This window comes from Streptococcus sp. CL9.43 (assembly GCF_049737935.1).
GTDB classification, from domain to species: domain Bacteria; phylum Bacillota; class Bacilli; order Lactobacillales; family Streptococcaceae; genus Streptococcus; species Streptococcus infantis_I.
On record NZ_JBKOTS010000002.1, the window covers coordinates 285,031 to 400,373 of the forward strand.

The 115,343-nt window shown below is 36.8% G+C and carries 106 protein-coding genes and 2 pseudogenes (2 of these 108 only partly in view); 67 read left to right on the plus strand and 41 right to left on the minus strand.

Annotated features, from left to right (window positions below; genetic code table 11):
* Both serB and ACLNCS_RS04710 read left to right on the plus strand, forming a co-directional pair.
* Positions 1-281, plus strand: partial view of a phosphoserine phosphatase SerB gene (serB, locus tag ACLNCS_RS04705; protein WP_424847477.1) — the 3' end only. Its footprint begins 361 nt before the window's first position; the window shows 281 of its 642 coding nt (coding positions 362-642); the start codon falls outside the window, past its left edge; it ends in the stop codon at positions 279-281.
* 18 nt (positions 282-299) lie between these two features.
* Positions 300-1,409 (plus strand): glycerate kinase, encoded by a 1,110-nt coding sequence (locus tag ACLNCS_RS04710; protein WP_424847479.1) that lies wholly within the window; start codon positions 300-302, stop codon positions 1,407-1,409.
* A gap of 2 nt (positions 1,410-1,411) precedes the next feature.
* Here the strand turns inward: ACLNCS_RS04710 and ACLNCS_RS04715 are convergent, their stop codons facing one another.
* A complete protein-coding gene (locus tag ACLNCS_RS04715) occupies positions 1,412-1,855 on the minus strand; it encodes a DUF1694 domain-containing protein (protein WP_004253510.1) in 444 nt (147 codons plus the stop codon).
* A gap of 163 nt (positions 1,856-2,018) precedes the next feature.
* On the opposite strand from ACLNCS_RS04715, the gene eno reads away from it, so the two are divergent.
* The 23 genes from eno (at position 2,019) to lacG (ending at position 24,219) form a co-directional block, all read left to right on the plus strand.
* Entirely contained in the window at positions 2,019-3,323 is a 1,305-nt protein-coding gene (gene eno, locus ACLNCS_RS04720) for a surface-displayed alpha-enolase (protein WP_225750274.1), read from the plus strand.
* A gap of 177 nt (positions 3,324-3,500) precedes the next feature.
* The gene (xseA, locus tag ACLNCS_RS04725; protein WP_424847482.1) at positions 3,501-4,841 is read left to right on the plus strand and encodes an exodeoxyribonuclease VII large subunit; all 1,341 of its coding nucleotides are present in this window, start codon (positions 3,501-3,503) and stop codon (positions 4,839-4,841) included.
* The gene (locus ACLNCS_RS04730) at positions 4,819-5,031 is read left to right on the plus strand and encodes an exodeoxyribonuclease VII small subunit (RefSeq protein WP_004253516.1); all 213 of its coding nucleotides are present in this window, start codon (positions 4,819-4,821) and stop codon (positions 5,029-5,031) included. Before xseA ends, ACLNCS_RS04730 begins: the two co-directional genes overlap by 23 nt.
* The gene (locus ACLNCS_RS04735; protein ID WP_424847484.1) at positions 5,028-5,903 is read left to right on the plus strand and encodes a polyprenyl synthetase family protein; all 876 of its coding nucleotides are present in this window, start codon (positions 5,028-5,030) and stop codon (positions 5,901-5,903) included. The genes ACLNCS_RS04730 and ACLNCS_RS04735 overlap by 4 nt, the downstream gene beginning before the upstream one ends.
* The gene (locus ACLNCS_RS04740; protein ID WP_424847487.1) at positions 5,896-6,711 is read left to right on the plus strand and encodes a TlyA family RNA methyltransferase; all 816 of its coding nucleotides are present in this window, start codon (positions 5,896-5,898) and stop codon (positions 6,709-6,711) included. Before ACLNCS_RS04735 ends, ACLNCS_RS04740 begins: the two co-directional genes overlap by 8 nt.
* Positions 6,704-7,135, plus strand: coding sequence for an arginine repressor (locus ACLNCS_RS04745; protein ID WP_006148593.1), 432 nt, complete (start codon positions 6,704-6,706; stop codon positions 7,133-7,135). Before ACLNCS_RS04740 ends, ACLNCS_RS04745 begins: the two co-directional genes overlap by 8 nt.
* A gap of 6 nt (positions 7,136-7,141) precedes the next feature.
* On the plus strand, positions 7,142-8,809 hold the full coding sequence (gene recN, locus ACLNCS_RS04750) for a DNA repair protein RecN (protein WP_424847489.1): 1,668 nt from the start codon (positions 7,142-7,144) through the stop codon (positions 8,807-8,809).
* The gene (locus ACLNCS_RS04755; protein ID WP_424847491.1) at positions 8,810-9,538 is read left to right on the plus strand and encodes a metallophosphoesterase family protein; all 729 of its coding nucleotides are present in this window, start codon (positions 8,810-8,812) and stop codon (positions 9,536-9,538) included.
* Positions 9,539-9,619: 81 nt separating this feature from the next.
* A complete protein-coding gene (gene lepA / locus ACLNCS_RS04760) occupies positions 9,620-11,443 on the plus strand; it encodes a translation elongation factor 4 (RefSeq protein ID WP_036757546.1) in 1,824 nt (607 codons plus the stop codon).
* 90 nt (positions 11,444-11,533) lie between these two features.
* Positions 11,534-12,145 carry a hypothetical protein gene (locus ACLNCS_RS04765; RefSeq protein ID WP_424847494.1) on the plus strand — a complete coding sequence of 204 codons (612 nt, stop codon included), beginning with the start codon at positions 11,534-11,536 and terminating at the stop codon, positions 12,143-12,145.
* Positions 12,146-12,357: 212 nt separating this feature from the next.
* On the plus strand, positions 12,358-12,945 hold the full coding sequence (locus ACLNCS_RS04770) for a hypothetical protein (RefSeq protein ID WP_424847496.1): 588 nt from the start codon (positions 12,358-12,360) through the stop codon (positions 12,943-12,945).
* Positions 12,946-13,132: 187 nt separating this feature from the next.
* On the plus strand, positions 13,133-13,609 hold the full coding sequence (locus ACLNCS_RS04775; RefSeq protein ID WP_424847498.1) for a PTS sugar transporter subunit IIA: 477 nt from the start codon (positions 13,133-13,135) through the stop codon (positions 13,607-13,609).
* Between the two features lie 41 nt (positions 13,610-13,650).
* Positions 13,651-13,956 carry a PTS sugar transporter subunit IIB gene (locus tag ACLNCS_RS04780; protein ID WP_006151856.1) on the plus strand — a complete coding sequence of 102 codons (306 nt, stop codon included), beginning with the start codon at positions 13,651-13,653 and terminating at the stop codon, positions 13,954-13,956.
* A gap of 44 nt (positions 13,957-14,000) precedes the next feature.
* Complete coding sequence (locus tag ACLNCS_RS04785) at positions 14,001-15,476, plus strand: PTS galactitol transporter subunit IIC (protein ID WP_225750284.1); 1,476 nt, start codon at positions 14,001-14,003, stop codon at positions 15,474-15,476.
* A gap of 95 nt (positions 15,477-15,571) precedes the next feature.
* Positions 15,572-16,465, plus strand: coding sequence for an aldose 1-epimerase family protein (locus tag ACLNCS_RS04790; RefSeq protein ID WP_424847501.1), 894 nt, complete (start codon positions 15,572-15,574; stop codon positions 16,463-16,465).
* A gap of 262 nt (positions 16,466-16,727) precedes the next feature.
* On the plus strand, positions 16,728-17,153 hold the full coding sequence (gene lacA / locus ACLNCS_RS04795; protein ID WP_006148584.1) for a galactose-6-phosphate isomerase subunit LacA: 426 nt from the start codon (positions 16,728-16,730) through the stop codon (positions 17,151-17,153).
* A gap of 29 nt (positions 17,154-17,182) precedes the next feature.
* Entirely contained in the window at positions 17,183-17,698 is a 516-nt protein-coding gene (lacB, locus tag ACLNCS_RS04800; RefSeq protein ID WP_001216925.1) for a galactose-6-phosphate isomerase subunit LacB, read from the plus strand.
* Positions 17,699-17,708: 10 nt separating this feature from the next.
* On the plus strand, positions 17,709-18,638 hold the full coding sequence (locus tag ACLNCS_RS04805; RefSeq protein WP_281137218.1) for a tagatose-6-phosphate kinase: 930 nt from the start codon (positions 17,709-17,711) through the stop codon (positions 18,636-18,638).
* 1 nt (position 18,639) lies between these two features.
* Entirely contained in the window at positions 18,640-19,620 is a 981-nt protein-coding gene (lacD, locus tag ACLNCS_RS04810; RefSeq protein ID WP_424847504.1) for a tagatose-bisphosphate aldolase, read from the plus strand.
* 223 nt (positions 19,621-19,843) lie between these two features.
* Complete coding sequence (locus ACLNCS_RS04815) at positions 19,844-20,680, plus strand: PRD domain-containing protein (protein ID WP_424847506.1); 837 nt, start codon at positions 19,844-19,846, stop codon at positions 20,678-20,680.
* Positions 20,681-20,713: 33 nt separating this feature from the next.
* A complete protein-coding gene (locus tag ACLNCS_RS04820) occupies positions 20,714-21,031 on the plus strand; it encodes a PTS lactose/cellobiose transporter subunit IIA (protein ID WP_006151126.1) in 318 nt (105 codons plus the stop codon).
* Positions 21,031-22,725, plus strand: coding sequence for a lactose-specific PTS transporter subunit EIIC (locus ACLNCS_RS04825; RefSeq protein WP_424847509.1), 1,695 nt, complete (start codon positions 21,031-21,033; stop codon positions 22,723-22,725). The genes ACLNCS_RS04820 and ACLNCS_RS04825 overlap by 1 nt, the downstream gene beginning before the upstream one ends.
* Positions 22,726-22,812: 87 nt before the next feature.
* Positions 22,813-24,219, plus strand: a complete 1,407-nt coding sequence (gene lacG / locus ACLNCS_RS04830) for a 6-phospho-beta-galactosidase (protein ID WP_424847511.1) — start codon at positions 22,813-22,815, stop codon at positions 24,217-24,219.
* Between the two features lie 39 nt (positions 24,220-24,258).
* On the opposite strand, the gene ACLNCS_RS04835 is transcribed toward lacG, so the two are convergent.
* The 4 genes from ACLNCS_RS04835 to nrdH form a co-directional block, all read right to left on the minus strand.
* Positions 24,259-25,026 carry a DeoR/GlpR family DNA-binding transcription regulator gene (locus ACLNCS_RS04835; RefSeq protein WP_424847513.1) on the minus strand — a complete coding sequence of 256 codons (768 nt, stop codon included), beginning with the start codon at positions 25,024-25,026 and terminating at the stop codon, positions 24,259-24,261.
* Positions 25,027-25,156: 130 nt separating this feature from the next.
* Positions 25,157-26,119, minus strand: coding sequence for a class 1b ribonucleoside-diphosphate reductase subunit beta (gene nrdF, locus ACLNCS_RS04840; RefSeq protein ID WP_006152028.1), 963 nt, complete (start codon positions 26,117-26,119; stop codon positions 25,157-25,159).
* Between the two features lie 137 nt (positions 26,120-26,256).
* Positions 26,257-28,416: a class 1b ribonucleoside-diphosphate reductase subunit alpha gene (gene nrdE, locus ACLNCS_RS04845; RefSeq protein ID WP_424847515.1), complete on the minus strand. Its 2,160-nt coding sequence runs from the start codon at positions 28,414-28,416 to the stop codon at positions 26,257-26,259.
* Between the two features lie 69 nt (positions 28,417-28,485).
* A complete protein-coding gene (gene nrdH / locus ACLNCS_RS04850; protein WP_414261897.1) occupies positions 28,486-28,704 on the minus strand; it encodes a glutaredoxin-like protein NrdH in 219 nt (72 codons plus the stop codon).
* A 361-nt stretch (positions 28,705-29,065) separates the two neighbouring features.
* Here nrdH and ACLNCS_RS04855 point away from each other — a divergent pair, with 361 nt between their 5' ends.
* The 3 genes from ACLNCS_RS04855 (at position 29,066) to udk (ending at position 31,826) form a co-directional block, all read left to right on the plus strand.
* Positions 29,066-29,329, plus strand: a complete 264-nt coding sequence (locus ACLNCS_RS04855; protein WP_000146952.1) for a phosphocarrier protein HPr — start codon at positions 29,066-29,068, stop codon at positions 29,327-29,329.
* 4 nt (positions 29,330-29,333) lie between these two features.
* The gene (gene ptsP, locus ACLNCS_RS04860) at positions 29,334-31,067 is read left to right on the plus strand and encodes a phosphoenolpyruvate--protein phosphotransferase (RefSeq protein WP_424847518.1); all 1,734 of its coding nucleotides are present in this window, start codon (positions 29,334-29,336) and stop codon (positions 31,065-31,067) included.
* A gap of 120 nt (positions 31,068-31,187) precedes the next feature.
* A complete protein-coding gene (udk, locus tag ACLNCS_RS04865; RefSeq protein ID WP_004253618.1) occupies positions 31,188-31,826 on the plus strand; it encodes a uridine kinase in 639 nt (212 codons plus the stop codon).
* Positions 31,827-31,860: 34 nt separating this feature from the next.
* On the opposite strand, the gene ACLNCS_RS04870 is transcribed toward udk, so the two are convergent.
* The 3 genes from ACLNCS_RS04870 to ACLNCS_RS04880 are packed head-to-tail and all read right to left on the minus strand — an operon-like array spanning position 31,861 to position 33,660.
* On the minus strand, positions 31,861-32,424 hold the full coding sequence (locus ACLNCS_RS04870) for an ECF transporter S component (protein WP_049496359.1): 564 nt from the start codon (positions 32,422-32,424) through the stop codon (positions 31,861-31,863).
* On the minus strand, positions 32,408-32,959 hold the full coding sequence (gene coaC / locus ACLNCS_RS04875) for a phosphopantothenoylcysteine decarboxylase (RefSeq protein WP_424847521.1): 552 nt from the start codon (positions 32,957-32,959) through the stop codon (positions 32,408-32,410). Before coaC ends, ACLNCS_RS04870 begins: the two co-directional genes overlap by 17 nt.
* Before the next feature lie 14 nt (positions 32,960-32,973).
* Positions 32,974-33,660 carry a phosphopantothenate--cysteine ligase gene (locus ACLNCS_RS04880; protein WP_424847523.1) on the minus strand — a complete coding sequence of 229 codons (687 nt, stop codon included), beginning with the start codon at positions 33,658-33,660 and terminating at the stop codon, positions 32,974-32,976.
* Between the two features lie 141 nt (positions 33,661-33,801).
* Between ACLNCS_RS04880 and ACLNCS_RS04885 the strand changes: the two genes are divergently transcribed.
* The 3 genes from ACLNCS_RS04885 (at position 33,802) to ACLNCS_RS04895 (ending at position 38,297) form a co-directional block, all read left to right on the plus strand.
* Positions 33,802-35,001 (plus strand): hypothetical protein, encoded by a 1,200-nt coding sequence (locus ACLNCS_RS04885; RefSeq protein ID WP_424847525.1) that lies wholly within the window; start codon positions 33,802-33,804, stop codon positions 34,999-35,001.
* Complete coding sequence (locus tag ACLNCS_RS04890) at positions 34,982-36,457, plus strand: hypothetical protein (RefSeq protein WP_424847527.1); 1,476 nt, start codon at positions 34,982-34,984, stop codon at positions 36,455-36,457. Before ACLNCS_RS04885 ends, ACLNCS_RS04890 begins: the two co-directional genes overlap by 20 nt.
* A gap of 169 nt (positions 36,458-36,626) precedes the next feature.
* The gene (locus tag ACLNCS_RS04895; RefSeq protein ID WP_424847529.1) at positions 36,627-38,297 is read left to right on the plus strand and encodes a formate--tetrahydrofolate ligase; all 1,671 of its coding nucleotides are present in this window, start codon (positions 36,627-36,629) and stop codon (positions 38,295-38,297) included.
* Between the two features lie 83 nt (positions 38,298-38,380).
* On the opposite strand, the gene lysS is transcribed toward ACLNCS_RS04895, so the two are convergent.
* The 5 genes from lysS to ACLNCS_RS04920 all read right to left on the minus strand — a co-directional run bounded on the left by lysS (position 38,381) and on the right by ACLNCS_RS04920 (position 42,864).
* Positions 38,381-39,871, minus strand: a complete 1,491-nt coding sequence (gene lysS, locus ACLNCS_RS04900; protein ID WP_424847531.1) for a lysine--tRNA ligase — start codon at positions 39,869-39,871, stop codon at positions 38,381-38,383.
* A gap of 135 nt (positions 39,872-40,006) precedes the next feature.
* Positions 40,007-40,633 (minus strand): histidine phosphatase family protein, encoded by a 627-nt coding sequence (locus tag ACLNCS_RS04905; protein WP_424847533.1) that lies wholly within the window; start codon positions 40,631-40,633, stop codon positions 40,007-40,009.
* Complete coding sequence (locus ACLNCS_RS04910; RefSeq protein WP_247921485.1) at positions 40,630-41,115, minus strand: aminoacyl-tRNA deacylase; 486 nt, start codon at positions 41,113-41,115, stop codon at positions 40,630-40,632. Before ACLNCS_RS04910 ends, ACLNCS_RS04905 begins: the two co-directional genes overlap by 4 nt.
* Positions 41,115-41,957, minus strand: coding sequence for a DUF368 domain-containing protein (locus ACLNCS_RS04915; protein ID WP_424847535.1), 843 nt, complete (start codon positions 41,955-41,957; stop codon positions 41,115-41,117). Before ACLNCS_RS04915 ends, ACLNCS_RS04910 begins: the two co-directional genes overlap by 1 nt.
* A 106-nt stretch (positions 41,958-42,063) precedes the next feature.
* The gene (locus ACLNCS_RS04920; protein ID WP_070677435.1) at positions 42,064-42,864 is read right to left on the minus strand and encodes a glycoside hydrolase family 25 protein; all 801 of its coding nucleotides are present in this window, start codon (positions 42,862-42,864) and stop codon (positions 42,064-42,066) included.
* 157 nt (positions 42,865-43,021) lie between these two features.
* On the opposite strand from ACLNCS_RS04920, the gene glmU reads away from it, so the two are divergent.
* The 8 genes from glmU (at position 43,022) to ACLNCS_RS04960 (ending at position 50,506) form a co-directional block, all read left to right on the plus strand.
* The gene (gene glmU / locus ACLNCS_RS04925) at positions 43,022-44,401 is read left to right on the plus strand and encodes a bifunctional UDP-N-acetylglucosamine diphosphorylase/glucosamine-1-phosphate N-acetyltransferase GlmU (protein WP_424847538.1); all 1,380 of its coding nucleotides are present in this window, start codon (positions 43,022-43,024) and stop codon (positions 44,399-44,401) included.
* A gap of 9 nt (positions 44,402-44,410) precedes the next feature.
* The gene (locus ACLNCS_RS04930) at positions 44,411-44,956 is read left to right on the plus strand and encodes an NUDIX hydrolase (RefSeq protein ID WP_070677439.1); all 546 of its coding nucleotides are present in this window, start codon (positions 44,411-44,413) and stop codon (positions 44,954-44,956) included.
* A gap of 11 nt (positions 44,957-44,967) precedes the next feature.
* Positions 44,968-45,279 carry a cell wall synthase accessory phosphoprotein MacP gene (macP, locus tag ACLNCS_RS04935; protein WP_424847540.1) on the plus strand — a complete coding sequence of 104 codons (312 nt, stop codon included), beginning with the start codon at positions 44,968-44,970 and terminating at the stop codon, positions 45,277-45,279.
* 10 nt (positions 45,280-45,289) lie between these two features.
* Positions 45,290-45,985 (plus strand): 5'-methylthioadenosine/adenosylhomocysteine nucleosidase, encoded by a 696-nt coding sequence (locus tag ACLNCS_RS04940; protein WP_424847542.1) that lies wholly within the window; start codon positions 45,290-45,292, stop codon positions 45,983-45,985.
* A 127-nt stretch (positions 45,986-46,112) separates the two neighbouring features.
* A complete protein-coding gene (pcrA, locus tag ACLNCS_RS04945; RefSeq protein ID WP_424847544.1) occupies positions 46,113-48,401 on the plus strand; it encodes a DNA helicase PcrA in 2,289 nt (762 codons plus the stop codon).
* A 162-nt stretch (positions 48,402-48,563) separates the two neighbouring features.
* Positions 48,564-48,824, plus strand: a complete 261-nt coding sequence (locus tag ACLNCS_RS04950; RefSeq protein WP_045763891.1) for a SemiSWEET family transporter — start codon at positions 48,564-48,566, stop codon at positions 48,822-48,824.
* 105 nt (positions 48,825-48,929) lie between these two features.
* Positions 48,930-49,631 carry a response regulator transcription factor gene (locus tag ACLNCS_RS04955; RefSeq protein WP_424847547.1) on the plus strand — a complete coding sequence of 234 codons (702 nt, stop codon included), beginning with the start codon at positions 48,930-48,932 and terminating at the stop codon, positions 49,629-49,631.
* Positions 49,628-50,506 carry a sensor histidine kinase gene (locus tag ACLNCS_RS04960; RefSeq protein WP_424847549.1) on the plus strand — a complete coding sequence of 293 codons (879 nt, stop codon included), beginning with the start codon at positions 49,628-49,630 and terminating at the stop codon, positions 50,504-50,506. The genes ACLNCS_RS04955 and ACLNCS_RS04960 overlap by 4 nt, the downstream gene beginning before the upstream one ends.
* 39 nt (positions 50,507-50,545) lie before the next feature.
* Here ACLNCS_RS04960 and ACLNCS_RS04965 read toward each other — a convergent pair whose 3' ends face one another.
* The 3 genes from ACLNCS_RS04965 to ACLNCS_RS04975 form a co-directional block, all read right to left on the minus strand.
* Positions 50,546-51,307, minus strand: coding sequence for an ABC transporter permease (locus ACLNCS_RS04965; RefSeq protein ID WP_424847551.1), 762 nt, complete (start codon positions 51,305-51,307; stop codon positions 50,546-50,548).
* Between the two features lie 10 nt (positions 51,308-51,317).
* Complete coding sequence (locus ACLNCS_RS04970) at positions 51,318-52,226, minus strand: ATP-binding cassette domain-containing protein (RefSeq protein ID WP_424847553.1); 909 nt, start codon at positions 52,224-52,226, stop codon at positions 51,318-51,320.
* A gap of 164 nt (positions 52,227-52,390) precedes the next feature.
* Complete coding sequence (locus ACLNCS_RS04975; protein WP_070677456.1) at positions 52,391-53,200, minus strand: Cof-type HAD-IIB family hydrolase; 810 nt, start codon at positions 53,198-53,200, stop codon at positions 52,391-52,393.
* 183 nt (positions 53,201-53,383) lie between these two features.
* Here ACLNCS_RS04975 and ACLNCS_RS04980 point away from each other — a divergent pair, with 183 nt between their 5' ends.
* From ACLNCS_RS04980 to ACLNCS_RS05020, 9 genes and pseudogenes are all read left to right on the plus strand, one after another.
* A complete protein-coding gene (locus tag ACLNCS_RS04980) occupies positions 53,384-54,055 on the plus strand; it encodes a CPBP family intramembrane glutamic endopeptidase (protein ID WP_414257535.1) in 672 nt (223 codons plus the stop codon).
* A 132-nt stretch (positions 54,056-54,187) separates the two neighbouring features.
* Entirely contained in the window at positions 54,188-57,439 is a 3,252-nt protein-coding gene (rexB, locus tag ACLNCS_RS04985) for an ATP-dependent nuclease subunit B (RefSeq protein ID WP_424847622.1), read from the plus strand.
* The gene (gene addA / locus ACLNCS_RS04990; protein ID WP_424847556.1) at positions 57,436-61,086 is read left to right on the plus strand and encodes a helicase-exonuclease AddAB subunit AddA; all 3,651 of its coding nucleotides are present in this window, start codon (positions 57,436-57,438) and stop codon (positions 61,084-61,086) included. The genes rexB and addA overlap by 4 nt, the downstream gene beginning before the upstream one ends.
* An 89-nt stretch (positions 61,087-61,175) precedes the next feature.
* Entirely contained in the window at positions 61,176-61,673 is a 498-nt protein-coding gene (locus tag ACLNCS_RS04995; RefSeq protein ID WP_254804038.1) for a YkgJ family cysteine cluster protein, read from the plus strand.
* A gap of 223 nt (positions 61,674-61,896) precedes the next feature.
* Positions 61,897-63,636 carry an LPXTG cell wall anchor domain-containing protein gene (locus ACLNCS_RS05000; RefSeq protein ID WP_424847559.1) on the plus strand — a complete coding sequence of 580 codons (1,740 nt, stop codon included), beginning with the start codon at positions 61,897-61,899 and terminating at the stop codon, positions 63,634-63,636.
* A gap of 261 nt (positions 63,637-63,897) precedes the next feature.
* A complete protein-coding gene (locus tag ACLNCS_RS05005) occupies positions 63,898-64,941 on the plus strand; it encodes a glycosyltransferase (RefSeq protein ID WP_424847561.1) in 1,044 nt (347 codons plus the stop codon).
* Positions 64,938-65,849: pseudogene (locus ACLNCS_RS05010) on the plus strand (phosphodiester glycosidase family protein). Before ACLNCS_RS05005 ends, ACLNCS_RS05010 begins: the two are co-directional and overlap by 4 nt.
* Positions 65,830-66,249: a hypothetical protein gene (locus ACLNCS_RS05015; RefSeq protein WP_074324268.1), complete on the plus strand. Its 420-nt coding sequence runs from the start codon at positions 65,830-65,832 to the stop codon at positions 66,247-66,249. Before ACLNCS_RS05010 ends, ACLNCS_RS05015 begins: the two are co-directional and overlap by 20 nt.
* 212 nt (positions 66,250-66,461) lie before the next feature.
* Complete coding sequence (locus ACLNCS_RS05020) at positions 66,462-68,546, plus strand: glucosaminidase domain-containing protein (protein ID WP_424847564.1); 2,085 nt, start codon at positions 66,462-66,464, stop codon at positions 68,544-68,546.
* A 172-nt stretch (positions 68,547-68,718) separates the two neighbouring features.
* On the opposite strand, the gene ACLNCS_RS05025 is transcribed toward ACLNCS_RS05020, so the two are convergent.
* Positions 68,719-70,692, minus strand: a complete 1,974-nt coding sequence (locus ACLNCS_RS05025) for an Ig-like domain-containing protein (protein WP_424847566.1) — start codon at positions 70,690-70,692, stop codon at positions 68,719-68,721.
* Between the two features lie 520 nt (positions 70,693-71,212).
* Here ACLNCS_RS05025 and ACLNCS_RS05030 point away from each other — a divergent pair.
* The 12 genes from ACLNCS_RS05030 to ACLNCS_RS05085 all read left to right on the plus strand — a co-directional run bounded on the left by ACLNCS_RS05030 (position 71,213) and on the right by ACLNCS_RS05085 (position 83,601).
* The gene (locus tag ACLNCS_RS05030; RefSeq protein ID WP_424847568.1) at positions 71,213-71,905 is read left to right on the plus strand and encodes a YjjG family noncanonical pyrimidine nucleotidase; all 693 of its coding nucleotides are present in this window, start codon (positions 71,213-71,215) and stop codon (positions 71,903-71,905) included.
* A gap of 64 nt (positions 71,906-71,969) precedes the next feature.
* Positions 71,970-72,725 carry a DUF4336 domain-containing protein gene (locus tag ACLNCS_RS05035; RefSeq protein ID WP_424847624.1) on the plus strand — a complete coding sequence of 252 codons (756 nt, stop codon included), beginning with the start codon at positions 71,970-71,972 and terminating at the stop codon, positions 72,723-72,725.
* 13 nt (positions 72,726-72,738) lie between these two features.
* Entirely contained in the window at positions 72,739-73,392 is a 654-nt protein-coding gene (locus ACLNCS_RS05040; RefSeq protein ID WP_247921507.1) for a uracil-DNA glycosylase, read from the plus strand.
* Positions 73,393-73,401: 9 nt separating this feature from the next.
* The gene (locus ACLNCS_RS05045) at positions 73,402-73,866 is read left to right on the plus strand and encodes an NUDIX hydrolase (RefSeq protein WP_247921508.1); all 465 of its coding nucleotides are present in this window, start codon (positions 73,402-73,404) and stop codon (positions 73,864-73,866) included.
* Positions 73,867-73,878: 12 nt separating this feature from the next.
* Positions 73,879-75,147: a dihydroorotase gene (locus ACLNCS_RS05050; RefSeq protein WP_424847570.1), complete on the plus strand. Its 1,269-nt coding sequence runs from the start codon at positions 73,879-73,881 to the stop codon at positions 75,145-75,147.
* Positions 75,148-75,190: 43 nt separating this feature from the next.
* Entirely contained in the window at positions 75,191-76,531 is a 1,341-nt protein-coding gene (locus ACLNCS_RS05055) for an MATE family efflux transporter (protein WP_424847572.1), read from the plus strand.
* Positions 76,532-76,713: 182 nt separating this feature from the next.
* Entirely contained in the window at positions 76,714-77,682 is a 969-nt protein-coding gene (locus ACLNCS_RS05060; protein WP_036757432.1) for a thiamine pyrophosphate-dependent dehydrogenase E1 component subunit alpha, read from the plus strand.
* A gap of 16 nt (positions 77,683-77,698) precedes the next feature.
* Positions 77,699-78,691, plus strand: a complete 993-nt coding sequence (locus ACLNCS_RS05065) for an alpha-ketoacid dehydrogenase subunit beta (RefSeq protein WP_006152177.1) — start codon at positions 77,699-77,701, stop codon at positions 78,689-78,691.
* Positions 78,692-79,016: 325 nt separating this feature from the next.
* On the plus strand, positions 79,017-80,060 hold the full coding sequence (locus tag ACLNCS_RS05070) for a dihydrolipoamide acetyltransferase (protein ID WP_004253723.1): 1,044 nt from the start codon (positions 79,017-79,019) through the stop codon (positions 80,058-80,060).
* A gap of 38 nt (positions 80,061-80,098) precedes the next feature.
* On the plus strand, positions 80,099-81,802 hold the full coding sequence (gene lpdA, locus ACLNCS_RS05075; protein WP_424847575.1) for a dihydrolipoyl dehydrogenase: 1,704 nt from the start codon (positions 80,099-80,101) through the stop codon (positions 81,800-81,802).
* 58 nt (positions 81,803-81,860) lie between these two features.
* Complete coding sequence (locus ACLNCS_RS05080) at positions 81,861-82,850, plus strand: lipoate--protein ligase (RefSeq protein ID WP_006148532.1); 990 nt, start codon at positions 81,861-81,863, stop codon at positions 82,848-82,850.
* Positions 82,851-82,959: 109 nt separating this feature from the next.
* Positions 82,960-83,601, plus strand: coding sequence for a hypothetical protein (locus tag ACLNCS_RS05085; protein ID WP_414312301.1), 642 nt, complete (start codon positions 82,960-82,962; stop codon positions 83,599-83,601).
* 86 nt (positions 83,602-83,687) lie between these two features.
* Here the strand turns inward: ACLNCS_RS05085 and xerS are convergent, their stop codons facing one another.
* From xerS to ACLNCS_RS05140, 11 genes are all read right to left on the minus strand, one after another.
* Positions 83,688-84,758, minus strand: a complete 1,071-nt coding sequence (xerS, locus tag ACLNCS_RS05090; protein WP_424847577.1) for a tyrosine recombinase XerS — start codon at positions 84,756-84,758, stop codon at positions 83,688-83,690.
* A 275-nt stretch (positions 84,759-85,033) separates the two neighbouring features.
* Entirely contained in the window at positions 85,034-86,881 is a 1,848-nt protein-coding gene (locus tag ACLNCS_RS05095; RefSeq protein WP_049498824.1) for a zinc-ribbon domain-containing protein, read from the minus strand.
* An 8-nt stretch (positions 86,882-86,889) separates the two neighbouring features.
* A complete protein-coding gene (locus ACLNCS_RS05100) occupies positions 86,890-87,603 on the minus strand; it encodes a hypothetical protein (RefSeq protein ID WP_006151858.1) in 714 nt (237 codons plus the stop codon).
* The gene (locus ACLNCS_RS05105; RefSeq protein WP_049498825.1) at positions 87,596-89,266 is read right to left on the minus strand and encodes a hypothetical protein; all 1,671 of its coding nucleotides are present in this window, start codon (positions 89,264-89,266) and stop codon (positions 87,596-87,598) included. The genes ACLNCS_RS05100 and ACLNCS_RS05105 overlap by 8 nt, the downstream gene beginning before the upstream one ends.
* Positions 89,263-91,113 carry a hypothetical protein gene (locus ACLNCS_RS05110; protein ID WP_049498826.1) on the minus strand — a complete coding sequence of 617 codons (1,851 nt, stop codon included), beginning with the start codon at positions 91,111-91,113 and terminating at the stop codon, positions 89,263-89,265. The genes ACLNCS_RS05105 and ACLNCS_RS05110 overlap by 4 nt, the downstream gene beginning before the upstream one ends.
* 3 nt (positions 91,114-91,116) lie before the next feature.
* Positions 91,117-92,385: a site-specific integrase gene (locus ACLNCS_RS05115; protein ID WP_049498827.1), complete on the minus strand. Its 1,269-nt coding sequence runs from the start codon at positions 92,383-92,385 to the stop codon at positions 91,117-91,119.
* 622 nt (positions 92,386-93,007) lie between these two features.
* Positions 93,008-93,349, minus strand: coding sequence for a GntR family transcriptional regulator (locus tag ACLNCS_RS05120; RefSeq protein ID WP_424847581.1), 342 nt, complete (start codon positions 93,347-93,349; stop codon positions 93,008-93,010).
* Complete coding sequence (locus tag ACLNCS_RS05125; RefSeq protein WP_049422429.1) at positions 93,346-93,567, minus strand: DUF1648 domain-containing protein; 222 nt, start codon at positions 93,565-93,567, stop codon at positions 93,346-93,348. Before ACLNCS_RS05125 ends, ACLNCS_RS05120 begins: the two co-directional genes overlap by 4 nt.
* 18 nt (positions 93,568-93,585) lie before the next feature.
* Positions 93,586-95,145 carry a putative ABC transporter permease subunit gene (locus ACLNCS_RS05130; protein WP_049422427.1) on the minus strand — a complete coding sequence of 520 codons (1,560 nt, stop codon included), beginning with the start codon at positions 95,143-95,145 and terminating at the stop codon, positions 93,586-93,588.
* Positions 95,138-95,848 (minus strand): ABC transporter ATP-binding protein, encoded by a 711-nt coding sequence (locus tag ACLNCS_RS05135; protein WP_424847584.1) that lies wholly within the window; start codon positions 95,846-95,848, stop codon positions 95,138-95,140. The genes ACLNCS_RS05130 and ACLNCS_RS05135 overlap by 8 nt, the downstream gene beginning before the upstream one ends.
* A 108-nt stretch (positions 95,849-95,956) precedes the next feature.
* Positions 95,957-96,574 (minus strand): TetR/AcrR family transcriptional regulator, encoded by a 618-nt coding sequence (locus ACLNCS_RS05140; protein WP_049422424.1) that lies wholly within the window; start codon positions 96,572-96,574, stop codon positions 95,957-95,959.
* 393 nt (positions 96,575-96,967) lie between these two features.
* On the opposite strand from ACLNCS_RS05140, the gene ACLNCS_RS05145 reads away from it, so the two are divergent.
* The 4 genes from ACLNCS_RS05145 to ACLNCS_RS05160 are packed head-to-tail and all read left to right on the plus strand — an operon-like array spanning position 96,968 to position 98,212.
* Positions 96,968-97,213 (plus strand): hypothetical protein, encoded by a 246-nt coding sequence (locus ACLNCS_RS05145; RefSeq protein ID WP_001813542.1) that lies wholly within the window; start codon positions 96,968-96,970, stop codon positions 97,211-97,213.
* Positions 97,210-97,545 carry a DinB/UmuC family translesion DNA polymerase gene (locus ACLNCS_RS05150; RefSeq protein WP_000806926.1) on the plus strand — a complete coding sequence of 112 codons (336 nt, stop codon included), beginning with the start codon at positions 97,210-97,212 and terminating at the stop codon, positions 97,543-97,545. The genes ACLNCS_RS05145 and ACLNCS_RS05150 overlap by 4 nt, the downstream gene beginning before the upstream one ends.
* 12 nt (positions 97,546-97,557) lie before the next feature.
* The gene (locus ACLNCS_RS05155) at positions 97,558-97,926 is read left to right on the plus strand and encodes a hypothetical protein (RefSeq protein WP_000567222.1); all 369 of its coding nucleotides are present in this window, start codon (positions 97,558-97,560) and stop codon (positions 97,924-97,926) included.
* On the plus strand, positions 97,913-98,212 hold the full coding sequence (locus tag ACLNCS_RS05160; protein WP_001072467.1) for a DUF5960 family protein: 300 nt from the start codon (positions 97,913-97,915) through the stop codon (positions 98,210-98,212). The genes ACLNCS_RS05155 and ACLNCS_RS05160 overlap by 14 nt, the downstream gene beginning before the upstream one ends.
* Positions 98,213-98,329: 117 nt before the next feature.
* On the opposite strand, the gene msr(D) is transcribed toward ACLNCS_RS05160, so the two are convergent.
* From msr(D) to ACLNCS_RS05225, 13 genes and pseudogenes are all read right to left on the minus strand, one after another.
* Positions 98,330-99,793 carry an ABC-F type ribosomal protection protein Msr(D) gene (gene msr(D) / locus ACLNCS_RS05165; protein WP_424847592.1) on the minus strand — a complete coding sequence of 488 codons (1,464 nt, stop codon included), beginning with the start codon at positions 99,791-99,793 and terminating at the stop codon, positions 98,330-98,332.
* A 119-nt stretch (positions 99,794-99,912) separates the two neighbouring features.
* The gene (gene mef(A) / locus ACLNCS_RS05170; protein WP_000417519.1) at positions 99,913-101,130 is read right to left on the minus strand and encodes a macrolide efflux MFS transporter Mef(A); all 1,218 of its coding nucleotides are present in this window, start codon (positions 101,128-101,130) and stop codon (positions 99,913-99,915) included.
* Between the two features lie 385 nt (positions 101,131-101,515).
* Positions 101,516-101,686, minus strand: a complete 171-nt coding sequence (locus tag ACLNCS_RS05175; RefSeq protein ID WP_000873143.1) for a hypothetical protein — start codon at positions 101,684-101,686, stop codon at positions 101,516-101,518.
* Positions 101,687-102,458: 772 nt separating this feature from the next.
* On the minus strand, positions 102,459-103,949 hold the full coding sequence (locus tag ACLNCS_RS05180; protein WP_049422417.1) for an LA2681 family HEPN domain-containing protein: 1,491 nt from the start codon (positions 103,947-103,949) through the stop codon (positions 102,459-102,461).
* A complete protein-coding gene (locus ACLNCS_RS05185; RefSeq protein WP_049422415.1) occupies positions 103,936-104,958 on the minus strand; it encodes a hypothetical protein in 1,023 nt (340 codons plus the stop codon). Before ACLNCS_RS05185 ends, ACLNCS_RS05180 begins: the two co-directional genes overlap by 14 nt.
* 581 nt (positions 104,959-105,539) lie before the next feature.
* Positions 105,540-106,289: pseudogene (locus ACLNCS_RS05190) on the minus strand (CPBP family intramembrane glutamic endopeptidase).
* A gap of 123 nt (positions 106,290-106,412) precedes the next feature.
* A complete protein-coding gene (locus tag ACLNCS_RS05195) occupies positions 106,413-107,963 on the minus strand; it encodes a ClC family H(+)/Cl(-) exchange transporter (RefSeq protein WP_254724184.1) in 1,551 nt (516 codons plus the stop codon).
* Between the two features lie 15 nt (positions 107,964-107,978).
* Positions 107,979-108,758, minus strand: a complete 780-nt coding sequence (locus ACLNCS_RS05200; RefSeq protein ID WP_424847595.1) for a ribonuclease HII — start codon at positions 108,756-108,758, stop codon at positions 107,979-107,981.
* Positions 108,745-109,596: a ribosome biogenesis GTPase YlqF gene (gene ylqF / locus ACLNCS_RS05205; RefSeq protein ID WP_254724186.1), complete on the minus strand. Its 852-nt coding sequence runs from the start codon at positions 109,594-109,596 to the stop codon at positions 108,745-108,747. The genes ACLNCS_RS05200 and ylqF overlap by 14 nt, the downstream gene beginning before the upstream one ends.
* Before the next feature lie 148 nt (positions 109,597-109,744).
* Positions 109,745-110,719 carry a phosphate acetyltransferase gene (gene pta / locus ACLNCS_RS05210; RefSeq protein WP_254724187.1) on the minus strand — a complete coding sequence of 325 codons (975 nt, stop codon included), beginning with the start codon at positions 110,717-110,719 and terminating at the stop codon, positions 109,745-109,747.
* A gap of 15 nt (positions 110,720-110,734) precedes the next feature.
* Positions 110,735-111,634: an RluA family pseudouridine synthase gene (locus ACLNCS_RS05215; protein WP_424847598.1), complete on the minus strand. Its 900-nt coding sequence runs from the start codon at positions 111,632-111,634 to the stop codon at positions 110,735-110,737.
* Positions 111,631-112,449, minus strand: a complete 819-nt coding sequence (locus tag ACLNCS_RS05220; RefSeq protein ID WP_004252947.1) for an NAD kinase — start codon at positions 112,447-112,449, stop codon at positions 111,631-111,633. The genes ACLNCS_RS05215 and ACLNCS_RS05220 overlap by 4 nt, the downstream gene beginning before the upstream one ends.
* Positions 112,433-113,104: a GTP pyrophosphokinase gene (locus ACLNCS_RS05225; RefSeq protein WP_036754017.1), complete on the minus strand. Its 672-nt coding sequence runs from the start codon at positions 113,102-113,104 to the stop codon at positions 112,433-112,435. The genes ACLNCS_RS05220 and ACLNCS_RS05225 overlap by 17 nt, the downstream gene beginning before the upstream one ends.
* A 133-nt stretch (positions 113,105-113,237) precedes the next feature.
* Between ACLNCS_RS05225 and ACLNCS_RS05230 the strand changes: the two genes are divergently transcribed.
* The 3 genes from ACLNCS_RS05230 to ACLNCS_RS05240 form a co-directional block, all read left to right on the plus strand.
* A complete protein-coding gene (locus ACLNCS_RS05230) occupies positions 113,238-113,807 on the plus strand; it encodes a CYTH domain-containing protein (protein WP_424847600.1) in 570 nt (189 codons plus the stop codon).
* A gap of 122 nt (positions 113,808-113,929) precedes the next feature.
* Positions 113,930-114,880 (plus strand): ribose-phosphate diphosphokinase, encoded by a 951-nt coding sequence (locus ACLNCS_RS05235; protein WP_424847602.1) that lies wholly within the window; start codon positions 113,930-113,932, stop codon positions 114,878-114,880.
* A 15-nt stretch (positions 114,881-114,895) separates the two neighbouring features.
* Positions 114,896-115,343 carry the beginning of a cysteine desulfurase family protein gene (locus ACLNCS_RS05240; RefSeq protein ID WP_070678920.1) on the plus strand. 671 nt of this gene lie beyond the right edge of the window, so 448 of the gene's 1,119 nt are visible here — the first part of the coding sequence; the start codon lies at positions 114,896-114,898; the stop codon falls past the right edge of the window.

The following is a 115,343-nucleotide window of genomic DNA, read 5'->3' on the forward strand; positions in this document are numbered from 1 at the left end:
ATCAACTGGAAATCAGAGATGATCATTTAACTGGAAATCTAATTGGCCCTATTATTAGCAGAAAAGTTAAAGAAGAAAGACTTATAAGGTGGGCTGAAGAATTAGAAGTGCCTTTTGATAAAACGATTGCAATTGGTGATGGAGCTAATGACTTAAAAATGCTTAAAAGTGCAGGACTTGGTATAGCCTTTTGTGCCAAGGATATTGTGAAAAAGGAAATAAATCTTCAGGTAGATGAGAGAGATTTTGGGAAAGTTTTGGAAATGATAGACTTCCTTTAGATAGAAAGAGGAATCAAAATGAAAATTGTTATCGCACCGGACTCTTTCAAAGAGAGTCTTCCTGCAAACGAAGTAGCAGAAGCTATAAAAAGAGGATTTAAAAGGGTGATACCAGATGCCGCATGTCTACTTTTACCTGTTGGCGATGGAGGTGAAGGAACAGTAGACGCCATTAAAAGTTCTCTAGGTTTGGAAGAAAAAAGAGTCCAGGTAACTGGACCTTTTGGTGATGAGGTTTTGATGTCTTACTTTCAAAAAAGAGAATTAGCTCTATTTGAAGTTGCAAATTTAGTAGGTCTTGCTAAAATTCCTTTTGAAAAACGTAATCCTCTAGAGATTCAAACAAAGGGAATTGGTCAACTAATCTTGCATTTAATAGAACAAGGAATCAAAGATATCTACGTTGGTGTCGGTGGTACGGCAAGTAACGATGGTGGAATTGGCATTGCTTCAGGACTTGGTTACCAGTTTTATGACAAAAACGGAATTGTACTTCAAGTAAATGGTCAATCACTATTTGATATCAGGAAAATTTTGAAGGAAAGAGTAATTCAAATTCCTTCTGATGTACATATAAAAATATTAGCAGATGTGACCAATCCGCTTTGTGGACCTTATGGTGCTACCATTACATTTGGGAAACAAAAGGGATTGGATCCATCTAAATTTAAAGAAGTTGATGCTGCTATTAAAGACTTCTATAGTAAAGTTGGACCCAAAATATTAAAATTAGATGGTGCAGGAGCAGGTGGTGGAATTGCCGCTGGCTTGTGTGCCTTCGCAGGAGCAGAGATTGTATCTGGTATTCAAACTTGTTTGGATTTGATAAACTTCGATCAAAAAGTTACTGATGCAGACCTAGTTATCGTTGGCGAAGGCAGACTGGACTCGCAAAGTCTAGCTGGAAAGGCGCCAATTGGAGTAGCAAAAAGAACACCAAACGGTGTTCCAGTTCTTGCTATTTGCGGTAGTTTATCAGAGGATTTACCACCCTTACCATTTGAGAACATAGTCGCAGCTTTTTCCATACTTGAAAAAAGCGAACCGTTAGCAGACAGTCTAAAAAAAGCAGCTGTTTATCTAGAAAATACAGCTGCAAGCATCGCACAAATCATGTCTTTGAGATAGAGTTAACCAAACCATTTTTTCCAGAGAGAAGTAGGAGCTTTCGTCTCTTTCTCTTGCCACAAGTCTGAAAAGGCCTTTCTGAGGTCTTTTTCACTTGTTTGAACCGGAACATCGCTATGGATAACCAGTCCGAAAGGAGAAGAGTTATGATCTTCAGAAACGATAGTTGCTTGGCAATCAGAATCTTTAGCATTTTTTAAATAATAAACTTGTTTTTCAAACTCAACTTGAGGAGAAATCTTGACAAACAGAGGTTCAGTTCCTTTTTTTAAAGTCTCCAAAATAGTCAAAAAACCTTTTTGAAATTTGTCATCATTAGCAGTAGCGAGTTCAGCGTAGCCAAGAACACGTTCTTCAAACGTACCAAGAAAACGTCTTTGTTCGTCGGGATTTAATTTAAGCCCGCCATGAGCTTTTTCTAATATTTGTTTTGATACATCAGTCATAAATATAGTATATCATAAAAGTCTATAGATAAGGCAGGAAAGAAAGCGATTACTTAACAAACTTAAGGAAAATTTGCACAAAGATAACGTTTTTTCTTGAAAAAGGTATCTTTTTGATGTATCATAGAGGTGTAAAATAATTAAACTCAAAGGAGAGTAAAAAATGTCAATTATTACTGATGTTTACGCTCGCGAAGTCCTAGACTCACGCGGTAACCCAACACTTGAAGTAGAAGTTTATACTGAATCAGGTGCTTTCGGACGTGGTATGGTTCCATCAGGAGCTTCTACTGGTGAACACGAAGCAGTTGAACTTCGCGACGGTGACAAATCTCGTTACGGTGGTCTTGGTACACAAAAAGCTGTTGACAACGTAAATAACATCATTGCTGAAGCTATTATCGGCTACGATGTACGTGACCAACAAGCTATCGACCGTGCTATGATCGCTCTTGACGGTACTCCTAACAAAGGTAAATTGGGTGCAAACGCAATCCTTGGTGTGTCAATCGCTGTAGCTCGCGCTGCTGCTGACTACCTTGAAATCCCACTTTACAGCTACCTTGGTGGATTCAACACTAAAGTTCTTCCAACTCCAATGATGAACATCATCAATGGTGGATCTCACTCAGATGCTCCAATCGCTTTCCAAGAATTCATGATCGTACCTGCTGGTGCACCTACATTCAAAGAAGCTCTTCGTTGGGGTGCTGAAATCTTCCACGCACTTAAGAAAATCCTTAAATCACGTGGTTTGGAAACTGCCGTAGGTGACGAAGGTGGATTCGCTCCTCGTTTCGACGGAACTGAAGATGGTGTAGAAACAATCCTTGCTGCTATCGAAGCTGCTGGTTATGTTCCAGGTAAAGACGTATTTATCGGATTTGACTGTGCATCATCAGAATTCTACGATAAAGAACGCAAAGTATACGACTACACTAAATTCGAAGGTGAAGGAGCTGCTGTCCGCACTGCTGCTGAACAAATCGACTACCTTGAAGAATTGGTAAACAAATACCCAATCATCACTATCGAAGATGGTATGGACGAAAACGACTGGGACGGTTGGAAAGCTCTTACTGAACGTCTTGGTGGTAAAGTTCAATTGGTTGGTGACGACTTCTTCGTAACAAACACTGACTACCTTTCACGTGGTATCGAAGAAGGTGCTGCTAACTCAATCCTTATCAAAGTTAACCAAATCGGTACTCTTACTGAAACATTCGACGCTATCGAAATGGCGAAAGAAGCTGGTTACACTGCCGTTGTATCACACCGTTCAGGTGAAACTGAAGATTCAACAATCGCTGACATCGCAGTTGCAACAAATGCAGGACAAATCAAAACTGGTTCACTTTCACGTACAGACCGTATCGCTAAATACAACCAATTGCTTCGCATCGAAGATCAACTTGGTGAAGTAGCTGAATACCGTGGATTGAAATCATTCTACAACTTGAAAAAATAATCTAGTTCAGTGAACTAATTAAAGCCCTTGGATTTTTCCGAGGGCTTTTGTATATTATCAGACAAGCCCAAAGAAATCCAGTCTTGTTTTCGTATTCTAGAGGTGAAAAGAGAGATTTTTAAACGTTTTTTTGGTATAATAATACCCAGGAAAAACTAGAGAAAGAAGGAGGTTGAGATGGAAAAGTATTTGTCGGTAACAACTTTGACTAAGTATCTGAAAATGAAATTCGATAAAGACCCATACTTGGAGAGGGTCTATTTAACTGGTCAGGTTTCTAACTTTCGCAAGCGTCCAACTCATCAATATTTTTCTCTAAAAGATGATCGAGCTGTAATACAAGCGACTATTTGGTCAGGTATTTATCAGAAACTAGGTTTTGATTTGGAAGAAGGGATGAAGATCAATGTTATCGGTCGTGTCCAAGTCTATGAACCAAGTGGGAGCTACTCTATCATCATTGAAAAGGCAGAGCCTGATGGTGTAGGGGCTCTTGCGATTCAGTTCGAACAATTAAAAAAGAAATTATCGGAAGAAGGCCTTTTTCAAGAACGCTTTAAACAAGCAATCCCTCAGTTTGCAAAACGCATCGGGGTTGTGACTAGTCGTAGTGGTGCTGTTATACAAGATATTATTACTACCGTTAGCAGACGTTTCCCAGGGGTTGAGATTGTTTTATATCCTACCAAGGTTCAAGGCGAAGGGGCAGCAGAGGAGATAGCCCGTAACATTGCTAGAGCTAATGAACGAGAAGACTTGGATGTTCTGATCATTGGTCGTGGTGGTGGATCAATTGAGGATCTTTGGGCTTTTAACGAAGAGATTGTAGTGCGTTCTATCTTTGAATCTCGTTTACCGATTATTTCAAGTGTGGGCCACGAAACAGATTTAACCTTGGCTGATTTTGTTGCCGACAAGAGAGCAGCAACACCAACTGCTGCAGCAGAGTTAGCTACTCCTGTGACTAAGTTAGATCTACTGACCTACCTTAAAAATCAAGAGAAACGAATGGCTACTGCCGTACAAAATACTTTATCAAAGAAAAAAGAAGCCTTGAGAGGGCTTAGTCAATCAGTCATCTTCAGGCAACCAGAGCGTTTATATGATGGATATCTGCAACGCTTGGATCAGTTAGTACTTCGATTGAAGCAGGGATTGAATGGTGAGTTAGTTAGAAATCAACAGAAGGTTCAAGCTCAAATTCACCGTTTGGAGCAATTATCACCAAATGTCAAGATTCAGAGCTACCAAGACCGTATTCAACAGTTACAAAAATTAATGCGTAGCCAGATGGCTGTGATCTATGATGCTAAGGTTGCTGAAGTAAAACGCTTGTCAGAAGCTCTAGTCATGTTAGATACGAGTCGTATCGTAGCCAGGGGTTATGCGATTGTTAAAAAAGGGGATACCGTGGTATCTTCTGCAAATGATTTGAAAAAAAATGACCAGGTGATGCTGATGATGCGAGATGGTCAAGTAGATTTAGAGGTTAAAGATGTCAAAACAGAAGAAATTTGAAGATAATTTAGCAGAGCTTGAGACTATTGTTCAGAGTTTAGAAAATGGTGAAATTGCTTTAGAAGATGCTATTACTGCATTTCAAAAAGGAATGGTTCTTTCAAAAGAATTGCAAGCAACACTTGATAAAGCAGAAAAGACCTTGGTTAAAGTCATGCAAGAAGATGGAACAGAAAGCGAACTTCTATGAACAAGCAAGAAAAATTAGCTTTGGTTGAGTCAGCTCTTGAGGAGTTTTATGGAGACCAGCAATTAGCTGCTAATCTCAGAGAATCTGTTCTCTATTCTATTCATGCAGGTGGTAAAAGGATTCGTCCTTATCTGCTTTTAGAAGTTTTGGAGTCTTTGCAGGTGCCAATCACTATAGCTCATGCCCAGGTTGCAGCAGCGCTTGAGATGATTCACACAGGAAGCTTAATTCATGATGATCTTCCGGCTATGGATGATGATGATTTTCGTCGTGGGCGTTTAACCAACCATAAGAAGTTTGGTGAAGCACTAGCAATTTTAGCAGGAGATGCCCTCTTTTTAGATCCTTATGCTTTGATAGCGCAAGCAGACTTGCCAAACGAAATTAAGGTAGATTTAATAGCTTCTTTGTCCCTTTCTTCTGGAAGTATGGGGATGGTCGCTGGCCAAGTTTTGGATATGGAAGGTGAAGGTAAACATTTAAACCTAGAAGAACTTCAGACCATCCATGCTAATAAAACGGGTAAACTCTTAGCCTTCCCTTTTCAAGCGGCAGGAGTTATTGCAGGATTGGATGAAAATCTTCAAAAACAGTTGAAAACAGTTGGAGAGCTGATTGGGCTTGCTTTTCAAGTGAGAGATGATATCCTTGATGTTACTGCTAGTTTTGAGGAAATTGGTAAAACACCACAAAAAGATTTGCAAGCTGAGAAATCAACCTATCCTGCTTTGTTAGGATTGGATGAGGCAAAAGTTTTTTGTAACCGAACTTTGGATCAGGCTAATGAAAAGTTAGACGTGATTAGCCAATTAGTTGACTTTGATAAAGAACCAATTGTAAAAATAGTAGAAAGTTTGAGAATCAATGCCTAAGGAAAGAGTAGATGTACTTGCCTACAAACAAGGTTTATTTGAAACAAGAGAACAGGCTAAGCGGGGCGTAATGGCTGGATTAGTGATTGCAGTCCTTAATGGTGAGCGTTTTGATAAACCAGGAGAAAAAATTCCTGATGATACTGAATTAAAACTCAAGGGTGAGAAACTCAAGTATGTTAGTCGAGGCGGCCTGAAACTTGAGAAGGCTTTAGAAAAATTTGATATATCAGTTGAAGGCAATACGACCATTGATATCGGCGCTTCAACAGGAGGCTTTACGGATGTCATGCTTCAAAATGGTGCAAAACTGGTTTATGCCGTTGATGTTGGGACCAATCAGCTAGCCTGGAAATTACGCCAAGATTCACGTGTTGTCAGCATGGAGCAATTTAACTTCCGCTATGCTGAAAAAACTGATTTTGAAGAAGAGCCAAGTTTCGCAAGCATCGATGTGAGTTTTATTTCTTTGAGTCTCATTTTACCGGCTCTACATAGAATCTTGGAAGACCAAGGTGAAGTTGTTGCACTCATAAAACCACAGTTCGAGGCAGGCCGAGAACAGATTGGTAAAAATGGAATTATCAGAGATGCCAAAGTTCACCAAAATGTTTTAGAATCAGTTACTAAAATGGCTGTTGATGAAGGATTCTCAGTCTTAGGATTGGATTTCTCTCCTATTCAAGGTGGACACGGGAATATTGAGTTTCTTGCTTATTTACGTAAAGAAGAACATGCAAGCAACCAAGTAGTTTCGGAAATAGAAAAAGTAGTAGAAAAAGCACATAGAGAGTTTAAAGATGAATAAAAAAGAAAGACTTGAAAAGATTAGAAGATTTGTGACTGACTATCAAATCGGCACACAAGAAGAAATCGTTGAACACTTGAGAGAAGCAGGCATCTCTGCTACTCAAGCAACTGTTTCACGTGATATCAAAGAATTAGGGATTGTAAAAATTCCTTTGAAAGACAATACATATGTCTATGAATTACCAAAGTCAGTAGTTAAAAGTTTACAGTTAGCTGAGAACAATATCGAAAGTTTTGAAAGAATGGGGAATCTCATTAATTTAGATGTCATTCCTGGGAATACAATTTTTGTAAAAAGTCAATTGACTCAAACATTTTCAGATATGATTTTTAGCTGTTTAGCAGATGATAACTCAATTTTAATTGTGGCGCGAACTGAAGAAGCAGCTATAGAGATTGTTGAACAAGTTAAAAAGTGGTAGGACCTTATGTTACTTGAAATTTCAATTAAAAACTTTGCCATCATTGAGGCTATTTCACTTAATTTTGAGAAGGGAATGACAGTTCTGACTGGGGAAACCGGTGCTGGGAAGTCTATCATCATCGATGCTATGAATATGATGCTGGGAGCAAGAGCTACAACGGACGTTATTCGTCATGGTGCTCCTAAGGCTGAAATCGAAGGTCTTTTCTCGGTTGAAAACAGTCATGCTTTGCAAATGATTTTTGATGAGCAAGGAATAGAGTTAGGTGATGAAATCATCATCCGTCGTGAAATTTTACAAAACGGGCGTAGTGTTAGTCGTGTCAATGGACAGATGGTTAATCTATCTGTTCTTCGCTCAATTGGACAGTATCTTGTTGATATCCATGGCCAACATGATCAAGAAGAGTTAATGCGTCCCCAATTGCACATTCAGATGCTTGATGGGTTTGGTGATGCAGATTTTCTGGAACTGAAGCAAGCCTATCAGACAAACTTTGATGCTTATCGTAAAATGCGCAAGCAACTTCTTGAGATTAAGAAAAATCAAGAAGAGCACAAGGCTCGTATTGAAATGTTGGAATTTCAAATGGCTGAAATTGAATCTGCGTCCTTACAGCCAGGTGAAGACCTCAAACTAAACCAAGAACGAGATAAACTTTTAAATCATAAAAATATTGCTGACACGTTGACTAATGCTTATACAATGTTAGATAATGAAGAATTTTCAAGTCTAGCTAACGTGCGTTCAGCTATGAATGATATGGAAAGTTTAGAAGAGTATGATGCAGAGTACCGTGAAATATCGTCCTCTCTATCTGAATCCTACTATGTTCTAGAAGATGTTACTAAACGTTTAGAGGATATTATTGAAAGTCTTGATTTCGACGGTAATCGTCTAATGCAGATTGAAAGCCGTTTAGATCTCATTCACTCTATTACACGTAAGTACGGTGGGAATGTTGACGATGTCTTGATGTACTTTGCTAAAATCACAGAAGAATACAACCTTTTGACTGGCAATAATTTATCTTCAGATGATATGGAAGCAGAACTCAAAAAATTGGAAGTAAGTCTAGTTGACTTAGCAACTAAGCTTGCATCTGCTCGACATAACTTAGCTCAACAATTAGAAATTGAGATTCAGCAAGAGCTTAAAGACCTTTATATGGATAAGGCTCGATTTCAAGTTCAGTTTACTAAAGGAAAATTCAGTCGTGAAGGGAATGAGAGTGTTGAATTTTACATCTCCACCAACCCTGGAGAAGCTTTTAAACCATTGGTCAAAGTAGCTTCTGGAGGAGAGTTGTCTCGCCTCATGTTGGCGATTAAGTCTGCTTTTTCTCGTAAGGAAGGTAAGACCAGTATTGTATTCGATGAAGTGGACACAGGAGTTTCAGGTCGTGTAGCTCAAGCAATCGCTCAAAAGATTCATAAAATTGGTCAGAATGGTCAAGTATTAGCTATATCTCATCTTCCTCAAGTCATTGCGATTGCAGATTATCAGTTCTTTATTGAAAAGATAAGTAATGACTATTCAACTGTTTCAACAGTTCGCTTGTTGACAGTTGAAGAAAGGGTGGAAGAAGTTGCTAAAATGTTGGCTGGTGAGAATGTTACTGAAGCTGCACTTAGTCAAGCGAGAGAATTGTTGCAAAGTAAGGAGAAATAAATGACAGACTATTATGTAATTGGAGATGTTCACGGAAAAGCAGGAATGCTTGAAGATCTTCTTAAAACATGGGATGGCAAAACTCAATTACTCTTTCTTGGAGATTTGATTGATAGAGGAGAAGATAGTCGTCGTGTTCTTGAAATGGTCAAGGACTTGGTGGAAAATCAAGGAGCGATTTGCATTTCAGGAAATCACGAGTACATGTTTTTAACTTGGTTGGATAATCCTGAAGAAAGCTATGATCACTATCGTCGTAATGGTGGGGATACAACCATTAATTCTATTTTAGGTCGCCCATTAGATGCACCAGTCGATGGAGTAGCAGATGCTAAACGTGTAGAAACTGAAACAGCAGACTTAGTAGAATTTATCCGTCAGATGCCTTTTGTGATTGAAACGGATAAGTATATCTTTGTTCATGCTGGAATTGATCTAACCTTGGAAGATTGGCATGAAACTACAGATTACAAGAAAGTCTGGCTCAGAAAACCATTCCACGAAGCAGTTAATCATACAGGGAAAACAATTGTCTTTGGGCATACACCAGTCTATGGACTTTTGGAACAAAAACCAGGAACTGCAGAACTTTGGATGACAGAAGATGGAAAAATTGGAATGGATGGAGGAGCTGTCTATGGTGGTGTCCTTCATGGAATTGTCTTTACTGACAAAGGTATGACAGACCACTATTTCATCGAAAATGACGGCTTTGTTGCTGAAGATTAATACTCTCTACAGGGTATTATGGTCTTGTCAAAAACATAAAAACAATTTATAATTAATAGATACCCTGAAAGGAAGAGAATCTTGAATTTAGAAGAATTGAAAAAACGTCAGGAGAAGATCCGAAACTTTTCCATTATCGCTCATATTGACCATGGGAAGTCAACATTGGCGGACCGTATTTTAGAGGCTACAGAGACGGTTTCTAGTCGTGAAATGCAAGCTCAGCTTCTTGATAGTATGGACCTAGAGAGAGAGCGTGGGATTACTATCAAACTGAATGCCATCGAGCTTAATTATACTGCCAAAGACGGCGAGACCTATATTTTCCACCTGATTGACACACCAGGACACGTGGACTTCACTTATGAGGTATCACGTTCTCTAGCTGCCTGTGAGGGCGCCATTTTGGTCGTTGATGCCGCCCAAGGGATTGAGGCTCAAACATTAGCTAACGTTTACCTTGCTTTAGATAATGATTTGGAGATCCTTCCAGTTATTAACAAGATTGACTTGCCTGCTGCAGATCCAGAGCGCGTGCGTACAGAAATTGAAGATGTCATTGGACTGGATGCTAGTGAGGCTGTATTAGCTTCAGCAAAAGCTGGGATTGGAATTGAAGATATTTTAGAGCAAATTGTAGAAAAAGTTCCAGCACCAACTGGTGATGTATCAGCACCATTAAAAGCTTTGATTTTTGACTCAGTTTACGATGCTTATCGTGGCGTTATCCTCCAAGTTCGTGTCATGGATGGAGTTGTTAAGCCAGGTGATAAGATTCAGCTCATGAGCAACGGTAAAACCTTTGATGTTACTGAGGTCGGAATATTCACACCCAAAGCAGTAGGACGTGACTTCCTTGCGACAGGTGACGTTGGTTATATTGCAGCATCTATCAAGACTGTTCAAGACACTCGTGTCGGTGATACAGTTACCTTGGCGGCAAACCCTGCTTCAGAACCCCTATCTGGATACAAGCAGATGAATCCGATGGTTTTCGCAGGTCTTTATCCAATCGAGTCAAATAAATACAATGACCTTCGTGAAGCCCTTGAAAAATTGCAGTTGAACGATGCTAGTCTTCAGTTTGAACCCGAAACATCGCAAGCTCTTGGTTTTGGTTTCCGTTGTGGATTCTTGGGTCTCCTTCATATGGATGTTATTCAGGAACGTTTGGAACGTGAGTTCAACATTGATTTGATCATGACTGCACCATCCGTTATATACAAGGTCAATCAGACTGATGGCGAGTCTATGGATGTATCGAATCCATCCGAATTTCCTGATCCTACTAAAATTGCAACTATTGAAGAACCTTATGTTAAAGCACAAATCATGGTACCACAGGAATTTGTAGGAGCTGTTATGGAACTAGCTCAGCGCAAACGTGGTGACTTTGTGACGATGGACTATATCGATGATAATCGTGTCAATGTTATCTATCAAATTCCACTTGCTGAAATTGTCTTTGATTTCTTTGACAAGCTCAAATCTTCAACACGTGGCTACGCAAGCTTTGACTATGAACTGTCTGAGTATCGCCCATCTAAGCTGGTTAAAATGGATATCCTTCTCAATGGAGACAAGGTGGATGCACTCAGCTTTATCGTTCACAAGGACTTTGCTTATGAACGTGGGAAACTCATTGTTGATAAGCTTAAGAAAATTATTCCACGTCAACAGTTTGAGGTTCCAATCCAAGCGGCTATTGGACACAAGATTGTTGCTCGTACAGATATCAAAGCTCTTCGTAAGAACGTTCTTGCCAAGTGTTATGGAGGAGATGTTTCACGTAAACGTAAACTCCTTGAAAAACAAAAAGCTGGTAAGAAACGGATGAAAGCTATCGGTTCAGTAGAAGTACCTCAAGAAGCTTTCCTCAGTGTCTTGAGCATGGATGAAGAATAATTAATTTCTATTATTCTTTTGAATTAATCACAGTTATCTTTTGACACTTATCTTTTCTTTCATTAGAATAGAAGTGAAAGGAGAAGGATCATGAAAAAAATCGTAAGCTTATCTACACTTTTAGTGTGTTGCTTTTGCCTCGCTGCCTGTAATACTTCAAAATCTAAAAAAGAAGTAGCCTCAGAAGCAACAACAGTTCAAGAAACTACTACAGCCCAAGAAACAACAACTGTAGCCGAATCAACGATTGAAGATACCCAGGTAATTGGGTCAGATGCTTATGGCTACGTAAAAGTTCCAAAATCATGGATTCATTTTACAGAAGTTGAGGGTGGTGATGATATTCAGTACTGTGATGGAACGGACATCAATATCGTAACCCTAAATACTTTTAAACCAGAGCATCTAGGTGTTAGTGAAAGTGAATATGCTGCTCTTGATGCTGTTCAAGTCTCTACTAGTGTTTATCAAACTAAACAACAAAGCAAGGATTTCTCTAAAGTTTGGGGATCTAAGTCAAAAATTGGTGGTTATGACGCCTATGTCGTAAACTGTATTGCTAAAAATGGTAAATATCTAGTGATCTGGATCTTTAAATCAGACGATGGTAAGTTTAGATACGTTTCTCTAGAAGGAACACCTGAAGTGTTGAAGGATATGCTTCCATTAATTGAACAAAGTTGGACTAATAAAAAGGCTTAAAAGGCAGGATTTTTCCTGCTCTTTTTTTATCCAGTTTTATTTAGGATATCAAAAAGATTTCCTGATTAGAACTTTTTGCAATGAAAAAAAAGAATGAGTTTAAGTAAATATAATAGTAGATTTATTGTATTTTTGATAATACTGCTAGTTTACAGAATATATTTGACACTTTGTTCTTCTTGCTTTAGAATAGTAGTGAAAGGAGAATTATCATGAAAAAATTGATAACTTTATCTACACTTTTGCTTTGTGGTATCACTCTTGCTGCTTGTAATACAAATACTGGTAAAAAAGATGTAACAGCTGAAACTACCACAATTGTTCAGGAAACTACTAGTCAGGAAACATCAGAAGCTACAACAACCGTTCCAACTAAAGATACACAATGGATTGGATCAGATGATTATGGATACTTGAAAGTACCTAAATCTTGGGTTCAAAGTGATGCTGGTGGGAATAATGTTGATTTTATGTACAGTGATGGTACTGACAAGAATGCTATTTCAGTTAAAAGTATAAATGCAGACGGAAAAGATCTCACTAATTTGCAGACCAATTTTGAACAAAAGATAAAAGAAAATCCTAGATTTACAAATGTTAGAACTGATAAGGGAAATATTGGGGGCTATGATGCCGTCAAAATTTATGCAGATTATAATAATAATAGTAGAAAAGTAGTTATTTGGTTATTTAAGTCGGATGATAGTATGATTAGATTAGTTACTCTTGAAGGTAATTTAGAAATCGTAAACGAAATTACTCCGATAGTAGAAGAAAGCTGGACAGTGAAAAAGAATTAAAACTAAAACAGGATATTTATCCTGTTTTTTATTTATTTTCAACCTTTAAAGAATATGTATAAAATCAAACTGTTTAAAATCAAACAAAAAAAATAAAAATCAAACAAAATACAACAAAAAATATTGACAACGGTTTCATATAGTGTTATACTTGTATCATAAAAGTTAAATATGAAGGGAGAAGGTCATGGGATTAGATCATTTCTTCAGCAAAGACTTAGTTTTTTGTTTAGAAGCAGATAATCAAGAGCAACTCTTTGATCAAGTTGCAACCCTATTGGAAGATAAGAAAGTTGTTACGGATACCTATCGATCGGCATTGATTGAACGTGAAAAAATGTTCCCAACAGGTTTAGATATGGAATTTCTTGGTAAGGACTTGCCGAATGTAGCAATCCCTCACACAGACACGATTCATAATTTAACTGAAAACGTTGTTGTGGTTCGCTTAGCGAAACCAGTAACGTTCCACAACATGATTGCTCCTGACAAGAAAGTAGAAGTATCATTACTCTTCTTTATCATCAATAATTCAAGTTCGAGTCAAACAAATATTCTTGCTCAATTGATGGACTTCTTTACAGGTAATGGTCATCTAGAAGCACTTTCTAAGATTACAGAACCAGAAGCTTTGTTCCAGTATATCTCAGAAGCAACTGCTTAAATTCATAAATTAATAGTAAATAAAAAACGGAGGAAATCCAAATGATTAAAATTCTTGCTGCATGTGGTGCAGGTGTCAACTCAAGCCACCAAATTAAAAGCGCTCTAGAAGAAGAGCTCTCAAGCCGTGGTTACGATGTACAGTGTGACGCAGTTATGGTAAAAGATGTCAATGAAGACTTGATTAAAGGTTATGATATCTTCACACCAATTGCTGCAACTGACTTAGGTTTTGACCCTGGTATCCCAGTAGTTGAAGCTGGACCAATCTTGTTCCGTATTCCAGCAATGAGCGCTCCAGTTTATGACAATATTGAAGCAGCAATCAAAGAACACGGATTAAGTTAATTATTATTTTGTAATATTCCATAAAAATAAAGGGAGGAAAAATTATGGATTTCATTATCAATCTAGCCAACGATATCTTTAAACCTATCTTGGCTATGGGTGGCCCAATCATCATGCTGATCATTTTGACAGTATTGGCCTTGCTTTTCGGAGTAAAATTCTCCAAAGCACTTGAAGGCGGTATCAAACTTGCCATCGCACTTACTGGTATCGGTGCTATCATCGGAATGCTTAACGGAGCTTTCTCAGCTTCACTTGCAAAATTCGTTGAAAATACTGGTATTCAATTGAACATCACCGACGTTGGTTGGGCTCCGCTTGCTACAATCACTTGGGGTTCTGCTTGGACACTTTACTTCTTGCTCATCATGTTGATTGTCAACGTTGTGATGCTTGCAATGAAGAAAACTGATACACTTGACGTTGATATCTTCGATATCTGGCACTTGTCTATCACAGGTCTTTTGATCAAATGGTACGCTGACAACAATGGAGTTAGCCAAGGAGTTTCACTCTTCATCGCGACTGCAGCAGTTGTTCTTGTTGGGGTTCTTAAAATTATCAACTCTGACTTGATGAAACCAACATTTGATGACCTTCTTAACGCACCAAGTTCATCACCAATGACTTCAACTCATATGAACTACATGATGAACCCAGTTATCATGGTTTTGGATAAGATTTTTGATAAATTCTTCCCAGGTCTTGATAAATACGACTTTGACGCTGCTAAACTTAACAAGAGAATCGGTTTCTGGGGATCTAAATTCTTCATCGGTTTCATCCTTGGTATCGTTATCGGTTTGATGGGAACTCCACATCCAGTTGCAGGAGTAGAAGATGCATCTTCATGGGAACTTGTTATTAAAGGTTGGTTGTCACTTGGTTTGACTGCCGGTGTCTGCTTGGAGCTCTTCTCATTGATCGGTTCATGGTTCATCGCAGCCGTAGAACCACTTTCACAAGGTATTACAAACGTTGCTACTAAACGTCTTCAAGGACGTAAATTCAACATCGGTCTTGACTGGCCATTTATCGCTGGTCGTGCTGAAATCTGGGCTTGTGCTAACGTACTTGCACCAATCATGTTGGTTGAAGCAGTGCTTCTTTCAAATGTCGGAAATGGTATCTTGCCACTTGCTGGTATCATCGCTATGGGTGTGACTCCAGCTCTCTTGGTAGTTACTCGTGGTAAATTGCTCCGTATGATTATCTTCGGAACTCTCTTGTTGCCACTCTTCCTTCTTTCAGGTACACTTATCGCACCATTCGCAACTGAACTTGCTAAAGGTGTAGGTGCCTTCCCAGAAGGTGTGAACCAATCACAATTGATTACTCACTCAACTCTTGAAGGACCAATCGAAAAACTATTTGGTTGGGCAATCGGTAACGCTACAACTGGTGATATCAAAGCTATCCTTGGTGCAGTAGTATTCCTTGTATTCTACGTTGGTATCTTTGCATGGTACAGAAAACAAATGATCAAACGTAACGAAGAATACGCTGCAAACGCAAAATAATTTGCTCCTAAAAATGTAAATTGTAAAAACTAGGTTGTCAGTTTCCACTATGGAGCGGTCAGCCTAGTTTTTTTAGAAAATTGGAGATAAGACTTATGATTGTATTAAAATCAGATCAATTATGTGTTGAGTTTCAAACACTTGGAGGCGCCCTTTCTTCTATAAAGGACAAGGAAGGCGTAGAGTATTTGTGGCAGGGGGATCCAACTTATTGGAGGGGGCAAGCACCCGTATTATTCCCAATATGTGGTTCAGTAAGAAATGATACGGTTCTTTATGATAAGGAAGATGGTAGTCAAAAAGAAGGAAAAATTCCTCGACATGGTCTAGTAAGAAAAAAAGAATTTACATTAGTAGAACAAACAGATAATTCTGTTACATTCGCTATTGAAGATGATGAAGAAATGTATGCAAATTACCCTTATCATTTTCGTTTAGAAATTACTTATACAGTGACTGGGAAAACCATACGTACTCAGTATAAAATCTATAATAAAGAATCAGAAAAGAGTATGCCATATTTTATCGGCGGGCATCCTGGTTTTAACTGTCCTTTACTAGATGACGAGGTATATGAAGATTACTATCTTGAATTTGAAAAGCCAGAAACATGTACAGTTCCAAAACCTTTCCCAGAAACAGGAATGTTGGATTTCAAAGATAGAAGTTCTTGGTTAAATAATCAAAAAGAAATAGACTTGAATTATGACTTCTTTAGCTATGATGCTGTGACATTAGATGAGTTGGAATCTCGCACAGTAGCTTTACGTTCACGAAAACATGATAAAGGTTTGAAACTAGATTTTAAAGAGTTTCCAAATTTAATAGTATGGTCAACTCTTAATAAAGGGCCTTTTATTGCCTTGGAACCATGGTCAGGTTTGTCTACTTCAATAGAAGAAGGAGATAGACTGGAAGATAAGAAAGATGTTAAAATTATAAAACCTAGTGATTTTGATCAGGTTGGATTTGATATCGAGATTTTATAAAAAATAAACAAAAACAAACATAAATTGTTGACTTTTCCAACTAATCGTAGTATATTATGTTTATAAAGAACAATTTGTGTTTATTTTAACAAGATTACTGTTCTGGCTTTTCTCTGAAGAAAGCTTATTAAGAAACGAATAAGATATTTGTTCTTAATTTAAATTATTGTCAACAAAACTACTAGTAACTATTTGAGAAAGGTCTCTTTTAGGCTAGAATCAGAAAGTTTTACTGGTCTATTATAAAAAAGGAGTATACAATATGGCTATTGTTATTGGTGCAGATGCTGCAGGTTTAAGATTGAAAGAAGTTGTAAAAGACTTCTTGGAAAAAGAAAACTTCCACGTAGTGGATGTTACAGCAGAAGGTCAAGACTTTGTTGATGTAACTCTAGCAGTTGCGGAAGAAGTCAAGAAAGAAGAACAAAACCTTGGTATCGTCATTGATGCTTATGGTGCAGGTCCGTTTATGGTTGCTACTAAAATCAAAGGAATGGTTGCTGCAGAAGTATCTGATGAACGTTCAGCTTATATGACTCGCGGTCACAACAACTCACGTATGATTACGATGGGTGCTCAACTTGTTGGTGATGAATTAGCTAAAAACATTGCTAAAGGCTTTGTAAATGGTAAATACGACGGCGGTCGTCACCAAATCAGGGTCGACATGTTGAACAAAATGTGCTAATTTTTATATTGAAAGAAAGGTAAGATAAAATGAGAATTGCAATCGGATGTGACCACATCGTAACAAATGAAAAAATGGCGGTTTCAGAATTTTTGAAATCTAAAGGACATGAAGTCATCGACTTTGGTACTTATGACCACGCTCGTACCCACTATCCAATCTTTGGTAAAAAAGTTGGTGAAGCAGTAGTTAGTGGCCAAGCTGATCTTGGTGTATGTATCTGTGGTACTGGTGTAGGTATCAATAATGCTGTTAACAAGGTTCCTGGTGTTCGTTCTGCTTTGGTTCGCGATATGACAACAGCTCTATATGCAAAAGAACAATTGAATGCCAACGTAATCGGATTTGGTGGTAAAATCACTGGTGAATTGCTCATGTGTGATATCATTGAAGCTTTCATCAACGCTGAATACAAACCATCAGAAGAAAACAAAAAATTGATTGCTAAAATCCAACACGTTGAAACTCATAACGATCATCAAACTGATGCCAACTTCTTTACAGAGTTCCTTGAAAAATGGGATCGCGGTGAATACCACGACTAAGAGGTGACTTATGATTTTAACAGTCACAATGAACCCATCCATTGATATTTCCTATCCTTTGGATGAACTGAAAATTGACACTGTCAACCGTGTGGTGGATGTCACTAAAACTGCTGGTGGTAAAGGTCTTAACGTTACTCGTGTCCTATCCGAATATGGTGACTCCGTAGTCGCAACAGGACTTGTCGGTGGTAAACTTGGTGATTTTTTAGTAGAAAATATTGATGATAAAGTTAGCAAACGTTTCTTCTCTATTCAAGGTGAAACCCGTAACTGTATCGCAATTCTACATGGAGAAAACCAAACAGAAATCCTAGAAAAAGGTCCTGAAGTTCAAGAAAAAGAAGGTCAAGATTTCTTGGCTCATTTCAAAGAACTTTTAGAGACTGTAGAGGTAGTGGCCATTTCAGGTAGTCTACCAGCAGGACTTCCAGTGGAATATTATGCTAGTCTGGTTGAACTTGCGAATCATGCTGGGAAACCTGTTGTATTGGACTGTTCAGGAGCTTCACTTCAGGCGGTTCTTGAATCTCCACATAAGCCAACAGTTATCAAACCCAATAATGAAGAATTATCTCAACTTTTAGGAAGAGAAATTTCTAAAGACTTGGATGAATTAAAAGAAGTCCTTCAAGAACCACTATTTGATGGAATCGAGTGGATTATCGTTTCCTTAGGTGCTAATGGTGCCTTTGCTAAACACGGTAACACTTTCTACAAAGTAGATATTCCAAGAATTCAAGTAGTAAATCCAGTCGGTTCTGGCGATTCTACAGTGGCAGGTATTGCTTCAGGTCTTTTCCATAAAGAAACGGATCAAGAACTGCTGATCAAGGCAAATGTCCTTGGTATGCTTAATGCTCAAGAAAAAATGACCGGTCATGTCAATATGGCTAACTATCAAGGTCTCTATGACCAATTAATTGTAAAAGAGGTATAAAATGGTTTTAACAGAAAATAAACGCGCTTGTATGCAAAAACTCTCTGATGAAAATGGTATCATCTCAGCTCTTGCTTTTGACCAACGTGGTGCTTTGAAACGTCTCATGGCTCAATACCAAACAGAAGAGCCAACAGTTGCTCAAATGGAAGAACTTAAAGTATTAGTAGCAGATGAATTGACTAAATATGCTTCATCTATGCTACTTGACCCTGAGTACGGACTTCCAGCTACAAAAGCTCTTGATCCAAATGCTGGTCTTCTCCTTGCTTATGAAAAAACAGGATACGATACAACAAGTACAAAACGCTTGCCAGACTGCTTGGACATTTGGTCTGCAAAACGTATCAAAGAACAAGGTGCAGATGCTGTTAAGTTCTTGCTTTACTATGACGTAGATAGCTCTGACGAACTCAACCAACAAAAACAGGCCTACATTGAACGTATTGGTTCTGAGTGTGTAGCTGAAGATATTCCATTCTTCCTTGAAATCTTGGCTTACGATGAAAAGATTGCTGATGCAGGTTCTGCTGAATACGCTAAAGTAAAACCACACAAAGTTATTGGTGCTATGAAAGTCTTCTCAGACCCACGCTTTAACATTGATGTTTTAAAAGTGGAAGTTCCAGTTAACGTGAAATACGTTGAAGGATTTGGCGATGGCGAAATCGTTCATACACGTGAAGAAGCAGCGGCCTTCTTTAAAGCTCAAGACGAAGCTACTAACTTGCCATACATTTACTTGAGTGCAGGTGTATCAGCTAAGCTCTTCCAAGAAACTCTTGTATTTGCCCACGAATCAGGTGCAAACTTCAATGGTGTTCTTTGTGGACGTGCAACATGGGCTGGATCAGTTGAAGCTTACATCAAAGATGGTGAAGCGGCAGCTCGCGAATGGCTTCGTACAACTGGTTTTGAAAACATTGATGAACTCAATAAAGTACTTCAAAAAACAGCAACTTCATGGACTGAACGTGTATAAACTCCCTATATCTGTCTTTTAAATCTACTAATTTTAAAAAAAGTTAGATGAAAAGGTTTACAAAAACAAAATCTTGTGATATACTGAAATCACAAGTTAATAAGAGTGAGTGTTACTAAGTAATATTAGGCATGATCACAGATGACTCAGAAATTTATTTTCAGGGTCATTTGTGGTCATTTTTTATACTCTAGCTCTTAAATGACAGAACAAGGAGGTCGACATGTATCGGATATTAAATCCAATGAATAACAATGTTTCTCTTGTGCGAAATAGCAAGGGAGAGGAGTTGATCGTAGTCGGTAAGGGTATTTCGTTTGGTAAGAAGAAGGGAGATTTGATTTCTGAGGATCAGGTTGAAAAAGTCTTTCGGATGAAGACTGAAGAATCTCGAGAAAATTTTATGACTTTACTCAAGGATGTTCCGTTAGACTTTATTACCGTTACTTATGAAATTATCGATAATCTTTCAAAAAAATACCAATATCCTGTTCAAGAGTACCTCTACGTAACCTTGACAGACCATATCTATTGTTCTTATCAAGCGATTAGCCAAGGGCGTTATAAGGATAGTAATTTACCTGATATTTCAAAGGAGTATCCTATTGCTTTTCAAATAGCTCAAGAGTCTTTTGAAATCTATAATAGTAAACTATCTGGTAATTTACCAAAGGATGAAATAAAAAGAATAGCCTACCACTTTATTAATGCCGAGGGTGAGAATGAGGTTGAAGTTGCAGAAGCTATTGATAAGAGAAAGGAAATCATAAAGAAGGTTGAGAGTCTTCTCAGGAGCTATAACATTCAAAGAACCCAAGAAAATAATAATTTCTACGATCGTTTTATGATTCATCTAAATTATTTCTTGGATTACCTTGATCGTAGTCGCGATGATAATCAATCCTTGCTCGATATGGAAGAACATATAAAAAACACCTATCCAGAAGCATTCGAGATTGGTAGTAAAATTTATGAAGTTATTGCACGGGAAACGGGTGTTGACCTTTATAAGAGTGAACGAGTTTACCTTGTTCTACATATTCAACGTTTATTGACATAATATTACTAAAAACTATATAAGGAGAAGTCTATCATGAATAGAGAAGAAGTAACATTGCTAGGTTTTGAGATTGTTGCCTATGCTGGCGATGCTCGTTCAAAACTATTGGAAGCCTTGAAGGCTGCTGAAGCTGGTGATTTTGCAAAAGCGGACGCTCTGGTAGAGGAAGCTGGTAGCTGTATTGCAGAGGCCCACCACGCGCAAACAAGTCTATTGACTAAGGAAGCTGCTGGTGAGGATTTAGCCTATAGCGTGACCATGATGCATGGCCAAGATCACCTGATGACAACAATCTTGCTAAAAGATTTGATGCATCATTTAATTGAACTTTATAAAAGAGGAGCTAAATAATGAATAAGTTAATTGCCTTTATCGAGAAAGGAAAACCTTTCTTTGAAAAACTATCTCGTAATATCTATCTTCGTGCTATTCGTGATGGATTTATCGCAGGAATGCCAGTCATTCTATTCTCAAGTATTTTTATCTTGATTGCCTTTGTGCCTAATTCATGGGGATTCCAGTGGTCAGATGATGTAGTGGCACTATTGATGAAACCTTATAGCTATTCAATGGGTATTCTCGCACTTTTGGTTGCTGGTACAACTGCTAAATCTTTAACAGACTCTGTTAACCGTAGCATGGAAAAAACTAACCAAATCAACTATATGTCAACTCTATTAGCTGCTATTGTTGGGTTATTGATGTTGGCAGCTGACCCAATTGAAGGAGGCTTTGCAACAGGTTTCCTCGGAACAAAAGGTTTGCTTTCAGCTTTTCTAGCAGCCTTTGTGACTGTAGCAATCTATAAGGTTTGTGTGAAGAATAATGTTACTATTCGAATGCCTGACGAAGTTCCACCAAATATCTCACAGGTCTTTAAAGATGTTATTCCATTTACGCTTTCTGTCGTTTCCCTTTACGGTCTTGACTTACTTGCTCGTCATTTTGTTGGTGCAAGTGTAGCAGAATCAATCGGTAAATTCTTTGCGCCTCTATTCTCAGCAGCAGACGGTTATGTTGGTATTACGATTATTTTCGGTGCCTTTGCATTCTTCTGGTTTATTGGTATTCACGGCCCATCTATCGTTGAGCCTGCGATTGCAGCGATTACTTATGCAAATGCCGAAGTCAACTTAAACCTTCTTCAACAAGGTATGCACGCTGATAAGATCCTTACATCTGGTACACAAATGTTTATCGTCACTATGGGTGGTACTGGTGCAACTCTTGTTGTTCCGTTCATGTTTATGTGGTTATGTAAATCAAAACGAAATCGTGCTATTGGACGTGCTTCAGTAGTTCCTACATTCTTCGGTGTAAACGAACCAATCTTGTTTGGTGCACCGCTTGTTTTGAACCCAATCTTCTTTATCCCATTCATCTTTGCACCAATTGCAAACGTATGGATCTTTAAGTTCTTTATTGAAACACTTGGCATGAACTCATTTACTGCCAACCTTCCATGGACTACACCAGGACCTCTTGGTATTGTTCTTGGTACAAACTTCCAGTTCTTATCATTCGCTCTTGCAGCATTGTTAATTGTAGTAGATATTGTTATCTACTATCCATTCCTCAAGGTTTATGATGAACAAATTCTTGAAGAAGAACGTTCAGGTAAAGCTAATGATGAATTAAAAGAAAAAGTAGCTGCAAACTTTAACACTGCAAAAGCAGATGCTATTCTTGAAAAAGCTGGAGTAGATTCAGCACAAAATACAATTACTGAAGAAACAAACGTCCTCGTTCTTTGTGCGGGTGGAGGAACAAGTGGTCTTCTTGCCAATGCTTTGAATAAAGCCGCAGAAGAGTATAAAGTTCCAGTTAAAGCTGCAGCAGGTGGTTATGGAGCCCACCGTGAAATGTTGCCAGAATTTGACCTTGTTATCTTGGCGCCTCAGGTTGCTTCCAACTTCGAAGATATGAAAGCTGAAACTGATAAATTAGGTATCAAACTTGCTAAGACAGAAGGTGCACAGTACATCAAGTTAACACGTGATGGAAAAGGTGCTCTCGCATTCGTTCAGGCGCAATTTGAAGAATAAGAACTAAAAAGTGAGATGGAGATGGATGGCTCACTAACTCCTCTCCCCTCACTTTTCATTTTATCAAATCAAGAAATAGGTGAAAAAATGACAAAAACACTTCCTAAAGATTTTATTTTTGGTGGGGCAACTGCTGCCTATCAAGCAGAAGGAGCTACCCATACTGACGGAAAAGGACCAGTTGCTTGGGACAAATACTTAGCTGATAACTATTGGTATACAGCAGAACCAGCAAGTGATTTCTACCATAAATATCCAGTAGACTTACAGTTGGCTGAAGAATATGGCGTCAATGGTATTCGTATTTCTATTGCTTGGTCACGTATTTTCCCAACTGGCTATGGTGAAGTAAATCCAAAAGGGGTAGAATTCTATCATAAGTTATTTGCAGAATGTCATAAACGTCATGTAGAACCATTCGTAACTCTTCACCACTTTGATACTCCTGAAGCTCTTCACTCAAACGGAGACTTCTTGAATCGTGAAAATATCGAACACTTCGTAGATTATGCAGCCTTCTGTTTTGAAGAATTCCCAGAAGTCAACTACTGGACAACCTTCAATGAAATTGGCCCAATCGGAGATGGTCAATACTTAGTAGGAAAATTCCCTCCAGGGATTCAGTATGACCTTGCCAAAGTCTTCCAATCTCACCATAATATGATGGTTTCTCACGCACGTGCAGTGAAATTGTACAAAGACAAAGGCTACAAAGGTGAAATCGGGGTTGTTCACGCCCTTCCAACTAAATATCCATTGGATCCTAAAAATCCTGCAGACGTTCGGGCTGCTGAGTTGGAAGATATCATCCACAACAAATTTATCTTGGATGCTACTTACCTTGGTCACTATTCAGATGCAACCATGGAAGGGGTAAATCACATCTTATCCGTTAATGGTGGTGAGTTGGATCTTCGAGACGAAGACTTTGTGGCACTTGAAGCAGCTAAAGACCTAAATGATTTCCTTGGAATTAACTACTACATGAGTGATTGGATGGAAGCATTTGATGGTGAAACTGAAATCATCCACAACGGTAAAGGGGAAAAAGGAAGCTCTAAGTACCAAATTAAAGGTGTTGGTCGTCGTGTAGCTCCTGACTATGTACCTCGCACTGACTGGGACTGGATTATTTATCCTCAAGGTTTGTATGACCAAATCATGCGCGTCAAGAAAGACTATCCAAACTACAAGAAAATCTATATCACAGAAAACGGACTTGGATACAAAGATGAGTTTGTGGACAATACGGTTTACGATGATGGCCGTATTGATTATGTGAAACAACACTTGGAAGTATTGTCTGATGCGATTGCAGATGGTGCAAACGTCAAAGGATACTTCATCTGGTCATTGATGGACGTTTTCTCATGGTCTAATGGTTATGAAAAACGTTACGGACTTTTCTATGTTGATTTCGATACACAAGAACGTTATCCTAAGAAATCAGCTCATTGGTATAAGAAAGTAGCTGAAACAGGCCTTATTGAGTAGATTTAACGATAAAAAAAGTCTCACCAATGGTGAGACTTTTTAAGGTGTCGATTTAATAATTTTTGTTTGTTTAGACAAAGTTTTTAGGGTTTCTTGGCTAAGTTTTGAATCTGAAATAATTGTATCAATATCAGCAATGTTATAGAAAGTATAAAAATCAAACTTATTAAATTTACTGTGGTCAGCAAGAAGAATCTTTTTATTAGAATTATTTAATGCTAGCTTTTGGACTTCGCCTTCATCTTCGCTAAAAGTAGCGATAGCATGATCTTTTATACCATTGCAACTAACAAAAGCTTTAGAGTATTGAAGACTTTCGATATCTTGGAGCGTTAAGGTTCCGACAAAGGCACCGGTGATTTCTCGATAATTTCCACCAATCAAAATTAAATCAGTCAGTTTTCGTTCATTCAAAATAATGAAAACAGGAAGGCTATTTGTTACTACACGAATATTATCTATTGGAAGTTCACGCGCAAAGAACTCAAGAGTAGTACCTGGACCGATAAAAATCGTTTCTCTTTCTTCGACTAAATGACCAGCAAATTTTGCGATTTCTTGTTTTTCAGCAATCTGAAGACCTTGTTTTTCGATATTCGAGCGTTCATTTGCTAATAGAGAACCAGAGCGAAGTTTTTCAGCGCCTCCATGCACTCGAACAAGTAGGTCCTTGTCAGCTAACTCTTGCAGATAACGTCGAGCAGTCATATCAGAAATATCTAAACGATTCATTATTTCTTTGACTGTGATGGTTCCTCTTGTACTGACAATCTCTAAAATCACATCTAGTTTTTCTTGTTTTAGCATTGAATCACCCCCATATCCAATATCATTTTATCACATTTTAAACATCTAAGCAACTTAAACAAAACAAAAATAAACAAAAACAAAAAACATCTGTGTTTGTTTTTAACTCAGATGTTTTTATAATTTTTTATTAGTCTAATCCGTAGTTATAATCATCGTCCTGCATAGCTTCAACTTCACCAAGTAGATATCCGTTACCAACTTGAGAGAAGAAGTCGTGGTTGGATGTACCAGTTGAAATTCCATTCATAACAATTGGGTTTACATCGTCAGCTGAGTCAGGGAAGAGAGGATCTTGTCCTAGATTCATAAGAGCTTTATTGGCGTTGTAGCGAAGGAATGTTTTGACTTCTTCAGTCCAACCAACACCATCATATAAACTCTCTGTATAACCTTCCTCATTTTCATAAAGTGTGTAAAGAAGGTCGTACATCCAATCTTTTAATTTTTCTTGCTCTTCTTCTGGTAATTCGTTGAAACCAAGTTGGAATTTATAACCAATATATGTTCCGTGAACTGACTCGTCTCGAATGATGAGTTTGATGATTTCAGCAACGTTTGCCAACTTGTTATTTCCTAGATAGTAGAGTGGAGTGAAGAAACCAGAGTAGAAGAGGAAGGTTTCAAGGAATACACTAGCTACTTTCTTTTCAAGTGGTGTTCCGTTAAGGTAAATCTCATTGATGATTTGTGCCTTTTTCTGAAGATATGGGTTTGTATCAGTCCATTCAAAGATTTCTTCAATCTCAGTCTTGGTATTCAAGGTTGAGAAAATAGAAGAATAAGATTTAGCGTGGACAGATTCCATGAATTGGATGTTGTTAAACACAGCTTCCTCATGTGGTGTACGGATATCTGCACGTAACGCTTGAACCCCTGTTTCAGACTGCATGGTATCCAAAAGTGTCAAACCGCCAAAGACTTTTCCTACCAAGTCTTTTTCTTGATTTGATAACTTTCTCCAGTCATCTAAGTCATTAGATAAAGGAATACGTGTATCCAACCAAAATTGTTCTGTTAGTTTTTCCCATGTTGATTTATCGATGACATCTTCGATGGCATTCCAGTTAATGGCTTTGTAGTAAGTTTCCATTACAAATCTCTTTCTTTTGATTTTATTAAAATAGTGATGAATGTTCTAGCCTTGTGTGATTGGGTTACCGCACAAAAAGTCGGTACTCCGACTTTTTGATGTTACCTTATCTTTGTAAACAAGATTTTAGTGAGGTTTTAAATCACACAGCTTTCACATTGGTTAGCACCAACTTCACCGCCGTCATCTGTGTAGGTACGAACGTAGTAGATAGACTTAATGCCCTTGTTAAAGGCGTAGTTACGAAGGATAGATAGGTCACGTGTTGTTTGTTTGTTCTCTTTCTTCCATTCGTAAAGACCTGTTGGGATATCACTACGCATGAAGAGAGTGAGTGAAAGTCCTTGGTCTACGTGCTCAGTTGCAGCAGCATAGACATCGATAACTCTACGCATATCCATGTCATAGGCAGAAGTGTAGTAAGGAATAGTTTCAGTTGATAGTCCTGCAGCAGGATAGTAAATCTTACCAATTTTCTTCTCTTGACGTTCTTCAATACGTTGAGTAATCGGGTGGATAGAAGCAGACACGTCATTGATGTAGCTGATAGAACCATTCGGCGCTACAGCAAGACGGTTTTGATGGTAAAGTCCATCTGCTTTAACTTTATCACGAAGTTCAGCCCAATCAGCTGCAGACGGGATAAAGATTCCTTCAAAGAGTTCTTTAACACGATCAGATTTTGGAACAAATTGACCAGACGTATACTTATCGAAATAAGTACCATTTGCATAGTCTGACTTCTCAAAGTTGTGGAAGGTAATGCCACGTTCACGCGCAATATTGTTTGATTCTACCAAAGTCCAGTAATTCAAAAGCATAAAGTAGATGCTTGTAAATTCAACAGACTCAGGAGATCCATATTCGATTAATTGCTGAGCAAGATAGCTGTGAAGCCCCATGGCACCAAGTCCAAATGTATGAGCTTGGCTATTTCCGTGGTCAATAGTTGGAACAGCAACGATGTGAGAGCTATCTGTTACAAAGGTCAAAGCGCGAACCATTGCACGAATAGAACGTCCAAAGTCAGGTGATGTCATCATATTTACAACGTTTGTTGAACCAAGGTTACATGAAACATCAGTACCCATTTGAAGGAATTCTTGCGCATCGTTGATAAGACTTGGCTCTTGGACTTGAAGAATTTCTGAACACAAGTTACTCATGATAATCTTACCATCGACAGGGTTTGCGCGGTTAGCTGTATCAATATTTACTACGTAAGGATAGCCAGATTCTTGTTGCAATTTAGAAATTTCTGTTTCCAAATCACGGGCCTTAATTTTTGTCTTACGGATGTTTGGATTTGCTACCAACTCATCGTATTTTTCTGTGATATCGATATAGTTGAAAGGTACGCCATACTCTTTTTCTACAGAGTATGGGCTGAAAAGGTACATTTCCTCATTCTTACGTGCTAATTCGTAGAATTTATCTGGTACCACAACACCAAGTGAAAGAGTCTTGACACGAATTTTTTCATCAGCATTTTCTTTCTTAGTAGAAAGGAAAGCAATAATGTCTGGGTGGAAGACGTTAAGGTAAACAACCCCAGCCCCTTGACGTTGACCTAGTTGGTTAGAGTAAGAGAAGCTATCTTCGAAAAGCTTCATAACTGGTACGACACCAGAAGCAGCCCCTTCATACCCTTTGATAGGTGCTCCAGCTTCACGAAGGTTGCTGAGGGAAATTCCGACACCACCACCGATACGTGAAAGTTGAAGAGCTGAGTTGATAGAACGTCCAATAGAGTTCATATCATCTGTTACCTGAATCAAGAAACAGGATACCAATTCACCACGACGTGCACGGCCTGCATTCAAGAAAGAAGGTGTAGCTGGCTGGTAACGCTGGTGGATGATTTCATTGGCAATATCAATTGCGATAGCTTCATCACCATCAGCAAAGTAAAGAGCGTTAAAGAAGACACGGTCTTCCATGCTCTCAAGATAGTACTCTCCGTCATTAGTTTTCAAGGCATATTGATTGTAAAACTTGTATGCTGCCATGAAAGACTTGAATTGGAAGTTTTGATCCTTAATAAATTGGTAAAGCTCTTCTAAGAATTCTGGACGATATTTCTTGATAAACGCTGTTTCGATATAATCTTGTTTAATAAGGTAATCGATTTTATCAGTGATAGAATCAAAAACCATAGAATTTGGTACAACATTTTCTTTAAAGAAAGCGTCCAAGGCTTCTTTATCTTTGTGGAGCATGATTTGTCCATTAACAGGACGGTTGATTTCATTATTTAGACGGAAGTAAGTTACATCCTCAAGTTGTTTTAATCCCATAAAATTTCCTTTAATTCATTACAAAAGAAAGGCTTCTAAGATTGACATAGAAGCTTTTAATCCTGATACTTAAGCAAGTTCTTTAAGTTTTGCTGGTTGGAAACCAGAGAAAACTTCAGTTGGTGTTTGAATGATAGGAGCAGCGCTGAAGCCTAGCTCTTTAACTTGTTCAATAAATTCAGGTTGTTCATCAAGATTAATTTCGCGATATACGATGTTGTTACTATCTAAGAATCGTTTGGTCATTTTACATTGAACACAATTGTTTTTAGAATAAACTGTTACCATTCTGTAACTCCTCTTTCAAAATTTAATTACTTCTTAAGTATATCAGAAAAAAAATCTTTGTCAACGAAGAAAAACTAAATATTGTAGATTTTTTTTAGATGAGAGTTATCTAAACACAATATATAGTGATTGCAAAAAAATAAAACCCATAAATAACAGCGTTTTCTAAATGTTAAAATCATAAAAAACTACATGATGTATTTTGATACATAAAATAGAAGATTTTCAGCAAGTTATCTGAAAGGAAAAAGAAGAAATCCCATAAAATGCTTGAAAAAATTCCTAGAAGATGATATAATACCAAATTGTAAGGGTTATCAGATATAACTCAAAAAGAAAACATTTAAAGGAGAGTCAAATTATGGCTTCTAAAGATTTCCACGTAGTGGCAGAAACAGGTATTCACGCACGCCCAGCAACATTGTTGGTACAAACTGCTAGCAAATTTGCTTCAGATATTACTCTTGAGTACAAAGGTAAATCAGTTAACCTTAAATCTATCATGGGTGTTATGAGCCTTGGTGTTGGTCAAGGTGCTGACGTTACAATCACTGCTGAAGGTGCAGACGCTGATGACGCTATCGCTGCTATCTCAGAAACAATGGAAAAAGAAGGATTGGCATAAGGATATGACAGAAATGCTTAAAGGAATCGCAGCATCTGATGGTGTTGCAGTTGCTAAAGCATATCTACTCGTTCAACCGGATTTATCATTCGAGACTATTACAGTCGAAGATACAAATGCAGAAGAGGCTCGTTTGGATGTTGCTCTTGAAGCTTCTCAAAACGAGCTTTCTCTTATCCGCGAGAAGGCTGTAGGTACGCTTGGTGAAGAAGCGGCGCAAGTATTTGACGCTCACTTGATGGTTCTTGCTGACCCTGAATTAATCGGTCAGATTAAAGAAACAATTCGTGCTAAGAAAGTAAATGCAGAAGCAGGTCTGAAAGAAGTTACAGACATGTTTATCACAATCTTTGAAGGCATGGAAGACAACCCATACATGCAGGAACGTGCAGCGGATATTCGCGACGTTACAAAACGTGTTTTGGCAAATCTTCTTGGCAAAAAACTGCCAAACCCAGCTTCAATCAATGAAGAAGTGATTGTGATTGCACATGACTTGACTCCGTCTGATACTGCTCAATTGGACAAAAATTTTGTAAAAGCTTTTGTAACAAACATTGGTGGACGTACAAGTCACTCAGCTATCATGGCTCGTACACTTGAAATTGCAGCTGTATTGGGTACAAACAACATCACTGAACTTGTAAAAGATGGTGACGTTTTGGCTGTTTCAGGTATTTCAGGTGAAGTCGTTATCAACCCAACTGAAGAACAAATTGCAGAATTCAAAGCAGCTGGTGAAGCTTACGCTAAACAAAAAGCTGAATGGGCTCTTTTGAAAGATGCTAAAACTGTTACTGCAGATGGTAAACACTTTGAGTTGGCAGCTAATATCGGTACACCTAAAGACGTTGAAGGTGTGAACGAAAATGGTGCTGAAGCTGTTGGTCTTTATCGTACAGAATTCTTGTACATGGATTCTCAAGATTTCCCAACGGAAGACGACCAATACGAAGCTTACAAAGCAGTTCTTGAAGGTATGAACGGTAAACCTGTTGTCGTTCGTACAATGGATATCGGTGGGGATAAAGAACTTCCTTACTTCGATCTTCCTAAAGAAATGAACCCATTCTTGGGTTACCGTGCTTTGCGTATCTCTATCTCTGAAACTGGTAACCAAATGTTCCGTACACAATTGCGTGCATTGCTTCGTGCATCTGTTCACGGTAAATTGCGTATCATGTTCCCAATGGTTGCTTTGTTGAAAGAGTTCCGTACCGCTAAAGCTATTCTTGAAAAAGAAAAAGCAAAATTGGTTGCTGAAGGTGTTGCTGTTGCGGATGATATCCAAGTTGGTATCATGATTGAAATTCCTGCTGCAGCTATGCTTGCTGACCAATTTGCTAAAGAAGTTGATTTCTTCTCAATCGGTACAAACGACTTGATTCAATATACAATGGCTGCTGACCGTATGAACGAACAAGTTTCATACCTTTACCAACCATACAATCCATCAATCCTTCGCTTGATTAACAACGTAATCAAAGCAGCTCACGCTGAAGGTAAATGGGCTGGTATGTGTGGTGAGATGGCTGGGGACCAAACAGCTGTTCCACTCCTTGTCGGAATGGGATTGGATGAGTTCTCAATGTCAGCTACTTCAGTACTTCGTACACGTAGCTTGATGAAGAAACTTGACACAGCTAAGATGCAAGAATACGCTAACCGTGCTCTTACTGAATGTTCAACAATGGAAGAAGTTCTTGAACTTTCTAAAGAATACGTTAACTTTGATTAAAGACATTAAAACCTTGTAGAACTAAACTACAAGGTTTTTTGTACTCTAATTTAAAAAGTCATCCTGTAAAATTTTCTAAAAATATGGTAAAATAGACAAAGGAAAAATACGGAGGCAACTATGCAAAACAGACCAATCATTATCGGAGTAACAGGGGGATCTGGTGGAGGAAAAACCAGTGTTTCTAAAGCAATTTTATCGCATTTTCCCAACGAAAAAATTGCCATGATTGAGCATGATTCCTACTATAAAGATCAATCTCATCTAACCTTTGAAGAACGTATAAAGACTAATTATGACCATCCTTTTGCTTTTGATACTGACTTGATGATTGCGCAAATCAAAGAATTGTTGGCAGGACGTCCTGTTGATATTCCTACCTATGATTATGCTGCCCATACAAGAAGCTCGAAAACCTATCGTCAAGAACCACAAGACGTATTTATAGTGGAAGGAATCTTGGTTTTGGAAGACAAACGTCTTCGTGATTTGATGGATATCAAGATTTTTGTGGACACTGATGATGATGTTCGTATCATCCGTCGTATTAAACGCGATATGGAAGAGCGTGGTCGTAGTTTGGATAGCGTTATTGATCAGTACCTTGGAGTCGTAAAACCTATGTATCATCAATTTATCGAGCCAACAAAGCGTTATGCAGATATCGTTATTCCAGAAGGAGTGACAAATACAGTAGCAATTGATTTACTGACAACAAAGATTGAAAAGATTTTAGAAGAAGCTCGTTTAGCCCAGTAATAGAAATAAAAAACTGTATCAAGAGATACAGTTTTTATTGTTTAATTTTTTCAAGTCTCGGAACAATGACGAGAGTTAAGAGGGCTGAGATAATTAATTCTGCGATTGAATTTGTTGAGATAACAGTCGCTAATAGTTTTTGAATATTTCCATCAAAAACATTACCAAAGAGAAAGAAGATACCACCTAAGACAAATACTGTATTAGTGAGTGAGCCAAGTGCACCTGCAAAGATGAGTCCAGCTCTTCCCTTTAGTAGTTTATAGACGAAATAAGGGGTCAAACCGATTAAGATACGAGGAACAATTGCGATCACAACTGAATAAAAGTTACCATTTGGTACAAATGGTGAGAAGAGATAGCTTGTTGGCAGGATTGTGAGAGTATTAACCGTTAAGCTAAGCATTCCCATCAGAAAACCTAAGGTTGCGCCAATTCTTGGTCCGTAGATAATACTTGCAATAATTACTGGAATGTGAACGATGGTTGGTTTGATTGGAAAGGGAAGTACATTAAATAAAATCGAGCTTAGTAAATGAATAACAATCATAATGGCAAAAAAGATAGCGATGGGAGCAATATTAGAGCGTTTGTTCATGAATTTTATCCTTTATTTCTTGTAAAATAGTTTCGAGATCAGCGAGAGCACCACGACCTGTATCCCCACAGGCCAGTAGAGAATCTTTGGGAGAAATAATTGTATAACCATAATTTTCTAAAGTTTTTAGATTAGCTTGGGTCGCAGGATGGTCATACATCTTTGTGTTCATAGCTGGAGCCAATAGTTTATGTACAAAGTGTGGCAAAGCAAGAGCAGTAGCAGTCACCATATTGTCAGCAAAACCGTGAGCTAATTTAGCGATTGTATTGGCTGTCGCAGGAACTACGATAAATAAATCTGTTTCTTTTCCTATTTGAATGTGATTCACTTGATCTGGAAAAGGTTCGTGCATGACATCGAGATGTACAGTATTTTGTGATAGTACTTGTAAAGTTAATGGCTGAATGAATTCTGTTGCTGACTGAGTCATAAGAACAGTAACAGAATGCCCCTGTTTTTTTATAGAACTAACTAGGTCAACTGTCTTGTATGCAGCAATAGATCCTGTAATAGCGAGTGTAATACGGGCCATAAAATTCCTTTCATTTAGTCATAACTTTTGATTTTCTCGAGGAGTAAATCAGCAATTTCATATTTACTCATAGCAGTTTGGAAAGAATTTTTTTCAACTAAGTAAGCCTTATGTTGCTCGCTACTAATCTGAGTAAGGTCGTTTGCGACAATTAAATCAGCTTGGTTCTTTTCAAGACTTTCCCGAGCAATTTGAATCAGATGTTCCTGGCTGACATCAACCAGTAATTTAAATCCAATCAGGTGAATGTTAGGATTCCATTCTTTAATAAGAGATATGATTTTTGGATTCTTCTTGAGAAATAGAACCTGAACGTCTTCCTTAGATGAGATTTTTGTTTCCTGATTTTTCTTATCTAAAAACTCTGTTAAATCTTGACTAGCTTCAACCTCATCAAAACCAGCCATATAGACAGGAGTGTAATCTGATACAGCCATAGAATGGATTAAGACTTGGTGATCCGTAACCTTATCTTTCATGACTTGCAGCAAATCAGCTGTATTTTTAATTTCGATGATGGTCAAGTTTGACTGACTAACTGGCTTAACAGCCTGAAGAGTGGTAATCAAACAAACTTCATGACCAGACTTTAGAAGAGTCTCGGTGATAATTTTTCCAAGTTTACCGGAAGAGTGATTGGTAATAGAACGAACTCGATCAATTTTTTCACTTGTACCACCAGAAGTAACTAAAATTTTCATAGAACTATTGTACAAAAAAATGAGCATTAAGTAAAATGAAAGTGATGTAACATAATTAAAAATTATAACTATATTATTATTGACAATTAATTTAATATATAAGATAATTATTTTAGTTGTATTTTAAGAGGGGAAGCCGTTATGGACTTTTTTAAATTTGCAGATAATATTGTTAAAGAAGCTAGTAAAGTAATTGATGATGCTAGTAAGACAACTGGTAGCGTACTTAATGAAGCTGGTAAAGCTTTAGATAGTACTGGAAAAGTTACAGGAGAGTTATTATCAAACTCTGTAAAAGTAATAGGAGATGTATCAAATAAGATAGGAAATGTTGTTTCAGATGTTTCAGGTCAAGCTACAATAGTAGCGAAAGATGCTTTTCAACAAGTAACTGAGGTAACATCTGACACATTTAATCAAGCTGGTAAAGTTGCAACTGAAGCAAAATCACAAATTGATTCAATAGATCTTTTTAATGACAAATTAAGGTCCGAAGCTGTTGCGAATTATCATGAATCTATTCAAATATATAATGAAAAAGCCACAGAACTGACGAACAAATCGACTGACCTTTATCAAACTAGAGACAAAGCGATTAAAGTTGTAAAAATCGTTGAAGAGAGAATTAGTAAGCTAGCAAATAAACCAAAAGAATTCGAAACAAAATTAGAAGAAATTAATATTGAAATTCAAAATTTTGAAGATAAACAGTTAGCTATTACTCAAGCTATCAAAGAAGCAGAATTAGCAAGTGGTAGTACGGCAGCTACAGCTTCTTTAAGTGCTTTAGGGATGACAGTCGCTACTTTAGGTCCTACTGCCGCTATGGGAGTCGCAACTACTTTTGGTGTCGCATCGACAGGAACAGCAATTTCTAGTTTAACAGGTGCAGCAGCAAATAGTGCGGCATTAGCTTGGTTAGGTGGAGGCAGTATAGCCGCAGGCGGAGGCGGTGTTGCTGCAGGCAATGCCTTTCTAGCTATGGCGGGGCCTGTTGGTTGGGGAATTGCAGGCTTAATGTTAACAGCTTCTGTCGGAGCAGGTGTTTTTGCTAATAAAAAAAATGAAGAAGTAGCTAAAGAAGCACTCGATGAACAAATGAAAATCGAGTTGTTAATAAGACAAACTGAAAAATCAATAATAGATATTACTGAATTAATTAATTTAATTGAAAAACAAACTGAAGGAATCTATTTAGCTAATTTGTCATTAATTGGGATGGACTATAGCATATTTACCGAAGAAGAAAAATATCAAGCAGGTAGTTTGGTAAATTCAACCCTTTCTCTGACAGAAATGATCAATAAGGAAATTAAAGTAAATGATGATTCAAGTTGCTAATAGGGCATTATATCAAGGTATAGGAGCATATGTAAATTGTCTAAATAATCTTAGAATTCAAGACTTACAAATTGCTATGAAGATAATAGAGGATGAAGCACGCAAAGTCGTCTTAAACAATGACAATGCTTCAAAAATCTTAAACTATACTAAAGACAATATTGAAGACGTTATTCTAAAGAAGCGTGGGGGAGACTACGGTGGTCACGGGTTTATAGCTGAATTTGCAGAAGCAGGAATTGTAAATGCAAGAAGAGCTATTGAAGGATTAAATCCTATTATAAAAGTATTGAATGATAATGGGCCAGCCGATTTATTAATTGGCAGAAATACCATTCAAATGAAGTTTTATAATAATTTACGTGATGAACTAGCTCAATCATTTCATTACAGTGAAAAAATGAAAATGATGTTTCCAAAAGATCACGTGTTAGTATACGAAAAAATTATGACTGGTGCCAAAGAAGTTGAATTTAATGGTAAAAGATTGTCTGTTAAACAAATTACGGATATACGACAAATGATTAATGATATTACTAAAAGCAAGGGACTTACTTCATATAAATCTTGGATGAAATCATCTATTTTAAATTATGATGATGCTCAAAAAAATTCAATTAACTCTCTTTTAGATTCTGAAGAAAAGAATATTCGTAAAACAGTTAGACTTAAACAACAAGAATTAAATAAAAAACGATTAGTAGCGCAAAAACATGCATTACCAAATTTAAAAGAAGCTACTAAGGTTGCAAGAAACGCAGCTTTTTTGCAAGGTGGTTTAGCTCTGTTGTCAAGTGTGTATGGAAAATGTAAAGAAGGAAAAAGTATTTTTGAATTCGAACAATCAGATTGGTTAGATTGTGGATTGAATTCATTACAAGGAGTTGCATGTGGAGCGATAACAGGATATTCAATTTACGGATTAACTAATATTTTTGGTATTAGCGCTCCAAATGCAAGTGCTTTAGTAATGGCTACTTATGGGATGATAGATGTCATTTTGAGATTCAGATCTTCTGAAATAACTCAAGATGAACTTATGAATCTTTTGACATTAAATGTAATAGATTCTTCTTTTGCTGCAATTGGAGCTTGTGTTGGTCAGATTATGATCCCAATACCTGTTCTAGGTTCTGTAGTTGGTTCAATAGCTACTTCAATAATTTTGGAAATAGGCAAAGGGTTTCTAAGTGACAGGGAACAGGAATTAATTCAAAATTACAGGGAAAACATAGATAGCCATATCAAAAACTTAGATGATAAATACAAGATTATTTTTAATGATATTATAGATAAATATCATAAACTAGGACGATTACAGGATTATTCATTTGATTTATCCCTTAATACTCGTCTCCGCTTTGAGTATTCAATTGAATTAGCTGAAAACTTAGAAATCTCTGATAATCAAATTTTGCATAACTTAGACGAAATTAACAACTATTTTCTAAATTAGAAAAATTTTTATAATAGTTAAAATCTATAAAGGCATATAAAAATTTAAATAGAGATAAAGAAAGTCTGTTATTTAGCGATATTCACGAACATTACTAATCATAATGACTGTTAAAAATCTTGTTTTATGATATAATGAATTAACACATTAGAGGCTAGAGGAGTTTTTTATGAAAACAGATATTGAAATTGCACAGAGTATTGAGTTAAAACCGATCGTTGATGTTGTTGAGAAACTTGGTATTTCTTACGATGATTTGGAGTTGTACGGAAAATACAAGGCTAAACTTAGCTTTGATAAAATCCGTGAAGTTGAGGCAAACCCAGTTGGAAAGTTGATTCTGGTTACAGCTATCAACCCAACACCAGCAGGTGAAGGGAAATCAACCATCACTATCGGGCTTGCAGACGCTTTGAATAAGATTGGTAAGAAAACCATGATTGCTATCCGCGAACCTTCCCTTGGACCTGTTATGGGTATCAAGGGTGGTGCTGCTGGTGGTGGTTATGCGCAAGTTTTACCAATGGAAGATATCAACCTTCACTTTACTGGTGATATGCATGCTATTACAACTGCAAACAATGCTCTTTCTGCCTTGATTGACAATCACTTACATCAAGGAAATGAGCTAGGTATCGACCAACGCCGTATTCTCTGGAAACGTGTAGTGGACTTGAATGATCGTGCTCTTCGTCACGTGACAGTTGGACTTGGTGGTCCTCTTAACGGTATTCCACGTGAAGATGGTTTTGACATCACTGTTGCTTCAGAAATCATGGCAATCCTTTGCTTGGCAACTGATATTGAAGATTTAAAACGTCGTTTGGCTAATATCGTTATCGGTTACCGTTATGACCGCACACCTGTTTCAGTGGGTGATCTACAGGTTGAAGGTGCCTTGGCATTGATTTTGAAAGACGCTATCAAACCAAACTTGGTTCAAACCATCTATGGAACACCTGCCTTTGTACATGGTGGCCCATTTGCCAATATCGCACACGGATGTAACTCTGTCTTGGCTACAACTACAGCCCTTCACTTGGCAGATTACACAGTGACAGAAGCAGGTTTTGGTGCAGACCTTGGTGCTGAGAAATTTCTGGATATCAAAACTCCAAACTTGCCAACAGCTCCAAGTGCAGTAGTCATTGTGGCGACTCTTCGTGCCCTTAAGATGAATGGTGGTGTTGCAAAGGATGCTCTGACAGAAGAGAATGTAGAAGCAGTACGTGTTGGATTTGCAAACTTAAAACGCCACGTTGAAAATATTCGTAAGTTCGGTATTCCAGCAGTTGTTGCTATCAATGAATTTGTTTCTGATACAGAAGCGGAAATCGCAGCCTTGAAAGAACTATGTGCTTCAATCGATGTACCAGTCGAATTAGCGAGCGTATGGGCTGATGGAGCTGAAGGAGGAGTTTCTCTAGCTGAAACTCTCGTAAAAACAATCGACGAAAACCCAGCAAACTACACACGTCTCTATGACAACTACCTTTCTGTTCAAGAAAAAATCGAAAAGATTGTGACTGAAATTTACCGTGGTAGCAAGGTTAACTTTGAGAAGAAAGCTCAAACCCAAATTGCACAAATCGTACAAAATGGTTGGGATAAACTGCCAATCTGTATGGCTAAGACTCAGTACAGTTTCTCAGATAATCCAAATGCACTTGGAGCACCTGAAAACTTTGAAATTACCATTCGTGAATTGGTACCAAAACTTGGTGCAGGCTTCATCGTTGCCTTAACTGGTGATGTCATGACTATGCCTGGACTTCCAAAACGTCCTGCCGCTCTCAACATGGATGTTGAAAGCGATGGAACTGTTCTTGGATTATTCTAATTCAAACACAAAAGACAACCTCTTAGATAAGGTTGTCTTTTTAACTACAAAAAACTCCTAGAAATCATCTAGGAGTTTAGTTTTTATTTCATAGTTGGGAAAAGAAGTACGTCACGGATAGTAGTAGTATCAGTGAGTAGCATGCAGAGACGGTCGATACCGATTCCCAAACCACCTGTTGGTGGCATACCATATTCAAGGGCTTCGATGTAGTCGTAGTCAATGCCAGTTGCTTCATCGTCACCAAGTTCTTTGGCTTTGGCTTGGGCTTCAAATCGGCTAAGCTGATCGATTGGATCGTTCAATTCAGTAAAGGCATTTCCGTATTCTTTAGTCATAATGAAGAGTTCAAAACGGTCAGTGAAACGTTCATCTTCAGGATTTTTCTTAGCAAGTGGTGATACAGCTACTGGGTGACCATAGACAAAGGTTGGTTGAATTAAGGTTTCTTCAACAAATTCTTCAAAGAAAGCATTGATAATGTGACCGACTTCTGTATAGTGTTTCTCAACTGGAACTTTCTTGTCAGCTGCGATAGCTTTAGCTTCTTCGAAAGTCATATCTTGCCAGAAATCAACCCCTGTGATTTCCTTAATGGCATCCACCATGTGTACACGTTTAAATGGTTCGTTAAGTTTTATCTCAGTTCCTTGATAGATAACTGGAGCGTCGCCTTTAACAGCTTTTGCAACGTGTTGAATAATACCTTCAGTCAAGTCCATGATATCTTGGAAGTCTGCATAAGCTTGGTAAACCTCGATAGAAGTGAACTCAGGGTTGTGTGTAGCGTCCATACCTTCATTACGGAAGATACGCCCGATTTCGTAAACACGTTCCATACCACCGACGATAAGTCGTTTCAAGTGAAGCTCAGTCGCGATACGAAGCACCATGTCAATGTTTTGTGCATTGTGGTGAGTGATAAACGGACGAGCAGCAGCACCACCAGCTTCATTGTGAAGAACAGGTGTTTCAACTTCTAGGAAACCTTTTTGGTCAAGGTAACGACGAATTTCAGAGATGATTTTTGAACGAGTAACAAAACGTTCAAAGCTTTCACGGTTTGAAATCAAATCCAAGTAACGTTTACGATAAATGGTTTCAACGTCTGTTAAACCGTGGAATTTTTCTGGAAGCGGACGAAGAGCTTTAGACAAGTGAGTGATGTGTGTAGCCTTAATAGATAGTTCTCCCATATCGGTACGCATGACTTCACCTTCGACACCAAGGAAATCACCAAGGTCAGCTTTTTTAAAGATTTCGTAGTTTTCTTCACCGACAGCATCTTTACGAACGTAGATTTGGATTTGACCATCGCGGTCTTGAAGGTGGGCAAATCCAACCTTACCTTTACCACGTTTGGTAACAAGACGACCCGCAATAGTAGCAGTTTCGTTTAGTTCGTGTAGTTGTTCTTTATCAAGGTCAGCAAATTTATCTTTTAGTTCTTGAGAGTTAGCAGTACGTTCAAAACGTTTACCGAATGGATCAATTCCTTGTTCACGGAGCGCAGCCATTTTTTCACGGCGAACGATCTGCTGGTCATTCAATTCTTCCATATGTTCTGTTGACATGTGTTCCTCCTAATGAAATTCAAATTTTGAAATAATAAATCAATTTTTCACGGTACTCCCATTTTATCATAAAAAGTTAAGAAATTCACGGATATTCTATAAAAACTAAAAAGAACTTGACGTAATAGATCAAGTTCAATTATTTTTTTGATAAGAGGTATCGTTCCAAGTCTTAAGAGTAAATTTTTCAAAGTCGTCAGTCTCTAAAATTGTTAGACTTGCATTAGCCAAACCTCCATCTTTACGAAGCAGAGCTTCCTGATAGCCTATAAGCGTTCGAAGACTAGCAGTAAGGTTCGCTCCATGACCGACTAGTAATAGGTGCTCTGCCTTAGAATTTTTTAAGGACTTGATAAATTGGATGGTGCGCTGAGTTGTAGTGTAAAGTGATTCAGCTTCAAACATGCGAGTATCAAACTTAGCTAAGTTTGTTTTAAAGGCTTGAATTTGCTGAGGGTAGATAGCATTTAAAGTCGCAATTTTTAGACCTTCCAGTTTACCGAGGTGCCATTCTCTGAGTTCGGGAACACTTTCTAAGGGACATGGATTTGTCAGTTGACTTTGGATAATCTCAGCTGATTTTACCGCTCTTGGTAAATCACTCGAATAAATCTTGTCAAAAGGGATATCTTTAAGATACTGGCCCAGGTCTTTTAAAGTTTCAATAGATTCAGGGAGAAGAGGGGAATCTCCACCAGCGCCTTGAAAACGACCTTCTAGATTCCAGACTGTTTGACCATGGCGGACAAAGTAAAGTTTCATGAGTTACTTTCCTCCAAGATGTCTACAAAGCTGGCTTTTACATAGTTTGCCAGATCTTTAGGTGCGATGATGATACTGTGTCCGACCTCGCCAGCAGAGACAATCAATTCTTCCAATTCTAAAGCTGTTTCATCAATAAAAATAGGGTAGTTGTGTTTTTGACGGATACCTACAGGGTTATTAGCTCCATGGATATATCCAGTCGTTTTTTCTAAATCCTTTTGAGGAATCATGGCAACTTTTTTATTCCCAGAAATCTTTGCTAATTTCTTTTCAGAAAGGTGTTCGGTGATAGGAACAATTCCTATTACCGGACCAGTCTTATCACCCAATAATGCTAAGGTCTTAAAGATATGATTTCTATCATAACCAGAAGGAAGTTCTCCTTCTAAAGCATTGATTTGAATACCTTGATGGTCAACACCTGCCTTAGTCAAAATTTGCTCTACTAAGGTTTTTTTAACTTTAACTTTCTTAGCCATTATTTGTATTTATCCTCCAACTGACTCATCCAGATACCTAACCAAATGCCAAGAGCAAAAAAGAAGGCAACAATCACATAAGACACAAGAGATAAACCACTGTAGTTAATGCTTTCAGCATTACCCGCATTTGGAATCAATATCAAGAGTGTACTTGAAAGAACGATTGCAATGATGAAGTGATAAACACGAGAGTGATACTCTCGAAGAGCGTAGTCCATCAATTTTGAAAAAATAATAAGAGTAGCAGCAGCTCCAATTCCTATTGGAAGGAAGGTGCCAAATAAATCAAAAGTTTTAAATCCAGTTAACATTGGGGTATAGAGACCTAAAATCAAGAGAAGATTTGAGGGGCTCAATCCTGGAACTAAAATACCTAGAGCAAGAAGAGCACCAGCTAGGATAAAACTTGTGAAACTTGCGTTTAGTGAACCAACCACAAAGTTTAAAGCGTAAAGACCAATTCCAGAAACAATAAAGGTCACCCAAAACCAGATAAGATCGACATTGTCTCTTTCAGAATCTTGAGTAGCCTCTTTTACAAGACTAGGGACTGTACCAATAATAGCACCCGCAAAACTCCATAAAACATAAACTTGATAATGCTCTAGTAAGTACTCAATTGGATAAGAAAATAGCCCAATACCTAGTAACATACCGATAGCAACAGGTAAGAAATAAAGAATATCTTCTTTTAGGTTTTTAAATGGATGGGCAAGAAAACGAATCATTCTCTCATAGATACCCAAAATAGCTGCCAAGACTCCACCAGAAATACCAGGCAAGATAAATCCTAGTGCAATAACAATACCTTTAATTATTTTTGAAATCCAAGATAACATAAACTCTCTCCGTATTTATTCTCTAAAATTCTCTTCTTGTATTATATCACAAAGTAAGAGAAATAAAAAAAGCAAGCAGAAGTAATATCTGGCTTGCTGAATGAAATTAAGGTTTTAAGAATAATTTTCTAAACGTCTCTTGCTTATCTTTTGACAAAGAAATAAGATTTAGGTCTAGATGGTGTTCAAATCCAACCAGTTTACCCTTTGAGGTGTATTGATGAAGATCAAAGTCAAGGTCTGTATTTGGTGAACTTTCAAAGTAGCCTGAGTCAAGTCCGTAGGATGGAATCCAAATAGCAGAAAACTTATCTGTACTGATGCTATGTTCTTTCATGAAGTACACACCAATGTATATACCAATATTTTTAGCACCAAGTGATTCTAACTTAGCACGGAATGCCTCAACTCCTTGGTTCATATCTGACATTGTTTTTTCTTCAACGTCTAACCAATAGTAACTTGGGTTGTACGGCGAAGCTGAATTATAAAATGATTCAGCAGCCTTTTCCATATCCTCTACACTTTTTCCAGACACATAGGCATAGACAGCAACTGGAACATTTCTCTTTTGAAACTCAGCGATATGACTTTTATAAGCTTTATCAATACCATTTGTATAAGATGCATCGTTCTCAGTGGTAATCTGATTTCCTCCGTGGACTCGAACAATGACACCAGAGATATTTTGAGATAAAATATCGTAATTGATTTCCGATGGTCTCTGCCAACCAGAGATATCGATGATAGGCTTATCCAAGTTATGTAGAGCTTGTGTTTCTATTTGAACTGGATTTTGTTTGGTTTTTACAGGATGTTCTTCGAATCGTGGACGATTGAGAATCAAGAGTCCTATAAAAGCAGCAAATATAATAACTATAAAAGCTGGGCGAATTTTTTTTCTCATACTCCTATAGTTTATCGTAATTTGTAAAAAAAATCAAAAAATTTACTCAAAACGAAGTAGTGACAGTCATTAGCGTTAGGTTGAGATCAGCAAATTTGTGTATCGTGAAGTAAATTGTGGTATAATAATAAAGAATTTCTATAGAAAAGAGAAAAATATGGCAAATTATGCAATTATTTTAGCAGCGGGTAAAGGTACCCGTATGAAATCAGATCTACCTAAAGTTATGCACAAGGTTGCAGGAATTTCTATGCTTGAGCATGTTTTTCGTAGTGTAGGGGCAATCAAGCCTGAAAAAACAGTAACGGTTGTTGGTCATAAGGCAGAGCTAGTTGAACAAGTTTTAGCTGGTCAAACTGATTTTGTGAGACAGTCCGAACAATTAGGAACTGGTCATGCGGTTATGATGGCCGAGCCGATTCTTGAGGGCCTTTCTGGACAAACATTGGTTATTGCAGGTGATACACCATTAATCACGGGTGAAAGTTTGAAAAACTTGATTGATTTTCATGTGAATCATAAGAACGTAGCCACTATCCTTACCGCAGAAGCTGAAGATCCATTTGGTTATGGACGTATTGTTCGCAATGATAATGCTGAAGTACTAAGAATTGTTGAACAAAAAGATGCTACTGATTTTGAAAAGCAAATCAAAGAAATCAATACAGGAACATATGTTTTTGATAATGCTCGTCTCTTTGAAGCTCTTAAAAACATCAATACCAACAACGCTCAAGGTGAATACTATATCACGGATGTGATTGGAATATTCCGTGAAGCAGGAGAAAAAGTCGGAGCTTATACTCTTAAAGACTTTGATGAAAGTCTCGGAGTCAATGACCGTGTAGCGCTCGCCACTGCAGAAGCTGTTATGCGTCGTCGTATTAACCAAGCCCATATGGTAAATGGTGTTAGTTTTGTAAATCCAGAAGCGACATATATTGATATTGATGTTGAAATTGCTCCAGATGTACAAATTGAAGCTAATGTAACCATCAAAGGTTCTAGTAAGATTGGTGCTGAGACTATTTTGACGAATGGAACTTATGTTGTCGATAGTACTATCGGTTCAGGTGCAGTGATTACCAACTCTATGATTGAGGAGAGCACAGTTGCTGATGGTGTTACAGTCGGACCTTACGCTCATATTCGTCCAGGTTCTAGCTTGGCAAAAGATGTTCATATTGGAAACTTTGTTGAGGTGAAAGGTTCTAGCATTGGAGAAAATACAAAAGCTGGCCATTTGACATACATTGGTAACTGTGAAGTTGGTAGTGACGTCAACTTTGGTGCTGGTACTATAACAGTGAACTATGATGGGAAAAATAAATTCAAGACAGTCATCGGCAACAATGTCTTTGTTGGTTCTAATTCAACCATCATTGCTCCTGTTGAACTAGGAGATAACTCTCTTGTTGGCGCAGGTTCAACCATTACTAAAGACGTGCCTGCTGATGCTATTGCCATCGGTCGTGGCCGCCAAGTTAACAAAGACGAATATGCAACTCATCTCCCTCACCATCCTAAAAACAACTAGGAGCTAACCATGGAATTTGAAGAGAAAACACTCAGCCGTAGAGAAATCTATAAAGGTCCTATTTTCCAATTGGTACAAGATCAGGTTGAACTTCCTAATGGAAAAGGGACAGCTCAACGTGATTTGATTTTCCATAATGGTGCAGTATGTGTTCTTGCGGTTACTCCAGAAAATAAGATTGTTCTCGTCAACCAATATCGCAAGGCGATTGAAAAAGTTTCTGTTGAGATTCCTGCAGGGAAACTAGAAATTGGAGAAAATGCTGATCCTGAAGCGGCAGCCCTTCGCGAATTGGAAGAAGAAGCTGCCTACACTGGAAAACTAACTCTTTTGTATGATTTCTATTCTGCTATTGGTTTCTGTAATGAGCGATTAAAACTTTATTTGGCAAGTGATTTGACAAAGGTTAAAAATCCACGTCCACAGGATGAAGATGAAACTTTAGAATTACTTGAAGTTAGTCTTGAAGAAGCTAAACAACTGATCCAGTCTGGTGATATCTGTGATGCCAAGACTATTATGGCTATCCAGTACTGGGAATTACAAGAAAAATAGGGGAGGAACCTATGGGAAAACCTTTATTAACAGACGAAATAATCGAGCGTGCAAATCGTGGTGAAAATATCTCTGGTCCTACTTTAGTAGACGATCAAGAAACAAAGATATTATCGACTTCATCTCAACATTATAGAGCTTCACGTTCAAGTGACCATGGTTTTAGTCAAGATACCCTAACGATTGAGGTTGAACCACAAATCCATAAAAGTCGTCGAATTGAAAATACTAAGAGAAATGTTTTTAACTCAAAACTGAATAAGATTCTATTTGCTGTTATTCTTCTCTTGATTTTGCTAGTTTTAGCAATGAGATTTATTTAAGGGGAATGTCATGAAAATTGGAATTATAGCAGCTATGCCAGAAGAGCTAGTTTATCTGATTCAACATTTAGAAAACGCTCAAGAAGAGACGGTATTAGGAAATAAGTATCATACGGGTAAAATTGGTTCAGTTGAGCTTGTCTTAGTCGAGAGTGGTATCGGTAAAGTCATGTCTGCTATGAGTGTCGCAATCTTAGCTAATCACTTTAAAGTGGATGCTGTCATCAACACTGGTTCAGCTGGTGCTTTAGCAGAAGGAATCGAAGTTGGAGATGTAGTGATTGCTGATAAGTTAGCTTATCATGATGTTGACGTGACTGCTTTTGGTTATGAATACGGTCAGATGGCCCAACAACCACTTTACTTTGAATCAGATAAAGAGTTTGTTACTTTGATTCAAAAGAGCTTGTCTAAACTTAGCCAAAAATGGCATTTAGGTTTGATAGCGACCGGTGATAGTTTTATTGCAGGTGAAGATAAGATTAAAGCTATAAAAGAACATTTTCCTCAGGTGCATGCTGTGGAGATGGAAGGTGCAGCGATTGCTCAAGCAGCTCACGCGCTTAATCTACCTTTCTTGGTCGTTCGTGCCATGAGTGATAATGCTAACCATGAAGCCTCTATTTCATTTGATGAATTTATCGTAGAAGCTGGACGTCGCTCAGCAAAGGCGCTCTTGACACTTTTACAATCTATTCATGATTAATATAAAAAGAACACTTGTTAGTGTTCTTTTTTTAGGAAAAAAGGAAGCTTGTCTCTGATAGAGTTATTTTCAGTCTTTTTTGATATAATAGAAACATTGATTTGAAGAATAGGAATAGGAAGAGAAAATGAACCCTTTATTAAACGGTATGAATGACCGACAGGCTGAAGCGGTCCAAACAACAGAAGGTCCACTGCTAATCATGGCGGGGGCCGGTTCTGGTAAGACACGAGTTTTGACCCATCGTATTGCCTACTTAATTGATGAAAAGATGGTTAATCCCTGGAATATTTTAGCCATTACCTTTACCAATAAGGCTGCTCGTGAAATGAAAGAACGTGCCTACGGGCTTAATCCAGCTACACAGGACTGTTTGATAGCGACCTTTCACTCTATGTGCGTTCGTATCTTACGTCGTGATGCGGATCATATTGGTTACAATCGTAACTTTACCATTATCGATCCAGGTGAGCAGCGAACATTGATGAAACGCATTCTCAAACAGTTAAACTTGGATCCTAAAAAGTGGAATGAACGCTCTATTTTAGGGACCATTTCTAATGCTAAGAATGATCTGATTGACGATGTTGCTTATGCTGCTCAAGCAGGAGATTTATATACAAACATTGTCGCTAAGTGTTATGAGGCCTATCAAAAGGAACTCCGTCAATCTGAGTCAGTTGACTTTGATGATTTGATTATGTTGACCTTGCGTCTCTTTGATCAAAATCCCGATGTCTTGACTTACTATCAGCAAAAATTCCAATATATCCATGTTGATGAGTATCAAGATACTAACCATGCCCAGTACCAACTGGTCAAACTGTTAGCTTCTCGCTTTAAAAATATCTGTGTTGTTGGGGATGCGGACCAGTCTATCTACGGTTGGCGTGGTGCTGATATGCAGAATATCTTGGATTTTGAGAAGGATTATCCTCAAGCCAAGGTTGTCTTGTTAGAGGAGAATTACCGTTCAACAAAAACCATTCTACAAGCGGCTAATGACGTTATTAAAAACAATAAAAATCGCCGTCCTAAGAATCTATGGACTCAAAATGCGGATGGGGAACAAATTATTTACTACCGAGCAAACGATGAACAAGATGAGGCTGTTTTTGTAGCCAAAACCATCGATGAACTTGGTCGAAGTCAAAACTTCCTACACAAAGACTTTGCAGTGCTTTACCGTACCAATGCCCAGTCACGTACTATTGAGGAGGCCCTTCTCAAGTCCAATATTCCTTATACCATGGTTGGTGGTACCAAGTTCTACAGCCGAAAAGAAATCCGTGATATCATTGCTTACCTCAATCTCATTGCCAACCTAAGTGATAATATCAGTTTTGAGCGTATCATTAATGAACCAAAGCGTGGAATTGGACCAGGGACTGTTGAGAAGATTCGCGACTTTGCTAATTTGCAAGAAATGTCCATGCTGGATGCTTCAGCCAATATCATGTTATCAGGAATTAAGGGTAAAGCAGCCCAGTCTATTTGGGACTTTGCAAATATGATTCTGGATTTGAGGGAGAAACTGGACCAATTAACCATTACAGAGTTGGTTGAGGCTGTCCTTGAAAAAACAGGTTACGTTGATATTCTAAATGCACAAGCAACATTGGAGAGTAAGGCTCGGGTTGAAAATATCGAGGAATTCTTATCTGTTACCAAAAACTTTGATGACAATCCTGAAAGCCAAGAAGAGGAAACAGGACTAGATAAACTCAGTCGTTTCTTGAATGATCTTGCTTTGATTGCAGATACTGACTCTGGTAGTCAGGAGACGTCAGAAGTAACCTTAATGACCTTACACGCTGCCAAAGGGCTCGAGTTTCCGGTTGTCTTTATCATCGGGATGGAGGAGAATGTCTTTCCTCTTAGTCGTGCCTCTGAGGATCCTGATGAATTAGAAGAGGAACGTCGTTTGGCCTACGTAGGAATCACACGCGCCGAGAAAATTCTTTATCTTACCAATGCAAACTCTCGCTTGCTTTTCGGGCGTACAAGTTACAATCGTCCGACCCGTTTTATCAACGAGATTAGTTCAGATTTGTTGACCTATCAAGGTTTGGCTCGGCCAGCTAATTCAAGTTTTAAAGCATCATACAGTAGTGGTGGTACTACATTTGGGCAAGGAATGAGTCTGGCTCAGGCTCTTCAAGAACGAAAACGGAATACTGCGCCTACATCTATCCAATCAAGTGGTTTACCATTTGGACAATTTGCATCTACTAGTAAATCTTCTTCTACTGAGACAAATTGGTCAATTGGTGATATTGCCCTTCATAAAAAATGGGGTGAAGGAACTGTCCTTGAAGTATCGGGTAGTGGAGCTAAACAGGAGCTAAAAATCAACTTCCCAGAAGTCGGTTTGAAAAAACTTTTGGCCAGTGTTGCACCGATTGAGAAAAAGTAAGTTTCTAAACGAATAAATACCCTCTTGAAATAGCAAGAGGGTATTTTTTGATTCTCTTATCACAAGATTGTGATAGTTTACAAGTTTTTAACAAAAAGCTTATTAAACTTCATTATCTAAAAAAATAGTGTATAATTGAGACTGTTTTTGAAAGGAGAAAAAATGACTGAAAAACAAATGAAAACTTTAGGTTGGATTGCAACCTTTATGTCTGTAATGATGTATGTTTCTTATATTCCTCAAATTATGAATAACCTTGCTGGTCAAAAAGGGAATTTTATCCAACCAGCAGTAGCTGCACTTAACTGCAGTCTTTGGGTTTACTACGGTCTCTTTAAAAAAGAACGTGATATTCCTTTGGCAGCAGCTAATGCACCAGGTATCGTTTTTGGACTTATTACCGCATTGACAGCTTTAATTTAATACATAGGGTGAACTCTTCTTCGTATTTAAGCATGAAGGAGAGTTTTTCTTTATCCGAAATTCCTAAAAAAACATGATATAATACTATTAGAAAGGTTGGTGTTTATGGCTAGAATACTTATCGTTGAAGATAATAATGAGATTCAAGAAATTTTGAGAACTCTTCTTTCTGAGGAGCATGAGGTGATTCAGGCTTTTTCTGGTACTGAAGGTATGATACGATTTGAACAAGGTGACATTGATCTAATCCTGCTAGATATTATGCTTCCGGGAAAAAATGGTGATCAGGTTTTAAAAGCCATTAGACACGATAGTTCAGTTCCTGTCATCATGCTAACTGCCCTAAGTGATAAAAAGCTCATCAGCCAATATCTCTTAGATGGCGCTAATGATTATATCGTAAAGCCTTTTGATTTGGATGAAGTTTTTGCCAGGGTTACGGTACAATTACGTCAAAATAGTGATAAGCAATCAGCTGAAATCGAACATCCTGACAAATTGATTCAACAGTTAAAAAATATTCAATTTGATGCAGATAGTTTTGAAATCAAAAATTGCCAGGAAACTATTCGCCTAGCTAAGAAAGAATGCTTGATTCTCCAAACCTTGTTGAGACATCCTAAGAAAATTTTTACGAAAGAAGAACTCTATGAGTTGGTTTGGGAGGATACTTATTTACCGGGCGACAATACTCTCAACACTCATTTAAGTAATCTCCGTAAAAAATTAAGCCAACTAGATCCAGAGCAAGAGTATATTGAGACTATCTGGGGAGTTGGTGTTCGGTTAAAAGGAGATGAGCAATGATCTATATTTTACTTTCTTTGCTACTGCTGGTTATTATCCTATTGACGATAGGGTTGATTCGCTATCATCTAGCACTCGTAAACTTGAGCCAACAAATTGAGGACAAGATTCTGACTGGAAGTATGAAGAGAATCGGAGTGTCAACTTTCTCCAAGGATTTTTTACATCTTTACCAGCAAATCAATCATCTCTTTCAAGAAGTTGAGCAGTCACGCCTGATTATGAAGCGAGAGAAGCAGACTTTAGACATGGCTATTAGCAATATTGCACACGATATTCGAACACCTTTAACGATTGCGTCAGGTTATACTCAGCAATTGCTTAAAACAGAAAATCCTGAGTCTGAGAGTTTGAAAAAAATTGCTCATCATCTCAATCAAGTTTCAAAACGTCTAGAGGCTCTTTTGGACTATCGTCGATTAATGGAAGGAGCAGTTAAGCCTGACTTATCTGAGTTAGAAGTCTCGACATTTATGACACAAAAATTACTAACCTATTATGATTCATTTCAGACGGCAAAGATTAACCTTGATTTGAAAGTAGAACCTGGTTTGTATTTACTGACAGACTCAGATTTATTAGACCGTATCTTGCAAAATCTCATTGGCAATATTCTAAAACATGGTAAGGATGAAGCAAGATTTTCTTTAAAGCAAGTGGATAGTCACATCTGTTTGGAAATATCTAATCTTGTCAAACAACCCATTCGTAAAATAGAAAATCTCAGTCAACGATTTTACTCTGAAAACCTCTCAGATACAGAAGAATCCTCAGGTTTAGGTCTTTATATTACAGAAGAATTATCCCATCTACTTGGTGCAGAACTACAACTAAGTACCGATGGTGCTTGGTTTACAGTTAGAATTATTTTTTAAAATAAGGAACCTCCTCTATTTGAATAGAGGAGGTCATTTTTATAAGCTTTTCTTCTTGAAAACAGCAAGTCCACTAATGGTGAAGAGTAGAATAATGGTTACAGTAACGATAACGGTGTATAGAATGGCCTGGCTATAGTCAGTCATGGCATAGGTAAAGTTCAAGGATAAATAGCGCAAAAACTCGATATCTGGGTAGATAAGCATCGGCAATGAAAGCAAGGTAGAACTGATTAAATAGCCAATGAAAACAGCCAAATAAGAATGAGTCACATAGAGAATGAAGGACACAATAGATAGCCAAGCTAGAATGCAGAGGAATTGAAGAGTAATTGTTAGAAGGAGATTGCCAATAAATCCTTCTGGCATCGTACCAAGACCGTTTAGGATAGTCGCTGGTACGAAAGCAATAACTAGGCTAACAAGAATTTGCATTAGAGCGATACTTGCTAATACTACAGACTTGGCTAGGAAGAATTCTGTGCGAGAAACACCCACTGTCAAACTGTTTTTATAGAGTTTTCCGATAAGATCAACTCCTAGAACTAAGCAAGCAAGGATAATACAGAGGAAAACTAGGTTTGAGCTATTGCTAGAGGTGTTAATAAGGGCTTGTATACCATCCCATCCCTTGCTTGGCAGTTCGGTTTCTGCGTTTGTACTTGTACTGACGGATATGAAGTGTCCTGTAGCTCCGAAAGTAGCCCCCATTAACATGAGTGCAAAGAGAACGAGCTCTGTAATCCAAAATCCTTTGGAACGGAAAAGACGGTAAAAGTCTGCTTGAATTGTATGTATCATGGTTTTCCTCCTATTTTACTAATTGTGTGAAGTATTCTTCAAGATTTTGACGAGCATAGTAAATCTCATCCACAGCAACATCCGCTAGAGTAAGTTCTTTGAGAATGCGTTTGATATCTTGTTCATGACTAAAAATATGAATCTCGTTGTCTGAATTAACAACTTTAAATTCAAGATGCACTTTGTCTTTTAAGATTTGACTAGCTTTTTCTTTGTCACTTGTTTTTAGAACAATATAGTCTTCATTAAGTGTCTCAAATTCGGCCTTACTGATTTCTCGAATGATTTTCCCTTGGTCTAAAATTCCAAAGCGATTGGCAACCAGATAGAGTTCTGACAAGATATGACTAGAGATGAGAATTGTTATTCCTAGTTCTTGATTCAGACGTTGAATCATTTGACGAAACTCTTTGATACCGATTGGGTCAAGTCCATTGATAGGTTCATCAAGGATGAGAAAGTCTGGTTTTGATAGGAGGGCAATAGCAATGCCTAGGCGTTGTTTCATCCCAAGAGAAAAATCTCGAAAAACTTTTCTACCTGTATCTGTTAACCCCACATACTTTAATGTTTCCTGAATGACTTGATCAGCATTTGGGATATGTCGAATAGTACAATAGTATCTTAGATTTTGATAGGCTGTTAAATGATTGTGAGCTACTGGGGATTCAATGACTGAACCTACTCGAGATAGGGCTTTTGTGCACTCCTTATACCCTTGACTAGAAAAGAGGGAAATAGTTCCTTGGTCAGCAGATAATAATTGGGTAATGATTTTAATCAGTGTTGTTTTACCAGCACCATTTTTTCCGATAAGTCCATAGATATCTCCTTCTTTTACTGAGAGACTAAGATCTTGTAGAATAGATTGTTTGCCAAATTGTTTGGACAAGCCATGGATTTCGAGGACTGTTTTCATAGTTTTCTCCTTTAATCTTTAAGGTGTTTTATTTTTATAACTCTAGTATAAAGCATAGATATCAAAGAATCGTCAAGCATTTCTAAAGAGTTTCTAAAGTTTTTAAATTTTAAAAAAAATAAAAGCCCAGTTGGCTAGAAATACTAGTTGACTGGGCTTATTTTTTACAAAATATATTTCTCAATAGCGCGTGCAACACCGTCTTCTTCATTGCTGGCAGTTACAGCATCTGCGAGAGATTTGACGTGGTCGCTGGCATTTCCCATAGCGATCCCCAGCCCAGCAAACTCTAACATCTCAATGTCGTTATTGGCATCACCCATAGCCATGATTTCAGAAGGTTGGATATCCAAAATCTCAGCTAAACGAGAAAGAGCAGAAGCCTTGGTTGTACCTAGTGGCATTGCCTCATAGATAACAGGTTGGGAACGAACACCGCTAAATCTCCGACAAAGTTCATCAGCAAATCGTTGTTCAAAGTCATCTGTTTGTTCTTTTGTGCCTAAGAACATGCCTTGGAACATACGATATTTACCACTAGTAGCTTCTTCCAGTGAGATTTCAGTCAAGTCAGCAAAAACAAGTGTGGCATCATATTGAACGATAGGATTTGGTTTGCCTCCGAGAACGAAGTAGTGTTCCTCATCAAAGAGAGTCAACTGAACCTCACTCTTTTCAGCAAGGTCATTCAGGTATTCGATGTCAGATTTGCTAAGTTCCCGCCAGTCGACAAGGCTCCAGTCACTTGTTTGGTGGGTAGAACAACCATTGTTGACAATAACGTATTCATTTTGCAAATCAAGACCGAGTTTCTTGTAGTAGGGAAGAACTCCAAAGAGAGGGCGTCCAGTACAGAGAACCAGTTTGACACCTTTTTCGATAGCTTTATGAATAGCATCAATATGAGCCTGAGGAATTTCCTTGGCTTCGTTGAGAAGAGTACCGTCCATATCAAGAGCAAGTAGTTTAATCATAGTATTTCCTTTTCACGTGTTTTGCCTATATTATAGCATATTTTGAGGCAAATAAGTCTAAAGCTGAGTGAAATGCCATTTCTATTTAGGTTTTTAGTAGATCGATAACAAAAATATGATATACTAAATTAGTAATATATTTAATATTATACTGATAATTGATAAAAAATCAGAGGATTTATCATGAAAAAAAGAGCTGTGCAGATTTTACTAGCCTTATTGGTAATCATTTATAGGAAGACATGGTTTTGGTGGATTTTTAATCATTTTGCAGGTAGGCTTGTACCTGCTAGTCGAGAGTATTTCTTGATTCTTGCTTTTTTAGAGCTCATCGTTACTTTTATAGCTATTCTTTATTTACTAGTATTCGAAGGTAGGAAAATTCTTGAGTTGAAGTGGAAATGGAGATATCCAGTTTATTTGCTTCTTGCTTATGGAGTCAGTCATCTTTCAGGTATTGTGTTCTCCTTTTTAACCCCAGCAACGTCCAATCAAATCGCTTTAAATGAATTGACTGAGATGACAGGGCGACAAGAGTTACCTTATCTTTTACTTATTGTTTGTCTGCTAGGACCAATTACCGAAGAATTGGTATATCGAGGAGTTCTGATGAATACATTTCTGAAAGATTCACCATGGTATGGAGATGTTTTGCTATCAGCCTGTGTCTTTGGCTATGTGCATGTCAGTTCAGGTTTAACACCACTAGCCTTTTTCACCTATGCAAGTGGAGGAGCAATTTGTGCATTCCTCTACCGAAAAACTCATTCACTCTATTACCCTATTTTACTTCATATCATGATCAACATTTTAGCATTTTGGGAATTATGGGTACTCTTGTTTTCTGGTAGTTAATAACTATAAAAGATCGGATTTTATTCCGACTTTTTTGATATGGGACAGGTTAAAATTAGGGCTTTATATCAATCTATTTTGACTTAAAAAATGATATAATAAAAGGTAATGACAAAAACAAACGAGGCAGAGATGAAACTACTTTATACCGATATTCGGACTTCTTTGACAGAAATCCTAACCAAGGAGGCTCAAGGACTGGTTGCCCAAGGCAAACGAGTCTTTTATATCGCCCCTAACTCTCTTTCTTTTGAAAAGGAACGTGCCGTGCTGGGGTGCTTGAGTCAGCAGTCTTCTTTTGCTATCACAGTCACGCGCTTTGCTCAAATGGCTCGTTATCTGGTTTTAAATGATATTCCTGAGGGAACAAGTCTCGATGATATTGGTCTTGGTATGGCTTTCTACAAATGTCTGTCTGAGATAGATGCTAAGGATTTACGTGTTTACGGGGCTATTAAACAAGATCCGCAATTCATCCAGCAACTGATTGAGATTTATCATGAAATTTCAACTGCAAAGATGAGTTTTTTGGACTTGGAAAGCTTGACAGATGCTGATAAACGCTCTGATTTACTCTTAATTTTTGAAAAGATAACAGCGTATTTAAATCAAGGTCAAGTTTCACAGGGGAGTCCATTATCTCATCTGATTGATGCTATCGAAGAAAACAAGGTAAGTAGCGATTTTAGCAAGATTGCCCTAGTCATTGATGGTTTCACCCGTTTTTCTGCAGAAGAGGAACACCTAGTGGATTTGCTTCATCGTAAAGGTGTTGAGATTATTATTGGTGTATATGCGACTAAGAAAGCCTATAATAGCCCTTTTAGTGAAGGGAATCTCTATCAAGCCAGTGTTGAATTTCTACGTCATTTAGCTTTTAAATATCAGACCAAGGCAGAAGATGCCTGTCAAGAACATGAAAAATTAGATGCTTTTGCTAAGGCCTCGAAATTACTGGAAAGTACTTATGATTATTCTGAAATCAGTTTGGAAGTGGATGCTAAGGATAGAGAAGACTTGCAAATCTGGTCTTGTCTGACACAAAAAGAAGAGCTGGAGCTAGTTGCTCGTAGCATTCGCCAGAAATTGCACCAAGAACCTGAACTTAGCTATAAGAATTTTCGTATCTTACTAGGAGACGTAGAGTCTTATAAACTGTCCTTGCAGACAATTTTTAATCAATATCAGATTCCTTTCTATCTGGGGAGAAGCGAGTCTATGGCCCATCATCCTTTGACTCAATTTGTAGAATCTGTGGGACGTCTCAAACGGTACTATTTCCGTCAGGAAGATTTGATTAATCTCTTACGAACGGGTCTATACACCGACCTTGCTCAAGAGGAAATCGATAGCTTTGAACAATATATCCGCTATTTAGGTATTGATGGACTTTCTAACTTTAAACAAGAATTTACAAAAAATCATCATGGAAAATTTGATTTAGAGAAATTAAATGAGCTTCGTGTTCGTATTCTAAATCCACTAGAAACTTTATTATCCAGCCGTAAGCAAAAAGCTGAGAATCTTCTTTCAAAATGGAACAACTTTTTGAAAGATGCTCATTTGACCAAGCAGTTACAAACCTTATCTGCAACGATGGAAGTAGCAGAGCAAGAAAGACAAGAAGAGGTATGGAAGGCATTTTGTCACGTAATGGAGCAATTTGCTACTGTATTTGAAGGTTCTCAGGTCGCTTTAGATGATTTTTTGGCTCTTCTTCATTCAGGGATGTCCTTGTCAAATTATCGTACAATCCCAGCAACGGTAGATACGGTTCTGGTGCAAAGTTATGATTTGATTTCGCCTTTAACTTCTGATTACATCTATGGACTTGGCTTAACCCAGGATCATCTACCTAAAATCACCCAAAATACTAGTCTTTTGAGTGATGAAGAAAGAGAAGTTTTAAACCAAGGTACTGAAGATGGCTCTCAATTATTGATTGCTAGTCATGAAAATCTGAAGAAGAATCGCTATACCATGCTTTCTTTGGTCAATTCTGCCAAGAAACAATTAGTCTTATCAGCGCCTAGTCTACTCAATGAAAACGAGAGTAAAGAGTCAGTTTATCTGAAAGAATTGCAGAATTTTGGTTTTACCAAGATTGAAAAGAGAATCGATCGAAAAAACCTATCAAAGGATGATATTGGTTCTTATCACAGTCTTTTGTCTAGTCTTGTTGCTTATCACCAGCAAGGTGAGTTGGAGACAAGTGAGCAGGACTTAACCTTGATTAAGGTTCTAGCTCGTGTCATGGGGAGAAAATTAGAAGATCAAGGTCTTGAAAATCCTGTCCTACCGACAAGTCCAAAAAGTAAGACCTTAGCTACTGAAACTTTGGAGGCCTTGTATCCTCAAGATCAAGATTTCTATCTATCAACTTCAGGATTGACAGAGTTTTATCGAAATGAATACAGTTATTTCCTTCGATATGTCTTAGGCTTGCAGGAAGAATTACGTCTACGACCTGATGTACGAAGTCATGGAAATTTCTTGCATCGTATTTTTGAACGAGCTATGAAACTTCCTGTTGATACACCTTTTGATCGTCGTTTAGAACAAGCAATCTTTGAAACCAGTCAAGAACGTGAGTTTCAAGCCATTTATCAAGAAAGTTTGGAAGCCCAATTAACCAAGGAAGTTCTTTTGGATGTTGCTCGTGCAACTGGGCACATTCTTCGTCACAATTCTGAAATTGAAACCATTCAGGAAGAAGCAGTCTTTGGCGGTAAGGAACAAGCTTTTGTTCAGTTAGAAAACGGTAGAAATGTCTATGTCCGTGGTAAAGTCGACCGTATAGATCGCTTAAAGACAAGTGATGCGATTGGTGTTGTCGATTACAAATCTTCTCTAACTCAGTTTAAGTTTCCTCTCTTCTATAACGGCCTTAATTCACAGTTACCGACCTATCTTGCTGCTCTTAAGAAAGAAGGAAATACAGATTTCTTTGGTGCTATGTATTTAGAGATGGCTGAGCCAATTCAGTCCTTACAATCTGTTAAAACTCTTTCAAAGGCTTTAGCAGAAACGACTAAGAGTATGAAATATCAAGGGCTATTTCTTGAAAAAGAAATAAAGAACCTTGGGGTACTATATAATAAAAACAAGACCTATCAGTTATCTGATGAGGAATTCCAGTTATTGCTGGACTATAACGCCCTTATCTATAAGAAGGCAGCAGAGAAGATTTTATCTGGTAGATTTGCTATCAATCCTTACACAGAAGACGGCAGAAGTATTGCTCCATATGTCCAACAATATCAGTCGATAACTGGTTTTGAAGCTAATTACCATTTAGGTCAGGCTAGATTGTTAGACAAGGTCGCTAAGAGCAATGATAAGGAAGCATGGTTTAATAAAATTCGAGAGGAGTTGGAGCGATGAAATTTTTATCCCAAGAAGAGATTGAAAAATTGCAAATAGCAGAAGCTAATTCTGACAAGAACCCCAAGAAAACTGCTGAGCAAATTCAAGCGATTTACAGTTCTGGTCAAAATATTTTGGTTTCAGCTTCAGCTGGCTCAGGAAAAACCTTTGTCATGGCTGAACGAATTCTTGATCAACTAGCGCGTGGTGTAGAAATTCGCCAACTCTTTATCTCAACCTTTACGGTAAAGGCAGCAACTGAATTAAAAGAACGCTTGGAAAAGAAAATCAGCCAACAAATCCAAGAGACTCAGGATCTGGAGCTAAAAAAACACCTCGGCAGACAATTAACTGATTTACCCAATGCTGCCATCGGAACTATGGACTCTTTTACTCAGAAGTTCCTGGCTAAACATGGTTATCTGATTGACCTCGCCCCAAACTTTCGCATTCTTGAGAATGAAAGTGAGCAACTCCTCTTAAAGAATGATGTGTTTCGACAAGTTTTCGAAACTCACTACCAAGGTAAGGAACAAGAACAGTTTAGTCAGTTGGTCAAGAACTTTGCGGGTAAAAACAAGGATGCACGTGGTTTGCGTAAACAGGTCTATATGATTTATGACTTTTTGCAATCTACAAGTAATCCTCAAGCTTGGCTACAGGAATCTTTCTTAAAAGGTTTCGAAAAGGCCGATTTTACAAGTTCTAAAGAAAAGCTGGCTCAAGACATTCAGCAAAGACTCTGGGATTTAGAAAACTTTTTCCGCTACCATCTAGAGAATGATGCCAAGGAATTTGGGAAAGCAGCCTACTTAGAAGCTGTCCAACAAGTTCTTGATGAAATTGGAGCTTTAACTAACGAATCTACTTTTAGTCAATATCAAGAAGTTCTAGAGCGAGTTGTGAGTATTTCTAAGGATAAGGGTGGCCGTGCTCTCACAAATGCTAGTCGCAAGGCAGAACTCCTAGAACTGAAAGAAGCGTACAATCAAGAGAGAAAAGAAAAGTTTGAAAAGCTAATTGCACTAAATGACCAAATCACTTTACTAAAATTCCAGGAAAAATATCATCAAGAGTCTTGGGACTTAGCAAAGACTTTTCAAGTTTTCATGAGTGATTTTGTTGACGCCTATCGAAAGCGTAAACGCGAAGAGAATGCCTTTGAATTTGCGGATATTAGTCACTATACCATTGAGATTCTGGAAAACTTCCCTCAAGTTCGGAAAGAGTATCAGGAACGTTTCCACGAAGTTATGGTCGATGAGTACCAAGATACCAACCATATCCAGGAAAGAATGTTGGAGCTCCTCTCTAACGGACATAACCGTTTTATGGTGGGAGATATCAAGCAGTCTATTTATCGTTTTAGACAGGCAGATCCCCAAATCATCAATGAAAAATTCCATAGTTTTGCTCAAGATAGTGAAGAAGGTCAGTTAATACTGCTCAAGGAAAACTTCCGTAGTAGTTCAGAAGTACTAAATGCTACCAACGACGTCTTTAAGCATCTCATGGATGAGGAAGTTGGAGAGATTTCTTATGACGGCATGCATCAACTTGTTTTCGGAAATACTGATTTACACCCTGATCCAGAAAACAAGGCAGAAGTCCTCTTGTATGATAAGGATGTTGACGGTGATTCTAAGGAAGAGGAAGAGTTTTCGACCAACAAACTGACTGGTGAAATGCGAATGGTCATTAAGGAGATATTGCATCTTCATAATGATAAAGGGGTTCCTTTCAATGACATTGCTCTCTTGACTGCCAGCAGAAGTCGGAATGACCAGGTTTTACTTGCTTTGTCGGAATATGGGATCCCAGTTAAAACTGATGGCGCTCTAAACAATTATTTGCAATCTTTAGAAGTTCAGGTTATGTTGGATACTCTTCGTGTCATCCATAATCCTCTGCAAGACTTCGCTTTAGTAGCTCTCATGAAGTCTCCGATGTTTAGCTTTGATGAAGATGAATTGGCTCGTCTAGCTCTTCAAAATTCTGAGGATAAGGTTCAAGAGAATTTTTATGAAAAACTAGTCAATGCTCAAGCAAAAACTAGCCTCCAAAAGGAATTAATAAAATCTGAACTCCATAAAAAGCTTAACCTTTTCTTGGAAACTGTTAATTCTTGGCGTTTGTTCTCAAAAACTCATTCGCTTTATGACCTTATTTGGAAAATCTATAGCGAACGTTTCTACTATGATTATGTTGGTGCTTTACCAAATGGTCAGGCTAGACAGGCAAACCTTCATGCCTTAGCATTGCGAGCTGACCAGTTTGAAAAGAGTAATTTTAAAGGCTTATCACGTTTCATAACTATGATTGATCAAGTCTTGGAAACCAAGCACGACCTTGCCAGTGTCACTGTAGCTCCGCCTAAGGATGCTGTGGAGCTTATGAGTATTCATAAGAGTAAGGGGCTTGAGTTCCCATATGTCTTTATTCTCAATATTGATCAGCAATTTAACAAGCAAGATTCCATGTCTGAAGTTATCCTAAGTCGTAAAAATGGCCTTGGTCTTAAGTACGTAGCTAGAGTAGCTACAAATGCAAAAGAGGAATATCTTCCATCTACGATTAAGTTATCGATTCCAAGCTTGACTTATACTCAAAATGAGGAGGAGCTCCAATTAGCAAGCTATTCTGAGTTGATGCGTTTACTGTATGTAGCCATGACTCGTGCTGAGAAAAAACTTTATCTAGTTGGAAAAGGTTCACGAGAGAAGATGGAGTCTAAAGAATACCCGACAAATGGGCAAGGTCTCCTAACTCGTCAAAACAGGTTAGATGCTCAAAATTTCCAGGACTGGATTTGGGCCATCTATCAAGCTTTTTCTAAAGAGGACTTACACTTTAGTGTTCGTTTCGAGGGTGAAGAACAACTGACAGAAGAAGCTATCGGTAAATTGGAAACTAAAAGCCAGCTCCAAGATTTTTCTCAGGCAAGCAACCGTCAGTCTGATACCATTAAGGAAGCGCTACAAATGCTGAAAGAAGTGGAGGTGTATAATGAAATCCACAGAGCTGCGATTAATCTTCCGAGTGTTCAGACCCCAAGTCAGATTAAGAAGTTTTATGAACCAGTCATGGATATGGAAGGTGTAGTAGTAGCTGGTCAATCTAAACCAAAAGAAACTATTAGTCAGTTTGAACTTCCAGACTTCTCCAAGACAGAAAAAGTCACTGGAGCTGAGATTGGTAGTGCCACCCATGAACTCATGCAACGAATTAACCTTTCACAGAAGCCAACTATAAAAACTCTAACAGAAGCCTTAGAGCAAGTTCAGGCAACTTCAGCTGTTAAATATAAAGTTAATCTAGAAAAAATCTTGTCCTTCTTTGATACAGCTCTTGGTCAAGAGATTCTTGCAAATCAAGATAAACTTTATCGAGAACAACCCTTCTCTATGTTAAAACGGGATGATAAGAGTCAGGAAGACTTTGTTGTCCGTGGAATTTTAGATGGTTATCTCCTTTACGATGATAAGATTGTTCTATTTGACTATAAAACAGATCGTTACGAGTATGAAAGTCAACTGATTGAACGTTATAGAGGTCAATTATCTCTATATGCAGAAGCCTTGTCTCGTTCTTACCAAATAAATCAAGTTAAAAAATATTTAATCTTACTTGGAAAAGATATGGTTGAGGTGGTCGAAGTTAACTAATCTTGTAAAAACTATTGCCTTAATGGCAGTAGTTTTTATTTATTTTCAGTTATGGTATACTAGTTTCAGAAAAGGATGTTAAAGAATCTATGTCAAAAGAAATCGATATCGAATACTATCACCAATTAGCTTTACAAAAGCAAAAAGAACATCGTAAATTTCTTGGAAATCTGAAAAAGAAAGCTCCAAAAAACCTAGATAAGATTGCCCTTGAAATTCACCAGGAAGTTTTTGAAGAAATTGATTGTACAGCCTGTGCCAACTGCTGCAAGAGCCTTGGACCGGATTTTAAGGAAGCAGATATCACACGAATTGCCAAGTACTTTAAAATGAAATTACCAGCCTTCGAAGATGAATTTCTACAGGTAGATGAAGACGGTGATAAGATCTTTAAGTCAATGCCATGTCCATTTCTCGGTGGCGATAATCTCTGTTCCATCTATGATGTCCGTCCCAAGGCTTGTAGAGAATTTCCACATACCGACCGTAAAAAGATTTATCAAATCAATAATCTGACTATCAAAAACACTTTAACCTGTCCTGCGGCCTATCTCTTTGTTGAGAAATTAAGAGAAAAAATAGAGTAAAAGAAGAAATACTGTTCTATTATAAGCGAAGGGGCTTAAGCTAGTTAATAAAAAATATTTATGACTCTGTTACTTTTAAAAAAATTATAAAAAAAACGTTTATAAAGTATATAAATTGTATAATTCCTTGCATTTTAATTAACTTTCGTTTACAATAGATTATGGTTATTTAGACAAGTGTTTTTGTTTTTATAGTTGGAATTTTTAACAGGAGTCTTTTCAAATGAATAAATTAGTAAAATTAGGGCTTACATCATTTTCAATTTTTGTATTGAATTCATATACACAATTCATTGTTAAATCTGATGAGAATATAAGTACAGAAACTATTGCTATCCAAGAAAATTCGGGTTATAGTGATAATAGCATCTCAAAACTAGAGTCTTCTACATCAAACCAAATTGATGACTCTAACAAATCATTCGAATCATCTATTGCTGTAACAGAAGAAAATAACGTAGAAACAAAACTAAACGATAATGTTATTTCTGAAGGTGGCCATGTTAACGTAGAGGGACAGAATGCTACTATAACTAAAGATGGGAAGAGTGTCACTTATAGCTATATAGTTGCTTACCAGAGAATGCATTCTAGTGACCATGCACAAACAGTAAATGATCTTTTGATTCGAGTTCCAAAGATTAAGAATGCTACGGTACAATTCACTCTTGTTGGTACACGAGATGCTAAGGGCAATCCTATCAATGTCAATAAGCCAATGACAGAGATTAGCTTTGATGATACAGAAAAATATGATCGCGAAACCTTTAATACTCCGACCGTTGAGGAACTGGAAGCAGGAAGAACACCTTACGTAGTCAATACCAGCAACTACGAATATGGTTATATGACAGATGGTAAAGTTGAATCTTATGGTTTGTTTACCAATTTTGATAATAGTCAAGCTTACAAAGTAGAAGTTACAATCTCAATTGATGAAGCTAAGAAAATCAAATACCTACCAATTGATGCCCGAATGGTTTGGAAATCTAGTCAAGAAGGTGGTGTTATGAGTTATGAAACCGGCTCTCAAAACTTAGAAGATTATGATAACCATCGTTTAGCGGTTGACTTGGTTAGTGGCAACATTGGTGGTTTTGGAGATCCTTCATTGATTGATGATAGTCATGTAAAGAATGGTCACCTTATCAAGTCAGTGTCCAATCCAACTACCTATATTACCCCAAATAATGGTGATTGGACAAGAATCCCTGAAGATACCAATATAGATAAATCAACATTTTTCAATTATGTTGATAAATTTACGTTAAGAGCAAACAAGAAAGTAGTTTATTACGTATCTGAAAAAGAAGATATGGCTGACCAAGATGTTTCAGCTTTATATACAGGTAATGTAATTATAGATTATCTTATCAAAGGTACTAACCAAAAATTAAAAGAAACATACAACAAGATTTCTGAATTTCCTATTTATGATTCAACTGGAGAGTTGGTTACATACAAAGTCGGAGATAATAGCATTGAACGTCCTGACAAAATAATGGTTGATGGAATCACATATCGTCTTGTTGGACTCTCGACTTCTTCTGATTCGGAAACTGGAACGTTAAAAAATGGAACAGTTCATATTACTTATGAATATGAAAAGGAAATCCTAACAACGACAGAAGAACCAACAACAACAACGGCAGAAGAGCCAACAACAACGACAGAAGAACCAACAACAACAACGGCAGAAGAGCCAACAACAACGACAGAAGAACCAACAACAACGGCAGAAGAGCCAACAACAACGACAGAAGAACCGACTCCTGGTTCAAGTTCAGAACCTGGACAGGCACAGACTTCTAGTTCCGAAAAGGAAACAGAAGCAGAGTCAAAATCTGTAGCGGACCAAAAAGAGCTACCAAATACAGGTGAGTCACATTCTCAATTATTCTATACAATCGCAGCTATTCTATTGGGATTCTTTGGAATTTCACTATTAAAAGTGACACACTAAAAGTGACACACGATAATAAGTAAGTCTCAGTCAAAGATTTAACATGAGTCAACCCTTTAGGGCTGACTTTTTTATTTGAATGATTTGTTAAGTGAAGTTTGAAGCATTTAAAGGATATTATGTATATTTATTACAAATAACGATTTACAATCTTTTCAAAACATTAAATTATTCTGAACTTTTTCTTAAAGAAAACTGATATAAGGTATCTTTAAGCGATGTTCTGTATAGTTATACCATCGCTAAGAAAGGAGTGCCGGTATGAACTATATAGTAATTCCAGCTTATCAACCTGATAATAAACTTATCAAACTCATCGAAAAAATCCACGAAAAGAGTGATTTTCGTATTCTAGTTATCGACGACGGTAGTTCATCAAAGTGTCAAAATATCTTTGATAAAGCAGAACAATATGCTACGGTACTCCGTCACCAAGTGAACCAAGGTAAAGGCCAAGCGCTTAAAACGGCCTTTACTTATATCCAACAACAAAATAGCTACGGAACGGTTGTAACGGCAGACGCAGATGGTCAGCATAAGATTTGGGATATTTTCCGTACGGCTAACAAAGCTTCTGAAAATCCTAATAAGCTAATCTTGGGTGTGCGGGCCGTCACAGGTAAAGTACCCCTTCGTAGCCGTTTCGGAAATAGCTTGACAAAAGCACTCTTTAAACTTCAAACAGGAGTAGGTGTAATAGATACACAAACTGGACTTCGTGCTTTTACAACAAATCTCATTCCTTTTATGTTGAAAATAGAGGGAAATCGTTACGAATACGAAATGAATATGTTACTTGAGGCTACTAAAGAATATCAAATTTTAGAAGTTCCCATTGAAACTGTCTATATCAATGATAATGAGGATTCACACTTCCGACCAATAAAAGATGGGCTCATGATTTATAAAAATATCTTTAAATTTGCCTTATCATCTCTCAGTAGCTTTGTTGTAGACTATATCGTTTACGCTATTGCAATCTTGTTTTTACCAACAGCGCCAACAAGTTTTCGAATTTTCCTAGCTAACGGACTAGCTCGTGTGACAAGCTCCATTTTTAACTACTCTACAAATAAAAAACTAGTCTTTAAAAATGACGATAGCCTTGTGAAAACAGGGATGGGGTACTTTGGTCTAGCAGTCGGACTCTTTGTCTTAGACACGCTACTGATTCGTCTCTTCTTTACAGTGTTTGGTATCAACCTTCTGATTGCCAAAATTATCGTCGGCATCCTTCTCTTCGCTGTCTCTTGGATAGTGCAAAAGAAATTGATCTTTAAGGAAAGGACATCAACTGTATTATGAAATTATTAAAGAAACCATATGCTTATGCCTCGGTTCTCGGTTTACTCTTGACAGGATCCTTTAGTTACTGAATGTTGAAAACTTTTGTACTTGCTGAGACTATTTCGACAGTAGCAACAACTAATACAAGTTCCAACACAGCTCAAGCTAGCCAAGCAGCTAAGACAGCAACAGTAACTAACTCAAGTTATAAGGACGAGAATATCTCTATCAATTTGACTGAAACGACGGTTAATCATACCCAAGTGTATGTTGCAGATGTTACAGTAAGTTCATCAGAATATCTAAAAACAGCATTTGCTCAAAACTCATTTGGAACAAACGTAACAGCTAAAACATCTGTCACTGCTGCAGATAATGATGCAATTTTAGCAGTCAATGGTGACTATTACGGTGCCAATTCTTCAGGTTATGTTATCCGTAATGGCGTTGTCTATCGTGATACTGTCCGTGAAAATTCTAATAATGGTGATTTAGCCATTTATAAAGATGGTTCTTTCAAGATTATTTACGAGGATCAGATTTCAGCTGACCAACTAGTCAAAGACGGAGTTGTTAATCTCTTAGCTTTTGGTCCTGCCTTGGTTGAAAATGGTGAAGTAGTAGTAGGAAAAAACCAAGAAGTTGGACAAGCTATGGCTTCGAATCCACGTACAGCTATTGGTATTATCGACGAAAACCACTACATTATTGTAGTTTCTGACGGACGTACATCTGAAAGTGAAGGTCTCTCTTTGTACCAGCTAGCTGAGGTTATGAAATCCTATGGTGCAAAAACTGCCTACAATCTTGATGGTGGGGGATCCTCTACACTTTACTTCAACGGTCAGGTTATCAATAAACCGACGACTGGTGGAAACAAAATTTCAGAAAGGGCGGTGAGTGATATTGTCTACATCGGTTACTAATCTTGTTAAAAAACGTTTTAAAAAAACTGCCATCTCTTATACACTAATTACAATTTTCTTCTTTGCTTTTTCTAGAATTTATGAAGCATTTAGTTTTGGAGAGACATCAGTTTACATGCATTACTTGTTCACCGTACCTCTTGTCGGTGGGATAATACTAGTAATCTTGCTCAAAGCTCTTCCACATTTCTCTCGTATCAATTTTAATCTATGGAATTCGGCAGTAGCGATTATTACAGCAGGTACGCTTTTCCGAGGAATTGTCAATCTATCTGGTCGTTCAACTACTCTTGATGCCCCTTACTGGTATGTCGGTATCGGATTTGTCGTTCTAGCTCTTTTATCAATATCTATAAATCCTATTCGATTGAAGAAGAATGTAAGAACAGCTGAAGTTTAGAAAAATGATAAAAAGTAGTCGTTTATATCCTATTCGACTACTTTTTGTTGACTTTTATTTCTAAAATGTTTTAACAATATTACAAGTTTCTTTCTTCTTAAAGATCTTACTTTTATATTTTAAATTATATTGTATAATAAAATGGATGATTGTCGTCCTTAAACGAGATAAAAAAATAAAGAATATGAATTTATAAAATTGAAAGGATAAAAATGAAAAAGATATTACTAGCAAGTACAGTTGTTCTTTCCATGGCCGGGATTTCTAAAACAACTGTATTAGCAGAGGAAAACCAAGCTACAAACAAAGTTCAAAGTTCAGAAAAAACTTTAGCAAATGGAACGAGTAAGGAAGCTAAAGAGAAAAAGCAAGCTCAAGGTCAAGAGCAGAAGGATAAGCAGAATCAAAACGAAACACAAATCAAGGCAGAAAAGGATTCTTCTCAATCTGAACAGAAACAAGAAACAGCTGTTACTAAGGATAACTCTTCAACAGAAGAAATTACTGAAGAGGTCGACAAAGAAGGTTGGCAAAAAGAGAATGGCCAATGGCGTTATTATGAAAGTAAAAAGGCTGTTACGAATTGGAAAAAAATAGCTGGTCATTGGTATTATTTTAACCAAGATGGCATCATGCTTAGTAATACTATCTTTAATGACTACCTATTGAATAATAGCGGTGCTTTGGCAGAATCTTCTTGGGTTAAAATAGATGAAAAGTGGTACTTTGCTACAAACTCAGGAAAAATCATCCGCAACAAGTGGGAAAAAATCAACGGTGCTTGGTATCGCTTCGATGAATCTGGTTCCATGTTAACTAATACCGTTTACAATGACTACCTTCTTCAGAGTAGTGGAGCTATGTACGAAAGGGGTTGGGCGAAAATTGATGAGAAGTGGTACTATGCTACTGATTCAGGAAAAATCATCCGTAATAAATGGGAGAAAATCAATGGTTCATGGTATCGTTTTGATGAATCAGGTACCATGTTAAGTAAAACCATTTATAATGACTACCTTCTCAAAACTAGTGGCGCTATGGCTGAAAAGGATTGGGTGCAGATGGATGAGAAGTGGTATTATGCTACTGATTCAGGAAAAGCTATCCGGGATAAATGGGAAAAAATCAATGGTTCATGGTACTCTTTTCATAAAGATGGTGACATGTTAAGTAGCCAATGGAAAGAGAAATATTATCTAAAAGATAGTGGGGCCATGGCTCAAAGTGAATGGTTCTTTGATAAAAAGTTCGATAGTTGGTTCTACTTAAAATCTGATGGTGCTTATGCTGAAAACCAATGGCAAGGCTCTTACTATCTCAAATCTTATGGTTATATGGCCAAGAATGAGTGGATTTTTGATAAAAGTTATAACGCCTGGTATTATCTCAAAGAAGATGGGGCATATGTAACTGGTAATTTCACCATTAACGGTAAAGACTATTCTTTCCAAAGCAATGGAAAATGGATTTCCGAGACAGCAGCATACTATAAAGTAAAACCAATTACAGCAAATGTATATAGTGCTTCTGGTGAAAAACTCAGCTATATTTCGCAAGGAAGTATTGTATCGATTGATGGATCCGAGACCAAAGACGGTCGACTTCCAGTCAAAATTTCAGGTCTTTCAGGATATATGAACAGGAGTGATCTAGTAGCGGTTAGCTCAGATAGTGACTTCATTCCTCACTATGCATCTGATGGTAATTATCTTTATCATGAGTTATCACCATACGCAAGTATCCGTGTAGCCCCTCATAGTTCATCAATGGCGATTGGTAAAAAATATTATTCAGCTGATGGTATTAACTTTGAAAACTTTACAGTTGAAAATCCTTTCTTATTTAGGGATTTAAGAAAACCAACTAATTACACAGCTGAAGAATTGAATAAGGTTTATTCTCTTATGAATATTCAGGGCAGCCGCCTTGCAGGTAAAGGAGAGGTCTTCAAAGAAGCGGAGAAACGCTATCAAGTAAATGCACTCTACCTTATAGCTCACAGCGCTTTAGAAAGCGCATGGGGACGTAGTCAGATTGCTAAGGATAAGAATAATTTCTTTGGTATTGCAGCCTACGATACTACTCCGTACGATTCAGCTAAGAGTTTCGATAATGTAGATAAGGGAATCTTAGGTGCAGCCAAATGGATTCGTCAAAATTATATAGATAATGGAAGAACTTACCTAGGAAATAAATCATCTGGTATGAACGTTCTTTACGCTTCAGATCCATATTGGGGTGAAAAGATTGCAAGTATCATGATGACTATCAATAGTAAACTTGGTGAAAAAGACTAAAATAGAAAAACGATAACTAAACTGATTTAGTTATCGTTTTTTATACTTATTCAGTTTAAGTTTTTTATTTAAAATATTTAAAAGAAATGTAAAAGGATTCACTTTAAAAGTAAATCCTTTTAGTTTTATAATGATTGAAGACTTGAGAACCTAAATCTTATATTCTATAAGCCTAATCATTTTCAGTATTACGAGTTTTTGCAAGAACGATAATCGACGAAACTAGAACAAGTGAACCAAGAACCGCAATAAGTGTTCCTTTGCTCTCCCCAGTAAATGGAAGTCCTGGTTTTTCTTCAGTTGTAGTTTCAGAAGAAGATGATGGAGTTGTAGTAGTTGTAGTAGTTGTAGTTATAGTAGTTACTGAAGTTGTAGGTGCTTCAGTAGTGGTTGTTGAAGTTGTAGGCGCTTCAGTAGTAGTTACTGAAGTTGTAGGTGATTCAGTAGTGGTTACTGAAGTTGTAGGCGCTTCAGTAGTGGTTACTGAAGTTGTAGGTGCTTCAGTAGTAGTTACAGAAGTCGTAGTAGGCGCTTCAGTAGTGGTTACTGAAGTTGTAGGCGCTTCAGTAGTGGTTACTGTAGTTGTAGGTGCTTCAGTAGTGGTTGTTGAAGTTGTAGGTGCTTCAGTAGTAGTTACAGAAGTCGTAGTAGGCGCTTCAGTAGTGGTTACTGTAGTTGTAGGCGCTTCAGTAGTGGTTACTGAAGTTGTAGGTGCTTCAGTAGTAGTTACAGAAGTCGTAGTAGGCGCTTCAGTAGTGGTTACTGAAGTTGTAGGCGCTTCAGTAGTAGTAGTTACTGTAGTAGTTGTAGGCGCTTCAGTTGTAGTAGTTGTTGTAGTAGTTGTTGTTGTCGTTTCTTCTTTTGGATTCACAATTGTTTTTGTTACAGCGTGGTCGGTTCCAAAGTCTTCAACATTAACGACAGTGTCAGCATCTTTAATAACGAACCCAGCAGGAGCTTCTGTTTCTGTCAAGATATATTTATCTTTTAATAATGCATTAACAGTAATATTACCATTTTCATCCGTTTCGTATTCACCAATAACTTGATTGTTCACTTCACGTACTACTTTAAATTTAGCACCCTTAAGTGGTTGATTCGCCTCATCTACTTTATGGATATTGATTGAGTAAACATAACCTTCACCAACCCCACCAGCGATTTGAACTAAAGCAGCATTTGTTACTTCTTTAAGAACTGTTCCTTTGCCTTTTAGAGTTGCATCGTTTTTCAAGAGTTCTTTATCAACAGGATCATAATTTAGACGAACGTTATAAGAAATACGATATTGGTCCGCTTCAGTAATATCTCCTAAGTCAACTACGAAAGATTGTCCATCTTCAGCGACTGTCACTTTATGTTGATCTGTAACATCAACACGGTCAGAGAATTGCCATTCTCCATCTACGAATGCAAATTTACCTTTGATAACTTTAATACTATCTTTTACATAGCTAGCATTTGTAAATTTCAAGTGATCCTCAATCGTTACACCATTGATGTTTTGTTTTGTACGATTGACTGAAATAGTGTATTGGACCTCTCTTTTATCACCTTCATTAACCCAACTAGTCTTTGTTAAAAGTCTTGGATCACCATCACCGATACCTTTAAATGTAACCTTACCAGCAGGTTTTGTTTCATTGTTTATAGTAATCTCAATTGGGATTTCTCCTTGTTGAGGGTGTTTTTTGAAATCAACACGTGCATAAAAGAAGAAAGCCCCATTAGTATCAGAGTGTTTTTCAACATAATCTGTATAAGTTAATGTTAATTTTTTGTTAGTAGCATCAACTTTAGCGTGTGCGATGATTTCTTTTGTAATCTTATCAGGAATATCAAAAGTCTGAGAAGTAATCATTAAAGCCTCTGGAACCGTAAGTGTCGTTTGATCCCCAGCCTTAACATTTTTTCCAGCTAAATTAAAATTTGCATTGATACGGAATGTAGCCCATTGCTCTAAATCCCAAGTTAGATCTCCACCTTCATTATTTGATACCTTAACATTTTGGATTGTATCTACGAATTTTCCAGTTACTGAAACCTCAGGAGTTTCAGCAAAAGTTTTATTCAAACTAAATACAAAGACAGTTGTCAATAAGCATATCAAAAATGAGAAAATACTAAACTTTTTCTTTTTGTTCATCATATACATCCTTCTTATAAATTAAGATAGTTTCTAAATATAATATAAAGTAGCGTCAATCACTAATTGAAAGACGAGTTAGTTATATAGGTTCATTTTATAGACAAACTTTAACCAAGCCTCCTTCTAGTCTAACACTAAAACTCCCCTATAACGTGAATTATATCACAATTAAATATGGACATCAATGTTTAAGGTGTCAAATTATTATTAAAATGTAAGTTTTTTAAAATATTATAATGTTTATGTCTTTAAGAGATATAAAGTGTAGAAATACGCTAACATTTCTAGTAAAATTGGGAATATTAAATGTCGGTATTTAATTTAAATTACGAACTATATTTTTATAATATTTCAGAAATTTAATATATTTTCGTAATACTAGACTGTGAATTTTTGGCTGTAAAGTTTAACCTTTTCCTTCAATTTTCATTCATTTTAAAATACTTATTTTGTTAAAAGTTTTGTTTGTGCTATACTTTTAATTATATAAAAACTATGAATGCAGGATAATAAATAGATGACTTATAAATTTTTACTCTTCGACCTTGATCATACCTTGCTTGATTTTGATACTGCTGAGGATGTGGCTTTAACGCAACTTCTAAAAGAAGAAGGTGTTGCTGATATTCAATCCTATAAAGATTATTACGTTCCAATGAATAAGTCTCTCTGGAAGGATTTGGAAGAGAAAAAGATTACAAAACAAGAACTAGTCAACACACGATTTTCAAAATTGTTTTCGCATTTTGGAATTGAAAAAGATGGCGTATACTTATCTGAACGTTATCAGTTTTATTTAGCTCAACAGGGGCAGGTGTTTTCTGGAGCCATGGAACTCTTAGATAGTCTTCTTGATCGTGGTTATGAACTCTACGCTGCCACCAACGGGATCACTACAATTCAGACAGGTCGCATGGCTCAATCAGGTCTTGCTCCCTATTTCAACCAAGTCTTTATCTCAGAGCAGTTGCAAACTCAAAAACCTGATGCACTATTCTATGAAAAAATTGGTCAGCAGATTGCTGGATTTAGTAAAGAAAAGACGCTGATGATTGGAGATTCTCTAACCGCCGATATCCAAGGTGGCAATAATGCAGGCATCGATACCATCTGGTATAATCCTCATCATCTGGTAAATAAGAGCTTAGCCCAGCCAACTTATGAAGTCGACTCTTATCTGGCTCTGCTAGAACTCTTAGATAAACTGTAAAAAGTGGTTTCCATAGCCACTTTTTGCTATAATAGAGGCAGTAAGACAGAAGGAATAGATAATGATGTTAAGGGCAGAACTTTCTCTTTATGAACCATTGTATACACTAAAGGAAGTTGATCAAAATATCTGGATAGTAGATGGTGATTTGATTCGAATGGACATGAAGATCTTCAAACTTCCTTTTCAGACACGTATGACGGTGATTAAGTTAAATGATGGCAAACTTTGGATTCATTCTCCTATTGCGCCAAATGAAAAACTTTTTACTGAACTGGACGCTTTGGGCAAAGTAGCTTACCTGATTTCACCAAATAAAATCCACTACGCCTATATTGCAGATTGGAAACAAAGATATCCTCATGCGCAAGCATTGTCTAGTCCAGGAGTAGAAGAGAGAGCGAAAAATCAGAAAGTCAAGGTTGTATTTGATACTCCCTTAACAGATAAGGCTCCTGACTTATGGTCCAATGAGATTGATCAACTCATTTTTAGGGGAAGTTCAGTTATTGAAGAGGTGGTGTTTTTTCATAAATCAACTAAAACACTGATTGTGACAGACCTCATAGAGAATTTTGAACCGGAAAAGATAGCTAGTCCAATCCGCAGAAGATTCTATCGTTTAGCTCGTGTAACATCCCCTGATGGACAAACTCCTATCGATTATCGGATGACTTTCATAGGAAGACAAAGGGAAGCAAAGACTTCCTTTTCCCGTATGTTAAACTGGAAACCTGATAAGATCATACTTGCACATGGTTTATGCTTTTTTAAAAATGGTACGGATGAATTAAGACGTGCTTTTCGATGGATACGGTAAAGGAGAAAAAGCTATGCAACACTCATCTTGGCACGCCTTGATTAAGGAGCAATTACCGGAAGGTTATTTTGGGAAAATTAATCACTTTATGGAGCAAGTTTATACTCATGGAACTGTATATCCACCAAAAGATAAAGTTTTTCAAGCTCTTTTGACAACTCCTCTAGAAGAGGTTAAGGTGGTTATCCTTGGTCAAGATCCTTATCATGGACCAGGTCAGGCTCAAGGTTTGAGTTTTTCTGTTCCAGATAATATCCCAGCACCACCTTCTTTGCAAAATATTTTAAAAGAACTTGCTGATGATATTGGGGTGAAACCGTCACATGACTTGACCTCTTGGGCGGAGCAGGGTGTTTTGCTTCTTAATGCTTGTCTTACAGTTCCGGCAGGACAGGCCAATGGTCATGCTGGTCAGATATGGGAGCCTTTTACAGATGCTGTAATTAAGGTTGTCAATAATCTTGATAGACCAGTGGTTTTTGTCCTCTGGGGTGCTTATGCACGTAAGAAGAAGATATTGGTAACTAATCCTCAACATCTGATTATTGAATCAGCTCACCCGAGTCCCCTTTCCGTTTACAGAGGATTTTGGGGTTCCAAGCCTTTTTCCAAGGCCAATACATTCTTAACAGAGACAGGACAAGAGCCGATTGATTGGCTTAGATAAGGAGAAAATATGCCCCAGTTAGCGACGATTTGCTACATTGATAATGGAAAAGAACTGCTCATGCTTCATCGCAATAAAAAGCCTAATGATGTCCATGAAGGAAAATGGATCGGTGTAGGTGGAAAGTTAGAGCGTGGAGAAACTCCACAAGAATGTGCGGCCCGCGAGATTTTAGAAGAAACAGGATTGAAGGCTAAGCCAGTTCTTAAAGGTGTAATCACCTTTCCTGAATTTACACCAGATTTAGACTGGTACACCTATGTGTTTAAAGTAACTGAGTTCGAAGGTGAGTTGATTGACTGTAATGAAGGGACTTTAGAATGGGTTCCTTATGATGAGGTTTTGAGCAAACCAACCTGGGAAGGAGACCACACCTTCGTAGAGTGGCTTTTAGAAGATAAACCCTTCTTTTCAGCTAAGTTTGTTTATGAAGGTGATAAATTATTGGATACCCAAGTGGATTTCTACGAATAAAGGAGAAAGCAGATGTTACTAATTAAAAATGGTCGAGTAATGGATCCTAAGTCTGGTTTGGATCAAGTGTGTGATGTCTTGGTTGAAGACGGTAAAATTGTCAAAATTGCACCACAAATTAGTGAAAAAGAAGCAGAGGTCATTGATGCAACTGGTCTTGTAGTTGCACCCGGCTTGGTGGATATCCATGTTCATTTCCGTGAACCTGGTCAAACTCATAAAGAAGACATTCATACAGGTGCACTAGCAGCAGCAGCTGGTGGTTTTACGACAGTTGTCATGATGGCTAATACCAATCCAACCATCTCCGATGTTGAGACTTTGCAAGAAGTTCTTCAATCTGCAGCAAGGGAAAAAATTAATGTTAAGTCTGTAGCAACGATTACCAAGAACTTTAATGGCCAAGACTTGACTGACTTTAAGGCGCTTTTAAAAGCTGGAGCCGTTGGTTTTTCAGATGATGGTATTCCTCTTGAAAGCAGTAAAGTGGTCAAGGAAGCTATGGAAGAGGCTAAAAAACTCAACACATTTATCAGCTTACACGAGGAAGATCCTGGTCTGAATGGTACGCTAGGTTTTAATGAAAATATTGCTAAAGAACACTTCCATATTTGTGGTGCTACAGGGGTTGCAGAGTATGCAATGATTGCACGTGATGTCATGATCGCCTATGCAACAAAAGCCCATGTTCATATCCAACACTTGTCCAAGGAAGAAAGTGTTAAGGTTGTGGAGTTCGCTCAAGGTTTGGGAGCAAACGTAACTGCAGAAGTAGCACCGCAACATTTCTCTAAGACTGAAGCGCTTCTCTTGACTAAGGGAAGTAATGCTAAGATGAATCCACCACTTCGCTTGGAGTCAGACCGCTTGGCAGTTATCGAAGGTTTGAAATCAGGAGTCATTTCTGTAATTGCGACAGATCACGCGCCTCACCATGCTGATGAAAAGAATGTCGAGGATATCACTAAAGCACCATCAGGTATGACAGGACTGGAAACTTCATTGTCACTTGGTTTAACTTACTTAGTCGAAGCTGGTGAGCTAAGCTTGATGGAATTATTAGAAAAAATGACAGTAAACCCAGCAAAATTGTATCATTTTGAAGCAGGTTATTTGGCTGAAAATGGTCCAGCTGATATTACCATTTTCGATGATAAAGCTGACCGAATTGTAGACACACATTTTGCTTCTAAAGCATCTAATTCACCATTTATCGGTGAAACTTTAAAAGGGCAGGTAAAATACACTATTTGTAATGGACAGATTGTTTATAAATACTAGATGAAATACTGCTCTATAAAATTTAAATTTAGAGAGAGTCTGTATGTATCCAACCCATCATTTTAAAGACAAGTTCATTTTATTTCTTAAAATTTTCTTCCCTATTTTGGTTTATCAATTCGCAAATTATTCGGCTTCCTTTGTCGATACAACCATGACCGGCCAGTATAATACGATTGATTTAGCTGGTGTATCAATGGCTACTAGCTTGTGGAATCCTTTCTTTACTTTTTTAACAGGTATTGTTTCTGCCTTAGTCCCTATAGTTGGACATCATTTAGGACGTGGAAAAAAAGAAGAAGTGGCTTCTGATTTCTATCAGTTTCTTTATCTTTCGCTTGGTTTATCCATTTTTCTATTTGTTTTAGTTTTTCTGGTTGCTCCACTAGTTCTAAATAATATGGGATTAGAAGTGGCGGTAGCAAATATAGCAGTACGTTATCTATGGTTTTTAGCAATAGGGATTATTCCTCTCTTACTCTTTAGTGTTATTCGTTCATTACTGGATGCACTTGGATTGACAAGGTTGTCCATGTATTTGATGCTTTTATTACTCCCTCTCAATAGTAGTTTTAACTATTTATTGATTTATGGTGCCTTTGGTTTTCCTGAGTTGGGAGGAGCTGGAGCGGGACTTGGGACCTCTATGGCTTATTGGGCCTTGTTGGGTATATCTATACTAGTCCTTCTTAAACAAGAAAAATTAAAAGAACTACATTTAGAAAACCGACTACCTTTAGATAAAAATAAAATAAAAGAAGCGATAAAACTGGGGTTACCTATTGGTGGAACTGTATTTGCAGAAGTTGCTATTTTTTCAGCCGTTGGCTTAATTATGGCGAAGTTTTCATCATTGATAATAGCTAGTCATCAGTCTGCCATGAACTTTTCATCTCTCATGTACGCTTTTCCTATGAGTATTTCAACAGCAATGGCTATTGTTGTTTCTTACGAAGTTGGTGCTAAACGTCTAGAGGATGCTAAGAAATACATAAAAATTGGACGACTATCAGCTATGGCATTCGCAATTTTAACACTTTCTTTTCTGTATGTTTTTAGAGAAAATGTTACCAGTCTCTATGGTCATGATCCAGAGTTTATTCAACTAACTGCTAGTTTTATGACCTATAGCTTATTTTTCCAGTTAGCTGATACATTTGCGGCACCATTACAAGGGATTTTACGAGGCTACAAAGATACTGTCATCCCTTTCTACCTTGGTCTCCTTGGATACTGGGGAGTTGCTATACCTCTTGGTTTTTTTCTAGATTATTCAACAAATCTCGAAGCTTATTCATATTGGATAGGTCTTATCGTAAGTTTAGTTGTCAGTGGATTACTCTATCAGTGGCGTTTACAAGTTATTATGAAAAGATTCAAATAATTTGTTGAAAATACCCTTGAAAAATTACTTTGTGAAAAAGCCATTTTACGTAAAGAAAAGTCTTGATTTCATTGACTTTTCTTTTTTTATATTGTGAAAAAATATCAAGCATAATCTTTGACTCTAGTTAACCTATAAGTTAGAATAGAACTATAAGAAATTAAACTTAGAAAGGCAAGATTATGTCAACTTTAGATAAAAATCTTTTGCTTGAGATGTTCCGTAAGATGGAAGAAATTCGTCGTATGGATTTAAAAATTGCTCAATTAGTAAAAAAAGGTAAAGTGCCAGGTATGACGCACTTTTCTGTTGGTGAGGAAGCTGCAAACGTTGGGGCTATGTTAGCTCTAAACGAAGACGACCTCATAACATCGAACCACCGTGGTCACGGACAAGCCATTGCTAAAGGAATCGACCTTAATGGTATGATGGCTGAAATCCTTGGTAAGTATACTGGAACTTGTAAGGGTAAAGGTGGATCAATGCACATCGCCGACCTTGATGCTGGTAACCTTGGTGCCAACGGTATTGTAGGTGGTGGTATGGGGATTGCAGTAGGGGCTGCCCTTACTCAACAAATGAAAAACACTGGTAAAATTGTTGTCTGCTTCTTTGGTGATGGAGCGACGAATGAAGGTGTATTCCACGAAGCTGTTAATATGGCTTCAATTTGGAATCTTCCAGTAATTTTCTACTGTATCAATAACGGTTATGGAATCTCTGCCGATATTAAGAAAATGACAAATGTCAAGCATATCCATGAGCGTAGTGCTGCTTACGGTATTCCTGGAATGTTTATCGAAGACGGTAACAATGTTATCGATGTCTATGAAGGATTTAAGAAAGCAGTTGACCATGTTCGTTCTGGTAAAGGTCCTGTCTTGATCGAAAGTGTAACTTACCGTTGGCTTGGTCACTCATCATCAGACCCTGGTAAATATCGTACACGTGAAGAAGTCGATGAGTGGAAAGAAAAAGATCCAATCGAAAACCTTCGCAAGTACCTTGTTGAAAATAAAATTGCTAGTGCAGAAGAACTCGAAGAAATTCAAGCGCAAGTTAAGGAAGCAGTGGAAGCATCTGTTAAGTTTGCAGAAGAAAGTCCATTCCCTCCACTAGAATCAGCTTTTGAAGATATTTACGCAGACTAAGGAGAAGTAGAGAAATATGGAAACAAAATTAATGTCTTTCCGCGATACCATTATCCTTGCAATGTCTGAGGAAATGCGTCGCGACGAAAATGTACTCTTGATGGGTGAAGATGTCGGTGTCTTTGGTGGAGACTTTGGTACATCTGTAGGTATGCTTGAAGAATTTGGACCAGAACGTGTTCGTGACTGTCCAATTTCCGAAGCAGCTATTTCTGGAGCAGCTGCTGGTGCTGCTATGACTGGACTTCGCCCAATCGTTGACATGACTTTCATGGACTTTTCTGTTATTGCCATGGATAATATCGTCAACCAAGCAGCTAAAACTCGTTATATGTTTGGTGGTAAAGGTCAAGTGCCTATTACAATCCGCTGTGCTGCTGGTAACGGAGTAGGTTCTGCAGCTCAGCACTCACAATCATTGGAATCTTGGTTTACTCATATCCCAGGATTGAAGGTTGTTGCTCCAGGTACACCTGCTGATATGAAGGGACTTCTTAAGTCTTCTATCCGTGATAACAACCCTGTTATCATTCTTGAATACAAATCAGAATTTAACCAAAAAGGGGAAGTACCAGTAGATCCAGACTATACTATCCCACTTGGTGTCGGAGAAATCAAACGCGAAGGAACTGATGTAACAGTAGTAACATACGGTAAAATGCTTCGTCGTGTCATGCAAGCAGCTGAAGAATTGGCTGAAGAAGGCATCTCAGTAGAAGTAGTAGACCCACGCACCTTGGTTCCACTTGATAAAGACATCATCATTAATTCAGTTAAGAAGACTGGAAAAGTAGTTCTTGTCAACGATGCCCACAAGACAAGTGGTTTTATCGGTGAAATTTCAGCTATTATCTCAGAATCAGAAGCATTCGATTATTTAGATGCACCTATTCGCCGTTGTGCAGGGGAAGATGTGCCGATGCCTTACGCACAAAATCTTGAAAATGCAATGATTCCAACAGTTGAGAGCATCAAAGATGCAATCCGTAAAACTCACAACAAACAATAATACATAAAATAAATTATGTAAATAAATTAATCGGACGAGATGCTTTGTATCTATAGATGCAAAGTTCTCTACGTCCTTGATATCTTAGATTAGAGCACGGGCTAAAAGCTCGGAAAAAAGATAAATCTTCTTGACTTCGTCGAGGTCTATGTTGATTTCCTATTTTTGGTCACTTTTTAACGCCCTTTGCATCATGTAATTGAATTCGGACGGAGGTCTGTGAAAAAAAGATAGATTTCCTTGTGTTCATCGAACACATCGTCAATCTCCTATTTTTTCATTGCCCTCTTCGTCCTTAATATCTTAGTATAGAATAGGAGAGGTCATGGCTGATGATAAGCTAAGAGCGACTCCTGCAGCTAGAAAATTAGCGGATGATTTAGGAATTAATCTCTACGATATTTCTGGCTCAGGCGCAAACGGTCGTGTCCACAAAGAAGACGTGGAAACATTTAAAGACACTAATGTGGTTCGCATTTCACCACTTGCAAAACGAATTGCCCTTGAACATAACATTGCATGGCAGGAAATCCAAGGAACTGGTCATCGTGGCAAGATTATGAAGAAGGATGTTTTAGCTTTCCTTCCTGAAAATATTGAAAACGATACGATTAAGTCACCTTCTCAGATTGAAAAAGTGGAAGAAGTTCCAGATAACGTAACTCCTTATGGGGAAATCGAGCGTATTCCAATGACACCAATGCGTAAGGTTATTGCTCAACGTATGGTTGAGTCATACTTGACTGCACCAACCTTCACGCTTAACTATGATGTCGATATGTCTGAAATGCTTGCCCTTCGTAAGAAAGTCCTTGATCCAATCATGGAGGCAACTGGTAAGAAAATTACTGTTACAGACTTGCTCTCACTTGCGGTTGTTAAGACGCTTATGAAACACCCATACATCAATGCGTCATTAACTGAAGATGGTAAGACAATTATCACTCACAACTATGTCAACCTTGCGATGGCAGTTGGAATGGATAATGGTTTGATGACGCCAGTTGTTTATAATGCTGAAAAAATGAGTTTGTCTGAGTTGGTGGTTGCATTTAAAGACGTTATTGGACGCACCTTGGATGGTAAATTAGCTCCAAGTGAATTGCAAAATTCAACCTTTACTATCAGTAACTTGGGAATGTTTGGTGTTCAATCATTCGGTCCAATTATTAACCAACCGAACTCAGCAATCCTTGGGGTTAGCTCGACAATTGAGAAACCTGTTGTAGTTAATGGTGAAATCGTGATTCGTCCAATTATGAGTCTTGGTTTAACAATTGACCACCGTGTCGTAGATGGTATGGCTGGTGCTAAGTTTATGAAAGACTTGAAAGCTTTAATTGAAAACCCAATCTCAATGTTGGTTTAAAGTATTTGTTTTAGAAATATAGATAAAGGAAGTAAGATATGGCCTTAGAAGTAATTATGCCAAAAGCCGGCGTGGATATGACAGAAGGACAAATCGTCCAATGGAATAAAAAAGTCGGAGAATTTGTAAAAGAAGGAGAAATCCTTTTGGAAATCATGACTGACAAAGTCAGCATGGAATTGGAAGCAGAAGAAGACGGTTACTTGATCGCTATCCTGAAAGGGGACGGCGAGACAGTCCCTGTTACAGAAGTTATCGGTTATCTTGGTGAAGAAGGGGAAAATATCCCAACAGCTGGAGTAGCCGCACCAGAAGCTAGCCCAGCACCTGCAGTAAGTGCTTCGAACGATGATGGTAAGAGCGATGATGCTTATGATATCGTTGTTATTGGTGGTGGACCTGCTGGTTATGTTTCTGCCATTAAAGCAGCTCAATTAGGTGGTAAGGTTGCTCTTGTTGAGAAATCTGAACTTGGTGGAACTTGTTTGAACCGTGGATGTATCCCAACTAAGACTTACCTTCACAATGCTGAAATCATTGAAAATATCGGTCATGCAGCAAATCGTGGTATCGTGATTGAAAACCCTAACTTTACAGTTGATATGGACAAACTTTTAGAAACTAAATCTAAAGTTGTTAATACTCTTGTTGGTGGTGTTGCAGGACTCCTTCGTAGTTACGGAGTTGATGTTCATAAAGGTATCGGTACTATTACTAAAGATAAGAATGTCTTGGTAAATGGTTCTGAATTGCTTGAAACTAAGAAAATCATCCTTGCTGGTGGTTCAAAAGTAAGCAAGATTAACGTTCCTGGAATGGAATCATCACTTGTTATGACTAGTGACGATATCCTTGAAATGAATGAAGTACCAGAAAGCCTCGTTATCATTGGTGGTGGAGTTGTCGGTATTGAGCTTGGTCAAGCCTTCATGACATTTGGTTCAAAAGTTACTGTTATCGAAATGATGGATCGCATTGTCCCAGCAATGGATGCGGAAGTATCTAAGAACCTTCGCTTGATTCTTGAGCGTAAAGGTATGACTATCTTGACAGGTACTAAACTTCAAGAAATCATCGAAGAAGATGGCAAACTTCGTATCAAAGTTGAAGGAAAAGATGATATCATCGCAAATAAAGCTCTTCTTTCAATCGGCCGTGTTCCAGATCTTGAAGGAATCGGAGAAGTTGAGTTTGAGTTAGACCGTGGTCGTATCAAGGTTAATGAATACATGGAAACTTCTGTTCCAGGTATCTATGCACCAGGTGATATCAACGGTACTAAGATGTTGGCCCACGCTGCCTTCCGTATGGGTGAAGTAGCGGCTGAAAATGCCCTTAAAGGAAATCACCATGTTGCTAAATTGAACTTGACTCCTGCAGCTATTTACACACTTCCAGAAGTAGCAGCAGTTGGTTTGACTGAAGAACAAGCTCGTGAGAAATATGATGTCCAAATCGGTAAATTCAACTTTGCTGCAAACGGACGTGCAATTGCATCTGATGCAGCTCAAGGATTTGTTAAAGTCATTGCAGACAAGAAATATGGCGAAATCCTTGGAGTCCATATCATTGGTCCTGCTGCTGCAGAGTTGATCAACGAAGCGTCAAGCATCATCGAAATGGAAATCACTGTTGAAGAAATGCTTAAGACAATCCACGGACATCCAACATACTCTGAAGTTATGTACGAAGCATTTGCTGATGTTCTTGGAATGGCTATCCATTCACCTAAGAAAAAATAAAAATAGATAGACTAGACTGGAATTATCTTCCAGTCTCTATCGTATTAGAAGGTATCTTATGAAATACATTATCAATCATTCAAACGACACTGCTTTTAATATCGCTTTAGAGGAATATGCTTTTAAACACCTTTTGGACGAGGATCAAATCTTCCTTCTTTGGATTAACAAACCATCTATTATTGTAGGACGTCACCAAAATACCATCGAAGAAATTAACCGTGACTATGTACGCGAAAACGGTATTGAAGTAGTCCGTCGAATCAGTGGTGGTGGAGCTGTTTACCATGATTTGAACAACCTTAACTATACCATCATTTCAAAAGAAGATGAAAACAAGGCCTTTGACTTCAAGAGCTTCTCTACTCCAGTTATCAATACTTTGGCTGAACTTGGTGTTAAAGCTGAATTTACAGGCCGTAACGACTTAGAAATAGACGGTAAGAAATTCTGTGGAAATGCACAAGCCTATATCAATGGCCGTATCATGCACCATGGTTGTCTTCTCTTTGACGTGGATTTGTCTGTCCTAGCTAACGCACTTAAAGTATCTAAGGACAAATTTGAGTCTAAAGGTGTTAAATCAGTTCGTGCTCGAGTAACGAATATTATCGATGAGTTGCCAGAAAAGATCACTGTTGAAGAATTCCGTGATTTACTCTTGGAATACATGAAAAAAGAATACCCTGAGATGACTGAGTATGTATTCTCAGATGAAGAATTGGCTGAAATCAATCGTATTAAAGAAACTAAGTTTGGAACTTGGGACTGGAACTATGGTAAATCACCAGAGTATAACGTCCGTCGTGGAACTAAATTCCCAAGCGGTAAGGTTGAAATCTTTGCTAATGTTATTGAGTCAAAAATTCAAGATATCAAGATTTACGGTGACTTCTTTGGTATCGAAGACGTAGCAGCAGTAGAAGATGTCCTTCGTGGCATTAAATACGAACGTGAAGATGTTTTTAAAGCACTTCAAACTATTAACTTAGGCCGTTACTTCGCAGGAATTACTGCAGAAGAAATTGCTGAAGCTGTTGTTGAATAAAGTAAAAGATATCCATGTTAAATGGATATCTTTTATCTTAGACTTGATATTCAAAAATAATGAGAGTAGAATAAAGAGGAAATCTGAACAAAAAAGGGGATCATATTCGATGATGAAAATTCCAATGGAAAAACTTGGTCTATTTGAACAGTTAGATCGTATAGTAGTGGCTTTTTTTAGCAAGCAACAACCTTCAACTCCATATGATTTGAATATCAGTATTACACAAGAACACCTTGACCAGAAAAAACAAGAGCTAGAACCATTAGGCTATCAGGGTGTCCAACTACCATTAGGAATGGCTTTAGATAATATCATCCAGCAACTTCATTATAAAAGCTTAATCATTGGTGGACTTGCTTCTGACGAAATTATAGTCAGCAAAGAAGAATTAATGCCTTTGAAAGATATTGTGGACAGTTTTTGTATTATGTACGCTGCAGCGAATAACAGACTGGAAAATAGTAAGGCTTATGAATTAATGAAAGATAAGACAGTTTATTTTATTGGTAAACTATTTACAGATATTCCAAAAGCCGGTGATGAAATTGCTTATTTAGGAATTGATCGAATAGCGAGCGATGGTACACCATATGAAGCTGTTAAATGCTTTCTAACGGAAGAGAGTGCAGAGAAATTCAATGATGAAAAAAGACCGGTCACCCCTGCAAACTTGGCCTATCTAAAATCATTTTGGGGAAAACCAGTTATTATTGAGCCACATCGTAATTATTGGATCGAATTTTTATAGAAAGAATAAAAGAGCGTAAGATTCGATAAAAAATCCTACGCTCTTTTTCTAACACTAAAAACATTACATAATTTATGTTATGTATCTTATAAACTATCCAAGGCATTTTTCTGTTCGTCATTAACGATATGCGTATACAAGTCGGTAACTTGTGTGCTAGCATGTCCTAGTTGATGACTTACCAAAACCTGCGACTTAGTTGCATCATAGAGACGGGTTGCAAGAGTATGGCGCAGTTTGTGGGGAGTTACCCGAACTTTGAAGTCTTCCGAATACTTGGCGACCATTTTTTCAACACTAGAAGCATCGATACGATTTGGAACACCTCGATACAAGGTTAAGAAGAGGGCTGTATCGGTTTTTTCTGTCTTATAACGTTTGTCTCGAATAGCAAGATATTGCTCCAGATAAGGCTTAGCAAAGGCAGCAACATTGACCGAGTCTCGTTTTCCACCTTTTCGAGTGACGTCAATCACCATCATTTTAAGGTTAAGATTTCGAAGATCAAGGTTAACGGCTTCAGAGAGACGGACACCAGATGCAAGAAGCAGTGCAATAATAGCTAAATCTCGCTCTTTATTCTTGTTAAAGGATGATAAAGCACGATTTGAGAGTGTTTGAGGGTATTCCCGGTCAATATAGTTAAGAAAACCTTCTGTTTCATCCCCTAAAAAGAGTTTTTGCTTGATATTTTCAGCTCGAGCAGCTAAAGTTTCTTTCTTTTTCTTGGTAGCAACCTTCTTCATGACATTACGGTAGAAATAAGGTTCCCCTTGCTCATTTTCAACTTCCTCGGTCAAATACTTATAAAGACTAGACAGTGCAGATAAAGTACGGTTAATGGTTGTTTGAGAAACCCCGTTTTTCGTCGTATTGGCATTGAGCAGTGGACGTTCACGTAAGTAAAGAATAAAAGATTCCATGTCTTTCTTGGTCATGTGCTCCAGAACGTCTAAGGGAATATTGGCCATGGTGTCAGCATCCGATATACCAGATTCCAAGACCCAGGTGAAAAATCGATCATATTCCTTTAAGTATTCGTATAAGGTCGTAAAACTGTATGGAACAGCCAGTTTCGATTGATAGTATTCTAGAACATACCAGGGCATGACTTGTTTGAGTTTATCGATACGTTCTAATAAGATCTCGCGTTTCATGTTTTTCTCCAAATCTTTCTATACTAGTAGTATAGCATAGCTAGATATTTTTTTCAAGAAAATTATAGTTTTTCGGAAAGATGTTATAGGGGATATTGGTATTAACCGAAAAAAATTTTTGAGCAAAAAATGTACTTTATTCCCGTGAAAACTAAATCTTTCGCATACTAAAATTCTGTACACTATCTACTTGAAAACTAAAAATACAATCTTTTAAAATAATGTACTTTATAAAAATCTATGATAAAAAACAAGTTCAAATTTGAACCTGTTTTTTAAATTTTCCTATAAGGAACAAAATGTTCTCTTTTTCGTCTACGCCCTTTACAAAATATGCATGGCTCGATAGATCGTTTTACATTTGCAATCTTATCTACAATAGCCATTCTATAACGATGCTCTGGATTATTCTTACAAATCCACCAAAATCTTAATTGCGTATTATTTGGGATTCTTTCTGGATCCCCTAGAATAAGATTGTTAAGATAGTCCCACTCGTTCATCAAATCTTCAAATGAGATATTATCTTGTCTTTCTTTTAATTCTGCACAAAATGGACACATTTCTTTAAGATCTTTTGTCTCGGAATTTAAATACTTATTTAATATAATGCTGAAGCGCTCATGAAATTCGAAGTTACATTCTTTGCAGCGCCATAAATAAAACCTTTTTTCAGTTAATAATGGAACAAAACTATCTATTGAGACTTTATTATTTGGTGCCCACAATTTTGCTAGTTCAGGGTACAAATAATCAAATGTATTATACCCATTCAGAGGCTTATCGTTGTTACAGAAAGGACAACACTGAGAAACTTCTCTTCGAATTGGGATAGAACATAAATATGTCCCATGACACTTTGAACAATCCCACCAATATTTTTTCGTTTCTATTGTTGTCTGAGATAAATGAATAGGAATTTTATTTTTATCGCTCCATTCTTTGATGAGTTTTGGTTCTTTAAGGAAAATATTATTTTTAAATACCTCAGTCCTCCAGTCACATTGATTGGGACATGTTTGAAAGTTTTGATTTTCTAAATCGGTTCGACTGATCATTTCGGCTGGGCTACATTGAAAGTTGATTTTACAACAAGGACAAACCCAACTAACTACATTATTTGACTTAAACCAATATTCGGAAAAATCCCTTTCATTACTGAGGTCCCAAAATTCCCTCAAATAGGGATGTGTTTCATTTAGTGTATTAAAATCCTGAAGTTTTTCTCTATTTGAACAAAATGGACAAGACCTATCTGTTTTTTCAAATAGTGAGCATGAATACTCTCCGTGACAATTCGTACATTCCCATAACACATGAACATTAGATAATACATCAACTTGATTAGGTGTAATATTGTTCCTTTTAGACCACTCCTTGAGCATGGAAGAATTTAAAAAAGATAGAGGAGAAACATCAAAATCTTTATCCAATAACTCTTCAAATGAAGAATGACACTCCAAACAGTAATGACCACTTCTTTTAATTCGGTTCAATAATCTATCAATAGATAATTCAAATTTGCAATGACACTTATCACATTCCCAATGGATAGGTACTGTTATATTGTAACTCAGCTTCAGTTCGTTAAATTTAAATTTGTTTAAATGTTCGCTATAGATTTTAGCTAAATTTGGATAAATTGATTTGTAATCGCAATGATAGGAAGTTTCATTGCAGCCAAAATGAAATAAATCCCCACTTGTTAGTTGAAATAACCTCTTATTTGTCGCAGAATCTTTCCAACTTAATTGACACGCCGGACATTTAAAATTGAATTTTCTTTTACTATTGAACGGCAAGGTAAGAAGTTTCTCATCTAATTCTTCATCTTGCTCAATGCTGTAGTTTATATAATTTCTGAAATCGGGATAAACCTGAAGGACGCTCTCATTTTCATCAATGGAACGTTCACCTAATCCACAATGGGGGCAACACCTAAGATATTCATAACTGTCAAGCTGCACATCAATGATTTTCGCTTCCCAATGGTGTTGACAATAAGGGCAAGACCAATAGGCATATTTTAAACTATTTGACGATAATTTTTTGGGGTCAAGAACATTTCGTTTTTGATCCCAGTACATGTAAATAGCTGGATTATCTTTAACTTTCTTGTTCATTTCTTTCCTCATTTATAATTAGTTTTGCTGTCTAGTAAGTTTTTAATAGAAACCACTTTAGTTGATTTTTGAGGATTTTCTTGTTCAATAAGACCACCAGAATGAAAATCTATTTCTGAATCAGCGGTGATGATATTGTCTGCTAGGAAATCCTCACTGATAACCTTTTGAGAATATTTTAACAATCCTTCTTCTTTTAAAAGCTCATTCGCAATTTCTGGATAGACACTTGTTTTGATTATTTGTAATAGTTTTTGATTCTCATCACTTAACTCATTTTCTCTTTGTAGCTTCTGTTTTAAATCTTCATTAGTTGACTGTAGTTCAGAATTTAAACTACGTAACTTATCTGCTTCTTGTTTATAGCTGGCCGCAATGTTTGCTATTTTCTTGTAGTATTGGCTAATTTCTACCAATGCTCTTTTCATAGCACCTGGAGCACGATTTTTTGCCATAAAATTGTCAGGATCTATGGTCTTATAAGTAATTACAGCTTCATAATTTTCATCTTGGTATTTAATTTCACTTTCTTTTAAAAAATCCCTGAATCTTTTATTACGTCTAATGGTTGTATCCGCAACATTTTGATAGCCATTATTCCTAACATAGTCACCAAACCGAGGGATTTTTACCAAGCTTAAATCACAGGAACACTGGGAAATTAAATACTGTTCAAACAAATGAATCAATTCATCATCAGAAATTGATTTCTTTCTAGCCATTAGACTTATTCTCCTCTAAAGATAGTTGTTTAGCATTTAAGTAATCTTGATAGGTATTGCTAACTGTTTTTAATTTCAACAAAGCTTCTCCAATATCTTCAATATGACCTTTCCCTTGCCTAACTTTTCTAATCGCTTCATCTACAACCATAGCTTTTTCATCAACTGACTTTTTAAATGTTTTATCCATTGAAAAATAATCTTTACCTGCTTTACGGTAAAAAGGGCAGCTCGTACAAGCACCTAGTTCTGCATGCTCACTAATAACTTTCAGACAATCTGAATAATCACCTTTCGCAAAGCGGGGTGAGTAACACCGTCCTTTATTTTCTAAAGTGATGTATTGTCCTTGTGCTGTATAAAATGGCTGTCTCTTACTTATGGTGTAATTCGTATTCTTACTCGTTAGTTTACGATACATTTGATAACTACGACATTCAATAAATTGGCTTAAATTTGAAAAATAGTGAGATGAAGTTGTCACATCTTCATGACCAGCTAAAAGCATAGCTGTAACAGGACTAGCCCCTTCTGCAATTAAATTGATCATTGCAATGTGTCTCGTATCCCCAATATGAATCAAATTAATCTCGTTTTCATCTAATCTAGCTGGAAAACTAAAATAATTAACTTGATAACCGTATTTTTGAGAAATAATCTCATTAAAAAAATACCTCAAAATAGTATTGAGATTAGTGTAAGTTAAAAATCGGTTATTAACACCTGTTCGACGACCCCAACGGTTATAATGAGGATCAGTCACAAATAATGTATCTAATTTAGTAGAATTATCATTTTCCGTAAGTTTGAGGTAAGTCTTTATTTCAGAAGCTAATGAATTAGTAATTTCATAAGTATTCAAAGTATAATCTTCAGAAATTTTATGTGCAACAAGTCGATCCCTTCCTTTGATTATATTTCTCCTTAATGTAAGAAAATATTTTCCATCTTTCTCGGTTAAACAGTTTCTTTGTATTAAAAGAAATTCTCTTGGCCTTAAAGGTAAAATTGCTGTAATCTGCCACCAGAGATACAATGGATAATAAAATAGACGTTCTTTCTTAGATAATGTTTGAGACCAATAATCATTTAAAATGTCATTAAAAGTAAAATAGGATTGAAATTGCGCTAATTGTCTTTGCTGTTTTGACCTCTGCTTTTTTTGAAGGTTGATAGTTAATTTATTATCTAATTGCTCCAATAGTTGATTTAGTTGACTATCATCTGAACAGGGAAGATTTGAGAAAAAGTCAATACATAAACCAGGAAATTTTACAGAAATATTTTCTAAATCTAAAAACGTATCTTTGGTTGTATTTTTAATAATTTGTTTAATATCCATTAGAAATAGCTGTAAAGTTTTTAAAACATGTTGTTTCATTGAGAAAACAATAAAACTTTTTAAGTAATCGATAAATTCCTTATAAGGCAACTGAAAAATTGATTGATAAAATCTCCTATATTGAAATTCAGAAATGTTAAAAAATAGGCTAATATTGGCATATTCATTTGTAGTTTCCCATTTCTTATGATCAAAATCGTAACTTAGAATAATTCCTTTATCAAAATAGTCATCGAAAACTTCTTTTGCTCGCAGAACACAATCACGGTCAAAAGTTTCAAAATAATTTTCAATTTTAAAAAGTTTAGCTTGATTGTTCAATTTATTAACTCCTTTATTATTTCTTCGTAATCATGTAACACGTCATCTCCATATTGCTCGCATAAAGCTTGCAACATTTCAGTTAAACAAGGTTTTATTTGTTCTTCTAAAATACTCCGAATTTTACCTTTTTCTAAATCAGTTCGAACTCTAGAGTATTGTTTGTTCAAACGATTGAATTCTCCTACTAATAACAATAAAGTAGATTTCGTTTGTAATTCATAATGACAACCGATGCAATGTTGCCTATCGTCATATGGACAAATCTTTCCAAGCGCAGATAAAAGACACATGCTTTCACCTTGTTTTGAGAAGGCTTCACCGTTTCCTATACGATGACAAATAGTAAGAAGTTGATTAGGCTCTGCTTCTTCTTCTACCAAAATCTTTAATGCCTTTTGCGATTTCACTTCTGCCTGAATGCTTAAAGCCAATGTTTTTTCAATCTCATTTGGTGTCAAATCTAACTGTTTAATCATCTGAGTCTGTTGACTAGGACTTAATTCTTTATACTTTCCTCTAGTTACAATCGTCAGGATCATTGATGGAATCATAGATAAAACACCTCGTTCAAATAGTTCTCTCGCAACCATTTCTGGTTTAAGCTGGCTTAGTTGGGCATCTTTTAGGTACGTTGTTGTAGTTTGTGCAAATTCATCGAATGAACCTTTATGGCTACGGGCTAATGCGGCTAAAAAATAGCCTTTAATATTTAACTCAGATTTTTCTTGCAAAACATCATCTGCTAACATGGCAACAGTTTGAAGATAGGATTTATTTGCAGATCTAGAACTAAAATTCCTTTCAAGAAATAAGTCTCCAATTTCTTTCCCCATATATCGACTAATTCGTTTATATTCTTTTATTTGTCGAATTAAAGGTTCATCATTATTATCTTTATTCAACTGATAATGAGCTTCACAGATAGCCAACAACGTTCCAATCAATACCTGACAACTCTCAGGGACCTGAAATTTAATCTGACTAATATTTTTAGTTCGCTTTGTTTTGTTTGGAGTAATATTTAAATAAGTTAAACGAGTTGTAATACTTAAAAGAGTTCTTCTTGCCTCACTGCTACTCCAATTACCACTTCTAACTGATTTTAGAACTTCTTTCGGTGTTCTAGGAAGTTGTGGATGTCCAAGTTGTTCTAAATCTGTTCCACGTAGCGCACATATAAAATGAAGTGCTAGAAATAGCCAGGTATCTGCGTAGTCTTTTGAGATTGCTGCTTTATAAAGCATATCTTCTTTTCTAATGTAATTGTCATTAAAAAGAAAATACAGTAATTCTAAATATTCGTCTAACTCATAAGCGTTAGTCTCCTGTTCTAATGTGTATCGAGGTGTAAATTCATATCTTTTGTGATAGTTACATCTCGTTTTATTCATTAACCACTTTAAAAAATCAATAAAAACTTCGCCTTTTTGCTTTTCAAGTGCATATACTGCTTCTTCAACCAACAATTCAATCTCATTATCATTACAGAGAAATAAATCTCTTTTAAGATAAAAAGCAAGAAAATCTTGAACATAAAACATGTTTTCCTTAGATAAGTTGCTATCTTCTGAGTATTGCTGAAAATATTTGTAAGTTAATGGGAATTTTTGTTTAAATATAGGCTGAATTCCTGCTAAACCAGTTGGTCCAAGAAGATAATTGGTTATTTTTTCTATTAATAATTGAGCATCTTTATCTGAGATGGAATAGTTATCCAAATCAATCTCTATATTAAACCAATTGTTATCAACTAAAAACTGACTAATTTTTCCTTTATACTGTGTATCGTTTTTTCCGAGTTCACTTAACAGATTTTCGATTAAAGATTTAATTGAATAAGTCATACATTACCTTTCTAACTTATCACCAAAAAGTTCATTTGCTCGCCAATTCATATAGTCAAAAACACCATTATTAACTTGACCATATTGTTTTGCGATTTCTCCTTTGTTTTGTAGATAAACCCAAGCACTCTCAGGTGATTTATCACCTCTTGCTGACATAAGCTCACTGATTTCAGAAACCCCAGATAATACTAACTGTGTCGTGTACCAGTGTCTGAAAATATGTGGGGAAATATTATTCTCCTGCAAAAGCTGCCCAAAAAAGACAACCTCTGCATCATCAGATTTTAAGAAGATTGGGATCATTTCGTCGCGAATAATCTTACGAAATCGTTGATAGTATACATCGTATGATAATGCTTTTCCTCGTCTGTTAAGATTTAAAGGTCCATAATCCTTCTCATACTTCTTACCTTCCAGATAAGTCATATAGTCATTATAAGTGTCTAAAAAGACCTCCAGAAAGATATAAGGTACTGCTTGAAGTCTTTCCTTTTTAATCCGTCCAGTTGGCTTTAAATCGCTTCGGAGAGGTATTTCTTTTCGTAGATCGATCTCAATCTTAAATACTTGCCCATCACTTTGGTGAAACAAAATACCTGGCCCTAGAGGACTATCTTCACGTCTTACATTGCATGCTTCTGATGGTCTTAAGCCAACAAAGGCTCCCAAGGCCACAACCATGAGTAGATCTTTATGATAGTGTGCTATGTGAGAAAATAACATCTCAAAAGCACTATTTGGCATATCACGAAAAATAGCTTTCTCAGTGTTGCTATCATCTACGTATATTTCAAAATTTGGTTCTTTACGCTTTATAACCCGTCCTCTACTATTCGTAAAAGTTGTCGTAGCATACAATTCTTCTGCTTTTAACTTAGCCTTTCCCTCTCGCTCACTTAAATAAAGAGTTAAGAAGTCAAGAACTGCATTTACGCATTTTTCAACGGTGCTTTTCTTTCTTTTTCCTCTATCTCCTGGTAACTGAGATAATCCATAAAGCGTAAAAAATTCTCTAACCATTTCAAGTGTAAGTTGATCTATACTTTTAAGTCCAGAAGTACCAAATATAAAATTTAGAAACTTAACAACGTATGAAAAACGTTTGTTTCCATCGTCTGAGATAGACTTAATTTTTGCGGTAGATTTTACATATCTATGAAAATCAGTGAATTGTAATGTACCATCATCATGTTTGAGTGCAATCAATTGCTTTGTAACGATATTATTATCACCTAGAATCAGCGAATGTTTATATACAACAAATCTCATGCTACCTCCTTGTTTATTATGACTGAAGGTTCTGACTGTGTTTTATAATGTCAATACACAAAAAAACGATCAAGTCAGTACCATTTTCCTTTGTGCTCTAACTGCATAAAGGGAATATCGATGAGTACTTTCATTGATCGTTATTATTATTTAAATTAATTCAATAATAAAAGTAACTTCATCTAAGTAATAAGAGCAATTAATTAGCTCAGCAACAACGATAACCACAGCAAATCCTTCTAAACAATGAAAGGAATATCCGCCGTGGCTATCTATTTACTTTTGTTATTTTACTTCTGTAAGTTACTTTTGTTATTTTTACTTTTTCTGTATTATATCATATTTTGATTAAATTGTCATCTGAGAAAGTGATTTTAAAAAAACTGGAAATTTTTTCAATTGTATATTTTGACAATAAAAAACACTTTTATGTCAATTTAATGATTTTAGAGCGTTTTTAGCTTATTTGATTTTAAAGTTGTCGTCTATTCCTCAGAATTACTTGAAGAAGTAAAAGTAACTAATAATGTCAAGTTATTTATTGGAAAATGAAAAAAGCCTTAAAATCAAGGCTTTTCTATACTTTCACAAATAATCCTAATAAATTTCCATTCAATTTCTTCTAAGCATCTTTTCTAAAAATTAAATTGACAATCTCATCTTCTGAAAAGCCTAGCTCACCAAGTTTTTCAAACAAAATTTTAACTAGCTTGTTAGATTCTTGATATCTTATCTCTTTTATTTCTTGCTCGCTTGCTATGACAAAATATCCTAATGTTCCACAGCTAGTAACCAAATTCTGTTCTTCAAGAACTTTCATTGCTTTTTGGACAGTTGCCGGATTACACTTCTCGTTTTCTGCTAATCTCCTTATTGAAGGAATTTGTTGTTCAGGTGCATAATCACCTCTTAAAATAGTCGTTCTTAATTTTGATGCAATTTGTAAATATAGATGGTGTTTCATTTAATCTTTTTATTATCACTTTCCCTAACAAACTTCCAATATGCAGAATAAGGGATGACTGTAGCTAGTAGAAGATAGTATTTATTTGCAAACATATCTGCTACTCCTTTTGCATTGAAATGAATAGGAACTGTCTCAGGGAGAAACCCACAAATAATGACTATGATGACCATCATTCCCAACAAAACCAAAATATCTTTTAACAGTCTATTTTTCATCTTATTTTCCTCCTTTAACTAGATAAAATTTAACTTGGTCATTTTTATATAAACTCTAAACGAAATAGCCAGTAAAATTACTGATACTGCTTGCAAAACAAATATAATCGGAAGATTAAAAAACCAATTAAGCAAAATAGGCGTAATAAGCGTAATCATACTAATAATTCCAGTTACAATAACAGGAAGACTTTGTTTGACAACTATCATCTCACTGTCCCAATCATAGTTAGGATATTTTTTATTTAATGAAATTCCGATTACCATTATAAAAAGGGAGTAACATATAGGAACAATAACTAGATTCATAACTTGAATAGGATTCATATCAAGTTTCAGCATAAATACAGATACAGAAATCATATATCCAATCAAATGAAGTGTAAGGTTGACAGCTATCTTAGCATTTAAAATCGTTTTCACTTCAACTGGAGAACTTTTCAAAATCCAAATATTTTTACCTTCTAAAGATATAGATGAAGCTGCTGGACAACTGAGTGAAAGCATAGATGCAATAAAGACGGGAGCTAAGTTTGAAAGATACTCATTTATATTTTCAATTCCTGCAGAATTTCCTATTTGACCTACAGAATTAAACAGGAAACATATACTAAAGACACATAAAAGAATCACTCCAAGCCCAGCATTCAAGACTGCCATATAAGAACTTAAAAATCGTCCAAGCTCTTTTTGATACAAGGAAAAAAATACCGATTTTCTTTCATAAGATACTTTGTCATTAGCATAACTTGATTTTGTATTGGCAAGTGTATTAAGTAGTCCATACTTCAACGAAGCAATTTTGACAAATAGATAAAAGACGACTATTGAAAGAACTATATAAAATCCCATCCCATAGTACATTGGAAAATTGTAGTATGACATAAATAGTCTAGAAATTGGATACAGTCCAGTAATTTGCTTAGCCAGAGTAACCCCAATACTACTTTCATCACCTGATTGCAAAGCTGATAATGCAAAATATCCAATTATACCTAGCATCGCAAATGAAAAAATAAGAGAGATAACATTTTTTCTTTTAAAAAAAGATGAAGCGACAACAATAACGAGTCCCATGCATGCCGCTATACACATGGGGATCAAAGGGGCAAAAATTATAGAAGTAAAATACAATATAATCTGTAGGAGGTTTAAACTTCCGTTCAAGCCCCATATAATTCCACCCGGAAGCATAAACATCAAGCCTATTAAAAAATTCAATAAGTACATAAACATGAACTTGCTGGTGATAATATACGAACTTTTAACAGGTAAGGATTGGAGAATTTCCATATCTCGACTGCCAAATAAAATGCCATTCGAATAAAATACTGTCAAAAATAATATTGAAAAACTTGAGACAGAGACCATATATGCTGGAATCAAGTTCTGCTGTCCGACGTGTACCAATGTTTTCGCTGTTATTATATTATAAACAAAGCAAAATAAGGAAAGAGTTATTATGCCAAAACTCGCAATAGCCATTGAACTTTGTTTTTTATTTCGTGAATCTCTAATCACGTTAATAGGAAAGAAATTAATCAATTGCGCTTTAAGCAGTATCCAAATGTTACTCATTGTTCTGCACCTCCATGAAAAATGCCTCCAATGATTCATCACCTTTGACGTCTCCTGTATTGCCACTTGCAATTAACTTTCCATTTTTGATAATGGCAATCTTATTACATAATTTTTCCGCAACATCCAATACATGGGTTGAAAAGAAAATAGCACCTCCATCTGAAACACACTCATGCATAATTTTCTTTAGTAGGAAAGTTGCTTTGGGATCTAGCCCAACAAAAGGTTCATCTAAAATCAACAGTTTGGGAGAATGTACAAGTGCAGAAATAATGGCTGTTCGTTGCTTCATTCCATGTGAATATGAAGAAATTATCCCCGAAAGATGATCAGTCATATCAAATAAATCACCGTATTTTTGTATTCTCTCCTTGCGTATCTTTGTAGGAATTTCAAACAATTCAGCAATAAAATTAATATATTGAAGTCCTGTCATATGTTCATACAAATCTGGATTATCTGGGATATACGCCATCATTTTTTTACAAATAACAGGTTCTTCTTTAATAGAATGACCGTTGATAATTATACTTCCGTCTTCAAAATCATGGATACCGACAACTGCCTTTATCGTTGTCGTTTTGCCTGCACCATTTGCTCCAATAAAACCATAAATATCTCCAGGCTGTACTGAAATAGATAGGTTATCCACAACCTTCTTGTCCCCATAACTTTTACTAAAATTCTTTATCTCTAACATATTTTCACCTCTATTGACAATTTGTCAGTCATATTTTGAAATAATACCGATAGCTTGTTTTGATTTAGCTATCGGTACATAGTTCTCTTTACAAACATTCTATCTTTTTTAATTGCTAAAGAGTCCTTTTGTATTTAGATTTTGTTCCAGCATTATCTTAAATGCATTCAAGTAATCTTTGACAGTTTCTTTCTTTGAAGTTTTTATACCTATGTTATTTGAAACAAAAACATAGGCTGTCATCAGAAATTCTGCTGTTTCTGATGGATATTTTACAGAAAATACTTTTTCTGAGATGCCTTGATTTATTATCCTCTCAAAATATATAGTCAGTTTTTCAATGAGCTTATGAGATAACTTATCTAACATATAACGATTTTCTTCAAGATCAACCGTCTTTTGTAACTCAGTTCCTTCCGCTGAAACGTTATCTGTAGAGATTATTGTGGCATCTATAAAGGCTCTTATTTTTTCAATAGCAGTTTTGTCATCATCATAGACAATCACGTGAATAACACTCAATAATTTCTCTGAATAACGTTCCACGAGACAATACAGAATATCTTCTTTATTCTTAAAGTGATAGTATAGCAAACCTCGTGATATATTTACCTTATCGACTATATCCTGAGTTGTTGTGTTCGCATATCCTTTCTCCATAAAGAGGAGCATAGCAGCGTCCATAATCTCAGCCCGTCGAATTTCCGGATCTTTTACATCTCGCATTTTATTCCTCCTGCTTATAAATTATACTACTCTACTGACAAATTGTCAATTATAAAATTACCTTTTTGAGGATACCAAAAAAACCTTGACACTAAGGCTTTTTCGTTAACATTTTTTCTAAGCTCGTACAAGCAGTGATGCTGCCTCAACATGTGCTGAGAGCTTTCTTCTATACTAATAGACGAAAGGGTGTGAAAATGATTTTTAAATGATACTGTGGAACGGAACAGTAGCCCTAGTATTGACTACTGTCGTTTCTATTCATATTGGCTATTCTAGGACTGAGATGAAAAAATCTATAAATGCTCAGAATAAAATTGAACCCGCAAATCTCCCCAAAACAATGGTGAGTCATGTACTTGTATTATTCCGAAAAAATACACCTCTGGTGCAGTGAGACAAATTGGTGTATCTTATAGTGGCTTCGTAGATGAAAGCTATACTCTACTATCACTCTTTGATGATGTAGAACAAATTGAAAAAGATAATAGACTTCAGACAGCTATTGATGTTGTCAGAGAACAGTTTGGTTTTTTAGCCATACAAAAAGGAACCGTCCTAACTGAAGGTTCCAGAAATATTGAACGCAGTAAACTTATCGGTGGTCATTCCGCGGGTGGATTGGAGGGATTAAAATGAAACAAGAAAAAAATACAGTACAATTTTCAGAAATCCGTAGCAAAGGATGTAATGATATTGAAATGCTTGAAAGATTTTTACATGGAATCGTTGAAACAGCAACTTCAAAACTTCGTCAGAGAAAACTCAAAACAACTGAAATATCGATACGACTAGTACATGCTAAATCTGAAAACCGATTACCATTGGAATTTACATTTAGCATTAAGCCAACAAGCTCATCTGTGATAATCTATACTGAGGTAATCAATCGCTTTAAAGAATGTTACACAGGTGGGGGAATTCAAGGTTTTACGATTCAATTTGATAAAAATACCCTTGCCTCTGCATAGAAAGGATTTGATATGATTGACCGTTCATATTTACCATTTCAATCAGCAAGAGAGTACCAGGATACAAAGATGCAAAAATGGATGGGCTTTTTCCTATCTGAACATGCATCAGCACTCTCTGATGATACAAACAAAGTAACGTACATGTCTGACTTATCACTAGAGAAGAAATTATTACTCCTCAGTCAAGTATACGCCGGGCAGCTACGCACACGCATTCAAGTGATTGAAAAAAACAAGCGTGTTTCCTACACTGGAACAATACCAAGTCTGACCAAAGATTTCATTTTGATAAAAACTACAACAGGTCACATCAATTTGAAATTAAAAGACATTATTAGTATTGAACTTGTCGAGGAGGTGCTCTATGAATCAGCTTGAGTTTCAGCGTAATCACCTACAAATGGACTATTATAGCGAGAGCTACCAAGATTTTGAACGTGACTTCTACCGCTACTCTAACATGAATATTCCATTGACCTTCCTAACTGATGATATCCTAAAAACAATGGCGACTTCACGTAAGAATTACTTTGTCCTTAATAAGGAAAAGTCCAGAGATAACCGCGATCACTTCTTCATATTTGAAGTAAGTACCGTAGATGAGAATCCGCTAATCTATCATTATACATATAAGAAAACTACAATATATTTAGCAGAAAAATAGGAGCAGTTCAATTGACTGTTCCTATTTTTAATATTCATAAAATCTAAAGTCTTTATACTCTTTAACAATGGAGTCGCCAACCAGAACAGACTATACTGACCAGCGACTACCTTAAATTTAATGTTTCAGATTTATTTTCTTATCTCTAATTTCATAAACTACATCTGCTACATTTTCGAGTAATCGTTTATCGTGGGTGATAAACACGATAGTTCCGGTGTACTCCTTCATTAGTATTTCCAAAGCCTCTAAACTTGGTATGTCAAGGAAGTTACTGGGTTCATCCATTATTAGGATGTTATATCTACCCATGAGCATTTTAGCAAGCAACAATTTTATAATTTCTCCACCGCTTAAAACAGATAAACTTTTTCCAATATCGTTCTGTTTGAACCCCATAGATGCTAGCACTGAACGAATTTCTGATATATTGTAGTCACAATCCTTCTGCATAAACTCCATAACATTCTGATTACTGTTGTACTTGTAACCATTCTGTGCAAAGTAACCTATTTTTGCCTTAGGCGAAATAGAAATTCCTTCTTCATGGTTTAAGATCATTTGGATTAAAGTTGTTTTTCCGATTCCATTACCACCAGTTAACGCCACTTTTGCTCCTAACGGAATTTGAAAAGATGCATTTTCAAACAGAGCCTTATCCCCAAATACTTTATTAATTTCTGCACCGACTATAGGGTATGGATTATGGAGCTCCAATGCTTTACTTTGCCTGAAACGAATTCTGCGAATGCCTTCCGGAGCTTCTACTTTTCCTAAGGCCGCAATCCTGTGCTCTAGGGTTTTAGCAGCATTATACATCTTTTTTTCCTTACTTCCTATTGATTTTTGATGAGCTAAACGCCCTCCGTCTTCAGTACTTTTTTTCTTTGAAGAACCTTTTGCCTTCTGTTCTATTTTACGAGCCTGTTTTCGCTTTTCCTCCGCAGCCCTTTCCAATCGGGCACGTTCCGCAATAAATTGTTCGTATTCTGCAGCTTGGCTCTTACGTTCTTCCTCTTTCTGACGAAGATAATCAGAATAGTTTCCCCAATACTCAGTGATTTTGCCATCTTTCAGTTCCCATATTTTATCTACTATTTCATCAAGAAAATAGCGGTCATGGCTAATAACTAACAGTGCACCTGTAAAATATTTTAGCTGTCCTATTAGAAAATCAATTCCTTCACGGTCTAAATGGCTCGTAGGTTCATCCGCTAAAATACCATGAACCTGTGCCGATAAGGCCTGTGCTATTTTAAGCCTTGTTTCTTCACCACCGCTCATAGTCTGTATATTTAATTGCTCAACACCTAGCTTGCCTACAAGTGCAAAATCTTTTTCCTCCTGCAGAGTTACTTCGTCCAACTGGGGAATATAGGCAAGTTCACCCAGACGATTCATTTTACATCCTGGGGGAGTTAATTCTCCTAAAAGTACCCTGAGTAAAGTGCTTTTTCCAGCACCATTTGCTACTACTAAACCAATACGGTCATAATCATATACTTCTAATTCATTTATATCTAAAACATCGCGTCCTTTGAATTCCACACGAATGTCTTTTGCTTTTAATATTAATTCCATAACATTTCCTCCTGTCTATAATCGCATGCTTTCATTTGCTTGTATGCAGGGAAAACCCTGCGATTTTAGCAGGAAGAGTTACATGAAAATAAGATACATAAATATTCCTCCAATATTGTTTATTTTAAATCTAATTTTCTAACCTCAGTTATCATTTGGCAAACTATAGCAATGCCAATAATTAAAATACCTGATAGTAAAAACCAATGATTTACACCGATTTTATCAGCAAAGAATCCAGAAAGAATTAACCCAATTGGCATAGCAAGTGACATGATACTTCCGATCAAAGAAAATACACGTCCTAAATATTCAGGCTTAATTTTCTCCTGAAAAAGAGCTGTTTGCACACCGCTATAAAATGGCACCGAAAGCCCCATTATTGCACAGCAAACTACGAATATTACAAATCCATTTGGAGGAAGTATTCCCGAAACGGCTAAACTGGTCCCCATTATAAAAAATGAACTTGTTATTAGTAATACATGCTTTTCGAAGCCCCCTAATCTTCCTAATAATAAGCCTCCTGCTAGCATCCCAAATGCAAAGGAAATTTCCGTAATAGAAATATGCACAGGCGTTCCATTAAAGTGTTCCATGCTTATTAAAGGAAATAGTGCATTGATTGGCATATAAACAAAAGTATATAGTGTTCCTAAGAGTAATAAGGCAAACAATCCTTTGTTTTGTCTCAGAACCACAACTCCTTCTTTCATCTCCCTTATGAAATTTGGTTCTAAACTTTGCACTTGATTACCCAGCTTAGGTATACGTACAATTGCTACCGTAATAGATGCAATCACAGCACCCAATACGTCGATGGCAATAATAGCATTTAAATCCCAAACGGAGTATAAGAGTGCTGCAACTGCCGGACTAACAATATAGCTTATAGACTGCAAAGACTGACTATAGCCTGCGCATTTCGTTAGCTGTTCTTCTGGTACTAAAAGTGGTGTAACCGCATTGAGTGCTGGGGTATGAAAAGCTGTTCCAATGCTACGGATAAACAATACTATCATAATCATCCAGACAGGTAGCTCCATACAGAATGCAACAATAGCAAGCACTGCACCAGCTGCTGCGATAATTAAATCGGCACCAATCATTATCTTCTTCCTATCATGACGATCCACTAGCACACCAATGGCAGGTCCCAAAATCGCATAGGGTAAAAAACCTACTAATGAAGCCATAGACAAGACCATCGCAGATCCTGTTTTTTCTGTAAGGTAAAAAATAATCGCCATTTGCAGGATGGCACTAGTGATTAATGATACTGCTTGCCCTGCCCATATTGCATAAAATTTTCGTTTCCAATTGTTGTATTTTTCCATTTATATTATCTCCTGCATATTATTTTGCTTGAATTTCTATTTTGAATAGCATTCTAGGCAATAAAAAATGCAGGCCAAACCCCACAATGTGGCTTTTGGTCTGCATACATACAATTTGGAAACATTCATATTAAAGACATAGTTAAATAAAGGTATAGTTAAATAACCAATATCCTCACCGTAACTAATGAATGCTCAATATCGTATAAATAAGCACAACAAAAAAGCCTATCATCGGGTATAGATTCTGCTTTTTTTATTGCCAGCTTATCTTAAACGCATTGAGGCTGTCATAGTTTCGGTTCCTCCTACATCTTTGTTTATATCAATTTATAGTATAACACAACAAGATGATATGTTCAATATAAAAGTTATGGAATGAGACTCATACTTCCAATTCGATGCCAGATTTAAAGGATATGACGAAGTTTTCTTCATAGACTGTAACGCTCTGGATTATCTTCCTTAGTAGCAAGCGATTAGCTTTCACAAAATCTTCTGTTTGTAGTTTTAAAAATTCATCAGGATTTTCTAACTCAACCTCAAAATATTTCATTTTACATTCCCTCATTTCATTTATTGATAAATTGAGTTTGCAAAAAAGAGTGGACAATTTTTGTCTACTCTTAACCTTTAAAATAGTTTTTTTTAATCGATTTGAAGTTGCCTAAATTATTACTTATTCGGTAAAATGAAGTATTGCTTTCAACAGATTTCCTTCAACTACACTTCACTTGATTCAAACAAGGTGGGTACATTTCTATTCCCACAAACTCCTTGTCAATGGAAACAAACACGTACCCACAGGGTAAATGGAAATAGAAACTGATAATTTCTAGCTATCACTTCTACTCATTCCAAAAATTTTCTCACTCTGATACTTACCCACCATAAAGCAAAAAGCCTTGCAATCAAGGCTTTCATTATCCCTTTCGTTCAAAGGTTTCTAAGCTTTTACGAGCAGAGCGACACACTCAGCGGTTCGCTATCTCCGTTCTGTCTGCGTGCTAGCACTTGTCAATCACGGACAGCTATCGCATGGGCGGAAGTAAATGCTAATCTTCGTCGTTTTACTCCTTGACTAGCAAACTTACCGCCTCAACATGGGTTTTAGAGGACTAAATGGAGTCTGAATTGCCTGATAGAGATGTAGTATTGATTAAGCAATCAACAAATAATGTACAAAACAAAAATAAAGTACACTGCTTAATGAGTGTACTTTATCCTTCTAATTCAGTTTTATCAATGGTTTAACTCTAGTTAAGTCGATTAGTTAAATGAATTTAGACTATTGCTTTTTATAACGACTATAAATTGTATGCTCAATGCTATAATTTATCTTCCAAATCTACTTCTTCATAATTTATCGGAATTAAAGCAACTTCACTGCTTAGAGTAGATTGTTTTTCATTTTCACTTATTTGAATGGCATTTTTGAGTGAAAAAATAACTTCTCTTACAAGATTTAATAAATCTAATGCAAACTCTTGAAGTTCAGATTCAGTTAGATACAGTCTGGTTTCATTATTATCTTCATTATCTTCACTTCCATTAAAAATATTCAATGTTATATTAGTAAATCTATGCTCTAAATAATTTCTAATAATTTTCAATCGCTTTGAGTTTGGATTAGCTGTTAAAGAATTATCACCATTATCAAAATCTTTCTCTATCCAAAATATAGATGACAGACCAATATTCTTATCCAACATTTTATTTAAATCACTATTTGATCTCCAAATTGAATGGAAATTTACTTTTCGAGTTTCAATTTTTAAAGAATAATATTCATTTATAAACATAGCTACTTTATCTAATAATGAATATAGTGTTTTAAAAGATGCTTTTAATCCTTCAACTCGGATAGAGTATTGTACGTAGTCTAGACAATCAATAAGATCAACATTCTCGTCAGCATAATGAACCGAATCACTCTCAATGCTATTAAAACAGAGATAACGGGCATAAACATATTCTTGCTTAATTTGATTAAACATAGAAATATATTTGTTTAAATCTTTATCCGATTGAAATAATAAACTTGGTAGTAAAAGATTATCATCATATCTATTTATATCGTCAGCTTGTAAGTCATTAAGTGGATTAAGATACAGCCCGTTGTTCCAACACCATTCACGATACTTTTGTGAATTAGGATTATAATCGATTGTTTTACAAGAACATTCATCTATATCTTTATAATCAAGATATTGTTCGTAAAGTTCAATAAATCGCTTTTCTGCATAATCAACTCTGTTTGGATCTGAAACAGTTATGCTTGTTTCTATTAAATTTTTAATTTTTTTAATAAAGTGGAGGTGTTCGTTATCATTCAAAAAATTACGATAATGATCTAGACAAATAGCTAAGTTACCACTAGCCATTGTGAATCTTGGATTGATTTGTATACATTTACAATACATCTTAATAGCTAACTGCTTTCTACCACAAGCATCTAATAAATTTGCGTAATTAGTGTAAAGTGAACATAATAATGGGAAAACAAACCTACTGTTCTCAGAATTTATATCAACTTTATTTGAAATTTCTATAGCTTTTCTAAAGTAATAAATTTGTTGAACTGTAAAATCGGTATCTATGTTGAAAACTAAGTTATCACTTAGTTCAAATATATCAGCGTATGCTGTCCCAATAGAATAAAATAATTGAATTTTGGAAATATCATCAATAGTGTTTTCCATATTTTTTCCAAATTCTATTAGTCTATGGATTTCCTTTATATTTTTATGTTTAAAAGCATTATCGAAATCCATTGACAATTTAAGTACACTATGATTAATTGGATTATTTGTTAACATCTTCACCCCAAACTAAATATTTCGATTTTAAATTTGATTTTCCTTTATTTTCCTGTTCTTCAACTAACATATCAGATAAAAACTCTTTTATCATGTCCCAATTAAAATTCTCTTTAAATCCTCTACTACCATCAGAAGGAACATTTAATGAAAATGTTGCAAATACGGTTTCACAAGTTCTTCTTGGAAATTTTGCTAAGTAAGAATCAAAAAATGAATTTGAATACCTATAATGATGGCTATGAATAAAGTCTTTCCATGTATTTAGCATAGTCTCTTCGTCTATAATATCTATTACGGAAACTTCTTCAAGTGGTCGGTCTTCAATATTTCCCCATGCTTTTTTCATTAAATTAACAGCATCTACATCGCTCTTAGGAGCACTGTATCCAAAAATAGTTAACATATATGAATGATCGACAAAGTAATCTAATGCTTTCCAACACCAATTTATGTATCCATCGGAAGAATAGTCTTTGTTTTTTACGGGATACAATAATTTTGTTGGATTTAATTTTTTATAACATGTTGGGCAGTAGCAATCTACTCCTCCAAACTCAATATGTTCTTCACAAAACCCAACAGCTACATTCCCATGTAAACAAAGAATTTTTGGCAAGTTCAGAGTAATTTTTGAGCAGCGAATATAAGCCTGTATAAGTAAAGGGTCCCAATTAAACGTAGCTATACAATCTTTATTAGTTAAACTTAATATTAAAAAATCATAAATTGTTGGTTCATCAGGTAACTCCAACGAAGCAAAATAATCATAGAGTCTTTCTTCTAGCTTTCTAACTATTTCGGAGCACTCTTCTCTCTCAAATAATTCTGAGTAGATATCCTCTAAATTTTCGCTCTTTGTCTGTAATTCAACACCAGCAAGAATTTCTTCTAAATTTAGTTTTTTTAGCAATCCATTCATAACTGAAGAACTTTTGCCGTTTTTATCACCATCTGGTATTGCTGCAATAGTAGCACCAGCGCCTAGAATAACTGTATGCGATCTCATCTCATTTCTCCTGAAAGTCTTTTGACACTATTATACCACTGTATCTACTTTATTTATGCTTCAAATACTAATCTTATAACCATAAATATTTTAAATAAAATGTACAATTGAACCACCACTTCTTCTACACCAATTAGAGTAAAAAATGTACAAATCAATTTCTTAGATTAGAGAATATTACGTACTACAAAACATACAAAATACCACTCCAAAATAATGTACAAAACAAAAATAAAGTACACTTTTTAAATAATGTACTTTATGCTTCTAATTCAGTTATATCAATGGTTTAACTCATGTTAAGTCAATTGTACATAAACTTTTAGTTTTTTTAGGAATATATAATGTAACCAAAATTTTAGGTAACCAAAAATTTTTTTAGGGCTAATTATTCTTAATTATGTACTTTATTTAAGTGAAAACTAAAAATTGTTCAAATGACATTAACTTTTAGTTTTTCTATCAATGTTTAAATAACTTTTACATAAACTTATAATTTTCTCTAAAATCAATAAAATCCAAAACACTCTGTTGATTTGGATTTTTAACTCTCTATTAAATGTTTAAAATTATTCAAAATACTATTTAATATATGCTTTATACTTAACTTTGCTAGACATTACTATATAACACGATGCAACAATAACAATAATTCTGATTAGATACATTCCGTAATGATCGTCACTCATAGTCAATTGAGAAAATACATTAATCATTGAATGTGTCATCACACAAATCTAGAGATTTTTTGTTTTTAAATAAAGAGCTGTAAGAATAAACGAATTTGTCAGCAACCCAAATAAAAAAGGTACTATTTGAAGGATGGCTAGAGAACCATCTATATAAAAGAACAATAAATGCCAAATTGACCATATGATAAATGTTAAAATTGTCGCTTGAAAATAGTGGAACTTTTCTTGTAAAAGTGGCTGAAATACATATCTCCAACCAATTTCCTCCAAACCGCCAAATACAATAAACTTGAAAAACATCAGAAAAGGAAGATACCAGATAAATTGTACGATTTTCCCCCCAAAAAATAGAAAAGAGAAATCAAGAATAATAAGAAAAAATGCTAATAAATAATGTTTATAACTGGTCTGAATGTTAAAAAAATCTTTTATTATTTTCTTTAAGTCAATCTCATAATAGCAAATGCCAACAATGCTACCCCATAAGGCTGTAGAGATTCCACCAATCATTACTCCGAAAACATTTACTAGAACAGAATGAACGCCATAATGATTGCAGAAAAATACAACTAAACAAACTAATAATAATTGACTAAAAGTCCCTAGTAAATAAACTGCAAGAGCTTTTTTTCTACTCATAGCATCTCCCTTTGGTTATAAAAAAACAGTTTAAGAGTTACATTTTGTACATAAACAAAATTATGCAATAAATATATTTCCCGATCTTTTTGTTTCTAAATTTACATAACTTAAATTATGTTTTTATAGTAGTAAATCTTTCACTTTTCCAATTTCACTTTTTGGTATCACGAGATGAATCATATCACCTAGATACATCCTTGTAGATCCATTAACTGTCTTACTCTTCCCATTATGTACTTGGGTTGTGATGAGTACGTTGTGTGGTAAATTGAGTTCATGTACCTGCTTACCAGCTATCTTATCAGAAACTGGGATTTCTATAAGAGTAACTTCACCATCGTCACTTGCGGTTTCTGGTAACATTTTTTCAAGCATGGCTTCATAGACAGGCGCTCCTTTGAGCAGATCCATAACAATATAGGCAACTAGGGTTACCATCCCTAAAGGCATGAGATTTCGGATATCCCCAACCATTTCCGTTACAAGAATCATAGCAGTCAAAGGTGCTTTTGAGATAGCCCCAAAATACCCGCTCATCCCCAGAATTACAAAGATAGGGAATTGCTGCTGGGTAACAAGGCCTAGATTGACACAAATAACACCTACCAGGGCACCAAGTAAGGAGCCTAAAGCTAAAATTGGCAAGAAAATACCACCTGGTAGTCCACTACCATAACTGATCATACTCCAGATAAAGCGAATAATAAAGTAAGCCAAGAGAATTTGAAAACTAAAATCCTGTTCTGTTAAGGATAAGACAACCTGATTGCCTCCACCAAGTATCTGTGGTAGGAATATTCCTACTGGAATGATAAGGAGAAAGGCTAGAATAGGATAATAGGCCTTATCCAGATGAATCTTTTGACCAATCCAATCATATACTTTTCCGACATTCAGAACGGCTTTTTCATAGAGAAAACCTGAGAGTCCTAGAAAAATTCCCATCACTAGATAAATCCAATATTGGCTCAAGTTCATGAGAGGGATATTGTCCGGCATATCAAGTACAGGTGTTAAGCCAAAGATGAGAAGGGAAACAAAGTTTGCTACTAGACTAGCAGCCAAGGTAGAAACCCAGAAGAATCGTGAAAAATGGTGATAGACTTCTTCTACTACAAATAATAACCCCGCAATCGGTGCATTAAAGGCTGCAGCAAGTCCAGCAGCAGCTCCGCTAGCAATCAAAGAACGCTCCTCAACAGGGCTAGAATTGAGCCATTTAGCAATTCCTTTTCCTCCAGCGGCACCTAGCTGAATACTGGGACCTTCACGACCGAGCATGAGCCCACTCGCAATGGCCAAGATACCTAGAATGTATTTCTTCCAGAGGACACTCCACCAGTTGAGAGACATGAGACCTTTTAACTCGGCTTCAACTTGAGGAATACCAGAACCTTTGATATCTTTTTCTGAACGTGTTAATTTGGCACTAAGTAAGCAAATGAGGATATAAAACAATAAAATAATCAATAGATTCCGTATCAGATTCTCTTGGTCTTGATAAAATCCTTGAACGATATGAAAGCCTTTTTCGATCAAAAATCGAAATGATCCTACAATAATTCCTACGACTAATCCAACAATAATACCTCGCCCTACTTGAGCTAAGATCGTACTGGACGCGAAGGCAAATTCTTTCTCGGAACTAAGTATTTCCGATTGTTCCTCCATAATTCTCTCCTTTAATTATCTTTTACTAGTTTCTGAAACGATCGTTTTAATTGGTTCAAAACTGGTGCGATGAATAGGTATGACACCGTGCTTTTCAATTCCTTCTAGATGCTTAGCAGTACCATAGCCAGCATTTTGAGCAAAATCATAGCCTGGAAATTCTTGGTCATAGTTAGCCATGATCTTATCTCTGGTAACTTTAGCTATAATCGATGCTGCTGCAATAGATAAGGAGTTGGCATCCCCTTTGATGATGGATGTCTGAGAAATCAGCAAGTCCAACTTCATAGCATCGATCAAGAGGTGCTCTGGTTGTGGCTCAAGCTGATAAATAGCTTCCTTCATGGCTAGTTTCGTCGCTTCATAGATATTGACTTGGTCAATGACATGATTGTCCATAATCCCGATACCGATTGCTAAAGCACTATCCTTAACGGCTTGAAAAATCTCCTGGTGTTTTTTCTTAGGAATTTTTTTACTGTCATTTAAACCTTTAATTTTACAATTTTGAGGTAAAATCACTGCAGCAGCTACCACTGGACCAGCTAGCGGACCACGTCCAACCTCATCTACACCTGCAATTAGAGATATCCCTTTACTATATAGATCTTTTTCATATCGAAGCATGGCTTCTAAGCGAAGATTTTCATCCATTTCTGCTTGGATGGCCTTTTTACGCTTTTCGATTTCCTTTTGTACACCTGAACGAGAATCTTTTTCAAATTCCTTAAACAAGGGACTTTCAAGTTCTCTTATCTTTGCTAATGCTTCTTTTATTTCTTTAATCGTTGCCATTGAGATCATCCAATGTATCTAAGGTATAGTTACCAAGTTTTCCATCACGAATTTCTTTGACAAAGAGATTGTAAAAACGATCGTAATCATCACGGAAACCAAGGGTACGCGTCATATCCATGATAATTTCTGGAGCCTCATCGTCCAGATTCATTTGTTTGAAACGTTCTTGAAGCTTTTCAGGATAATGCGTTTTAAAGTAATTGAGACCGAAAATCGTTACCTCATCCATTGGAAGCAACTGATCCTTGATTGCTCCCGTAAGGGCAAGTTTAAGAGCGACCGTTTCATCTTCGAATTTTGGCCAAAGAATCCCTGGAGTATCCAAGATTTCAAGATCTTTATTGGTTTTAAGCCATTGCTGGCCTTTTGTCACACCAGGCTTGTTTCCAACTACAGCAATTTTCTTACCAGCTAAACGGTTCATCAGAGTTGATTTTCCTGCGTTGGGAATCCCAATAATCATGGTGCGTAAGGTTTCAATTTTAATCCCACGTTCTTTTTGACGAGCTATCTTATCTGCCATGAGTTTCTTAGCAGCATCCGTTACGACTTTTACTGTTATTTGTTCCTTAGAGTTGATAGCAAGTGTTTGAATGCCTTGTGATTCAAAGTGCTGACGCCATTCTTTTGTTAATACTGGGTCCGCAAGGTCTGCCTTGTTTAAAATTAATAGTCTTGGTTTATCTCCGACAATTTTAGTCAGCATCGGATTTTGACTAGACAAGGGCAAACGTGCATCTACTAAAACTGTTACAAAATCAACAAATTTTAAATTTTCCTGGACCTGACGTCGTGCTTTGGACATATGCCCAGGAAACCATTGAATAGTTGCCATTTTATTTCCTTTTCTTCATACAAACTTATTCTATAAAACATAGATGATTACTGACTATTTTACCATATTTTGGCTATTTTTGCAGATGAATGATATCTTAATGAAATGGAAATCCCCCTTTACCAAGAGGAAAAGAGGGATAAAATTCTTATTGATGAACAGCTTGCGCTGCTGTAATTAGAGTTAATTTGTAAACATCGTCAGAGTTACATCCGCGAGAAAGGTCGTTTACTGGTTTGTTAAGTCCTTGCAAGACAGGTCCAACTGCAGCAAATCCACCAAGACGTTCTGCCATCTTGTAACCAATGTTACCTGCTTCAATACCAGGGAAGATGAAAACATTAGCTTGTCCAGCTACGTTACTTCCTGGTGCTTTAAGAGCTGCAGTTTCAGGAACAAAGGCTGCATCGAATTGCAACTCGCCATCAATTTCAAGGTCTGGACGCAAGTCGTGGGCGATTTTTGTTGCTTCAACCACCTTGTCAACACTTTCACCAAATCCTGAACCTTTAGTTGAATAGCTAAGCATAGCAATCTTAGGTTCGATACCAAACATCTTAGCTGTGATAGCTGAGTTAATCGCAATTTCAGCTAGAGCATCAGCATCTGGGTTGATGTTGATAGCACAGTCACCAAACAAGTAACGTTCAGTGCCACGAACCATAAGGAAGGCACCTGATGTACGGCTCACATTCGGACGAGTCTTAATGATTTGAAGAGCAGGACGAACAGTTGAAGCTGTTGAGTGAATAGCACCTGAAACCATACCATCAACCAAGCCCATATAAACTAACATCACACCAAAGTAGTTAACATCATTGATGAGTACTTCTCTCGCTTCTTCTTCTGTCATTTTTCCTTTACGACGTTCAACAAGCGCAGCTACCATTTCTTCAAATTGTGGGTAATGTTCTGGATTGATGACTTCGTAACCCTCTGTAATTCCTTCGATTTCAAGATAAATTTTAATCTTATCAGGGTTTCCTAATAGGACAGGGATAACTTCTGTTTCTTTTACCAAACGCTTCGTTGCTTGTAGGATACGTGGTTCTTCACCTTCAGGTAGAACGATGCGAGCATTTTTACCAACTAGGTTGGCTTTCAAACTTTCAAAAACTTCCATGAGTTTTGACTCCTTTTAAGATAAATTATTATTTGATAACTGTGTAATAAGTGTGTCGAAATCATCCGGCAGTGGGCATTCTAGCTCTAACTGCTCTTCTAAGAAAGGATGATAGAACGATAAGTAATGGCAATGTAGAGCCTGGCGATCGATGCCATGTTCTAAGCTTCCCCCATAAAGATCATCTCCTAGTAATGGAAATCCAATATGCGAGAAATGAACACGAATCTGGTGGGTTCTCCCGGTGTGGAGACGAATATCAACTAAGTGAATATTCCCATAAGATGCCACGATTTGATAGGACGTATGGGCATATTTCCCCCCCTTTGCTACTCGTCGAGTAATGATAGAATCTTCATCCCGGGCTATTGGAGCGATGATTTCTCCCTGAGATTCCAAATGACCATGTCCCTTAACTAGGGCGTAATAACGCTTTTCAATAGCCTTTTTTTGCAACTGTTTATCTAATCTGGCATGCGCATAGCCGTGTTTAGCAAAAAGCATCAATCCAGAGGTATCTCTATCAAGCCGAGTCACAATATGAACCTGCTGATTCTCATAGTTTTGTTTTACATAGTAGCCCTTAATAAAGTTGGCAATGGTATTGGAATGATTGACACTAGGGATTGAAGCGACTCCAAAGGGTTTGTTGATAATCAAGAAATGATCATCTTCAAATAGAATATCTAGAGGATAATCAATTGCTTCAAGTGTCTCGAATCCTTCCTCTGGCGGAATATCAATAACGACTTCATCTCCGATATCTAAGAGATAAGTTGCATTCTGCGGATGTCCGTTAACTCGAATATCACCACCTCGAAACTTAATCTTGGCAAGTAACCCTTTTGAAACTTCATGTTTTTTCAGAAAGGTTTTGACCTTGACATGTTCATCGGCAATAAACTGAAACCTCATTCGTCCACCTCACCAATAAAGGCATCTTTAACACGATTCCAAAAACTGGTGTGGCTTGGCGTGGCTACAAAATGAATCTTGTGGTGATCAATCTGATACTCTATTTTCTCAATATTTCGGAAAGAATAAATACTATTATCGATTGAGATTGTGTGATAGTCATTTCGAGTCGGTATCAATTCTATCTTGTCTTTTTTAGGAACAATAATTGATGAACCAAGTGTGCGGTAGATTCGGTTGTTCAAACTAGCAATTTCAGCCAATTGTAGGGCCTCTATGGTCGGGTGCAGTACTGCTCCACCAAGTGATTTATTATAAGCAGTACTTCCAGTCGGCGTTGAAACTGTTAGGCCGTCACCACGAAAGCGTTCGAAGGGAACATGGTTAATAATGACATCAGCAACCATAGTTCGATCCGCTCGACGAATGCTAGCTTCATTTAGTGCTCGGAAAGACTTGACCTCACCATTTTCGAGAAATATTTTGACACTTAAGAGTGGATAAGACACTTGAGCACCATTATCCAACTGTAAATTTGTAACCAATTGGTCCAACTCAAAATCACGGTAATCCGTATAAAAACCTAAATGTCCCGTATGAACCCCAACAAAACGAACCTTATCCAGTTGGTTTTCATACTTATGAAAAGCAGACAACAACATCCCATCTCCACCAATAGAGACGACGATATCTGGATTTTTATCATTCAGGATAAAATTATTCTTTTTTAATCGTTCTTTTAACTCGAATAGAACTTTCTGACTCTGAGGCTTACGGTTGGCAATTAGGTCAATTCGTTTACCTGTATTCTTCATCGGTATCGTCACTGTTTCCTACCCCGTCATTTAACTTTCTGTGCAAAGGATCAAAGAGCGCTTGTGCTTCCTGGATATCAGCACGTATTTTACTCATTTCTTCGTCTAGCTGATGTGAAATTCTGGCTGTAATCTCGAGTCGTTCTTTGATTTCTTCTGGGAAATCTCCTTGATATTTATAATTGAGAGAATGCTCGATTGTAGCCCAAAAGTTCATAGCCAAGGTACGAATTTGAATCTCAACTAGAATGGTTTTTGCACCGTAAATCGTATCAACCGTATACTCAATAATCACATGGTAAGAACGATAACCCGATGCCTTTCTATGAGTAATGTAATCACGTTCTTGAACAACTCTCATATCCTGTCTTTTACGAAGGATAGAGACAACCTCGTTTACGTCGTCTACGAATTGAACCATAACACGTAAACCTGCAATATCTTGCAAATCCTGTTCAAGTGTGTCGTAGCCAATACCCCGGCGTGCCATTTTTTCTTTGATACTTTCAATCGGTTTAACCCGACCTGTGACAAACTCGATTGGAGAATGTCGGTTTTGTTTTCTGTATTGTTTTCGGATTCCTCGGAGTTTTATTTTTAATTCTCCGACAGCTTGAATGTAAGGATCTAAAAATTCTTCCCATTCTGTAATCATATAACTCTTACGTCCAATTCTCTATGCAGTTTCATTTATCTAGTTTTTGATTTTCTCATGAAAATCATATACAATAAATACAATGCTTATTATACCATAAATCGCTTTCAAATATAAAGAAAAGGTTGTAAAAATGAAACATTTAGAAATAGAAATGAAAACACTTCTCAATGAAGAAGAATATGATCGATTGCTAGCTCAATTTTCAGAAGTCACTCCTGTTACACAAAAAAATTACTACCTAGATACGCCTGATTTTTATCTTCGACATCATAAAATTGCTATGCGCATTCGTACTTTTGATACAAGCGCCGAACTGACTATTAAGATTCCTCAAGAAGTCGGAAATATGGAATACAACCAATCCCTTACTCTTGAGGAAGCTAAATATTGTCTTGAAAATTGTAAACTCCCTCAGGGGATGATTCAAGAAGAACTAACTAGCCGTGGACTTTCAACAAGTGGTTGGGTGGTTTTAGGTTGCCTAACTACTGTTCGTTACGAAAAAGAAACAGCAATTGGACTCATGGCGCTTGATCAAAGCCGCTACTTCGATATTGTAGATTATGAACTAGAGCTAGAAGTTGAGAATGGTGACCAAGGAAGTCTTGATTTTAAGGAGTTTTTACAGGTAAATGAGATCCATTACAAGAAAGCTCCTTCTAAATTAGTGAGATTTATAGAAAATATGAAAAAAAACTGAAATTATCTTCTTTTTTTGATAAAATAGAAGAGATAAAAAATAATAGAATCTGTGAAAGAAAACACTTTCCTTTAAAAATGTTTTTTCACCGATTTACTTAGTTTATAGAGGACGGTTTATCAATGTCAGATACAAAAAATATGAAGCTTTTTTCTCTTTCATCCAATCATGAAATAGCTCAAAAAATTGCAGATGCTGCAGGTGTTCCACTTGGAAAGTTGTCATCACGTCAATTCTCCGATGGTGAAATCCAGGTTAATATCGAAGAAAGTGTTCGTGGATATGATGTTTATATCATCCAATCAACCAGCTACCCTGTAAATAACCACTTGATGGAACTATTAATCATGGTTGATGCCTGTGTTCGAGCTAGTGCTAATACCATTAACGTTGTGCTTCCATACTTTGGTTATGCTCGTCAAGACCGTATTGCTTCTTCGCGTGAACCTCTTACAGCTAAACTTGTTGCAAATATGTTAGTAAAAGCTGGAGTTAGTCGTGTATTGACATTGGACCTTCATGCTGTTCAGGTACAAGGTTTCTTTGATATTCCTGTAGATAACCTCTATACAATTCCGCTATTTGCAAAACACTACATTGATAAAGGTTTAACTGGTCCAGATGTGGTTGTTGTCAGCCCTAAAAACTCAGGTGTAAAACGTGCTCGTAGCCTTGCTGAATACCTTGATGCTCCGATTGCTATTATTGACTATGCTCAAGATGATTCTGAACGTAGCCAAGGTTACATTATCGGAGAGGTTGAAGGTAAGAAAGCAATCTTAATCGATGACATTCTTAATACAGGCCGTACTTTCTCTGAAGCTGCTAAAATTGTGGAACGCGATGGTGCTACTGAAATCTACGCGGTATCCAGCCATGGATTGTTCGTCAACGGTGCTGCAGAGTTGTTGGATGCAGCTAATATCAAGGAAGTCTTGGTGACAGATTCTGTATTGACAGAAAGTAAAAAACCTAAGAATGTACAATATATTACAGCAAGCGAACTAATTGGTGATGCCATGGTTCGTATTCATGAAAGAAAACCAGTTAGTCCACTATTTAAATTTAAATAGAAATTAGGTGAGTTTTTGATTTATTTAGATAATGCTGCTACGACACCCATGTCATCTGCAGCTATCTCAGCAATGACTCAAGTCATGCAAGAGACTTATGGCAATCCTTCTAGTATTCATGGTCATGGGCGTCAAGCAGGAAAATTATTACGTGAAGCCCGTCAAGAGTTAGCAGGTATACTAGGTACAAAGCCCCAACACATTTTCTTCACTTCTGGTGGTACAGAAAGTAATAATACAGCTATTATCGGCTACTGTCTTCGTCATCAAAATCGCGGAAAACACATTATTACTACTGCTATCGAGCATCACGCTGTGCTTGAACCAATTGAATATCTGGTGGAAAATTTTGGGTTTGAAGTGACTATTTTAAAACCCGACGACAATCATGAAATCACTGCAGATCAAGTCAAAAATGCACTGCGTGAAGATACTATTCTCGTTTCAACTATGTATGTTAACA

Excerpts from the sequence above, each read along its gene's own strand:
- ACLNCS_RS05175 (WP_000873143.1), bottom strand. The coding sequence starts at position 101,686 with ATGAAATATTTTGAGGTTGAGTTAGAAAATCCTGATGAATTTTTAAAA.
- udk (WP_004253618.1), top strand. The coding sequence starts at position 31,188 with ATGCAAAACAGACCAATCATTATCGGAGTAACAGGGGGATCTGGTGGA.
- ACLNCS_RS05235 (WP_424847602.1), top strand. The coding sequence starts at position 113,930 with ATGTCAGATACAAAAAATATGAAGCTTTTTTCTCTTTCATCCAATCAT.
- ACLNCS_RS05150 (WP_000806926.1), top strand. The coding sequence starts at position 97,210 with ATGAAACAAGAAAAAAATACAGTACAATTTTCAGAAATCCGTAGCAAA.
- ACLNCS_RS05000 (WP_424847559.1), top strand. The coding sequence starts at position 61,897 with ATGAATAAATTAGTAAAATTAGGGCTTACATCATTTTCAATTTTTGTA.
- xerS (WP_424847577.1), bottom strand. The coding sequence starts at position 84,758 with ATGAAACGCGAGATCTTATTAGAACGTATCGATAAACTCAAACAAGTC.
- ACLNCS_RS04755 (WP_424847491.1), top strand. The coding sequence starts at position 8,810 with ATGACAGACTATTATGTAATTGGAGATGTTCACGGAAAAGCAGGAATG.
- ACLNCS_RS04815 (WP_424847506.1), top strand. The coding sequence starts at position 19,844 with ATGTATCGGATATTAAATCCAATGAATAACAATGTTTCTCTTGTGCGA.
- lacA (WP_006148584.1), top strand. The coding sequence starts at position 16,728 with ATGGCTATTGTTATTGGTGCAGATGCTGCAGGTTTAAGATTGAAAGAA.
- ACLNCS_RS04825 (WP_424847509.1), top strand. The coding sequence starts at position 21,031 with ATGAATAAGTTAATTGCCTTTATCGAGAAAGGAAAACCTTTCTTTGAA.
- ACLNCS_RS04970 (WP_424847553.1), bottom strand. The coding sequence starts at position 52,226 with ATGAAAACAGTCCTCGAAATCCATGGCTTGTCCAAACAATTTGGCAAA.
- pta (WP_254724187.1), bottom strand. The coding sequence starts at position 110,719 with ATGGAAGTTTTTGAAAGTTTGAAAGCCAACCTAGTTGGTAAAAATGCT.
- ACLNCS_RS05080 (WP_006148532.1), top strand. The coding sequence starts at position 81,861 with ATGAAATACATTATCAATCATTCAAACGACACTGCTTTTAATATCGCT.
- ACLNCS_RS04975 (WP_070677456.1), bottom strand. The coding sequence starts at position 53,200 with ATGATTAAACTACTTGCTCTTGATATGGACGGTACTCTTCTCAACGAA.
- macP (WP_424847540.1), top strand. The coding sequence starts at position 44,968 with ATGGGAAAACCTTTATTAACAGACGAAATAATCGAGCGTGCAAATCGT.
- ACLNCS_RS04820 (WP_006151126.1), top strand. The coding sequence starts at position 20,714 with ATGAATAGAGAAGAAGTAACATTGCTAGGTTTTGAGATTGTTGCCTAT.
- ACLNCS_RS04765 (WP_424847494.1), top strand. The coding sequence starts at position 11,534 with ATGAAAAAAATCGTAAGCTTATCTACACTTTTAGTGTGTTGCTTTTGC.
- ACLNCS_RS05130 (WP_049422427.1), bottom strand. The coding sequence starts at position 95,145 with ATGAGTAACATTTGGATACTGCTTAAAGCGCAATTGATTAATTTCTTT.
- ACLNCS_RS04890 (WP_424847527.1), top strand. The coding sequence starts at position 34,982 with ATGATGATTCAAGTTGCTAATAGGGCATTATATCAAGGTATAGGAGCA.
- ACLNCS_RS05030 (WP_424847568.1), top strand. The coding sequence starts at position 71,213 with ATGACTTATAAATTTTTACTCTTCGACCTTGATCATACCTTGCTTGAT.
- ACLNCS_RS05040 (WP_247921507.1), top strand. The coding sequence starts at position 72,739 with ATGCAACACTCATCTTGGCACGCCTTGATTAAGGAGCAATTACCGGAA.
- ACLNCS_RS05195 (WP_254724184.1), bottom strand. The coding sequence starts at position 107,963 with ATGGAGGAACAATCGGAAATACTTAGTTCCGAGAAAGAATTTGCCTTC.
- lacD (WP_424847504.1), top strand. The coding sequence starts at position 18,640 with ATGGTTTTAACAGAAAATAAACGCGCTTGTATGCAAAAACTCTCTGAT.
- ACLNCS_RS05060 (WP_036757432.1), top strand. The coding sequence starts at position 76,714 with ATGTCAACTTTAGATAAAAATCTTTTGCTTGAGATGTTCCGTAAGATG.
- ACLNCS_RS04995 (WP_254804038.1), top strand. The coding sequence starts at position 61,176 with ATGTCAAAAGAAATCGATATCGAATACTATCACCAATTAGCTTTACAA.
- addA (WP_424847556.1), top strand. The coding sequence starts at position 57,436 with ATGAAATTTTTATCCCAAGAAGAGATTGAAAAATTGCAAATAGCAGAA.
- glmU (WP_424847538.1), top strand. The coding sequence starts at position 43,022 with ATGGCAAATTATGCAATTATTTTAGCAGCGGGTAAAGGTACCCGTATG.
- lacG (WP_424847511.1), top strand. The coding sequence starts at position 22,813 with ATGACAAAAACACTTCCTAAAGATTTTATTTTTGGTGGGGCAACTGCT.
- ACLNCS_RS04785 (WP_225750284.1), top strand. The coding sequence starts at position 14,001 with ATGGATTTCATTATCAATCTAGCCAACGATATCTTTAAACCTATCTTG.
- ACLNCS_RS04965 (WP_424847551.1), bottom strand. The coding sequence starts at position 51,307 with ATGATACATACAATTCAAGCAGACTTTTACCGTCTTTTCCGTTCCAAA.
- rexB (WP_424847622.1), top strand. The coding sequence starts at position 54,188 with ATGAAACTACTTTATACCGATATTCGGACTTCTTTGACAGAAATCCTA.
- ACLNCS_RS05140 (WP_049422424.1), bottom strand. The coding sequence starts at position 96,574 with ATGCGAGATGTAAAAGATCCGGAAATTCGACGGGCTGAGATTATGGAC.
- ACLNCS_RS04955 (WP_424847547.1), top strand. The coding sequence starts at position 48,930 with ATGGCTAGAATACTTATCGTTGAAGATAATAATGAGATTCAAGAAATT.
- ACLNCS_RS05055 (WP_424847572.1), top strand. The coding sequence starts at position 75,191 with ATGTATCCAACCCATCATTTTAAAGACAAGTTCATTTTATTTCTTAAA.
- ACLNCS_RS05135 (WP_424847584.1), bottom strand. The coding sequence starts at position 95,848 with ATGTTAGAGATAAAGAATTTTAGTAAAAGTTATGGGGACAAGAAGGTT.
- ACLNCS_RS05200 (WP_424847595.1), bottom strand. The coding sequence starts at position 108,758 with ATGGCAACGATTAAAGAAATAAAAGAAGCATTAGCAAAGATAAGAGAA.
- ACLNCS_RS04855 (WP_000146952.1), top strand. The coding sequence starts at position 29,066 with ATGGCTTCTAAAGATTTCCACGTAGTGGCAGAAACAGGTATTCACGCA.
- lpdA (WP_424847575.1), top strand. The coding sequence starts at position 80,099 with ATGGCCTTAGAAGTAATTATGCCAAAAGCCGGCGTGGATATGACAGAA.
- ACLNCS_RS04775 (WP_424847498.1), top strand. The coding sequence starts at position 13,133 with ATGGGATTAGATCATTTCTTCAGCAAAGACTTAGTTTTTTGTTTAGAA.
- ACLNCS_RS05085 (WP_414312301.1), top strand. The coding sequence starts at position 82,960 with ATGATGAAAATTCCAATGGAAAAACTTGGTCTATTTGAACAGTTAGAT.
- recN (WP_424847489.1), top strand. The coding sequence starts at position 7,142 with ATGTTACTTGAAATTTCAATTAAAAACTTTGCCATCATTGAGGCTATT.
- ACLNCS_RS04740 (WP_424847487.1), top strand. The coding sequence starts at position 5,896 with ATGCCTAAGGAAAGAGTAGATGTACTTGCCTACAAACAAGGTTTATTT.
- ACLNCS_RS04895 (WP_424847529.1), top strand. The coding sequence starts at position 36,627 with ATGAAAACAGATATTGAAATTGCACAGAGTATTGAGTTAAAACCGATC.
- ACLNCS_RS05225 (WP_036754017.1), bottom strand. The coding sequence starts at position 113,104 with ATGATTACAGAATGGGAAGAATTTTTAGATCCTTACATTCAAGCTGTC.
- ACLNCS_RS04910 (WP_247921485.1), bottom strand. The coding sequence starts at position 41,115 with ATGGCTAAGAAAGTTAAAGTTAAAAAAACCTTAGTAGAGCAAATTTTG.
- ACLNCS_RS04930 (WP_070677439.1), top strand. The coding sequence starts at position 44,411 with ATGGAATTTGAAGAGAAAACACTCAGCCGTAGAGAAATCTATAAAGGT.
- ACLNCS_RS05095 (WP_049498824.1), bottom strand. The coding sequence starts at position 86,881 with ATGAACAAGAAAGTTAAAGATAATCCAGCTATTTACATGTACTGGGAT.
- ACLNCS_RS04980 (WP_414257535.1), top strand. The coding sequence starts at position 53,384 with ATGAAAAAAAGAGCTGTGCAGATTTTACTAGCCTTATTGGTAATCATT.
- ACLNCS_RS04735 (WP_424847484.1), top strand. The coding sequence starts at position 5,028 with ATGAACAAGCAAGAAAAATTAGCTTTGGTTGAGTCAGCTCTTGAGGAG.
- ACLNCS_RS05110 (WP_049498826.1), bottom strand. The coding sequence starts at position 91,113 with ATGACTTATTCAATTAAATCTTTAATCGAAAATCTGTTAAGTGAACTC.
- pcrA (WP_424847544.1), top strand. The coding sequence starts at position 46,113 with ATGAACCCTTTATTAAACGGTATGAATGACCGACAGGCTGAAGCGGTC.
- ACLNCS_RS04780 (WP_006151856.1), top strand. The coding sequence starts at position 13,651 with ATGATTAAAATTCTTGCTGCATGTGGTGCAGGTGTCAACTCAAGCCAC.
- ACLNCS_RS05125 (WP_049422429.1), bottom strand. The coding sequence starts at position 93,567 with ATGAAAAATAGACTGTTAAAAGATATTTTGGTTTTGTTGGGAATGATG.
- nrdE (WP_424847515.1), bottom strand. The coding sequence starts at position 28,416 with ATGGGATTAAAACAACTTGAGGATGTAACTTACTTCCGTCTAAATAAT.
- ACLNCS_RS05180 (WP_049422417.1), bottom strand. The coding sequence starts at position 103,949 with ATGTTAACAAATAATCCAATTAATCATAGTGTACTTAAATTGTCAATG.
- ACLNCS_RS05025 (WP_424847566.1), bottom strand. The coding sequence starts at position 70,692 with ATGAACAAAAAGAAAAAGTTTAGTATTTTCTCATTTTTGATATGCTTA.
- lacB (WP_001216925.1), top strand. The coding sequence starts at position 17,183 with ATGAGAATTGCAATCGGATGTGACCACATCGTAACAAATGAAAAAATG.
- ACLNCS_RS05215 (WP_424847598.1), bottom strand. The coding sequence starts at position 111,634 with ATGAGGTTTCAGTTTATTGCCGATGAACATGTCAAGGTCAAAACCTTT.
- ACLNCS_RS05045 (WP_247921508.1), top strand. The coding sequence starts at position 73,402 with ATGCCCCAGTTAGCGACGATTTGCTACATTGATAATGGAAAAGAACTG.
- ACLNCS_RS04880 (WP_424847523.1), bottom strand. The coding sequence starts at position 33,660 with ATGAAAATTTTAGTTACTTCTGGTGGTACAAGTGAAAAAATTGATCGA.
- ylqF (WP_254724186.1), bottom strand. The coding sequence starts at position 109,596 with ATGGCAACTATTCAATGGTTTCCTGGGCATATGTCCAAAGCACGACGT.
- nrdF (WP_006152028.1), bottom strand. The coding sequence starts at position 26,119 with ATGGAAACTTACTACAAAGCCATTAACTGGAATGCCATCGAAGATGTC.
- ACLNCS_RS04770 (WP_424847496.1), top strand. The coding sequence starts at position 12,358 with ATGAAAAAATTGATAACTTTATCTACACTTTTGCTTTGTGGTATCACT.
- ACLNCS_RS04915 (WP_424847535.1), bottom strand. The coding sequence starts at position 41,957 with ATGTTATCTTGGATTTCAAAAATAATTAAAGGTATTGTTATTGCACTA.
- ACLNCS_RS04710 (WP_424847479.1), top strand. The coding sequence starts at position 300 with ATGAAAATTGTTATCGCACCGGACTCTTTCAAAGAGAGTCTTCCTGCA.
- ACLNCS_RS04730 (WP_004253516.1), top strand. The coding sequence starts at position 4,819 with ATGTCAAAACAGAAGAAATTTGAAGATAATTTAGCAGAGCTTGAGACT.
- ACLNCS_RS05005 (WP_424847561.1), top strand. The coding sequence starts at position 63,898 with ATGAACTATATAGTAATTCCAGCTTATCAACCTGATAATAAACTTATC.
- ACLNCS_RS04940 (WP_424847542.1), top strand. The coding sequence starts at position 45,290 with ATGAAAATTGGAATTATAGCAGCTATGCCAGAAGAGCTAGTTTATCTG.
- lysS (WP_424847531.1), bottom strand. The coding sequence starts at position 39,871 with ATGTCAACAGAACATATGGAAGAATTGAATGACCAGCAGATCGTTCGC.
- ACLNCS_RS05185 (WP_049422415.1), bottom strand. The coding sequence starts at position 104,958 with ATGAGATCGCATACAGTTATTCTAGGCGCTGGTGCTACTATTGCAGCA.
- ACLNCS_RS05020 (WP_424847564.1), top strand. The coding sequence starts at position 66,462 with ATGAAAAAGATATTACTAGCAAGTACAGTTGTTCTTTCCATGGCCGGG.
- eno (WP_225750274.1), top strand. The coding sequence starts at position 2,019 with ATGTCAATTATTACTGATGTTTACGCTCGCGAAGTCCTAGACTCACGC.
- ACLNCS_RS04835 (WP_424847513.1), bottom strand. The coding sequence starts at position 25,026 with ATGCTAAAACAAGAAAAACTAGATGTGATTTTAGAGATTGTCAGTACA.
- ACLNCS_RS05070 (WP_004253723.1), top strand. The coding sequence starts at position 79,017 with ATGGCTGATGATAAGCTAAGAGCGACTCCTGCAGCTAGAAAATTAGCG.
- ACLNCS_RS04920 (WP_070677435.1), bottom strand. The coding sequence starts at position 42,864 with ATGAGAAAAAAAATTCGCCCAGCTTTTATAGTTATTATATTTGCTGCT.
- ACLNCS_RS04960 (WP_424847549.1), top strand. The coding sequence starts at position 49,628 with ATGATCTATATTTTACTTTCTTTGCTACTGCTGGTTATTATCCTATTG.
- ACLNCS_RS05100 (WP_006151858.1), bottom strand. The coding sequence starts at position 87,603 with ATGGCTAGAAAGAAATCAATTTCTGATGATGAATTGATTCATTTGTTT.
- ACLNCS_RS05115 (WP_049498827.1), bottom strand. The coding sequence starts at position 92,385 with ATGAGATTTGTTGTATATAAACATTCGCTGATTCTAGGTGATAATAAT.
- ACLNCS_RS04715 (WP_004253510.1), bottom strand. The coding sequence starts at position 1,855 with ATGACTGATGTATCAAAACAAATATTAGAAAAAGCTCATGGCGGGCTT.
- ACLNCS_RS04885 (WP_424847525.1), top strand. The coding sequence starts at position 33,802 with ATGGACTTTTTTAAATTTGCAGATAATATTGTTAAAGAAGCTAGTAAA.
- ACLNCS_RS05230 (WP_424847600.1), top strand. The coding sequence starts at position 113,238 with ATGAAACATTTAGAAATAGAAATGAAAACACTTCTCAATGAAGAAGAA.
- ACLNCS_RS05160 (WP_001072467.1), top strand. The coding sequence starts at position 97,913 with ATGAATCAGCTTGAGTTTCAGCGTAATCACCTACAAATGGACTATTAT.
- ACLNCS_RS04805 (WP_281137218.1), top strand. The coding sequence starts at position 17,709 with ATGATTTTAACAGTCACAATGAACCCATCCATTGATATTTCCTATCCT.
- ptsP (WP_424847518.1), top strand. The coding sequence starts at position 29,334 with ATGACAGAAATGCTTAAAGGAATCGCAGCATCTGATGGTGTTGCAGTT.
- coaC (WP_424847521.1), bottom strand. The coding sequence starts at position 32,959 with ATGGCCCGTATTACACTCGCTATTACAGGATCTATTGCTGCATACAAG.
- ACLNCS_RS05035 (WP_424847624.1), top strand. The coding sequence starts at position 71,970 with ATGTTAAGGGCAGAACTTTCTCTTTATGAACCATTGTATACACTAAAG.
- ACLNCS_RS04870 (WP_049496359.1), bottom strand. The coding sequence starts at position 32,424 with ATGAACAAACGCTCTAATATTGCTCCCATCGCTATCTTTTTTGCCATT.
- ACLNCS_RS04950 (WP_045763891.1), top strand. The coding sequence starts at position 48,564 with ATGACTGAAAAACAAATGAAAACTTTAGGTTGGATTGCAACCTTTATG.
- ACLNCS_RS05155 (WP_000567222.1), top strand. The coding sequence starts at position 97,558 with ATGATTGACCGTTCATATTTACCATTTCAATCAGCAAGAGAGTACCAG.
- ACLNCS_RS05220 (WP_004252947.1), bottom strand. The coding sequence starts at position 112,449 with ATGAAGAATACAGGTAAACGAATTGACCTAATTGCCAACCGTAAGCCT.
- ACLNCS_RS05120 (WP_424847581.1), bottom strand. The coding sequence starts at position 93,349 with ATGAAACACCATCTATATTTACAAATTGCATCAAAATTAAGAACGACT.
- ACLNCS_RS05065 (WP_006152177.1), top strand. The coding sequence starts at position 77,699 with ATGGAAACAAAATTAATGTCTTTCCGCGATACCATTATCCTTGCAATG.
- ACLNCS_RS04905 (WP_424847533.1), bottom strand. The coding sequence starts at position 40,633 with ATGAAACTTTACTTTGTCCGCCATGGTCAAACAGTCTGGAATCTAGAA.
- ACLNCS_RS04790 (WP_424847501.1), top strand. The coding sequence starts at position 15,572 with ATGATTGTATTAAAATCAGATCAATTATGTGTTGAGTTTCAAACACTT.
- xseA (WP_424847482.1), top strand. The coding sequence starts at position 3,501 with ATGGAAAAGTATTTGTCGGTAACAACTTTGACTAAGTATCTGAAAATG.
- ACLNCS_RS04745 (WP_006148593.1), top strand. The coding sequence starts at position 6,704 with ATGAATAAAAAAGAAAGACTTGAAAAGATTAGAAGATTTGTGACTGAC.
- ACLNCS_RS05050 (WP_424847570.1), top strand. The coding sequence starts at position 73,879 with ATGTTACTAATTAAAAATGGTCGAGTAATGGATCCTAAGTCTGGTTTG.
- nrdH (WP_414261897.1), bottom strand. The coding sequence starts at position 28,704 with ATGGTAACAGTTTATTCTAAAAACAATTGTGTTCAATGTAAAATGACC.